At 49.5% G+C, this 115343-nt stretch carries 66 protein-coding genes and 32 pseudogenes (2 of these 98 cut by a window edge); 40 read left to right on the top strand and 58 right to left on the bottom strand.

The window, feature by feature from the left end:
- The 5 genes and pseudogenes from acnD to ABDK09_15810 all read right to left on the bottom strand — a co-directional run.
- Window positions 1–198, bottom strand: a pseudogene (acnD, locus tag ABDK09_15790) (Fe/S-dependent 2-methylisocitrate dehydratase AcnD) (it extends 2410 nt beyond the left edge of the window).
- Window positions 199–381: 183 nt separating this feature from the next.
- Entirely contained in the window at window positions 382–1527 is a 1146-nt protein-coding gene (prpC, locus tag ABDK09_15795) for a 2-methylcitrate synthase (protein XAW88555.1), read from the bottom strand.
- Window positions 1528–1714: 187 nt separating this feature from the next.
- Window positions 1715–2620 (bottom strand): methylisocitrate lyase, encoded by a 906-nt coding sequence (prpB, locus tag ABDK09_15800; GenBank protein ID XAW88556.1) that lies wholly within the window; start codon window positions 2618–2620, stop codon window positions 1715–1717.
- Window positions 2621–2630: 10 nt separating this feature from the next.
- On the bottom strand, window positions 2631–3326 hold the full coding sequence (locus tag ABDK09_15805; protein ID XAW88557.1) for a GntR family transcriptional regulator: 696 nt from the start codon (window positions 3324–3326) through the stop codon (window positions 2631–2633).
- A 150-nt stretch (window positions 3327–3476) separates the two neighbouring features.
- Window positions 3477–3590: pseudogene (locus tag ABDK09_15810) on the bottom strand (AraC family transcriptional regulator).
- A 273-nt stretch (window positions 3591–3863) separates the two neighbouring features.
- Between ABDK09_15810 and ABDK09_15815 the strand changes: the two are divergent.
- From ABDK09_15815 to ABDK09_15845, 7 genes and pseudogenes are all read left to right on the top strand, one after another.
- Window positions 3864–4835, top strand: a complete 972-nt coding sequence (locus tag ABDK09_15815) for a tripartite tricarboxylate transporter substrate binding protein (protein XAW88558.1) — start codon at window positions 3864–3866, stop codon at window positions 4833–4835.
- Window positions 4836–5059: 224 nt separating this feature from the next.
- Entirely contained in the window at window positions 5060–5569 is a 510-nt protein-coding gene (locus tag ABDK09_15820) for a tripartite tricarboxylate transporter TctB family protein (GenBank protein XAW90764.1), read from the top strand.
- 9 nt (window positions 5570–5578) lie between these two features.
- Window positions 5579–7124, top strand: a pseudogene (locus tag ABDK09_15825) (tripartite tricarboxylate transporter permease).
- A gap of 289 nt (window positions 7125–7413) precedes the next feature.
- On the top strand, window positions 7414–8067 hold the full coding sequence (nfsB, locus tag ABDK09_15830; protein ID XAW88559.1) for an oxygen-insensitive NAD(P)H nitroreductase: 654 nt from the start codon (window positions 7414–7416) through the stop codon (window positions 8065–8067).
- Window position 8068: 1 nt separating this feature from the next.
- Window positions 8069–8365, top strand: a complete 297-nt coding sequence (locus ABDK09_15835) for a putative quinol monooxygenase (protein XAW88560.1) — start codon at window positions 8069–8071, stop codon at window positions 8363–8365.
- 162 nt (window positions 8366–8527) lie between these two features.
- Window positions 8528–9469 (top strand): LysR family transcriptional regulator, encoded by a 942-nt coding sequence (locus ABDK09_15840; GenBank protein ID XAW88561.1) that lies wholly within the window; start codon window positions 8528–8530, stop codon window positions 9467–9469.
- 281 nt (window positions 9470–9750) lie between these two features.
- Window positions 9751–10629 (top strand): DMT family transporter, encoded by an 879-nt coding sequence (locus ABDK09_15845; GenBank protein XAW88562.1) that lies wholly within the window; start codon window positions 9751–9753, stop codon window positions 10627–10629.
- Window positions 10630–10735: 106 nt separating this feature from the next.
- Here ABDK09_15845 and ABDK09_15850 read toward each other — a convergent pair whose 3' ends face one another.
- The 8 genes and pseudogenes from ABDK09_15850 to ABDK09_15885 form a co-directional block, all read right to left on the bottom strand.
- Window positions 10736–11209 (bottom strand): DUF2947 domain-containing protein, encoded by a 474-nt coding sequence (locus tag ABDK09_15850; GenBank protein XAW88563.1) that lies wholly within the window; start codon window positions 11207–11209, stop codon window positions 10736–10738.
- A 10-nt stretch (window positions 11210–11219) separates the two neighbouring features.
- A pseudogene (locus ABDK09_15855) lies at window positions 11220–11799 on the bottom strand (HD domain-containing protein).
- A 142-nt stretch (window positions 11800–11941) separates the two neighbouring features.
- Entirely contained in the window at window positions 11942–12517 is a 576-nt protein-coding gene (gene rimJ, locus ABDK09_15860) for a ribosomal protein S5-alanine N-acetyltransferase (GenBank protein XAW88564.1), read from the bottom strand.
- A pseudogene (gene tyrR, locus ABDK09_15865) lies at window positions 12517–14062 on the bottom strand (transcriptional regulator TyrR). The gene rimJ and the pseudogene tyrR overlap by 1 nt, the downstream one beginning before the upstream one ends.
- A gap of 102 nt (window positions 14063–14164) precedes the next feature.
- Window positions 14165–15188, bottom strand: a pseudogene (locus tag ABDK09_15870) (TIGR01620 family protein).
- Window positions 15185–16565: pseudogene (locus tag ABDK09_15875) on the bottom strand (YcjX family protein). The pseudogenes ABDK09_15870 and ABDK09_15875 overlap by 4 nt, the downstream one beginning before the upstream one ends.
- A 191-nt stretch (window positions 16566–16756) precedes the next feature.
- Entirely contained in the window at window positions 16757–16942 is a 186-nt protein-coding gene (locus tag ABDK09_15880; protein XAW88565.1) for a hypothetical protein, read from the bottom strand.
- Between the two features lie 121 nt (window positions 16943–17063).
- Window positions 17064–18582, bottom strand: a pseudogene (locus ABDK09_15885) (fumarate hydratase).
- A 199-nt stretch (window positions 18583–18781) separates the two neighbouring features.
- Between ABDK09_15885 and pabB the strand changes: the two are divergent.
- On the top strand, window positions 18782–20167 hold the full coding sequence (gene pabB, locus ABDK09_15890; GenBank protein ID XAW88566.1) for an aminodeoxychorismate synthase component 1: 1386 nt from the start codon (window positions 18782–18784) through the stop codon (window positions 20165–20167).
- A 115-nt stretch (window positions 20168–20282) separates the two neighbouring features.
- On the opposite strand, the gene ABDK09_15895 is transcribed toward pabB, so the two are convergent.
- Window positions 20283–21518 (bottom strand): HAMP domain-containing sensor histidine kinase, encoded by a 1236-nt coding sequence (locus ABDK09_15895; GenBank protein ID XAW88567.1) that lies wholly within the window; start codon window positions 21516–21518, stop codon window positions 20283–20285.
- 116 nt (window positions 21519–21634) lie between these two features.
- Window positions 21635–22181, bottom strand: a pseudogene (locus ABDK09_15900) (heme NO-binding domain-containing protein).
- An 83-nt stretch (window positions 22182–22264) separates the two neighbouring features.
- Between ABDK09_15900 and ABDK09_15905 the strand changes: the two are divergent.
- From ABDK09_15905 to ABDK09_15945, 9 genes and pseudogenes are all read left to right on the top strand, one after another.
- A complete protein-coding gene (locus tag ABDK09_15905; GenBank protein ID XAW88568.1) occupies window positions 22265–22870 on the top strand; it encodes a CoA pyrophosphatase in 606 nt (201 codons plus the stop codon).
- A 293-nt stretch (window positions 22871–23163) separates the two neighbouring features.
- Window positions 23164–24417: an aromatic amino acid transport family protein gene (locus ABDK09_15910; GenBank protein XAW88569.1), complete on the top strand. Its 1254-nt coding sequence runs from the start codon at window positions 23164–23166 to the stop codon at window positions 24415–24417.
- Between the two features lie 86 nt (window positions 24418–24503).
- Window positions 24504–25866: pseudogene (locus ABDK09_15915) on the top strand (L-serine ammonia-lyase).
- A gap of 194 nt (window positions 25867–26060) precedes the next feature.
- A complete protein-coding gene (locus ABDK09_15920; protein XAW88570.1) occupies window positions 26061–27248 on the top strand; it encodes an efflux RND transporter periplasmic adaptor subunit in 1188 nt (395 codons plus the stop codon).
- Window positions 27248–29207: pseudogene (locus tag ABDK09_15925) on the top strand (MacB family efflux pump subunit). Before ABDK09_15920 ends, ABDK09_15925 begins: the two are co-directional and overlap by 1 nt.
- 2 nt (window positions 29208–29209) lie before the next feature.
- Window positions 29210–30577 (top strand): efflux transporter outer membrane subunit, encoded by a 1368-nt coding sequence (locus ABDK09_15930; GenBank protein ID XAW88571.1) that lies wholly within the window; start codon window positions 29210–29212, stop codon window positions 30575–30577.
- A 404-nt stretch (window positions 30578–30981) separates the two neighbouring features.
- On the top strand, window positions 30982–31377 hold the full coding sequence (locus ABDK09_15935; protein ID XAW88572.1) for a hypothetical protein: 396 nt from the start codon (window positions 30982–30984) through the stop codon (window positions 31375–31377).
- Complete coding sequence (locus ABDK09_15940) at window positions 31295–33472, top strand: hypothetical protein (protein XAW88573.1); 2178 nt, start codon at window positions 31295–31297, stop codon at window positions 33470–33472. The genes ABDK09_15935 and ABDK09_15940 overlap by 83 nt, the downstream gene beginning before the upstream one ends.
- Before the next feature lie 10 nt (window positions 33473–33482).
- Window positions 33483–34388 carry a hypothetical protein gene (locus ABDK09_15945; GenBank protein XAW88574.1) on the top strand — a complete coding sequence of 302 codons (906 nt, stop codon included), beginning with the start codon at window positions 33483–33485 and terminating at the stop codon, window positions 34386–34388.
- A gap of 160 nt (window positions 34389–34548) precedes the next feature.
- Here the strand turns inward: ABDK09_15945 and queD are convergent, their stop codons facing one another.
- Window positions 34549–34908 carry a 6-carboxytetrahydropterin synthase QueD gene (gene queD / locus ABDK09_15950; protein XAW88575.1) on the bottom strand — a complete coding sequence of 120 codons (360 nt, stop codon included), beginning with the start codon at window positions 34906–34908 and terminating at the stop codon, window positions 34549–34551.
- 284 nt (window positions 34909–35192) lie between these two features.
- Between queD and ABDK09_15955 the strand changes: the two genes are divergently transcribed.
- The 6 genes and pseudogenes from ABDK09_15955 (at window position 35193) to ABDK09_15980 (ending at window position 43732) form a co-directional block, all read left to right on the top strand.
- Window positions 35193–36806 carry a methyl-accepting chemotaxis protein gene (locus ABDK09_15955; GenBank protein ID XAW88576.1) on the top strand — a complete coding sequence of 538 codons (1614 nt, stop codon included), beginning with the start codon at window positions 35193–35195 and terminating at the stop codon, window positions 36804–36806.
- Between the two features lie 193 nt (window positions 36807–36999).
- Window positions 37000–38401 (top strand): annotated as a pseudogene (gene asnS, locus ABDK09_15960) (asparagine--tRNA ligase).
- A 248-nt stretch (window positions 38402–38649) separates the two neighbouring features.
- On the top strand, window positions 38650–38886 hold the full coding sequence (locus ABDK09_15965) for a hypothetical protein (protein ID XAW88577.1): 237 nt from the start codon (window positions 38650–38652) through the stop codon (window positions 38884–38886).
- 566 nt (window positions 38887–39452) lie between these two features.
- Window positions 39453–40652 carry an amino acid aminotransferase gene (locus ABDK09_15970; GenBank protein ID XAW88578.1) on the top strand — a complete coding sequence of 400 codons (1200 nt, stop codon included), beginning with the start codon at window positions 39453–39455 and terminating at the stop codon, window positions 40650–40652.
- A 462-nt stretch (window positions 40653–41114) separates the two neighbouring features.
- Window positions 41115–43005 (top strand): annotated as a pseudogene (locus ABDK09_15975) (DUF294 nucleotidyltransferase-like domain-containing protein).
- 9 nt (window positions 43006–43014) lie between these two features.
- A pseudogene (locus ABDK09_15980) lies at window positions 43015–43732 on the top strand (3'-5' exonuclease).
- A 127-nt stretch (window positions 43733–43859) separates the two neighbouring features.
- Here the strand turns inward: ABDK09_15980 and ABDK09_15985 are convergent.
- Window positions 43860–45744 (bottom strand): annotated as a pseudogene (locus ABDK09_15985) (methyl-accepting chemotaxis protein).
- Window positions 45745–45949: 205 nt separating this feature from the next.
- On the bottom strand, window positions 45950–47527 hold the full coding sequence (locus tag ABDK09_15990) for a BCCT family transporter (protein XAW88579.1): 1578 nt from the start codon (window positions 47525–47527) through the stop codon (window positions 45950–45952).
- Between the two features lie 379 nt (window positions 47528–47906).
- Here ABDK09_15990 and ABDK09_15995 point away from each other — a divergent pair, with 379 nt between their 5' ends.
- Window positions 47907–48383 (top strand): MarR family transcriptional regulator, encoded by a 477-nt coding sequence (locus ABDK09_15995; GenBank protein ID XAW88580.1) that lies wholly within the window; start codon window positions 47907–47909, stop codon window positions 48381–48383.
- 124 nt (window positions 48384–48507) lie between these two features.
- Here the strand turns inward: ABDK09_15995 and ABDK09_16000 are convergent, their stop codons facing one another.
- From ABDK09_16000 to ABDK09_16025, 6 genes and pseudogenes are all read right to left on the bottom strand, one after another.
- Window positions 48508–49146: a response regulator transcription factor gene (locus tag ABDK09_16000; GenBank protein XAW88581.1), complete on the bottom strand. Its 639-nt coding sequence runs from the start codon at window positions 49144–49146 to the stop codon at window positions 48508–48510.
- Window positions 49130–50497, bottom strand: coding sequence for a cache domain-containing protein (locus ABDK09_16005; GenBank protein XAW88582.1), 1368 nt, complete (start codon window positions 50495–50497; stop codon window positions 49130–49132). The genes ABDK09_16000 and ABDK09_16005 overlap by 17 nt, the downstream gene beginning before the upstream one ends.
- 106 nt (window positions 50498–50603) lie before the next feature.
- Window positions 50604–51887, bottom strand: coding sequence for a TRAP transporter large permease subunit (locus tag ABDK09_16010; GenBank protein ID XAW88583.1), 1284 nt, complete (start codon window positions 51885–51887; stop codon window positions 50604–50606).
- Window positions 51888–51898: 11 nt separating this feature from the next.
- The gene (locus tag ABDK09_16015) at window positions 51899–52438 is read right to left on the bottom strand and encodes a TRAP transporter small permease subunit (GenBank protein ID XAW88584.1); all 540 of its coding nucleotides are present in this window, start codon (window positions 52436–52438) and stop codon (window positions 51899–51901) included.
- Between the two features lie 94 nt (window positions 52439–52532).
- Window positions 52533–53622 (bottom strand): annotated as a pseudogene (locus ABDK09_16020) (TRAP transporter substrate-binding protein).
- A gap of 366 nt (window positions 53623–53988) precedes the next feature.
- Window positions 53989–54378 (bottom strand): MarR family transcriptional regulator, encoded by a 390-nt coding sequence (locus ABDK09_16025; protein ID XAW88585.1) that lies wholly within the window; start codon window positions 54376–54378, stop codon window positions 53989–53991.
- A 221-nt stretch (window positions 54379–54599) separates the two neighbouring features.
- On the opposite strand from ABDK09_16025, the gene ABDK09_16030 reads away from it, so the two are divergent.
- Window positions 54600–55274 (top strand): DUF2982 domain-containing protein, encoded by a 675-nt coding sequence (locus ABDK09_16030; protein ID XAW88586.1) that lies wholly within the window; start codon window positions 54600–54602, stop codon window positions 55272–55274.
- Between the two features lie 119 nt (window positions 55275–55393).
- On the opposite strand, the gene ABDK09_16035 is transcribed toward ABDK09_16030, so the two are convergent.
- From ABDK09_16035 to gyrA, 10 genes and pseudogenes are all read right to left on the bottom strand, one after another.
- Window positions 55394–56050: an MBL fold metallo-hydrolase gene (locus tag ABDK09_16035; protein ID XAW88587.1), complete on the bottom strand. Its 657-nt coding sequence runs from the start codon at window positions 56048–56050 to the stop codon at window positions 55394–55396.
- Between the two features lie 104 nt (window positions 56051–56154).
- Window positions 56155–56704: pseudogene (locus tag ABDK09_16040) on the bottom strand (DUF882 domain-containing protein).
- 179 nt (window positions 56705–56883) lie between these two features.
- Window positions 56884–58437, bottom strand: a complete 1554-nt coding sequence (locus ABDK09_16045; GenBank protein XAW88588.1) for a L,D-transpeptidase family protein — start codon at window positions 58435–58437, stop codon at window positions 56884–56886.
- Between the two features lie 201 nt (window positions 58438–58638).
- Window positions 58639–59716, bottom strand: a pseudogene (locus ABDK09_16050) (DUF1513 domain-containing protein).
- Window positions 59706–60815 (bottom strand): imelysin family protein, encoded by a 1110-nt coding sequence (locus tag ABDK09_16055; GenBank protein XAW88589.1) that lies wholly within the window; start codon window positions 60813–60815, stop codon window positions 59706–59708. The pseudogene ABDK09_16050 and the gene ABDK09_16055 overlap by 11 nt, the downstream one beginning before the upstream one ends.
- Before the next feature lie 8 nt (window positions 60816–60823).
- A pseudogene (locus tag ABDK09_16060) lies at window positions 60824–62207 on the bottom strand (di-heme oxidoredictase family protein).
- A gap of 109 nt (window positions 62208–62316) precedes the next feature.
- The gene (locus tag ABDK09_16065) at window positions 62317–63585 is read right to left on the bottom strand and encodes an imelysin family protein (protein XAW88590.1); all 1269 of its coding nucleotides are present in this window, start codon (window positions 63583–63585) and stop codon (window positions 62317–62319) included.
- A 174-nt stretch (window positions 63586–63759) separates the two neighbouring features.
- Window positions 63760–64407, bottom strand: a complete 648-nt coding sequence (ribA, locus tag ABDK09_16070; GenBank protein XAW88591.1) for a GTP cyclohydrolase II — start codon at window positions 64405–64407, stop codon at window positions 63760–63762.
- Window positions 64408–64578: 171 nt separating this feature from the next.
- Window positions 64579–64759 (bottom strand): annotated as a pseudogene (locus ABDK09_16075) (hypothetical protein).
- Window positions 64760–65414: 655 nt separating this feature from the next.
- Window positions 65415–68055: pseudogene (gene gyrA / locus ABDK09_16080) on the bottom strand (DNA topoisomerase (ATP-hydrolyzing) subunit A).
- A gap of 350 nt (window positions 68056–68405) precedes the next feature.
- Between gyrA and ubiG the strand changes: the two are divergent.
- From ubiG to yfaE, 4 genes and pseudogenes are all read left to right on the top strand, one after another.
- Window positions 68406–69114, top strand: a pseudogene (gene ubiG / locus ABDK09_16085) (bifunctional 2-polyprenyl-6-hydroxyphenol methylase/3-demethylubiquinol 3-O-methyltransferase UbiG).
- A gap of 553 nt (window positions 69115–69667) precedes the next feature.
- Window positions 69668–71952, top strand: a pseudogene (gene nrdA, locus ABDK09_16090) (class 1a ribonucleoside-diphosphate reductase subunit alpha).
- A 71-nt stretch (window positions 71953–72023) separates the two neighbouring features.
- Window positions 72024–73157: a class Ia ribonucleoside-diphosphate reductase subunit beta gene (nrdB, locus tag ABDK09_16095; GenBank protein ID XAW88592.1), complete on the top strand. Its 1134-nt coding sequence runs from the start codon at window positions 72024–72026 to the stop codon at window positions 73155–73157.
- The gene (yfaE, locus tag ABDK09_16100) at window positions 73157–73435 is read left to right on the top strand and encodes a class I ribonucleotide reductase maintenance protein YfaE (protein ID XAW88593.1); all 279 of its coding nucleotides are present in this window, start codon (window positions 73157–73159) and stop codon (window positions 73433–73435) included. Before nrdB ends, yfaE begins: the two co-directional genes overlap by 1 nt.
- 289 nt (window positions 73436–73724) lie before the next feature.
- Here yfaE and ABDK09_16105 read toward each other — a convergent pair whose 3' ends face one another.
- From ABDK09_16105 to ABDK09_16130, 6 genes and pseudogenes are all read right to left on the bottom strand, one after another.
- Window positions 73725–73970 (bottom strand): hypothetical protein, encoded by a 246-nt coding sequence (locus ABDK09_16105; GenBank protein XAW88594.1) that lies wholly within the window; start codon window positions 73968–73970, stop codon window positions 73725–73727.
- A 301-nt stretch (window positions 73971–74271) separates the two neighbouring features.
- The gene (locus ABDK09_16110; GenBank protein ID XAW88595.1) at window positions 74272–75513 is read right to left on the bottom strand and encodes a CinA family nicotinamide mononucleotide deamidase-related protein; all 1242 of its coding nucleotides are present in this window, start codon (window positions 75511–75513) and stop codon (window positions 74272–74274) included.
- A gap of 499 nt (window positions 75514–76012) precedes the next feature.
- On the bottom strand, window positions 76013–76510 hold the full coding sequence (locus ABDK09_16115; GenBank protein ID XAW88596.1) for a gluconokinase: 498 nt from the start codon (window positions 76508–76510) through the stop codon (window positions 76013–76015).
- 69 nt (window positions 76511–76579) lie between these two features.
- Window positions 76580–77899 carry a TRAP transporter large permease subunit gene (locus ABDK09_16120; GenBank protein XAW88597.1) on the bottom strand — a complete coding sequence of 440 codons (1320 nt, stop codon included), beginning with the start codon at window positions 77897–77899 and terminating at the stop codon, window positions 76580–76582.
- Window positions 77892–78449: a TRAP transporter small permease subunit gene (locus ABDK09_16125; protein ID XAW88598.1), complete on the bottom strand. Its 558-nt coding sequence runs from the start codon at window positions 78447–78449 to the stop codon at window positions 77892–77894. The genes ABDK09_16120 and ABDK09_16125 overlap by 8 nt, the downstream gene beginning before the upstream one ends.
- Window positions 78450–78518: 69 nt before the next feature.
- Window positions 78519–79536 (bottom strand): annotated as a pseudogene (locus ABDK09_16130) (TRAP transporter substrate-binding protein).
- A gap of 335 nt (window positions 79537–79871) precedes the next feature.
- Here ABDK09_16130 and ABDK09_16135 point away from each other — a divergent pair.
- Both ABDK09_16135 and ABDK09_16140 read left to right on the top strand, forming a co-directional pair.
- On the top strand, window positions 79872–80384 hold the full coding sequence (locus ABDK09_16135) for an ACT domain-containing protein (protein ID XAW88599.1): 513 nt from the start codon (window positions 79872–79874) through the stop codon (window positions 80382–80384).
- Between the two features lie 393 nt (window positions 80385–80777).
- Window positions 80778–82377: pseudogene (locus ABDK09_16140) on the top strand (methyl-accepting chemotaxis protein).
- A gap of 108 nt (window positions 82378–82485) precedes the next feature.
- Here the strand turns inward: ABDK09_16140 and nspC are convergent.
- The 6 genes and pseudogenes from nspC to ABDK09_16170 all read right to left on the bottom strand — a co-directional run bounded on the left by nspC (window position 82486) and on the right by ABDK09_16170 (window position 92271).
- Window positions 82486–83619 carry a carboxynorspermidine decarboxylase gene (gene nspC / locus ABDK09_16145; GenBank protein XAW88600.1) on the bottom strand — a complete coding sequence of 378 codons (1134 nt, stop codon included), beginning with the start codon at window positions 83617–83619 and terminating at the stop codon, window positions 82486–82488.
- A gap of 137 nt (window positions 83620–83756) precedes the next feature.
- Window positions 83757–85002, bottom strand: a pseudogene (locus ABDK09_16150) (carboxynorspermidine synthase).
- 15 nt (window positions 85003–85017) lie between these two features.
- Window positions 85018–87904 (bottom strand): annotated as a pseudogene (locus ABDK09_16155) (pyridoxal phosphate-dependent class III aminotransferase).
- Between the two features lie 555 nt (window positions 87905–88459).
- Window positions 88460–89368, bottom strand: a complete 909-nt coding sequence (locus ABDK09_16160; GenBank protein ID XAW88601.1) for a hypothetical protein — start codon at window positions 89366–89368, stop codon at window positions 88460–88462.
- 67 nt (window positions 89369–89435) lie between these two features.
- Entirely contained in the window at window positions 89436–91313 is a 1878-nt protein-coding gene (locus tag ABDK09_16165) for a cadherin repeat domain-containing protein (GenBank protein XAW88602.1), read from the bottom strand.
- Window positions 91285–92271, bottom strand: a complete 987-nt coding sequence (locus ABDK09_16170; GenBank protein XAW88603.1) for a VCBS domain-containing protein — start codon at window positions 92269–92271, stop codon at window positions 91285–91287. Before ABDK09_16170 ends, ABDK09_16165 begins: the two co-directional genes overlap by 29 nt.
- 376 nt (window positions 92272–92647) lie before the next feature.
- On the opposite strand from ABDK09_16170, the pseudogene ABDK09_16175 reads away from it, so the two are divergent.
- Window positions 92648–93927 (top strand): annotated as a pseudogene (locus ABDK09_16175) (TolC family outer membrane protein).
- 1 nt (window position 93928) lies between these two features.
- Window positions 93929–94540, top strand: coding sequence for an OmpA family protein (locus ABDK09_16180; GenBank protein ID XAW88604.1), 612 nt, complete (start codon window positions 93929–93931; stop codon window positions 94538–94540).
- Between the two features lie 118 nt (window positions 94541–94658).
- Here the strand turns inward: ABDK09_16180 and nhaA are convergent, their stop codons facing one another.
- The 6 genes from nhaA to ABDK09_16210 all read right to left on the bottom strand — a co-directional run bounded on the left by nhaA (window position 94659) and on the right by ABDK09_16210 (window position 101878).
- The gene (gene nhaA / locus ABDK09_16185; protein XAW88605.1) at window positions 94659–95843 is read right to left on the bottom strand and encodes a Na+/H+ antiporter NhaA; all 1185 of its coding nucleotides are present in this window, start codon (window positions 95841–95843) and stop codon (window positions 94659–94661) included.
- Between the two features lie 298 nt (window positions 95844–96141).
- The gene (locus tag ABDK09_16190; protein ID XAW88606.1) at window positions 96142–96690 is read right to left on the bottom strand and encodes a lipocalin family protein; all 549 of its coding nucleotides are present in this window, start codon (window positions 96688–96690) and stop codon (window positions 96142–96144) included.
- Window positions 96677–97273 carry a lipocalin-like domain-containing protein gene (locus ABDK09_16195; protein XAW88607.1) on the bottom strand — a complete coding sequence of 199 codons (597 nt, stop codon included), beginning with the start codon at window positions 97271–97273 and terminating at the stop codon, window positions 96677–96679. Before ABDK09_16195 ends, ABDK09_16190 begins: the two co-directional genes overlap by 14 nt.
- Complete coding sequence (locus tag ABDK09_16200; protein XAW88608.1) at window positions 97273–99726, bottom strand: ABC transporter permease; 2454 nt, start codon at window positions 99724–99726, stop codon at window positions 97273–97275. Before ABDK09_16200 ends, ABDK09_16195 begins: the two co-directional genes overlap by 1 nt.
- Complete coding sequence (locus tag ABDK09_16205; GenBank protein ID XAW88609.1) at window positions 99707–100378, bottom strand: ABC transporter ATP-binding protein; 672 nt, start codon at window positions 100376–100378, stop codon at window positions 99707–99709. The genes ABDK09_16200 and ABDK09_16205 overlap by 20 nt, the downstream gene beginning before the upstream one ends.
- Window positions 100379–100501: 123 nt before the next feature.
- Complete coding sequence (locus ABDK09_16210; protein ID XAW88610.1) at window positions 100502–101878, bottom strand: MATE family efflux transporter; 1377 nt, start codon at window positions 101876–101878, stop codon at window positions 100502–100504.
- A gap of 99 nt (window positions 101879–101977) precedes the next feature.
- Between ABDK09_16210 and ABDK09_16215 the strand changes: the two are divergent.
- A pseudogene (locus ABDK09_16215) lies at window positions 101978–103412 on the top strand (DUF2867 domain-containing protein).
- 128 nt (window positions 103413–103540) lie between these two features.
- Here the strand turns inward: ABDK09_16215 and ABDK09_16220 are convergent.
- Genes ABDK09_16220 through ABDK09_16230 form a run of 3 tightly spaced genes read right to left on the bottom strand, consistent with a single transcriptional unit; the run spans window position 103541 to window position 104782 of the window.
- Window positions 103541–104134 carry a NapC/NirT family cytochrome c gene (locus tag ABDK09_16220; GenBank protein XAW88611.1) on the bottom strand — a complete coding sequence of 198 codons (594 nt, stop codon included), beginning with the start codon at window positions 104132–104134 and terminating at the stop codon, window positions 103541–103543.
- Window positions 104135–104157: 23 nt separating this feature from the next.
- The gene (locus tag ABDK09_16225) at window positions 104158–104328 is read right to left on the bottom strand and encodes a hypothetical protein (protein XAW88612.1); all 171 of its coding nucleotides are present in this window, start codon (window positions 104326–104328) and stop codon (window positions 104158–104160) included.
- 55 nt (window positions 104329–104383) lie between these two features.
- Window positions 104384–104782 carry a c-type cytochrome gene (locus ABDK09_16230; GenBank protein ID XAW88613.1) on the bottom strand — a complete coding sequence of 133 codons (399 nt, stop codon included), beginning with the start codon at window positions 104780–104782 and terminating at the stop codon, window positions 104384–104386.
- A 536-nt stretch (window positions 104783–105318) separates the two neighbouring features.
- Here ABDK09_16230 and ABDK09_16235 point away from each other — a divergent pair.
- From ABDK09_16235 to ABDK09_16255, 5 genes and pseudogenes are all read left to right on the top strand, one after another.
- A pseudogene (locus tag ABDK09_16235) lies at window positions 105319–107590 on the top strand (OmcA/MtrC family decaheme c-type cytochrome).
- A 64-nt stretch (window positions 107591–107654) separates the two neighbouring features.
- Window positions 107655–107978 carry a hypothetical protein gene (locus ABDK09_16240; protein ID XAW88614.1) on the top strand — a complete coding sequence of 108 codons (324 nt, stop codon included), beginning with the start codon at window positions 107655–107657 and terminating at the stop codon, window positions 107976–107978.
- Window positions 107959–108618, top strand: a complete 660-nt coding sequence (locus ABDK09_16245) for a DmsE family decaheme c-type cytochrome (protein ID XAW88615.1) — start codon at window positions 107959–107961, stop codon at window positions 108616–108618. Before ABDK09_16240 ends, ABDK09_16245 begins: the two co-directional genes overlap by 20 nt.
- Before the next feature lie 10 nt (window positions 108619–108628).
- On the top strand, window positions 108629–109378 hold the full coding sequence (locus tag ABDK09_16250; GenBank protein XAW88616.1) for an MtrB/PioB family outer membrane beta-barrel protein: 750 nt from the start codon (window positions 108629–108631) through the stop codon (window positions 109376–109378).
- Entirely contained in the window at window positions 109341–110612 is a 1272-nt protein-coding gene (locus tag ABDK09_16255; protein ID XAW88617.1) for an MtrB/PioB family decaheme-associated outer membrane protein, read from the top strand. The genes ABDK09_16250 and ABDK09_16255 overlap by 38 nt, the downstream gene beginning before the upstream one ends.
- A gap of 74 nt (window positions 110613–110686) precedes the next feature.
- Here the strand turns inward: ABDK09_16255 and ABDK09_16260 are convergent, their stop codons facing one another.
- The 3 genes and pseudogenes from ABDK09_16260 to rsuA form a co-directional block, all read right to left on the bottom strand.
- On the bottom strand, window positions 110687–111355 hold the full coding sequence (locus ABDK09_16260) for a DUF2913 family protein (protein XAW88618.1): 669 nt from the start codon (window positions 111353–111355) through the stop codon (window positions 110687–110689).
- Window positions 111355–112564, bottom strand: a pseudogene (locus ABDK09_16265) (Bcr/CflA family multidrug efflux MFS transporter). The gene ABDK09_16260 and the pseudogene ABDK09_16265 overlap by 1 nt, the downstream one beginning before the upstream one ends.
- Before the next feature lie 586 nt (window positions 112565–113150).
- Entirely contained in the window at window positions 113151–113852 is a 702-nt protein-coding gene (gene rsuA, locus ABDK09_16270) for a 16S rRNA pseudouridine(516) synthase RsuA (protein XAW88619.1), read from the bottom strand.
- Between the two features lie 86 nt (window positions 113853–113938).
- On the opposite strand from rsuA, the pseudogene ABDK09_16275 reads away from it, so the two are divergent.
- Window positions 113939–115343: pseudogene (locus ABDK09_16275) on the top strand (DEAD/DEAH box helicase) (it continues 333 nt past the right edge of the window).

The following is a 115343-nucleotide window of genomic DNA, read 5'->3' on the forward strand; positions in this document are numbered from 1 at the left end:
CGCATCGGGCAGTAAACCGGGGTCGCAACGGCGTACCAGGTTTTCGGCCAGCACGCGCGAGGTGTAAGGTAAGGTGTCGTAAGCTCCGGGAGAGAGTTCGTTGACTGCTTGCCGGGCATCATAGTAGCTGATTTGACTCGCGTAGCTGTTACTAATACCGGGCAGCGTTTTTCTGTACTCGCTGTTCATAGAATCCATCCAAATGTCGACAGGCTCCGGCCTGACTTCTTGGGCCTGCACAGCGGTGCGACCAACTGACACTCTTTTACAGGCAGTCAGTCACAATCAACGCCATGCAGAAAATTAGGCGTTGTCACCCCGCCGGCAGTGCTGTCTGTTTACACAGCAAGCCGTTAGCAGAACAAGGTGACAACGTCACTGTTAGCCGCGTTTTTCGATCGGCAACCAATCCTGATGCTCCGGGCCGGTGTAATCGGCGCTCGGGCGAATGATGCGGTTGTTGGCGCGCTGTTCATACACGTGCGCAGCCCAGCCGGTTAAGCGGCTCATCACGAAAATCGGCGTAAACAACTTGGTCGGAATGCCCATAAAATGGTAGGCCGAAGCGTGGAAGAAATCGGCGTTACAAAACAGGCCTTTTTCACGTTTCATTACCGCTTCAACCCGCTCGGACACCGCATAAAGATGCGTATCACCAACCTGCTCGGACAAAGCTTTTGACCAGCGTTTGATCAGCGCATTACGCGGGTCGCTCTCGCGGTAAATCGCATGACCAAAGCCCATGATCTTATCTTTGTTGTCCAGCATACGCAGAATATTCTGCTCGGCTTCATCGGGCGTTTTCCAATCCTGAATCATCTCCATTGCCGCTTCATTCGCTCCGCCATGCAGCGGCCCGCGTAAGGTACCAATCGCACCGGTCACACAGGAATGAAGATCGGACAGCGTCGATGCACAAACGCGCGCAGTGAAGGTTGAAGCGTTAAATTCATGTTCGGCATAAAGGATCAGCGAGCAATGCATCACCTGCTTGAACAGTTCGCTTGGCGCTTCGCCGGTCAGCATTTTCAGGAAGTAGCCACCAATACAGGATTCGCTGGTGTCTTCGGTATCGATGCGCACGCCATCATGGCTGAAACGATACCAGTAGCAGATAATGGCCGGGAACAGTGCCAGCATGCGCTCGGTCGCTGCCTGCTGCTGAGAGAAGTCCGCTTCGGTTTCCAGGTTACCCAGCATAGAGCAACCGGTGCGCATTACATCCATCGGATGCGCGTCAGCCGGAATCCGTTCCAGCACCTCTTTCAGCGCTTGTGGCAGTCCGCGCAGACCAATCAGGCGGGTTTTGTACTGATCGAGCTCCGCCTGGGTCGGCAGATGCCCGACCAGCAGCAGATGAGCCACCTCTTCGAACTGAGCGTTGTTGGCCAGATCCGTAATATCATAACCACGATAAGTCAGACCGGTTCCGGTTTTTCCGACCGTACATAAAGCGGTGCTTCCGGCGCTTTGCCCACGCAGGCCAGCTCCACCCAGCTCTCCTTTTTTATGTAAGGAATTAGACATGTTGAACTCCTTTTCTGGCTGCGCTCCGGCTCCTGTACGGAGCGACCTCTTTCGGGTCTGCTTATGCTCGTAAGCGCAGCGGTTTCACGTTATTGGTTAGGCCCTTATTCAGGCGCTGTCTTTTATGCTTAACTTTATTTCCTTGGGCTTCCCGCTGTTTAAGTGATGAACTCAGTCAGTTCCGCACTTAACCCTGCGAGGATTGATCAGAAAACAGCTGATCCAGCTTGTCTTCGTAATCATGGTAATTCAGGTAACCATACAGCTCTTTACGGGTCTGCATCTTATCGAGCAATGACTCCTGATTGCCGTGTTCAAGCAGATGGCTGTACACCATTTCGGCCGCCTTGTTCATGGCACGGAACGCACTGAGCGGATAGAGCACCATGTCGACATTAGACGCAGCCAGCTGCTCACAACTGTACAGCGGGGTTTGGCCGAACTCGGTAATGTTGGCCAGAATCGGCACTTTCTTACCGGTCGCTGCGTGCAGCGCGGTGGAAAACTGTTCGTACTGCTTCAGCTCGGTCATCGCTTCCGGGAAAATCATGTCAGCGCCCGCTTCCACGCAAGCAATCGCGCGCTCAATTGCACTGTCCATGCCTTCCACGGCCAGCGCGTCAGTGCGGGCCATAATGACAAACTCCGGGTTATCACGCGCATCAACCGCGGCTTTGACCCGATCCATCATCTCCTGCTGGCTGACAATCGCTTTATTGGGACGATGACCACAACGCTTCTGCGCCACCTGATCTTCCATATGCACCGCAGCAGCCCCGGCTTTTTCCATCGCTTTGATGGTGCGGGCGATATTGAACGCGCCGCCAAAACCAGTATCGATATCGACTAACAGTGGTAAATCACAGGCATTGGTGATGCGCTCAACATCCACCAGCACATCGTTAAGCGTCGTGATCCCGAGATCAGGCAGGCCATATGACGCATTGGCAATACCGCCACCGGACAGATAAATCGCCTGATGACCCAGTTTTTTCGCCATCATGGCGCAGTATGGGTTAATCGTGCCGACAATCTGCAGCGGATGGTTGGTTTGAATGGCGAGCCTGAACTTCGCACCCGGACTTAAGCTCATGGGATTCTCCTTAATCTTGGGCTTCGTTTTGAATCTGTTTTTCAATCAGGCGCCGGCTACCGGAAATGTGGCGGCGCATCAGCATTTCTGCCAGCTCTTCATCGCGGTTGCGAATCGCCTGCAGAATAAATTTGTGTTCTTCCAGTGCTTCCACCGGACGGGAATGGGAACGGGGTGACTGGTAACGGTACATGCGCAGCAGGTGATACAACTCATCACACAGCAGCGCGATCAACTGGGAGTTACGACTGGCTTTGATAATGCGGTAATGGAAGTCGAAATCACCCTGCTGGTGAAAGTAAGAGGCGCCGTCGACCTGATCGATGTGTTCGGAATGTGTCGACAATACCGTTTCCAGCCCGGCCAGTTCGATTTCGGTGATATTACGGGCCGCCAGACGTGCTGCCATGCCTTCCAGCGCTTCACGCACCGCGTACAGCTCGAGCAGTTTGTCGGTCGAAAACTGAATCACGCGCGCACCGACGTGCGGAATGCGTTCAATCAGCCCGAGCCCTTCCACGCGCATCAGCGCTTCACGCAGCGGGCCGCGGCTGACCTGAAAGCGCTTGGCCAGTTCCGGCTCAGAAATCTTACTGCCCGGTGCCATCTTGCCTTCTACGATCGCCTCAATCAGAAACTCGGTCAAACTCTCTGATTTGGTGTGTTCTTTTTCGCCGTTTACGCGTTTGCTTAATTCGCTGTTCATCTTGTCATCTTCTTCACTGGGTGTAGTAAAACAAGTCCACACCAAAGGTATGAGATTAAGATAGACGATCAGATTGTCGACAATCAAGTAAATTGTCGACAATTTAGACTAAGGTATTACGCAGTGGGAAGCTGGACGTGATATGAGACACTAAAGTGTAAAGAATGACTGATATTTCTTGGGTGTTAATGCGATTCTGCTTTTAAAACTACGCTGAAAATGGGCTTGATCAGCAAAGCCCAACGCCAGCGAGGTGTCGACAATTGACATATCCGCTCCATAAGTCACTCCATAGGTAAGTAACGCACTCTCTCACCGTGAACTTTATGAACAAAACCGTTTTTATGACCAATAATATTTTTATCGCCGTTTTAAAGACAAGTTGTTAACACTCTCTTAACCTCTGTTCACACCTTAGCAAACCTCTGTCCTGCTAAATCAATCGCCAGCCCTGCAGTTTCGACTGGCACAGATAAAGAAACATAACGATAAGCGTCATTTGATCCGAATGATGCGACCACATAAGGAAACGTGAACATGTTGAAGCATTTCAAACCGACCCTGGCAGCTTCGCTGCTGGCTGCCGCTTTCTCTTTCTCCTCTTTTGCCGCTGATCTGGAAAAAATCCACTTCCTGATCCCAGGTGGTGCTGGTGGTGGTTGGGATATGACCGCCCGCGGTACCGGTGACGTACTGATGAAAACGCATCTGATCGAAAATGTCTCTTATCAAAACCTTTCCGGCGGTGGCGGCGGTAAAGCCATTGCACACCTTATTGAGACTGCCGATCGCCAGGAAGATACCCTGATGGTCAACTCGACCCCTATTGTTGTGCGCTCACTGTCCGGCATTTTCCCGCAATCGTTCCGCGACCTGACGCCTGTCGCTGCCACAGTATCTGACTACGGCGCTCTGGTGGTAGCCGGTGATTCCAAATTCGACAACTGGCAACAAGTGGTTGATGAATTCAAACAGAACCCGCGTAAAGTGAAAATAGCCGGTGGCTCTGCCCGCGGCAGTATGGACCACCTGGTCGCAGCGGCGGCATTCAAAGGCCAAGGTCTGAATCCGAATGAAGTGCGCTACATCGCTTACGATGCAGGCGGTAAAGCGATGGCAGCCCTATTGTCCGGCGAGACTCAGGTGCTCTCAACCGGTCTGGGTGAAGTGCTGGAGATGTCTAAAACCGGTCAGGTGAAGATCCTTGCCATTACGGCGCCTAAACGCCTCGATGTCGCACCGAATATTCCGACCCTGACTGAATATGACAACCCGACTGTGTTTGCCAACTGGCGTGGTTTCTTTGCAGCACCGGGCGTGAGTCAGGAAAAAATTGATGAGTGGAACGTTGCGCTGAAGAAAATGTTCGAAACTGACGAGTGGAAAGTCGTCCGTGACCGTAACGGCTGGATCGACAGCTATAAAGCAGACAAAGACTTCTACGCTTTCCTGGAAGAGCAGGAAAAGCAGATGGGCGACCTGATGCGTGAACTGGGCTTTCTTAAGTAACGATTTAAGTAAGGTGCTTAATTAACTGAAGCTTCGTCACTTTCCAGAAGCAGGGATGGGCTGACACCAGTCACACGTCCCACACTTTCGCCGCAGACAAGCCCGCTATGACTCCTTTGTTTATGGGCTTGATTTGACTAGCAGCAGATCATTCCCGATTTGAGTTTATCTTGTTGTTAACTCTTGCTTGTCTGCGGCCTTTTCTTTACCGCAATCCTGTTGCCATGGAGTTGGATATGTCGGACCTGCCAACCAAAATTTTCAGCAAGGAAAACTTACTGTGCCGCGACCGCGTCGGCGCCATGATTTTTCTTGTACTCAGCCTGTGCTACGGCTACCAAACCACTAACATTCCTATGTTTCCCGGTGATGAATACGAACCGTTCACCGCCCGGACTTTACCTATTCTGCTGACTTATGCCGGTGTCGGGCTCTCTTTGTTACTGCTTGTGATGGGTCAACCGGATAACAAGAGCGGCGCCGTGATGAGCTTCAACTGGAAACTGCTGATTGGCTTTCTGGTGCTGATGGCTCTGTACGGTGTTGGCCTGACCTATCTTGGCTTCGTACTGGCGACCGGCTTTTTCCTGCTGGCGGGCTTTTACATTCTGGGTGAACGGCGCAAGGCGGTGCTGTTTGGCGCTTCATTCCCGTTTGTGATCGCCTTCTATTTACTGCTGACCGAAGGTCTGGATGTGTATCTGGAACCGGGTCTGATTTTCACTCTTTGGTAGGAACGGATTATGCTAGACGGAATTTTTCAGGGCCTGACCACAGCGGTCATGCCATTTAACCTGCTGATGGTGATTGTCGGCTGTTTTGTCGGTACCTTCATCGGTATGCTGCCTGGTCTGGGCCCAATTTCAGCCATTGCGCTGATGATCCCGATCACTTACGGCCTGGAACCTTCTTCCGGCCTGATTTTGATGGCCGGGGTTTACTACGGCGCGATTTTCGGTGGGTCAACTTCATCCATTTTAATCAATGCCCCTGGCTGTTCGTCCACGGTTGTCACCGCTTTTGATGGCTATCCGATGGCGCAGAAAGGTCAGGCGGGTAAAGCCCTGGCACTGGCGGCCTACGCATCATTTACCGGCGGGACGATTTCCGCTGTCATGCTGCTGGTTGCCGCTCCGGCGCTGGCTCAGGTATCACTCAGCTTCCAGTCAGCGGACTATTTCGCCCTGATGCTGCTTGGCCTGTCTGCCGTTGCCGCTTTTGCAGGCAAAGGTCAGGTAATTAAAGCCTGGATGATGACGATTCTTGGCCTGATGCTGTCAACAGTCGGCATTGATAAAGGCGTGGGCGTCGAGCGTTTCACCTTTGGCCTGACTGACCTGATGGACGGTTTCAGCTTCCTGTTGCTGGCGATGGCGACGTTCGCGCTGGGTGAAACCCTGATGGGCATTCTTAAGCCTGACGCCGATACCCGTGATGAGGAAAACAGCAAGCTGAGCAATATAGGCAGTATGAAAGTAACCAGAGAAGAAGTGCGTGAGGCCGCTCCGGTCACCATTCGCTCCTCTATCCTTGGTTTCTTTACCGGCGTTTCTGCCGGGTGCCGGGGCGACGATCGCCGCCTTCCTGAGCTACGGTATGGAGCGCAACCTGGCGCCCAAAGCCAAACGTGAAGAGTTTGGTCACGGCTCACTGCGCGGTCTGGTGGCTCCTGAGTCTGCTAACAACGCAGCATCAAGCGGCTCGTTTGTACCACTGCTGACGCTGGGTATTCCTGGCTCAGGGACGACAGCTATCATGCTCGGTGCGCTGCTGGCTTATGGTATTCAGCCGGGCCCGCGCCTGTTTGTTGACCATCCGGATGTGTTCTGGTCTGTGATCATCTCAATGTACGTGGGCAATATCGTGCTGCTGATCCTGAACCTGCCGCTGATCCCGTATATTTCGAAACTGCTCGCGGTGCCAAGAACCGTACTGTTGCCGATGATTCTGTTCTTCTCTATCACCGGCGTGTATCTGGTCTCGTTCAACACCATGGATGTGTTTATCATGTTGCTGGTGGCGATGGGTGCAATAGCTCTGCGCCTGGCGAATTTCCCGCTGGCCCCTCTGCTGCTGGGCTTTATTCTCGGTGGCCTGATGGAAGAGAATCTGCGCCGTGCGCTGATGATTTCTGATGGTGAACTGACCTTCCTGTGGGAGCGTCCGATTACTCTGGTCTTTACCGTTCTGTCGGTACTGATTCTGACCAGCCCGGTTATCGTCGCTGTGCTCAATAAACTGCGTCGTCCTAAAGCGGCCGACAGCCGCTCCGATAAAGTCGAGCAGTAACAGAACAAAATCATGCTCTCTTTTCCAGCCCGGGTTTCCTCCCGGGCTTTTTATTTTACCTGCCTTTTGTTTGAAAATTGCCCAGTCCTCTCCTGTCTAGTACAACCATCTCGTACAAGCCGAGTTAACATAGATAGTGTTAAACACAACACTTTGAGGCACGAAGGGGATGATTCAAGGGCGTTATTTTCAAATTATTTTTGAAAGTGCTTTAAGTTGAGCCCTCTTTCACTTGTCACCGCAAACCGTTATCGTAGCGCTAAATTCGTTGTTCACCAGGAAAAGAAACATGAACATTGCAACTCACGCTAAGCAGCGCTATTCAACCAAAGCCTTTGATGCGACCCGTCGTATCAGTGATGAACACGTGGAAGCGATCAAAGAGCTGATCCGCTTCAGCCCGTCCAGTGTTAACTCTCAGCCTTGGCACTTCATCCTTGCCAGCACTGACGAAGGCAAGCAACGCGTCGCGAAATCCACTCAGGGCGGCTATGCGTTTAACGAAGGTAAAGTTCTAAACGCCTCACATGTTCTGGTGATGTGTGCCAAAACCAGCATTGATGAGCAATACCTCGAGCAATTGATGGAACTGGAAGATCAAGCGGGCCGTTTCCCGACAGAAGAAGCTAAACAAGGCGGACACAAAGGCCGTACTTTCTTCGTTAACATGCACCGCTTTGATCTCAAAGATGCGCAGCACTGGATGGAAAAACAGGTTTACCTGAATACCGGTACTGTACTGCTGGGCGTTTCTTCTATGGGTATCGATGCCGTGCCTATCGAAGGCTTCGATCCTAAAGTTCTGGACGCAGAATTTGGTCTGCGTGAAAAAGGTTACACCAGCGTGGTTATCATTCCGCTCGGTTACCGCAGTGAAGATGACTTCAACGCCAAGCTGCCAAAAGCACGCTGGCCAGAAGCTGACATCATCAGCGAGTACTAAGATGAGTCAGGTCAAACTGCTGGCGGAAATTACCGCCAAACCCGGCAAAGAAGCTGAACTGGCTCTGGCGTTGCAGGCTCTGGTTGAGCCTTCTCGCCAGGATGAAGGCTGCGTGCAGTACAACCTTTATCAGGATGACGCGCAAAGCGGCTTATTCGTGATGGATGAAATCTGGGCGAGTCGTGAGGCGCTGCAACTGCATGAGCAGACTGAACACTTTCAGGCGTTTGTGCAGCTGACGCAGCAAGAGCAGTTACTGGAATCGCTTAATCCGCGCTTTCTGACCGCTCTGGCCTGACAACGCCGGCATTGAGCACACGGCTTGATGCCCGTTGACTCGCTGAAAAGACCAGGCGCCGTTTCTCTGTCAGGGAAACGGCGCTTTTCAATATCCGCTAAATGTGATGAGATAAACTTTCCGTATCCGTAACAGGACCTCCGTATTCGTTACAGAAACCTCATGAAAACATTAAACGATCTTAATATCTTTGTTGAAACCGCACGGCAAAACAGCTTCTCGCAGGCTGCTCACAGCCTCGACTTAACGCCGGCCGCGGTCAGCGCTGCCATCAAACGCCTTGAATCCCAGCTCGGGTTTGCCCTGTTTGTCCGCTCCACCCGTAGCCTGCGCCTGACCAATGAGGGCGATATTCTGTTGCAAAAGACCCAGTCGGCACTGAGTACCATTCAGGAAGGCCTGGATCAGATAGCACAAAGCCAGGGCGAGATTTCCGGCACGCTCAATCTGTCCGCACCGTCTGACTTTGGCCGTAACCAGTTGCTGAGCTGGCTGGACGAATTTATGGAGTTGCACCCTAACCTGTCGATTAACCTCGACTTGTCCGATGGCATCACCAACCTGTATCACCGGCCGATCGATTTGGCAATCCGCTACGGCACGCCGCCGGATTCCAACTTCGTCGCCCTGCCTATCTGCCGATATAATGCACGGGTGATCTGCGCCAGTCCCGAGTATGTTCAAAATAAACCGGCCATCGTCAAGCCAAGCGATCTGCTCGCGCACCAGTGCCTGTGTTTTATGCTGTCAGACACCTACCACAACCGCTGGACCTTCTGGAAAGATGGCAATCCGGAGACCGTGGTAGTGAAAAGCCGGCTCAGTGCTAACGACGGCGATGTGGTGCACCGCTGGGCAGTCAACGGCCGTGGTGTGGCTTACAAGTCGCTGCTCGACATCAGTCAGGACATTATTGACGGCCGCCTCGTTCCGCTGTTAGCGGAATGGCAGTCCGAGCCTTGCCCTGTCTATCTGGTCTGCGCGGATAAACGTCTGCTCAACCAGTCAACAAGGGCGCTGCATCAGTTTCTACAGAGCAAATGTGAACAGCGCATGCATCAGGTAAAAGACATCATGTCACAGCGCTCCAGCATGGCGATGTGAATCAGCGACAGGACAGCCTCACATTCCCTCATTCTGAATGCGACGCTGTGCACAGTGTTGCACTGTGAAAATAGCGCACCATTACAGTGCAAGTTACCATTAAATTCCTCACGCAAATCAACGATTAATAATGTTAAACAGACCGATACTTGCCAGTTTATTGGTTTTTATTCAATACATTGGCGTTGTCGCCAGCGGATAAATCGCTCTGACACGGGTATTCGCTGCACATGAATTGCGGCATAATCGTCGCGTTGGCTTTTACAATAATAACGGTGCCTATGTTACTGAATAAATCTCCGGTTGTGCTTGCCGTCGGCTGCCTGCTTTGTGCCATGATCACAATTCAGTCCGGTGCATCCATTGCCAAACAATTTTTCCCTGTGGTCGGTGTCGGCGGCACGGTCGCGCTGCGCATCGGCTTGTCCGCGCTGCTGCTGGTATTGATATTCCGCCCCTGGCGGCTGCGCCTGAGCCGCAGCCAATGGCGTGCTATGGCAGTGTATGGCTTTGCGCTGGGCGGCATGCAAATGACCTTCTATTTCGCGCTGGAACGCATTCCGCTCGGCATCGGCGTCGCCCTCGAATTTACCGGTCCTCTGATGCTGGCTTTGCTCTCTTCACGGCGCAAACGGGACTTTGTCTGGGTCGCACTGGCTGTCGCAGGGCTTGCCTTATTGCTGCCGGACATGTCCGGTGTTGATGCACTGGATCCAATCGGAGTTGCGCTGGCACTGGCGGCGGGCGGTTGCTGGGCAGCCTATATCTGGTTCGGACAACGGGCCGGCTCGGTCGGCAGCGGCGGCGCAACTGTAGCTCTGGGTCTGTGTATCGCCACTGTGATCTATTTCCCGCTCGGGGCTAATTTAGCAGAAGGCCCGCTGTTTACCTGGTCGATTGTGCCTATGGCACTGACTATTGCCATCTTGTCCAGCGCGCTGCCTTACAGCCTGGAAATGATGGCGTTGAGCCGGCTTTCTACCCAGCATTTTAGTGTCATGATGAGCCTGGAACCGGCGATTGCCGCCATGGCGGGACTGGCGATTCTGGGTGAAACGCTCGATCTGTCGCAATGGGCAGCCATACTGCTTATCATCAGTGCGTCGATAGGCAGTACGCTGGCCGCCAGTCGCAGCCGGGTGGTGGTGATACAGGATTAACCCGACGCCTGCCAGCGACGCTCTGGATACAAAAAAACCGGCTATAATGCCGGTTTTTTAATGAAATCAAAGCATTAACTTTTCATCAAAGAAAAGCATCACGCCATTATTCGTGCTGACCCAGTTTCACTGTGCCATTGGTATTGAACCACAACGCTTGCTGACGGCGACGTCCAAGCAGGATCGGACCGTCATCGTAGAACAGAAAGTTTTTCCAGTGGCGTTTGAATACCGACCACTTGGTCTCGATGACGTTGTATTTCTCATAGCAGAAGTAGACGGTCACATCATCCTGCCAGTCTATATGCTCCAGGATCGCCTCAGGCAGAGCTGCATCATCGCTCTCCCACTCTGCCATCCAGTCCACTTCATGCAACCAGCTGTTGGTTTTGCTCGGCCAGTCCTGCGAGCTGAAACGCTCGGCATCAGGACTTTGCGCACTGAGGTTCTCTTTCCAGAACTGAGCGGCGCGCATTTGAGACATAGGTTTGATCTGTTCCAGATCCTCTGCCGGAACCGGCATAGACTGGTGAGTGAAAATCCATTTTCTTTGGTACTGTTCCAAAGGCAAATACGACATGAAATGTCCTTCAGGCTTTGAGCCAACCTTGTTGGGTGGCGTGTTCAATCATTTGCTGTGCGTAATCCCACAGCGCATGTGAACCGTCATCAATGCGGCGGTTCACGGTCAGGGCTTGTTGGCGGGTAACGCCATTTTCTAACCAGCTTTGACCCTGGTTATGATAATTAAGCAGCATTGGGATCAGGCGGTCCAATGCTTTGGCAAACTTCGCATCGGCGCTTTGTGCCGCTTCAAACTCGCGCCACAGGGCAAACAGTTTCTTCACCCTGCTCTTGCGGCAGCATACCGAACAGACGCTCAGCCGCGGCCAGCTCTTTTGCTTCTTGCTGCGCGCTGGCGACACTGTCATAAACAAAGGTGTCACCGGCATCAATTTCTACCATGTCATGCATCAGCAGCATTTTGACTACCCGGCCGATATCCACCGGCTGGTTGGCATGCTCTTCCATCAGCAAAGCCATCATAGCCACATGCCAACTGTGCTCTGCACTGTTCTCGGCCCGCCCCTGCGCACTTTTAATCCGCGTACGGCGTAACACGCTTTTCAGGCGATCCAGCTCCAGCACCAACGCCAGTTGCTGCTGCATTCTTGTTAGCTTATCGGTTGCAGAGTGGTCCGTTTCAGGCTGATTCGGAGTGCTATCGGGATCGAAGGGCATCGTCAATTCTCGTCTCAATTACGGTTTACAAGGCCGTTAAACCGGCGCCTCAGCGCCAGTTCACTGCCCGCTACATCTTCCAGTTCGGGTGGCGCAGCGAAGTCAGGTTGTGATCTTCCCACTTACCGTCAATCAGCAGGTAATCTTTGGCATGCCCTTCCGGTTCGAAACCCAGACCGAGCAGTACCGCTTCACTGCGCTTATTACGCGGCATATATGCCGCCATAATGCGGTGCATATTTTGTACGCGAAACATGTAATCACAGGCCATTTTGAGTGCGCGTGACATGATATAGCGTCCCTGAGCCTGCTCGGCCAGCGAATAACCGACATTACAGGCATAAAACGGAAAGCGCGAAATATTGCTGAACGAGATAGTCCCCAGCATGGCGTGAGTTTTTACATCAATGATCAGCAGATAGTAGCCGAGCGCCATTTTGTGCAGTTCATGCAGTTTGATCAAGCGCTGCTGCCAGCCAAATTCAGTAAAAAACTCACTCTCGCGCAGCGGCTCCCAGGGTTTCAGGAACGTGCGGTTAGCGATAAAGTAATCCGAGATCAATCCGGCATCACCCGGTTCGGCAGTGCGAAGCAGGATCTCACCGTCCGTTTCATACACATGACTGGCGGTACTGTAACTTTCCATTAGCGCTTCCTGATGCCGTAATCACGCAGTTTATTTGCGATCGACGTATGTGAAACGTTCAGTCGTTTGGCCAGTTTGCGGCTCGACGGGAACGACTGATACAGACGGTCCAGCACCTGAGCTTCGTACTCTTTCATGATGTCGTCCAGCGCTCCGTCCAGGTTCACATTCGCCATTCCGGAGGAAACCGTTTCCAGCTGTGGCAGATGGAAATATTCGACACCCAGTTTATCATCCGGCATTTCGGTCAGCGCGCGCAGCACCATGTTGTCCAGCTGACGCATGTTGCCCGGCCACTGATACTGAGCCAGTTGATCAAGCAAGCCCTCTTCCAGTTTCGGTTTGAGCATGCCCATTTTGTGACAGTGCTTGGCAACGAAAAGCTCCAGCAGCGGTTGTACATCGCTCGGGCGCTCACGCAGCGGCGGAATACGCAGGGTCAGCACGTTGAGGCGGTAAAACAGGTCTTCGCGAAACTTACCCGATTCGGCCAGCTCAGCCAGGTTATGCCGGGTTGAAGCCAGCACCCGAACATCAACATGCACTTCGTGTTTCTTCGCCGACACGACGGAAAGTGCCATCCTGCAGGAAGCGCAGCAGTTTGATCTGCAGATGCGGACTCATTTCACCAATTTCGTCCAGGAATACCGTGCCGCCGTTCGCCTGTTCGAAAATACCTTTATGGCCCTGCTGATGGTTAAACGACCCCGGGGCATGACCAAACAGCTCGGTTTCAGCGACATCATCCGGCATTGAGGCACAGCTCAGGACCAGAAACGGCGCTTCGGAACGATTAGAACGATTGTGACAGGCACGGGCCAGCATCTCTTTACCGGTGCCGGTTTCGCCTTCAATCAGCAGCGGCTGATCGAGCATAGCGAGCTTTTTCGCCTGATTAATCAGCGTTTTATGACGGTTCGATACACCAACAAAGTGTTCAAAACCGAGATTATTGTGCAGCGGCAGGTTATCGTCAGCGACCACGTTGGCGTTTGCTGAACGAATGATCATCATGGAGCTCGCCAGAGTGGACTCTTTTGACTCACCGGTAATGTAGACCGGCATCAGCTCCATTACATAATCGAGACCATCCAGCACCACTTCTTCACGTACCCGTGACTTGCTGCCTTCCACCCAACGGGCGAAATTGAACGCCGGCAGCAGCGTCGAGACATGCGCGCCGATCATCTCTTGTTCATCTTTATGAAACAGCGACTGGGCAGAATGGTTCGCCATATCGACCGAGCCTTTCAGATCAATCGCCAGTACTGCATCAGGCAGGTTGTTGAGCAGCGAAATCAGTTCCGTGTTGTGACGCTCAATCGGCATAAACTGAATTTTGCGCACGTCCCTGACGCCGGGAATACGACGAATTTCAGCCATCAGTTCACTGAAGGTTTCAAAATCGATGTCCGGGCAGTTGAGGTAAATAATACCAATCACATCGATTTCAATGCCGCGCAAATCAATATTTTTGGATGCAAGAATATCGAGCAGTTCCCGGGTCAAACCGAGTCTGTCTTCACAAGAGACTTCAAGACGCACTGAATCTATTCCTAATCAGAAAGTGTCACGAAAAGTTGACAGTAGTTTCTATCAAGGCCCGTAATGCGTCAAGCAATCTCTTGTTTCAACGGCCACTTTCGCCTATTTGACGGTAAGCGCCGTGACTTTCGCCACGATTTGTTTACGGATTGCACCTAATTTGACCGCGCGATCTTTGTGCCACGGCAATGGGCGCAGTAAAGACATCGCTTTCAGCCCCAGACGTGCGGTGAGAATACCGATGCCGAGCCCCTGTCCGGCGCGGGCCGACACTTTACCGGCCAGATCCATCGTCAGCAGATCCATACTGGCATCCACCGCCAGCTCACTGGCCCCGGCTGCCGCCATATTGACCAGCACAGCTTTAAACAGCTTGAGGCGTGACCAGTAGCCCAGTTCAACACCGTACAGTTCGGCCAGTTGATCGATCATTTTAAAGTTGCGCCAGGCGACCAGCAGCATGTCCGCAACGGCTAACGGGCTGATAGCCACCAGCGCTGCGGACTCTGTAGCATATTGCGACACCAGCTTAGTCGCCTTTTTATCTTGTTCACTGACCACCATGGCATCATACATATCCAGCACTTCGGCGTCGCTGTGGCTGTTATCAAGTGAATTCTGCCAACGCTGGAATGCCGCGCTCTGCGGCTGGATACCGCCCTGTTTCGCCACATCACGGCAGAATGCTTCACCCTGTCCCACCGCATTAGTGGCAATCAGATTCTCGGCCCGCTCCTGAACCGAAAAGTGGTGACGCAGCTGACGCAACTTCCACAGCTCTTTACCTATAGCGCCGATACCCAAACCGGCCAGAAACCGAAATAAATCCGCTCCAGCCCAAGCTGAGCCAGTCGGCTGTTTGCACAGAGGTGACCACGCTATCGATGGCCTGCCAGCCCACCAGGCCAGAAAACGCACCCAGCATAGTCACGGTAAACCATTTACGCCCTCGTTTAGGGCGAATAACCTGCTCAAGTTCAGCTTCCGCTTGTGTCTCTTGCGGCTCCGCAACACTAGGAACGAATTTCTCCTGCTCAGTAAACTGCTGCTGAGTATTGAGTTCAATGTGCGTTTCTTCACTGCTTAGTGGCTGCTCAAAAACCTGACGGGTTTTGTATTCGCTCATTTCAGTTTGTCTCCAATCAGTGTATCCAACGCTTTATCCAGACGAATATGCTTCAGCGGTTCATCCTGATGACCTGACATCGGGCGGAACGCGGTAAAATCGAACGACTGTTTGTGCCAGAAGTCGGCATTGGGCAGCCGTTTAGGCACCTCTCCGGGATAGACCGTTATGTTGTCCCCTTGCAGCGTCGTGCCCTGGATGGCCGACACTCTGCCCTGCCCGGTTTCAATATGGCCGGACTGCGTCGCTCTGACCGATGCCATACTCAAACAGCTCATCTCTATATTTTCATACGCGGTATGCTGCCAGGCCGGATGGATCATCTGTTGCAGTAAAGCCACCATATTTGGATGCTGATCCGGCGTGACGTGATCGGCTTTGGTCGCCGCAAACAACACCTTATCAATTTTGGGTGCAAACAGACGACTGAGCATACCGCTGCGGCCATAACGGAAACTCTGCATGATCTGCTCAAGCGCATCACGCATATCCATAAAGGATTCATGACCTTCATTGAGCGGTGATAAACAGTCGACCAGTACAATCTGGCGGTCAAACGTTGCGAAGTGATGTTTGTAAAACGCCTTGACCACCTTGTTCTGATACTCTTCATAGCGCTGTTTCAGCAGCGCCAGCATCGAATGTTTGCCGTTTTTGTGCTGTAACGTATCCGGGCGACACGGAAAAAACTGCAACACCGGCGCACCGGCCAGTTCACCGGGCAGAACAAAACGCCCCGGTTGCACCCAGTGCAGTCCCGCTTCTTTACAACGGTGCAGATAATCGGTGTACAGCGCCGCAATTTCAGCCAAGGTTTTTTCATTGGCCTCTTGCTGCAAATCCAGCTGTTCTAATTGCACTAACCACTCTTGCGCCAACTCAGCTCGCTTGCCATGCAAGGCATTAAACTGCTGCGCAGACCAGGTTTCAAAATCGAGTTCCAGCAAGGGTAAATCCAGCAACCACTCGCCCGGATAATCAATCACGTCCAGGTACAGGGTCGACGTTTTACTGATCAGCTTGCGGGTGCGGCTCTGGGTTTTGTATTTAATCGCCAGACGAATTTCACTAACATCCCGGGTCGGAAACCGGCCAATGTGGCGGGTTGGCATGTAGCTGACTCATGGCTTCATCGTAACCAAAACTTGGTACCATCAAATTGGTTTGCGGAACCCGTTTCGCGCCGATGATACGTTTATCACGCGCGGCGGCGAGCAGTGGCAAATTGTCATGCGTTGAGGTATGCACCAGTTGATTAACCAGAGAACTGATGAACGCGGTTTTACCGGCCCGCGACAACCCGGTCACCGCCAGACGCACATGGGAGTCCAGGCCGCGATGGATTAAATCAGTCATTTCTTGGCTAATACGCTTCATTCATCGTCTCCGTAATTATTTAAATGCTCCGTCATCATCGGGATGCAATGTCAGGCAATGCTCTGTATTGCTTAACAATCCAAGCCTACCTTACCTAATCTTAATACGAGATGAATAAAAAAGCCCCTGAATAAAATCAGAGGCTTAGGATTTAAACATTGCCGCTTGTCAGCGCAGAGCACAGGCGGCGTCTAATCGTCTTCGATCAGCTTATAAACCACAAACAGGACAATTTCTAACAGTACAAACAGCACACATGTTGTGGTGACATATTTATTATCGAAAATACTGATACCGTGCAAAATCAGGTCATAGCCAATAAGGGCACCGACAACAACCGCGATAACGATTTGCAGGATTTGAATAAAGCGAGGCATTCTGCACTCCTGACGTTTCAACTATTTAGAGGGTTATTATAAACACAAAAAGGCGCAGCTTACGCTGCACCTTCGTCATTTTTACGCGAACAATGTCGCGCCTGGAACATTTATGAAAAAATTACTTCGCCGCTTCGGCAATTTTCACTTTCCAGGTATCCGGACCGACTTGGTGCGCGTTGACACCCTGCGAGTCAACCGCAACCGTCACCGGCATATCTTCGACTTCAAATTCGTAGATAGCTTCCATACCCAGATCTTCAAATGCGACTACGCGAGCTTTCTTGATCGCTTTTGAAACCAGGTAAGCAGCGCCGCCGACAGCCATCAGGTACACGGCTTTGTGATTCTTAATCGACTCAACGGTTGCCGGACCACGTTCTGCTTTACCGATCATGCCCATAATCCCAGTTTTCTCCAGCATCATGTCGGTAAACTTGTCCATACGGGTTGAGGTTGTTGGGCCTGCAGGACCAACCACTTCGTCACCGACCGCATCAACCGGGCCGACGTAGTAGATAAACTTACCATTCAGATCCACGCCTTCCGGCAGACCTTCACCGTTATCAAGCATGGTTTGAATACGTTTGTGCGCCGCATCACGACCGGTTAGGATTTTGCCTGACAGCAGAACCGTTTCACCGGTTTTCCACTCTTGCACTTCTTCTTTGGTCACGGTGTCCAGGTTAACACGGCGTGTGTTGGCACCCGCTTCCCAGGTGATTTGCGGCCAGTCTTCCAGTTTTGGTGGCTGTAGATCCGCCGGGCCGGAGCCATCAAGTGTGAAATGCACGTGACGCGTCGCCGCACAGTTTCGGGATCAGGCACACTGGCTTCGAGGCAGCATGGGTTGGCGCCGTTTTGATTTTGACATCCACGACAGTGGTCAGACCGCCCAGACCCTGAGCACCGATACCCAGTTTGTTGACACGGTTAAAGATATCCAGACGCAGCTCTTCTTCCGCATTTTGCGGACCGCGCTCGATCAGCTCCTGAATATCAATGTGTTCCATCAAAGATTCTTTAGCCAGCACCGCAGCTTTCTCTGCCGTACCGCCGATACCGATACCCAGCATGCCCGGCGGACACCAGCCGGCACCCATGGCTGGCAGAGTTTTCTCTACCCATTCAGCAATATCATCAGATGGGTTAAGCATTACCATCTTGGTTTTGTTTTCGCTGCCGCCGCCTTTTGCCGCGATCTGGATTTCAACCGTATTGCCCGGCACCATGTTGATGTGCACCACAGCCGGTGTGTTGTCTTTGGTGTTGATACGTTTGCCGGCAGGGTCCATCAGCACAGAGGCGCGCAGCGGGTTATCCGGGTTGGTGTATGCCTGACGCACCCCCTCATCAACCATCTGCTGAACCGTCATATCGTGGGAATCCCACTGCACTGCCATACCGATATTGACGAAACAGGTCACAATACCCGTGTCCTGACAGATTGGACGGTGGCCTTCTGCTGACATTCTTGAGTTAATCAGAATCTGAGCAATCGCGTCTTTGGCCGCTTGGCTCTCTTCACGATGGTAAGCTTGTTCCAGGGCTTGAACAAAGTCTAAAGGGTGGTAGTAAGAAATGTACTGGAGTGCATCAGCCACACTGCTGATGACGTCCTGCTTGCGTATAACCGTCATTGCATGCCTCGTTATCGTTATGTTACTTCCAAAACAGAGACTTGATCGGCACACAGAGGAACGCAGTAAAGCCAGATAGCGAAATTCGACTGAACGTCCGCCGTCTGCAACAGTCAAGTCGCTGCTTATTATTGAAGTTTTATCGTGGCGAATATGATACTCTTGCTTTCCTCAACACGCTACGCAGTGATCAGTCCCTTTGTCACAATTTACACAAATGAATAACAACGAACTTACTCACATCCAGTCCAAGCCGCTTACTTATTACCCGGAACTCGCCAATCAGCTGTTTGCCAAGATTGAGCATGAGCCCTGGGCGATGATTCTTCGCTCTGCTTCCGAGCAGCATATCGACAGCCGTTTCGATATCGTGGTGATGAATCCTGTCGTGACGCTGACCACAGCCGATGAGCAGACACGCATTAGTGAGCCAAGTGGCGAGACAGTGTCACAGGAAGATCCGTTCCATTTGCTGGCACAATTGCAAAGTCGCTACCTGCCGCAGCTGCAATACCCGCACGATTTACCGTTTGTCGGTGGCGCGGTCGGCTATTTTGCTTACGACCTTGGCCGTCGGGTCGAGCGTTTACCGAGCATTGCCGAAAAAGATCTGACCGCACCCGACATGGCGGTCGGCCTTTACCAATGGGCAGTGGTGGTTGACCATCAAACCCAAACTGCTTGCGTGGTCGGACAGAATATTGCACAGGCCGAACCACTGCTCGCGCAGCACGCCGCAGACAGCCAGGTGCCGTTTGCTCTGACGACCCCATGGCAGTCGAATATGACGCCGGAAAGTTACAGCACTAAATTTAATCAGGTGCAGGAATACCTGCGCTCAGGTGACTGTTACCAGATTAACCTGACCCAGCGTTTTCAGGCCGGTTATCAAGGCAGCGAATGGCTTGCTTATCTGAAGCTGGAACGCTTTAACCTGGCCCCTTTCTCTGCGTTTATCCGCACCGAAGAGTGTGCCATCCTGAGTGTTTCTCCGGAGCGTTTCCTGCAGGTCAAAGAGCGGAAAATCGAAACCAAACCGATTAAAGGTACCCGCCCTCGTAGTGAAGACCCGCAACAAGATGCTGCCTTTGCAGATGAGCTGGCCAATGCAGAAAAGGATCAGGCAGAAAACCTGATGATTGTTGATCTGCTGCGTAACGATATTGGCCGGGTGGCTAAGCCGGGCACAGTGCACGTCCCGAAATTATTCGAGATTGAAAGTTTCCCCGCAGTTCACCACCTGGTGAGTACGATTCGCGCTCAACTCGATGATCAATATGAGTGTGCGGACCTGCTGCGCGCCAGTTTCCCGGGCGGTTCGATTACCGGTGCGCCTAAAGTGCGTGCAATGGAAATCATTGAAGAGCTGGAACCGCATCGCCGCAGCGCTTACTGTGGTTCCATCGGTTACATCAGCCGTCATGGTCGTATGGATACCAGTATCACCATCCGTACATTGATCGCGCAAAACCAGCAGCTGTATGCCTGGGCCGGTGGTGGCCTGGTTGCCGACAGCGAATGGAGCGCCGAATATCAGGAAACACTCGATAAGCTGAGCCGTATTTTGCCGGTCCTTGCCGACTGAGTCGCTGCACGAAGACGCGCCACAAGCGCGTCTTTTTACTTTAGCGCCGCTGTTTACTCAGGCATCGGCGATCTTGAGTGGTAACGTGAGAAAGAATTCACTCCCTTCCCCTTCCTCACTGGACATGTCCAGCTCTCCGCCCAGTAGTTTCCGCCAGTTGCTTGCACACCGGCAGAGCGAGTCCGGCTCCTTGTCTGTTTTGCGCTGTGCTGTGATTTACCGCGCTGTAGGGATCAAATAATGCCGCGTAGGCTGAAATCGGGATACCAATACCGCTGTCTCTGACCCGCAGCAATAATTGATCATGGCGCCAGCGGGCTGACACCATCACCTCCCCCTGATCAGTAAACTTAATCGCGTTATCCACCAGATGATGGAGAATCTGCTCAATCTGCTCTTTCGCTCCTACCCAACGTTTGGGTAATTGGTCACAACTGTCGATAGTGAAAGTCAGTCCTTTATCCATGGCTCGTTGCCCGAATTCTGCCACAAGAAAAGATTCAATCTCCTGCCAGCTAAATGGAGTCAGTGACAACTGGATACTTCCCGACTGAAGCTGATTGAACTCGTACAAATCTTTCATGATGGCCTGCATCCGGTCACCGCAACGTTGCAATGCCGTCAAATGACCCAACTGCTCTTTATTGAGTTTACTGGCCATCAGTTTATCGGAATGTTGCATTAATTCATTGAGCGAGTCGTGCAGCGTTTGTTCGATCATGGCCACAAATTGCGTGGTGACCTTTTCCGACACTTCCGCACGTTTGCGTGAAGAGTGCTGGCGCTGCATGATCGACTGACGATGTAACGCACTACAAAGCAGTTCTGCCACCAGCGACAACTGCTTGACGACAAACTCGCGCTCAACCCGCTCATCTTCCATCTCAAACACCAAATAACCTGCCTTAATACGGTCAACCACCAGCGGCAGACACAGGTAATCCTGCTGCCAGTGCGGCACATCGACAAAGGGTTTGACCTCAGCAAGCGCGGGATTGCCCAGCTGTGTGCTTTCGATACCATACAGCTGTCCTGCATCTATGTGGACTAAGGCGGAACGTATAGCTGAACTTTGCGCCAGACGTTCAATAAAGGTTGCCAGCAGGCCGCTATCCAAAGGACGTGACAGGAAAGCACGGCCAAAATAGATCAAGGTGGCATCTATCTGCTCTTCAAACTCAAACTTTTGCAAATCCTGCAAAGACTGTTTCTGCAATTGCTTCAGTGCCAGACTGAGCTGCTGATTGACCTGGTACAGCTCATAGCTTTTTTCTTCCAGCAGCTTTTCAGCTTCTTTGCGGGCTGCCTTCTCCCGGACCAGTTTGCGTTCCAGTGGCGAGTTAAATTCCATTTTCCACCTACCCAATGACTTTCTATACCGATCAACGGCTAATACTGCTTTTAATAACGCAGCTTATTATTGTGAGTCTTGATCACCAGCCAGACACCTAATGAACGAGTTTTGTCTCAGTCATCCAGCATTGTGATCGTAAAGCGTACCCTGCTGTGTTCTTCGTTTTGTGGCTCCATACAAATATCGACCTGCTCATTGAAATAAGCAGCGCATCCCTCAATCAAACCGAGACAAACCTGCCCCAAACAACGGGCGCTCAGGTAATCAAACGTCATGACCCCGCTCGATTGGCTGACAAACTCAAACTGAGGCGGATTGGCGTCCGGGTAGAGTTTCTTCACTTCAACATGAATGTAATCTTCCACGTGACGCAAAAACGCAAAACAGCCCTGTACCGCACTCAAGTTTCTCTGACTGAGGCACGGTTTGGTACAAGGAACGAAATACGCTGACACCGTATACACGCTGCAACTCGTTAACATCAATGCCGGTAATCTTACTCAGTTCAACAATCATCCGCACCAGCGCCTTATGATCGTAACTTCCGACTGAGGTATAGACGCCGGAATCAGCAGATTGCTGCAACATTTTGTCAAGTACATCGAGGCCGAATTTGTCTTCCACCAACTCGAGAAACTCGGCAAAAATAATGCCTTTCATCTTATTGAACTATCCTTAAACTAGGCTCATAAAAGCATGATTATTAAAGTATAGACATATATATGAATATAGGAGACGTCGTTGTGCGCCGCATCAGCAAAACTGAACTTATTCAGGGCTTCCAGTTGAGAACGCCCGTCGGGTATCACGCTGAATCCATGCATCGAGTCGCTCATTTGCGCGAGTATTCACTGCGCAAGGCATCGGTTCTGATTGGCTTTGTCGAACGCCCGCAAGGGCTTAGCGTCGTGCTCACCAAACGTGCCGAGCACCTGAAACATCATCCCGGGCAAATTAGTTTTCCCGGTGGTAAATATGAAGATGGCGACGGTACCCTTTATCAGACAGCCATGCGCGAGGCACAGGAAGAAATTGGTATTGAGCAGCACCAGATCGATATTTTGGGTCAGTTACCTGAGCTTGTCACCGTCAGTCAGTTCGCAGTGACGCCGGTGGTGGCGTTTATCGCCTCAGACTACCAAACCAGAATTGACTACAACGAAGTTGAGGAAGTGTTTGAAGTACCAGCGGATTTTTTACTCGATCAGCGCCGCCTGTTCAGTGACACCTTTCAAATTAAAAATGCCGCGCACCGTGTATTCGCCATTCCTTATAAACATCATTTTATATGGGGTGTCACAGCTCAAATTATACAATCGCTACAAAAACACATCTCTTATATTCGCTAGCCCTTATATAGAGAGGATTGACCGGTTTAAAAATCATAATTTTTTATCGAGCATTAACTCTAAGTTATTTGGATAACTTTTTCTCATCACTGCATTAATTTGGATTAGTTATCCTAATCTATCATGTTAATAACTTTCACAAGTGGCACGTGATTTTTGTGACTCTCCATAGGTTTTTGTTATCTCATTCCTCTGTTGGCAACATTTAATGATTTAAGTCTATTTTTTCAGAGAAAAATTCTGCAAAATTGCCCCCGACTTATTTCCTGTTCCCAAAAAATGAGTAATCCACTATGAATACAACCACAAAGGCTTCTGCTGCCACACTTTCTGCTGGCAAGTGGACCTATAAAGATTTTGTCTGGTCACTGTCATTATTCGGCACCGCGGTCGGTGCCGGCGTACTGTTTTTGCCAATCAAGGCAGGTGCAGGCGGCTTTTGGCCATTAGTAATTCTAGCCCTTATTGCTGCCCCGATGACCTGGTTTGCCCATAAGAGTCTGGCGCGTTTTGTGCTTTCAGCAAAACAAGCAGATTCAGACATTACAGACACTGTTGAAGAACACTTTGGTAAAACTGGCGCTAATCTTATTACTTTCGCTTACTTTTTTGCCATTTACCCGATTGTTCTGATTTACGGCGTTGGTATTACCAATACGGTCGATTCTTTCCTGGTTAACCAGGTAGGTATGGAATCTATTCCTCGCTGGTTATTATCTGGTGCGCTGATTGCCGCGATGACTGCTGGTGTAGTATTTGGTAAAGAGCTGATGCTCAAAGCGACCTCGGCCATGGTTTACCCGCTGGTATTTATCCTGCTGGCTCTGTCTGTCTTCCTGATCCCGGAGTGGAATACTTCAATGATCGAAGTGGCACCGGACTGGTCTGCAATGCCGGCCGTGATCTGGCTGGCGATCCCTATCATTGTGTTCTCGTTTAACCACAGCCCGATTATCAGTCAGTTCGCCAAAGAGCAGCGCCAGCAGTATGGCGACAATGCCGTCAACAAAACCGACATGATTACTGGCGGTGCGGCGATGATGCTGATGGGTTTTGTGATGTTCTTCGTGTTCTCGGTTGTGCTGTCTCTGTCTCCGGAGCAACTGTCGATGGCAAAAGAACAGAACATCAGCGTACTGTCTTACCTGGCTAACGTGCACGAATCACCAATGATCTCTTACCTGGGTCCGATTGTGGCATTTGCGGCCATTACCTCAAGCTACTTCGGTCACTTCCTGGGCGCGCATGAAGGTCTGGTTGGTCTGGTGAAATCACGCAGTAAAATGCCGGTCAAATCTATCGAGAAAATTTCACTATTCTTTATCATTGTGACAACATGGGTCGTTGCAATCATTAACCCAAGTATCCTTGGCATGATCGAAACCATGGGCGCTCCGATGATTGCAGCGATCCTGTTTTTGCTGCCAGTTTTTGCCATGCATAAGGTGCCAGCAATGGCGAAGTACAAGACTTCAGCAGCTGTTCAGCTGTTCACAGTTTTTTGTGGTCTTGCTGCTATTAGTTCTGTAATCTACGGCGCTTTGTAATCTCAGTTACCAGCTTAGAACACAGAATATAACGATAATAAAGGCCTCCCTTCTCATAAGGGGGGCTTAATTTTGAGGTAATCAATATGATTAGTGTATTTGATATCTATAAAATCGGCGTCGGTCCTTCGAGCTCACATACCGTTGGACCAATGAAAGCAGGTAAACAATTTATTGATGATCTGGTTGCAGACGGAAAACTGCTCAGCATCACTAAAATTACCGTCGATGTTTATGGTTCACTATCACTGACAGGGAAAGGTCACCATACAGATATCGCCATCATCATGGGCTTGGCAGGTAATTCGCCACAGTCCGTGGATATTGATGCGATCCCGGGGTTCATCGCCAATGTTGAACAGACCGAACGCCTGACTGTCGGTACGCACGATCATTCGGTTGCTTTCCCGCGCGACGGCGGCATGAATTTCCACAAAACCAACTTGTCGCTGCATGAAAATGGTATGCAGATCCATGCTTGGGTTAACGATGAAGTAGTGTATTCGAAAACTTACTACTCTATCGGTGGCGGATTTATCGTCGATGAAGAGAATTTTGGTAAAGCGGTTGAATCTCCGGTTCAGGTGCCTTACCCGTTCAACACCGCAGAACAACTGGTTGAGCAGTGCCGTGAAAGCGGACTGTCGATCAGTACGCTGGTGATGAAAAACGAAAAAGCCCTGCACTCTGATGAAGAAGTGCGCGACTACTTTGCTAACATCTGGCGTACCATGACAGAATGTATGGAACGCGGCATGAGCACTGAAGGCATCTTGCCTGGCCCGCTGCGCGTACCGCGCCGTGCTGCTGCCCTGCGCCAGCAACTGCTGACTTCAGAAAAGATCACCAACGATCCGATGGCTGTGGTCGACTGGGTCAACATGTACGCATTCGCGGTGAATGAAGAGAACGCAGCCGGTGGCCGCGTGGTTACCGCACCGACCAATGGTGCTTGCGGTATCATTCCGGCGGTGTTGGCATACTACGACAAATTTATCCAGACCGTGACTGAGAAAGACTACATCCGCTACTTCGCCGCTTCAGGCGCAATCGGTGGTCTTTACAAGCAGAAACGCTTCTATTTCAGGTGCGGAAGTGGGTTGTCAGGGTGAAGTGGGTGTTGCCTGTTCTATGGCAGCGGCCGGTCTTGCTGAACTGCTGGGCGGCAGCCCGGAGCAGGTTTGTATGGCTGCTGAAATTGCGATGGAGCACAACCTGGGCCTGACGTGTGACCCGGTTGCCGGTCAGGTACAGGTTCCTTGTATCGAACGTAACGGTATTGCAGCCGTCAAATCGATTAACTCGACCCGTATGGCACTGCGCCGCTCTTCTGCGCCGCGGGTATCACTGGACAAAGTGATCGAGACCATGCTGGAAACCGGTAAAGACATGAACGCGAAATACCGCGAAACGTCTCAGGGCGGCTTGGCAGTTAAAGTCATTTGCTGATTTATTGAGCATCGAATTATCTTAAGCCCGTGGTCCCCGACCGCGGGCTTTTTTATTTTTTTCCTTTCCAACAAAGAGTTATCTCCCGATTTACGCTTCTTTACCTAGTTTTACGCACTAAACGCTTGTTTCAAATCAGCATCAGTTTATAAATATGATAATAATTTCTATTTCAAGTAACGATGTTCATTCTCATGCCAAAAACTACTCTAAAGAAAAAACTCCTCGTCATCGGGGGCCTTTTGCTCGTCATTGGCGGCGCCAGTTATTATTTTTACCCCAAAGAAGCCCCACTCACTTTTGCTACCCAGCCGGTACAGAAAGGTAATATTGAAAATACCGTACTCGCGACCGGTATGTTGCAGGCCTCTAAACTGGTCGCTGTCGGTGCCCAGGTTTCAGGTCAGATTGAAAAGCTGGCGGTACAGTTAGGTGATGAGGTTAAACAAGGCGATCTGGTGGCGCAGATTGACAGCCTGACCCAGCAAAACAATCTTAAGGAAGCGAACGCTTCACTCAACAGCCTTAAAGCTCAGATTCGCGCCAAACGTGCGCAAATAGCTCAGGCACAGGCCGAGTTCACCCGCCAGAAAGGGATGCTGGCCGATAATGCCAGTTCACGTGCTGACTATGAAAGCGCGCAAGCGACACTCACCGTGTATAAAGCAGAACTTGAGCAACTGAACGCCGAACTCGAACAGGCTAATATCAATGTCGACAGCGCAGAGGTCGACCTCGGCTACACCACCATCAGTGCGCCCTTTGACGGCACTGTGGTCTACAGCGCCGTGGAAGAAGGTCAGACGGTGAACGCCAATCAGACCACGCCCACCATTATTGAACTGGCTCAGCTGAATAAAATGACCATCAAGGCGCAGATTTCAGAAGCGGATGTGGTTAACGTTCAACCCGGTCTGCCGGTCTACTTCACCATCCTGGGCAAACCGAACAAGCGTTACCACGGTACGCTGCGCGCAATTGAACCCGGCCCGACGCTGATGGACGGTGATGACAAAGATCTCGCAGTCAGCAACGATGAAGCCATCTACTACCATGGTCTGTTCGAAGTGGATAACCCGGACCGCACGCTGCGCATCGGTATGACAGCGCAAGTGTCAGTTGTACTGGACAAAGCGGAGCAAGCGCTGCTGGTTCCGGCTCAGGTGCTGATCCGCAAGCCGGGCCGAGAAGCTCAATACCAGGTGCCAGTGCTGGTGAATGGTCAGGAAGAGATGCGTGACGTGACCGTCGGCATCAATAACAAAATCAACGCACAAATCACATCTGGCCTGCAAGAAGGCGACCAGATTATCTTAGGCACACAAGGACAAGGTGGTAGTACTACGAGCCGTCGTATGGGACCACCGGGGATGCGTTTTTAATGACCCAGCCACTACTTAATATCAGCAACGTCACCCGCTGCTTTGCCGCCGGTGATGAAACCCTGACGGTGCTGAACAATGTAAACCTGAGCATCGAGCGCGGTGAGATGGTGGCGATTGTTGGCACGTCTGGGTCCGGTAAATCGACCTTGATGAATATTCTCGGTTGTCTCGACCAGCCAACCTCCGGTGAATACTGGATTAATGGTCAGAATACGTCACAACTCGAGTCTGATGAGCTGGCACGTCTGCGCCGCGAATATTTCGGTTTTATCTTCCAGCGTTATCATCTGCTGGGCGATCTGACCGCACTGGGCAACGTGGAAATCCCGGCAATTTATGCAGGCTACGACAAGAAAGAGCGTCAGGAACGTGCAGAGAGCCTGCTGGGCCGCCTCGGCCTATCTGATCGCCTTGATCACAAACCCAACCAGCTCAGCGGTGGTCAGCAACAACGTGTGTCCGTCGCCCGAGCCCTGGTCAATGGTGGGGATGTCATTCTGGCAGACGAACCGACCGGTGCACTGGACAGTAAAAGCGGCTCGGAAATGATGACCCTGTTGCAGGAACTGCATCAGCTGGGTCACACCATTATTATCGTCACCCACGACATGAAGGTGGCTGAGTACGCCAACCGCATCATCGAGATCAAAGATGGTGAGATACTCAGTGATACCGTTAATAAAACGGGTCAGAAAGTCAGTAATCAGGATTCTGTCGCAGCAGCCAGCAATAATGATGCCCTTGCCAGCAGCCGCAGACTGTGGGATTCGTTTTGGGAAGCGCTCAAGATGGCCTTACTGGCGATGTCCAATCACCGCCTGCGTACCTTCCTGACTATGCTGGGGATTATTATTGGTATTGCTTCCGTGGTCTCTGTGGTGGCGTTGGGTAACGGCTCGCAAAAATCGATCCTCGACAGTATTTCATCGATGGGAACCAACACCATAGATATCATGCCGGGAAGCGGATTTGGTGACCGGCGTTCAGGACGGGTACGCACTCTAACCGCTGCCGATGCCGAGGCTATAACCAACCTGGGCTTTGTCGACAGTGTCACTCCGACTCTAAGTACATCCGTGACAATTAAGTTTGGTAATCAGGCAGTATCAGCCTCCGTGCAAGGTGTCGGGCCAGACTATTTCCGGGTCAAGGGCTACACCTTGCATTACGGCCAGTTCTGGGATCAGAGCAGTGTCGAGCGTATTGCTCAGGATGTGGTAATTGACAGTAATACCCTTAAATCGCTGTTTCCAAATCAGAATCCGATTGGTGAAGTCATTTTTGCCGGCAACCTGCCACTGCGTATTATTGGTGTGACTGAACCGAAAGAGAGCGCTTTTGGTAACAGTGATTCACTGAACATCTGGGCACCCTATACCACCGTCAGCGCACGGATGATGGGGCAAAATTATCTTGATCGTATTTCTGTGCGCGTCGACGATAACACGTCCAGCGACGCAGCCGAGCAAGCGATTATTTCGCTGCTGAAAATGCGCCACGGTACTCAGGATTTCTTCACCATCAATACCGATACGATTCAGCAGAATATTCAAAAAACCACCGCCACCATGACTTTACTGATCTCGGCGATTGCGGTGATTTCACTGATTGTCGGCGGTATCGGCGTCATGAACATCATGCTGGTTTCCGTGACAGAAACGGACCCGTGAGATCGGCGTACGCATGGCCGTGGGCGCCAGGCAAAATGATATTTTGCGTCAGTTCTTGATTGAAGCGGTGCTGGTTTGTTTATGCGGCGGTACGATAGGTATTGGTCTTGCTTATTTAATTGGTGCGCTGTTTGCCACCTTCGGTAGTAGTTTTAATATGATTTATTCCACCACGTCGATCGTATCGGCTTTCCTTTGTTCCACCCTAATCGGTGTGCTATTTGGCTATCTGCCGGCGCGTAATGCAGCGCGGCTGAACCCGATTGATGCCTTGGCGAGGGAATAAGAATGCGTAGTTATCAGATTTCGACCCTTGCTCTGTGCGTCATGCTGGCTACAGGTTGTGTGACCCGCTCTGAGCTGGAGCCACAGGATGTTCGGGTTCCGGACAGCTGGCAAAGCAGCCAGAGTGAATCGTCCTCGGCAGCCATCGAACAATGGTGGAAGAGCTTTAATGATCCGCAGCTAAACGCTGTGATCGATCAGGTTCTGGCAACCAACAACGATTTGGCTTTAGCCACACTGACCCTGCGTGAAGCCCGCTTACAGGCCGGACTTGCGGTGCGTGATACCTATCCTGACTTGTCTGCCAGCGCTTCAGCGCAGCGCAGCAAGCCACTGGACGGCGGTGACAGCTCAACCAGCTATCAGGCATCATTGGGTGTAAGCTATGAACTGGATCTATGGGGTAAACTGGCAGCTGCGAAAGACGCTGCAATGTGGACGGCAATGGCAAGCCAGGAAGAGCGTGAAGCAACGGCGCAATCTCTGGTAGCAACTACAGCTCAGCTCTACTGGCAAATCGGTTATCTGAGCCAGCGCATTGCGCTGAGTAACGCCGATATTGATGAAGCACGCCAAACCCTGGCTTTAACCGAAAGTCAGTATCGTTATGGTTCAGTTTCGCGCATCAATGTATTAGAAGCGCAGCGTTCACTGGCGGGGATTGAAGCCACCCACCGTGATTACCTGCAGCAATACACCGAAGCCAAAAATGCTTTTGCGCTGTTATTCAACCAGCCGCCGCAAGAAAGCAAACCGGGGATCAGTACCCTGCCTGACACTGCCCTGCCGGAGATCGAAGCAGGTATTCCTGCTGATGTTCTCAGCCGCCGCCCGGACGTAAAACAGGCGTTGTTTGAGCTTAAGTCGGCGCTGGCTGACAAAGACAATACTGATAACAGTTACTTCCCGTCCCTGACGCTGACCGGCGCTTTGGGTGGTTCTTCGACTCAATTGCGTCATCTGCTCAGCGACCCGATTGGCAGCCTCGGCGCTGATCTGGCTTTACCATTTCTTAACTGGAATGAGATGCAGCTCAACCGCGACATTGCCGATGTGCGCTATCAGTCAGCTGTCATTAACTATCGCCAGACTTTGTACAGTGCCTTTCAGGATGTCGACAACGCGCTGTCCGCGCGTGACAACTACCGTTATCAGGCAGAAAAATTACAGCAACAATATGACAGTGCCAGCGAAGCTGCGCGTATCTACAGCAGCCAGTACCAATACGGTGCCGTCGATATCACCACCCTGCTCGACGCCCAGGAAAACGAACGCAGCGCCAAAGCGTCCTTACTGGAAAACCGCTATAACCGCTTAGTCAATCTGGCGACCATATATCAGAGCCTGGGCGGAGAGGATATTATTCAATAAGGCATTGAGAAGTTTCAGTATGGCGTTTTCATTAATTTCGCCACGCTGCGGATGGATATTTAAACGCCATGCTGAGACTTCGTTGCTTTGATACCTGTTTATTTTGATATCAATCACACCTTTCATCTCTCGTTAACGACACTTCTATAAAAAACCATTTTCACCAAGCATCATTTTGTTTCTTAAACATATTTCCTGACTCATGCGCGTTTAGCAACGCCATTACTGATATTTGCATAAAATATAGACCCTTAATAATGCAGTAAATCAGCAGAATAAGTCATCATTTCGTCAAAATTCCTTAACTTGAATAAATCACCAGCCTCAATTAGCTTCTTTTGTGATATTCATACAATCAATGCAAATAATAACTAACAATACACATCAGAGATAAGGATTTGTCTATGCGAATGAAAACGTCAGTGATGGCGCTGGGATTATTCAGCAGCCTGGCGCTGTACGGCTGCGGCAGTGATAAAGACTCACCATCAGCAGCCAGTTCCACTTACAGTGTCAAAGCGATTGATGGCTACTTACGTGGTGCTTTGGTCTGGCTGGATCTGGATCAGGATTTCCAGTTGGATGACAACGAACCTTCGGCAACATCACAAAGCGGCGGTGTTGCCGAACTTGATGTCAGTGGCATCGCCAATCCGGAAAACTACCCGGTTGTTGTACAGGCTATCCGCGGAGAAACCGTTGATGAAGATACCGGTAATGCGGTATCGAAACGACTTCACCCTCTCCGCTCCGCCGGGCACTGCTCAGGTCACGCCCCTCTCTACATTAGTTCATATTGAAGTGACGTCCGGCAGTTCAGCCGATGTGGCCAGCGCGCAAACAAAAATAGCCAATCAACTCGGCATTAGTGAACAAGATACACTTTCTGACTATAAAGCCAGTGGCAGTAGCGGTGCCGCTTTTGCTGCACGCAGTCTGGTATCATCAGGATCAATGCCTCAGACTCCGCAAGATCTCAATGCAGCAGCGACGGATAACGATGGTAGCAATGAGTTACTCGACAACGCGGTTATCGTTTCCGTCGTGATCAAAGCTGAGGTGGAAAGCAAATCGCCTGAACAACTCGATTCAACCTATATCAATAGTGCCGGTGCAGTGGATACTGATTCCGATGGCGATGGCATCCCTGATAATGATGACGCCTTTCCGGACGATGCCGGCGAATGGGCTGACAGCGACAATGATGGTACTGGTGACAACGCAGACAGCGATGATGACGGTGATAATGTTGCTGATGATGAAGACGCCTTCCCGTTCGATCCGGAGGAAAGTGTCGATACCGATGGTGATGGCATCGGTGATAATGCTGACACCGACGACGACAACGATGGTGTTGCGGACGGCGATGATGACTTCCCGCTTGATGAAGACGAGAGCCTCGATACAGACGGCGATGGCACCGGTAACAACGCTGACGCAGATGATGATAACGATGGTGTCGCAGACAGCGATGACGCCTTCCCGCTCGATGAAAATGAGAGCGTCGATACAGACGGTGACGGCACCGGTAACAACGCAGATACCGACGACGATGATGACGGGGTTCCCGATGCGATTGACGATGATCCGCTCGATGATTCAGTCGGTGCAGGCGATACTGGTCAGATAATCCAGTATTTGCAGCAACAAACGGCCGTCTATGCTCTGTACGCCGATGATGACGACAACGACCAGATTCGGGTATACAGCGAAATGCTGACCATCAACGGTACAATGGCAATGATGGACAGCACTAAACTGGTCAAAGCCGATAAAACCGAGGTGAGTGTCAGCAGCGAAAATTCAGACCTGGTGCTGACTGAAACGGGCTGGAGTACCCAAAACGGGCTTTATACTATTGATTTCTCTGATAACGCTTTGGTGGCTTATCCAAGCGATCATACCGCTCTGCGTTATACCCTGAGTGGCAGTTTACGTTCTCTGGCCGGCAGCCTGGTGGCTGACACCGACATCGACTGGGATGACTTCAGCAATCAAGCCGCAACCTATCCGCAAGATGCTTATCTGATTTCGCTCGGATTGACTCCGGCTCAGAATAACTACTACCTGTGGGACTGGACGCCGTATATTCACGACAGTCCGGACAATAACCATGAAGGTGCGACCAGCCTGTCAGAACTGATTTTTGCTGAAGCCGGCTCTGCAAGTGTCTCAACTTCAGAACTGCAGGGGATGAGTATTGGCGACAGTATTCTGGTTAAACTTGTCGAAGGCGGCGTAGCGCAGTACTACCAGGCCGACTGGCAATCTGGCATCGCAACTCTGGTTGCCACTTCAACCTGGGCTCAGCAGACCATCAATAATGAATCCCTGCTGTTGTTCACTCTTCCGCAGGACGCACTGACTGCGTTTGGTGACGCATTTGATGAGCCGACACCACATATGCTGGCCAGTGTTTATCAGGGAGCGGTGTACATAGGTAATATGGAAATGGCCGGCATTATGCTGGATGACGAAGATATCACGTTGTTTAGTGAAAGTGCCAAAACTGCGCTGCTCGCTGCTGCCGATATCCCGCTTAACCAATGCAATGAAGGTGACAATGACGGGTTAACCAGCGTGACCATGAGCGACTTCGAATCTGCTATCGAGAGCTGTTATGGCTCTGCCGCTATCAGCGAGGAAATGGTATCAGGCAATAATTTCCACCGGGTACGCGGTGACGGTTCAACCCGCGATTACAGCTTTAATGCCGATTACACCATGACGACATACCGTGACGGTCAGGAAGGCTACACCACAACCTGGGCCATTGAAAACGGCTATATCAAGATCACCGACAGCAGTCTGCCAGACGAAAGCTGGTATTGGGCATTAGTCGATTCATCAGACTCGCAATGGTCGCTCAAGTTTCTTCGAAACCTACAGCGATGAAAACGGTGACGTGGTCACAGAAATCTGGTCAGACACCGTTGCACAGATAGAATTGGGCGCCTGTTCAGTCGAACAAGGTCTTGGCAAAAGTTACACTGACTTCACCGCCACCCTGGACAGCTATCAGAGCTGTAACGGCGTCCTGCCAACAATCAGCGCGAGCGATTTGTACGGCGCTGAGCTGCTGCGGATACGCTCCAATGGCGAGACTCGGTTGTATACTTTCGCCGCAGACGGTACTGCACAATTTTACCGGGACGGTATGGTTCGTGCCCGCAACTGGCTGATTAATGCTGATGGCTATATTGAGCTGCGTTACAGCGATGACAGCACGGATCAATACCTGGCATTGCTGGCGGAGCCCGATGGCGACGATATCCTGCAGTTTGCTGTCTTTACCCCGGAAGATGAGGAAATCTGGCTGACCCGATACACCAGTATTGATGGCAATCCGGAGATCAGCGAGTGCACCTTGGGCAACACAGATTGGGATGATGTTAACGAGGTTCCACTGAGTTTTGTCGACTACACCACTTATCTCCAGTCGGTGAATGACTGCCTGTCGCAAACCGGCTCTGCAGCGTTATTCAGTAACGCATTCATGGCTCAGTTACCGCGAACCATGTCTAGTACAGCCCCGGGTGATAATTCGGCCTACCTGTTTAACGCCGAAGGTGTCGGCAGCTACAGCGATGATGACGGCAGCTATGCGTTTACCTGGGCAGTTGATGATACAAGTGGTGAACTGACGGTGACTCTGACCGCGGGAACGACGACTTATGTCGACAACATGCATATTGTCGACACGGACGGGGTTAACTTCTCACTGAAAGTGATGTCACGCTCAACGGAATGGCAAGGCATTGCTGAAACTGACGAGGGCGAAGTGTGGACTGACGTCTACTCTTTCGAGTAAACGTGTCGTGTTATTTTCAAGCGCTGTTTTTTTAAAGGACATCGTGATTTAAAGAACATTGTGATTTAAAGAACACTGCCAGTTAAACTGAACATACGCCTGAAAAACAAACGAAAAAAAGCCCGGTTTGATGCCGGGCTTCTTTTCATCTGTGACCTAATCAGCCGGTATAAATACAACCTGCGGTACAGGTTTCTTTAATTTCGACTTTGCTCAGCATCGGCAGATCAGGCTTCAGCTGTTGCCAAATCCATTTGGCCAGCACTTCGCTGGTTGGGTTTTCCAAACCTTCAATGTTATTCAGGTAGTAGTGGTCCAGACGATCGTAAATCGGTTTAAACGCGGCTTTGATTTCCGCAAAGTCCACCAGCCAACCTGTATGAGGATCCACGTCACCTGCTACGTACAGGCGAACTAAAAAAGAGTGTCCATGCAGACGACCGCACTTGTGACCTTCAGGCACATGTGGCAGATGGTGAGCTGCTTCAAACATGAACTCTTTGTAAATCTCAGTTTTCATCTCGGTTCTCAGGCTTTCAAAAGAGACGCAATACTACGGAATCTCACAGTGTGAGACAAGTCACTCTAACACTAATTAAGCTTTTAGCAGCGAAAAGCGACGCAGCAGATAAAGAATGCCGTACCAAATGAAAAAAGATCACGCAAGATTCTTCCTGAGTCACAAATCCAAAATCCACATTTTGTTTAAGGTCACAATAACTTAAGTTTCATTTTTGTAGAGATGCCTCTTTACCGTTACAGTCATTAAGTCCGCTCCCTACAATGATAATAAGATAAATAATCATGCGCTCAACCATCACTGCTAAACTGCTGTTAACTCTTGTTACTGTGTTTTTCATGGTATTAGCCGGCTCGACTGCTTATCAATATTGGCAGCAACGTGACCTTATCCATTCCGTGCTGAGTGAACAACTGCACGATAAAGCCAGCAACTATTTCGACAGCCTCAACATGATGATGCTGACCGGTACCATGGCGCAAAAAGAAACATTGCGCCAGAAAGCGCTGTCCCAACAAGGCATAGAGCAGGTTCGGGTATTAAGAAGTGACGCCGTCACCAAACTTTACGGCCCCGGTGCGGATTACCAGCAGCCGCAAGATGAGATTGACCGCCGCGCGCTGGGTGGCGAACTGGTACTGGAGCCTTATCAGGCCGACTGGGGCAAAGGACTGGTCGTTGCGCTGCCGATGAGGTCAAGTGAAAACTATCGCGGCACAAACTGTGTTGCGTGCCATATGGCCGCCGAAGGTGAAGTGCTTGGCGTGATTCGCCTTGAATATAACCTCAGCCAGCTGACACAACGGATCGATCATCGCACGCTGATTGGGATCGGTATCATGGCTGCCATTGCCCTGCTCGGTTTCCTGCTCACCATGTGGCTGATTCGTAAACTGATCGTGCGCCCTATCCAACACACCTCACTGTTTATGCAGCGTGTCAGTGACAGTAAGGATCTGTCGCAACGGCTCAGACCAGGCAACCCGGATGAATTAGGTCAATTAGCCTCCTCAATCAATTCGTTGATTGATACTGTGTCACACAGCCTCAGCCAGGTACAAAACACCTCGCGCAGTCTGAGTCACTCTGCCAATCAACTGACCGATGTGGCACAGGTTACCGATCAGGCCGCGAACCACCAACAGAGTGAAACGGCTGTGGTGCAGATGAACATTGAAGAGATGCAGACCAAACAACGTCAGGTTGAACAGGCAACAATCGACGCTGCAGCTTTGATCAATCACACCACCCATGCCGCACAGCAGAGTGCGCAGCAGGCTCACATCGCCAGTCAGGACATCAAGCGCCTGGTCGGCGATATTGACGGGGTAAAAAACAAGATTGCCCAGCTCAACGACCAGACCAATGAAGTCTCCTCTATTCTGGAAGTGATTAAAGGCATCGCCGAACAGACCAATTTACTTGCCCTCAATGCGGCGATTGAAGCGGCCCGCGCCGGTGAACAAGGACGAGGATTTGCAGTGGTTGCCGATGAAGTACGTAAACTCGCCTCACGGACCGCTGAAGCAACCGGTAATATTGAAAACATCATTGCCCAGTTCCAACGTGACAGTGAAACTTCGCTCACATCGGTCGACAGTGTCTCTGCCCAGGCGCACCAGCGCTCTGACGAAATTGAGCAGTTGTCATCTGTCATGACCAAAGTGGTGGCAGAAATACAACAGGTGCTTGAGCATGCCAGTGGTATTCAGGAGCAAACCCGCCTGACCGCAACCGTCAGTCAGGAAGTGGAAGTTAAGATTGATATCATCACCAAACATGCCGATGAGACCTCCCAATCAGCCACCCAAACCCGGCAAATCAGCCTGAATCTCGAACAATTGTCCCAGCAGTTGGAAGCTCTGCTCAATCAATTTACGATTTCGCATAAGAAATGAGCAGTTAGGTAACATTAATGGTTGATGCTGACGAATTGACAGGTAATATGTTCCGTTGAATCTGTAAAATTCAATCCATCCGAAAGTTCGCTTATTTGTTAACCACAACAAGCGCATCAACAACTGCGCTGAAGCAGTGGCGACCGTTTGAAGTTCGGGTGGAATTTTTACCTCAATGGAGATTATATCAAACATGACTTACGCGCCTGTAAAAGACGTACTAAGCGGTAAGCTGGCAGTTGACAGTGAAGTAACTGTTCGCGGCTGGATCCGTACACGTCGCGATTCCAAAGCTGGAATTTCTTTCCTTGCCATCTATGACGGCTCTTGTTTCGACCCGATTCAGGCCGTGGTCCCTAATAATCTGAATAATTACAACGACGAAGTACTGAAGCTGACAACCGGCTGTTCTGTCGAAGTAACAGGTAAAGTGGTTGAGTCTCCGGCGAGCGGTCAGGATTTTGAACTGGCAGCGACTGGCGTAAAAGTGGTTGGCTGGGTTGAAGATGCCGATACCTACCCGATGGCAAAAACCCGTCACTCAATTGAGTACTTACGTGAAGTAGCGCACCTGCGTCCGCGCACTAACGTGATCGGTGCGGTTGCCCGTGTACGTAACTGTCTGTCACAGGCAATTCACCGTTTTTACCATGAGCAAGGCTACTATTGGGTGTCTGCACCACTGATCACTGCATCTGATGCCGAAGGTGCCGGTGAGATGTTCCGTGTCTCAACTCTGGACATGGAAAACCTGCCACGCACCGACAAAGGTGCGGTGGATTACAACGAAGATTTCTTCGGTAAAGAAACCTTCCTGACCGTATCTGGTCAGCTGAACGCCGAAGCCTACGCTTGTGCGCTGAGCAAGGTGTACACCTTTGGCCCGACTTTCCGTGCTGAAAACTCAAACACCAGCCGTCACCTGGCGGAATTCTGGATGGTTGAGCCTGAAGTCGCGTTTGCTGATCTGAACGATGTCGCGAAACTGGCCGAAGACATGCTGAAATACGTGTTTAAAGCGGTACTGGCAGAGCGTCGTGATGACCTGGAATTCTTCGCGCAACGTATCGACAAAGATGCAGTGACTCGTCTGGAGAAATTTGTTTCTTCTGACTTCGCTCAGGTTGACTACACTGACGCGATCGAGATCCTGCTCAAATCAGGTAAAGAGTTCGAATTCCCGGTTGAATGGGGTATCGACCTGGCATCAGAAACACGAGCGTTTCCTGGCTGAAGAGCACTTCGAAGCTCCGGTTATCGTGAAGAACTATCCTAAAGACATCAAAGCGTTCTACATGCGTATGAACGACGATGGCAAAACGGTTGCAGCAATGGACGTTCTGGCACCGGGTATCGGTGAAATCATCGGTGGTTCACAGCGTGAAGAGCGCCTGGACGTACTGGATGCGCGTATGGTGGAAATGGGTATCGACCCTGAACACATGAACTGGTACCGTGATCTGCGCCGTTACGGCACAGTACCACACGCAGGTTTCGGCCTGGGCTTCGAGCGCCTGGTTTCTTACGTAACCGGTATGGGTAACGTTCGTGACGTGATCCCGTTCCCTCGTACGCCACGCAGTGCAAACTTCTAAGCTATAAGCATTAACGCCAAAAACCGCGTAATCGCAGCAAGAAATGATCAAGGCCTCCGTAATTACGGGGGCCTTTTTATTATCTGTCCCCTTCTCACTTGTGCTGCTTACATCCGGTGCAGCGTGCAAACTCAAATTGCAGCGAATTTAATTCGCTTAAGCCTCAGCGATTCTTGATTCTTACAAGCTTGTTCATACTTATAACCTTGCTCATACTTATAAAGAGCATTGAACACCGGGAGCAGATCATGAAAGTGTTTAAAATCGAGGACCTCTACTACAACGGAGTCAAAGACGGGGTCCATAGCTGGGACCATCCTAACGCGTCTAACCCCTATTACTGGCACCCTGACTGGCTGCATATAGCGGAGGACGCAACCGGCCTGTATCCGAAACAGCCGCTTGACGTCCAAGATGGCGAAGAGGCAACGGAAGAGGATGCCAAGAAAGCCATCATCAAGCATCTTAACGATAAACAAGAGTGACAGCCGGAACGCACATCAACCACGCCTGGATCCAGCATCCGATAAATCAATAAGATGCCTATATTGTGCAGAAATTGTTATCGCCTGATTCCGCAAGCCTCGTCTGTTCACAGGCTCGCGGAATCTCGTCTCGTCCAGTCGTCGTACCCGTTCAACATTTCGGCGACAGGCTGGTTACTTTATCACCATCACAAACAGTTACCCCGTCAATCCAGAGACAGATCCGCGCCGACAAGCTATAAAAATCCCTTGAATTTACTTTGTTACGTAAAAGTTAACGATTACATGACACTTGTCAGCAAGTCGATAAACGGCCAAGCCTTATCGCACAGCAGGTAAAGGCTTTTTTACCACTGATTCCCATTCATCAATTTCTCATTAAACCGTGATTAAATTGCTAAAGCCGAGCCAAATTAATCGGCGAAAATCGCGCGTTTTTTCTGACTTCATAAACTAATTAAAATTTTTTAAATTTTTCTGTTAAGTGCTGTTGTCACAACTATTGCAGAAAGGTATAACTACGATAAATTTCATTGAAAATTTTCTTCCCACCTTAACTAACATGGATGAGCATTATGTTTGAAAAAGTTGTCGCAGCTCCGGCTGACCCGATTCTTGGTCTTACTGAAGAGTTTAAAAAAGATCCTCGTACAGACAAAATCAACCTGGGTGTTGGTATTTACAAGAATGAAGCTGGTGAAACTCCCGTTCTTGCGACAGTGAAGAAAGCAGAAGCCGCGCTGCTGGAATCAGAAAAAACCAAATCTTACCTGACCATCGAAGGTACAGCAGAGTACGGACTGGCAGTTCAAAAACTGCTGTTCGGTGCAGACTCTGATATCGTCGCTCAGAAGCTGGCAAAAACTGCTCAAGCTCCTGGCGGTACCGGTGCACTGCGTGTTGCAGGTGAGTTCATCAAACGTCAAATCGGCGATGTTAAGGTGTGGATCAGCAACCCGACATGGGCAAACCATCACGGTGTATTCAACGCTGCGGGCCTGGAAACAGCGGCTTACTCATACTACAACGCAGAAGCGAAAGACAAAGATTTCGCGGCGATGGTCGCTGATCTTGAGCAAGCATCAGCAGGTGATGTCGTGCTGCTACACGGATGCTGCCACAACCCAACCGGTATCGATCCAACGGCTGACGAGTGGGAAACTCTGGCTAAACTGGTTGCAGACAAAGGCCTGCTGCCAATGTTTGACTTTGCATACCAAGGCTTCGCAAAAGGTGTGGAAGACGATGCTGCCGGTCTGCGTACATTTGCTAAGTACAACAAAGAGATCCTGGTTGCGAGCTCATTCTCTAAAAACTTCGGCCTGTACAACGAGCGTGTTGGTGCCTTCACTCTGGTTGCAGAATCAGAAGAAGTAGCAACCACTGCATTTTCTCAGGTCAAAGCAATCATCCGTTCTATCTACTCAAACCCGCCAGCTCACGGTGCTGCGGTAGTGACTCACATCCTGAACAATGCAGAACTGCGTCAGGAATGGGAAGCAGAAGTAGCAGAAATGCGTGAACGTATTCAGGAAATGCGCGAGCTGTTCGTAGCAACGCTGAAAGAAAAAGGCGTGACTGCAGATTTCAGCTTCATCGAACGTCAAAACGGCATGTTCTCTTTCTCTGGCCTGAGCAAAGAGCAAGTTAGCCGCCTGAAAGACGAGTTCGGTATCTACATCGTAGGTTCTGGCCGTATCAGCGTTGCCGGTATGACCAAATCTAACATGCAGCCTCTGTGTGACGGTATCAAAGCGGTTCTGTAACTCGCGCTTTTACTGTTTCGCTGTTTTACAAAGCCGGCCTCATGCCGGCTTTGTTGTTTTCCCCTGCCCCGTATTTTTGCAAGTCACTTGTTTAAACCGAGTCGATGGTTAGGGATCGCTGCACAAATGGTGGCGATTCTTACCCGTCGTTCGAAACTTGAAAACCATTCGAGAATTGAAAATAGTTCTGAATACCCAGCCACTTAAGCTAGACTGAAATCACATCAACGCTTTTTGCTTATTGCATTGATAGGCCACACAGCCGGAAGATAACCGTCAGCTTGGGATACGATTTATTAAGCAAATAACCAGCAACGCACAGATAGCCATCACCCGGCCGGTATTTTGGCGTGCATTTCTGTGTTATCGGAAAAATTCGTGTAGTATGAATACTTTCCAACAGCACTGAGCTGTGCTGTATATCCTTAACCAGCGTACACGTCACCACGCAAGGAGCCATAGATGGAAGCGGAACTATTAGAAATAAAAAACTTCCTCAGCCAACATCCGCCTTTCAGCGATTTACCTGAAGAAACGCTGGAAGACATTGCACACAACGTCGAGATCACTTATTACCGACAGGATACTCCGATCATTCGCTTTGGCGACCATACCGAAGAAACTGTATATGATCCGCAGTGGCGTGGTGGAGGTGTACCGTCGTAAAGGGGAACTGTATAACCGCCTGACAGAGGGCGGCCTGTTTGGTCAGATGGGCTTACTTACCAACAATAAAGTGCGTTTCCCGGTTACCGCGATTGAAGATACTCTGGTGTACTGTATCCCTGAAGCCATATTCCAGTCTCTGTATGAATCTTACGATACGTTCGCCGATTTTGTAGAAGTACAGGATAATGCCCGTTTGCGCCAGGCCGTTTCCAGTACTGCGGAACAAAACGATTTGACCACAGTAAAAGTCAAACGTCTTATCACCCGCGAAGCATCATATGTAAATAAGGGGACCAGTATTCAGGACGTCGCCATGAAAATGGCGGAAGAGAACGTTTCGTCGATGCTGATCATTGACCCGAACATTCTTGAAGATGATGAGGAAGACAGCCGGCCCCTGATTGGTATTCTGACTGACCGCGACCTGTGTCGCCGGGTTGTTGCTGAAGGTGTCAAATACGTTGAGCCGGTGGAAAACGTCATGACATCAGATGTTATTTCGCTTGACCACAACGCCTACGTCTATGAAGCCATGCTGATGATGCTACGTTACAACGTGCACCATCTGCCAATCCTGAAAGGCCGTAAACCGATCGGGATTCTGGACATCACTGACATCGTTCGTCATGAATCCCAAAACTCACTGTTACTGGTCAGCAGCATCTTCCAGCAAAACAGCATTGAAGACCTGGCGCAGATTTCCAAACAGGTGAAGAACAGCTTTGTGCGTCTGGTTAATGAAGATGCCAACTCGCACATGGTCGGTACCGCAATGTCGGTGATCGGCCGCAGCTTCAAACAGCGCATTATTGAACTGGCTGAAGAAAATCTCGGCCCTGCCCCTATTCCGTATTGCTTCCTGGCCCTTGGGTCAATGGGCCGTGATGAACAGTTAGTCGTTACCGATCAGGATAACGCCATCATTCTCGATGACAGTTATAACGAAGCTGAACACGGCGAATATTTTGCCCAGTTTTCCAAATTCGTCTGTGACGGTCTGGCCGAATGTGGTTACAGCTACTGCACCGGCGACATTATGGCAACCAACCCGATGTGGCGTATGACCCGCCGTGAGTGGGAAGACTGCTTTGCTGACTGGATCGACAATCCGAACCCTAAAGCGCTGCTGAATGCCTCAATCTTCTTCGATCTGGACGGCGTATATGGCCGTCTGAAATGGGCTGAACAGTTGACCGGGTTTATCGTGCGCCGTGCACGTCGTAACAACCGTTTCCTGGCCTGCCTGGCACGCAACGCGCTTAACCGGACCCCGCCACTCGGCTTCTTTAAGAGCTTCGTGATGGAAAAAGATGGCCGTCATAATAACTCCATTAACCTCAAACGCCGTGGTACTGCTCCGCTGGCCGATTTAATCCGCGTGCATGCGCTGGCCGTCGGCTCACGAGCGAAGAACTCGTTTGAACGTCTGGATGATATTATTAATGCCGGTATCCTGCCTAAAGGCCGCGGTATGGACCTGCGCGATGCCCTGGAATTCATCTCCATGGTACGTATCCGCCACCAGGCCATTGATGTTGAGAATGACATTGCCGCCGATAACAATATCGAACCGGAACATCTGTCTGACTTTGAACGCCGTAACCTCAAAGATGCTTTCCAGATCCTGAGTAACGCCCAGAACTTCCTTAAGTACCGTTACCAAGCCAGCAGCAGCATTAAGTAAGGTCGCAGCATGATAAAACTTTTTCAGCCGCCCAGTATAGACTGGCCGTATAAGTACAAAGCCAAACAGAATGTGGTGAAAGATCCGCTGTTACAGCAGTTTCTACCAGACCGAGTTGCCTAATCCGGACACACCGATGAGTGAAATGACCTTTGTGGCGATGGATTTTGAGACAACCGGTCTTAACGCCGACAAAGATGAAATCATTACTATCGGACTGGTGCCGTTTACCCTCAACCGGGTCTATCTCAACCGGGCGAAACACTGGACGGTCAGACCACGGCAAAAACTCGATGAGAACTCGATTGTCATTCATGGTATCACCCATAACGACATCATGGATGCACCGGATCTGAGTGAAATCGTTGAGGAAGTGCTTAATGAGCTGGCCGGGCACGTCCTAGTGGTCCATTACCACAAGATTGAGCGCGAATTTCTTGACCGTGCACTGAAACGCCGGATTGGTGAAGGCATCGAGTTTCCGGTGATTGATACTATGGAGCTTGAGAGCCAGATTCAGAAGCGTCAGACCGCTGGCATTGTCAATAAGATCATGGGCAAACGACCAGACTCGGTGCGATTAGGTCAATCGCGTATGCGCTACAACCTGCCCGCCTATACGCCGCACCATGCGCTGACCGATGCCATCGCTACGGCGGAGCTGCTGCAGGCACAAATTGCCCACCACTATTCAGGTGATCAACCACTGCGTCAGTTCTGGCTCTGAACGTCAAACTATCATGATTTAGCGGTTTCAGCTGCCCGTTCAGTTACAAGCCGCTGTTTAAGTGGTATCGGAGCGATAAAAAAAGGAGCCATCAGGCTCCTTTTTTGGTCACATCTCTGCAATGTGATTACAGCTTAAAGCGACGAATTTCCTGCTCCAGCTCACCTGACAAGTCAGACAGCGCAGCTGCCTGAGCAGCAGCATCATGTGCTTCTTCTGCCAGTTCGTTTGACACATCACGGATACCTTCTGTATTACGGGTAATCTCCGAGGTGACTGACGCCTGCTCTTCCGCAGCTGACGCAATCTGAGTGGCCATATCACTGATGCTTTCAACCGCATGCTGGATCTGGGTCAGGCTGGCTGCCGCGGCATGCGAGTCATCCACACTGGTGTCAGCCAGCATACGGCTGTCATTCATGATACCTACCGCTTTCTTCGTCGTAGACTGCAGGGTTTCTATCATAGTTTGGATTTCTTCTGTCGATGCGTGGGTACGCTGACTCAGAATACGCACTTCATCGGCAACCACCGCAAAACCACGACCTTGTTCACCGGCACGTGCTGCTTCAATCGCCGCGTTCAGAGCCAGCAGGTTAGTCTGCTCAGCAATGTTCTGAATGGTCGATAAAATGGTGCTGATCTGATTACCGTGCTCTTCCAGTTTCGGTCACAACATTGGTCGCCAGACGCACTTCATCCGCCAGCGAGTTCAGTGAATTCTGTGCCTGAGAGACCTGGCTTGAACCATCACGGCATGCCGTTACAGACTCTTCTGAGTGACGCGCGGTATTTTCCGAGTTGTGGGCAATCTCATGAGTGGCCGCCGCCATCTCATTAATCGCAGTCGCTACCATGTTGATTTCATCCTGCTGCATGCGGATACGAGCACTGCGCTCTTCTGCATGCTGTGCGGTCATTTTCGACTGCTCAGACAGAGATTGTGACACATGGCTTAACTTGACAATCATGGCGTGCATGTTACCAACAAACACGTTGAAGTTAGTGGCCAACAGGCCTACTTCATCGTCACTGCGCGGCTCCAGACGCTGGGTCAGATCGCCTTCACCAGAAGCAATTTCAGCCAGAGCACGCGATACACGACCCAGATCCTGGAACAGGAAGCTCACCAACCATGACACAATCAGGACCACAATGATGGTTACGATCAGCGCAGAAATTAACAGCCCGGTTAGCAACTCATCTTCAGCAGCGAACTCAGTATCACGATCCATCTGAATAGCGAAGATCCACGGCGTATTCGGCACTTTGCTGAAGTAGTAGATTAAATCACGGCCACCCTGATCCAGTTCTACCAGACGGCTTTCACCGGCCGCCTTTTCGATCATATTCATGTTGAATGTGTTCGACACACTGTTGACCGGTTTAAGCAGCAGCTTTTTATCCGGGTGCGCCAGGAACGTACCGTCCTGGGTATCAATCAACATCGCAAATGCATTTTCACCGGCATCAATAGCCAGTACATCGTTCACCAGTTGGTCGATCAGCACATCAGAACCCACCACGCCAGCAAACTGGCCGTTGTGACGCACAGGTTCAGCGATAGTCACCAGCAGCGCGTTCGTGATTGCATCCTGGTACGCAGTCGTTATCAGCTGCTTACCCGCGGCTGATGCATCTTTATACCAAGGACGAGTGCGAGGATCATAGTCGGCACGGTTGCGCTCAGGATGAGAGCGGAACATTTCACCTTTCGGTGTACCAAAGAATATATCGTCAAATCCGCCTGCATTACGCGCCTGCTGCAGAAACGGAACCAGATTTTGTTCGTCAGTGTATTCATTTACCGCCGAGGTAATATCTTTTCGAATCGATACCCAATCGGAAATACCTTTTGATGCGGCGACAGAAATTGCTTCAGCCCGGTCAAGAACACCACGGTGAGTTTGTTGACTTAATTTGTCAGCAGACAACCAGGTCAGTACGGCGGCCATAACCACCACAGCTGACAAGCTTGCTCCAATGAGTTTTTGCTTAAGAGTCAGTTTCATCTGATTACTTTTTTAAAGGTTGGAGTTAAATAGTACGGCGCAGATAGTAACGGGAATATGACAAGGTTGCACGTGTTATGTAAAGAGAATTGCATATTATTTGGCCGGTTAAGGAGATACCCCTTAAACCGACAATAAAGTGACTAATGTCAAATTTTTAAATACAAAAAAGCCGGCAAAATGCCGGCTTTATCACAAAACGAGTTTAACGTTTAAACGGTTCTGTCCGCATGCCCATCACGAGGCTGACACACATCAGCAGCAGCACAAAGGTAAACGGCAACGCGGTAGATATCGCACCCGCTTGCAGTGCCTGCACCGCTTGCGTGCCGCCAATCCACAGCAAAGCAATCGCAATCGCGCCTTCCATCAATGCCCAGAAGATACGTTGCAGTACCGGTGCATCCATCTTACCGCCAGCAGTAATGCTGTCGATAACCAGAGAGCCCGAGTCTGATGAGGTAATGAAGAATACCAGAACCAGCACCACAGCGATAATTGACAGCAGAGTGCCAAAAGGCAGTACGTCAAACATCTGGAACATCGCCAATGATACGTCAGTCAGACCATTTGCACCCAGTTCACCAATTTTGTCAGCAACTTGTTCAATGGCCAGGCCACCAAATACAGACATCCAGATCAGGGTTACAGCAGTCGGAACCAGCAGTACTGCGACAATAAATTCACGGATAGTACGGCCACGGGAAACACGTGCGATAAACATACCAACGAATGGCGACCATGAAATCCACCATGCCCAGTAGAACACAGTCCAGCCCTGGAACCAGGCAACGTCTTCACGACCTACAGGATTACTCAGCGGAATGATATTCTCAACGTAAGCCATAAACGTGGTGGGAATCGAGCCGAACGTGACCGCATAACCAATCAGAGCGACCAGAATAAGCAGCAGGAATGCGACCACCATGTTGATGTTTGAAATAACTTTAACGCCACCATCGATACCACGAACCACCGATAATGTTGCCAAAAGTGTCACACCAACAATTACCACGATCTGCAGACCGATACCCGCTTCAACCCCAAACACGTGGTGGATACCACTCGCCGCCTGTTGAGCACCCAGTCCCAGCGAGGTTGCCAGACCAAACAACGTAGCTAATACCGCCAGGATATCAACAATATGGCCTGCCCAGCCCCAGGCGCGATCGCCCAGAATCGGATAGAAAATAGAACGGATAGAAAGCGGAAGACCTTTGTTGTAACAGAAGAAAGCCAGTGACAACGCAACAACGCCGTAAATAGCCCAAGGATGCAGACCCCAGTGGAACATGGTCGCGCCCAGCGCCAGCGTCGCCGCTTCCGGAGAATTAGCAGGAACGCCCAGCGGAGTCTCGTACCAACCGGTGAAATACGCAACCGGCTCAGCCACACTCCAGAACATCAGGCCAATACCCATACCCGCAGCGAACAGCATAGACAGCCACGAAATCATTGAGTGATCGGCAACCGCGTCTTCTCCGCCTAAACGAATCTTACCGTATGGAGAAACAACCAATACCAGACAGAAAATCACAAAAATGTTACCAGACCATATAAATAGCCAGTCAAAGGAACCGATAATCTGCCACTTAATTCCGTCTAACGCTGTTTTTGCCGTGTCTGCGTCCACTAACAGTGTCGCCAACAAAAACAGACCTATCAGACCCGCACTAATACCAAATACCGGATTGTGAACATCAAAACCCCATTTCTGGACGTTATCCTGCCCCACGGTATAGTCGGTACTGTCGATACTATATTTATCAATACCCTTCGTCATTTGTCCTCTCTTCTACAGATCCTTGTTGAACTCTATAACCATAACAACGAGATAATTTGCGATTAAACACATCAAATATATTTCGTGGTCATAACTATTGTCCGATACAACACTTGACTTACAGTTTACACACCATTGATCTCAAATCTACCCAAAGATTGTTTTGCAACCAATTTTTACTTAAATTCGTTAACGAGCGTAGACTTTTTGTTCAAAAAGAACAACCATGTACTTCGTGCACAAAACATTTTATGTCGTTTTAGATACATAAAAACCGTCTAAAACCGCTGTAAAAAAAGTATGATGTCAACACTTTTCATCGCGCTTCAACTAATGTATCGTCGCGCCTAAATTCTCCTATAAGTCGTGGATGAACATTTTGGAAAGACATGAAGAAGTACTGGTTGCCATTCGCCAGATCATCCGAGCCATTGACCTGCACTCTAAAAAGCTTAGCAAAAACGCTGGATTGACTGGCCCTCAGTTGATTTTAATGCGATCAATTCAGGAGTTAGGTGAAGTCACCATTCGTGAACTGTCCAAGCATACCAACATGAGTCAGGCAACAGCGACGACCATCCTTGACCGCCTCGAACGTAATGGTTATGTACAGCGCATTCGCAGTGTCTCTGACAAGCGTAAAGTTCATGCGCATCTGACCGACGAAGGTCTTAAGTTGCTTGCTGATGCACCTCAGCCACTGCAGCAAGACTTTGTTGAACGATTTCAAAAACTGGAAGACTGGGAACAGAGCCTCCTGCTTTCTTCCGTTCAGCGTTTATCCACTATGATGAATGCCGAAAACTACGATGTGGCACCCATGCTGGAAATCGGCAGTATTACTAAAGCTGAATAAATCGTTTAAATCCACACTACTTTCGCCTAATCAACTGATTGCAAGACGTTATCAGTTGATCTTAAATCAAGAAAATGCAAAAGGCTTGCCACATCCAGCCTTTGTCTCATCAGTGTAGTACAGTTTATTCCAGCAACCCATGTTGAACAGCGTATTGAGCCAGTTCAGCGGTACTGTGAATATCCAATTTGTGCTTGATGTTCTGACGATGCGTCTCGACTGTGCGGTAGCTGATATTAAGCAGGGACGCGATCTTCTTGCTGCTGTGTCCCTGAGCGACAAGCTTCAGTACCGCCTCTTCTCTGCGACTGAGCGGATTTGGCTTAAGCGCCACAGGTTCCACATCCTGTGTAAACAAGGTCTGGGTTGCGGATTCGCAAAAGTAAGTCGAACCAAGATTCACGGTTTTAATCGCCTGAACCATTTTTTCCGCTGAAATTTCCTTGAGCATGTAGCCCACTGCACCAGCCTGCATCACTTTCATGATGTATTCACGGTTATCGTGCATCGTCAGCATCAAAACCTTAGCATCAGGCACTGCTTCCTTAATCAGACGGGTCGCATCAATACCATTCATAATCGGCATGCTGACGTCCATCAGAATCACATCCGGTCGATGCTGTTTAACCACTTCCAGCGCCTCAACGCCATTTCCGGCCGTGGCAACGACCTCTATTTCCGGTTCCATTTCCAGGCGGGCCATAAACCCTTCCAGCACGACCTGATGGTCATCCACAATCACTACTCTAATTGGCTTTTCCATACATTGATCCATCCAGTTGCAGCAGAACGGTAATTTCGGTTCCGAACCCGGGCTCACTCATCAATTCCAGATCACCACCGAGAAATTCGACCCTCTCTTGCATGTTGCGTAACCCGATACCATTTTTCGCCAACGCTCCTTTGAGATTAAAACCGACACCATCGTCACGAATAATCAGTTGCAGCATGCTACCCATCTGCTGCACGATCACGCTGACATGCTTCGCCCGCGCGTGTTTTTCAATATTATTCAGCGATTCCTGCACTACCCGATATAAGGTGGTGGACACCTCAGATTTGAGTTTATAACCGGGCGGTGTATCAAACAGGCTTTCGGTCTGAATGCCGGAATGAGACTGAAAATCATCAAGCAAGGTGACGATCGCAGCCTGCAGACCGATATCATCCAGCGCACTGGGACGCAGATTGTGTGAGATCCTGCGTACTTCATTAATCGCGGTCATCAGGGATTGCTGCGCTTTCTCGGCATGCCGTGCCAGTGCGTCATCTTTCAGCTTGTAACTAAGCAGCTCCAGATGGCATTTGCTCGAGACCAGCAGTTGATTGATACCGTCATGCAGTTCCCGCGCGAGATGTTTTTTCTCATCTTCCTGAAACATCACTGTTTTATGCGCCAGTTCTTTGAGGTTTTTATCGGCCAGACGATGCTCGTGCAAATTAATCGCCAATGTCAGCACGATAATGACCGCTACCGTGACCACCAGAATGACGACCACCGAAAAGAAGGTGGTATCGATATTGTTATTGATCGTGGCCTGCATGGCCGCGACTTCCTGACTGACATCTTCGATATACAGTCCTGTGCCAACCATCCAGCCCCATTTGTCCAGCCACTCAACATAACTCAGCTTGGGAACAATCTCGCCACTGGAAGGTTTCTGCCACAGATACTGATGAAAACCACCGCCTGACTGCGCCTGAAACAACAACGCCTCAATCAGGTAGTCGCCTTCACTATCCTGAAGTTTCAGCAAATCACGGCCAATCAGCTCCGATTGAATGGGATGCACCAGATTGACACCATGCTGGTCGTAAACAAAAAAGTAACCGTCTGCGCCGTAACGCAAGCGGGTGAGGATCTGTTTTACCCTCTCCTGTGCATCTTGCTGTGACAACCGGGGGTCGTTGTACACCAGGCTAATGGAGTCCAGCGCCAAATCGACACTGTCTTTAAGCGCCGTTTCACGTGCTTTAATCAGATTAGCGCGGAAACTCTCCACTTCCCGTTCACCAAGGCGTTTGGCCTGATGAATCGAAATCCAGCTGATACTGGCCGTCACCAACAGCAGAGGTAACAGTGTCAGTAATATCAATTTGGCTTTGAGAGGCATCCGTTTCCCCAGAAATGAAAGCGGCTTACTGAACATCAGCAAGCCGCTTTACTTTATCAATTTGTTATCAACTTAAGAAATAAGGAAGTAACAACCTCGAATCCGATCACATTCCATAAAACCCGGGGAAAACCAGCAAAGAGGCCAAAACCACAATTTGAATCGCGATAAAGGGGACGACACCACGATAAATATCGACGGTTGTGACGGTTTTCGGTGCCACACCTTTGAGGTAAAACAGGCTGAAACCAAATGGCGGAGTCAGAAATGAAGTTTGCAGGTTCATCGCAATCAAAATGGCAAACCAGGTCATATCAATATCGAGCAGACTGGCAACCGGAGCAATGATAGGCACAATAATAAAGCAGATCTCGACGAAATCAATGAAGAATCCCAGCACCAGAATCACCAGCATGGTCACTACAAGGAAACCCCATTTTTCGCCCGGAATAGCCAGCATCCACTCTTCTACCAATAAGTCACCGCCAGTGTAGGTAAACGCCATCGAGAAGGCCGTTGCGCCTATCAGAATGGCAAACACCATAGCGGTAACTTTCACCGTTTCCTTCGATGCAGCGTACACCATCTTCCAGCTGAACTGACGGTAGGCTAATGCCAGCAGCAGTGCACCCGCTCCCCCTAAAGCAGCCGATTCAGTCGGGGTCGCGACGCCGGCAAATATCGACCCGAGCACAACAATGATCAGAGCAAGAGGCGGAACGACGGCTTTCAATGCCTCTATGACTTCCTGGGAACGGGTTTTACTGCTGTCGCGTTCGATCGGCTGAGCAGCGAGCGGATTGAGCTTCGCGTAAATCAGTATATACACAACATAAGCGCCCACCAGCACTAAACCAGGCCACAGGGCCGCCTGAAACAGGTCACCGACCGGCACACCAAGCACATCACCAAGCAGTATCAGTACAATGGATGGCGGGATAATTTGCCCCAAGGTCCCGGAAGCACAGATAGTGCCGCACGCGAGACCTTTATCGTAATTGTATTTCAGCATCACCGGCAGTGAGATCAGCCCCATCGCCACCACCGACGCACCTACCACACCAGTGGATGCGGCCAGCAGAGCCCCAACCAACACGGTCGAAATAGCGATACCACCACGAACACCACCAAACAGGCGCCCCATCGACTCCAGCAGTTGCTCTGCGAGCTTGGTTTTTTGCAAAACCAGTCCCATGAAGACAAACAGCGGGACCGCCATCAGAACCGTGTTTTCCATAATAGACTGGATACGATATGGCATGAACGCGAACATATCGATCCCTTCCGCCCACACACCAAAAATTAACGCAATGCCGCCAAAGGTAAACGCGACAGGGAATCCGATCAGCAGCGCAAACAGCGCTACAAAAAACATCACAATACCAATCATAAGGTCATCCTTTACTTCGAGTCGGTGTTGCCAGCGGATAACAGACGAGGGTTGGCAAATTTATTTACGGAGTGAAGTATCAGCCCGAGGCCACTTATCGCCATAAACAGAAAGGACAGCGGGATGATGGCTTTGATGATCCACCGAGACGGTAACCCGCCCGGGTCACCTGAGGTTTCCCCCAGTTCAAAGCTTTCTTTGGCAAAATCAATACCGAAGTAAGCCACCAGCAGACAAAACGGAAGTAAAAACAGTAAGGTGCCTGCAATATCAACCACAGCCTGAGCTTTGTGCGATAGCCGCTCATAAATAATATCGACCCGAACATGACCGCCCGCTTTCACGGTATAAGGAATACCAAGCAGGAAAACGGCAGAAAACAGGTGCCATTCCAGCTCCTGAAAAGCGATGGATACATCATTAAACACATAACGCATCACGACGTCGTACACGACGTTGAGCACCAGCAGAATAAACAGAATACTGGAGACCCATCCCCAGAAGTCGCTGATACGATTAAACAAGCGCTCAATATAGACCAGACTTCTCATTTCAAACTCCCTGAAACTCGAATATAAGCTCCGTGACATCAGTAAAACACGGAGCTTGGTTTATTATTATCAGGTTAATGCTTCAGCCCAGACTCTACTGTTCACTATTGAGGTAAGCACGCATTGAAATGTCGGTCCAGGCACGAACGTCTTTCATATACTTGGCCTGGGATTCCTGAATTTCTTTTGCTTCAGGATCAGCTGCCGCATGTTGAGCTAACAGACGATCATTGGCCTCGCGCAGCGCTTTAATAACTTGTGGCGGGAAAGTTTTGACCTTCACATCCGGGTATTCAGTGGTGATGGACGCCCAGTTCTTACCACTTTCATGCACAGACTGGATATACATGTCATAGGCCGCGTCACGCATGGCAACACGCAGGATTTCCTGCAGGTCCGCAGGCAGACGTTCCCAGCTGCGTTTATTAATCAGGAACTGCAGTTTCTGTCGCCGGCTCATGCCAGCCGGTGTAGTAATAAGGGGCGATTTTGTGGAAGCCCATACGCAGGTCAAGTGAAGGACCTACCCATTCCAGCGCATCGATAGTACGTCGCTCCAGAGAGGTGTACAGCTCTCCTGGGGCAATGTTCGTCGGTTTCGCACCCAACTCAGCCAACACTTCACCGGCAAAACCCGGAATACGCATTTTAAGACCTTGCAGATCTTCTACTGAGTTGATCTCTTTCTGGAACCAGCCACCCATCTGTACATCAGTGTTACCGCCGGGGAAAGACAACATGTTGTGCGGTGCGTACACTTTCTCCATCAGTTCCATACCGCCGCCATGGTAGAACCAGGCGTACTGTTCAGGTGCGGTCATGCCAAACGGCATGGAAGTGAAGTAGAGGGTATTCGGCACTTTGCCTTTCCAGTAATAAGAAGCCGAGTGCCCCATGTCGTACTGACCAGATTTGACCATATCAAACACGCCCAGCGGCGCTTTGTGTTTGTTGGCGGAATCAATCCGGATCTGCAGACGACCATTTGACATTTTCTCTGCCATGGCAGCCATATTTTTCGTGGTATCGCCAAAAACCGGAAAATTCGGACCCCAGGTTTCGGCAAGTTTCAGGCGATACACTTTTTCAGCAGCGCTTACATTGGCAGTAAACAGAGTAAAACAGGCAGTGACAGCAACCACTCCGGCGGTGACACGTTTTACAGATTTTGAAATCAGACTCATTTTCACGTCCCTTTGTTTTTATTAAGGCTCTGGTGAGCCTTATCTTCTCCCCTACTTTGGGAGAACTTAGGTGATGATGAAATGAGCGTGATTACGCAGTAATTAACAGATTTGTAGAGGACTCAAACGAAAGGGTTAGGTAGAACTACGTAAGTTATCAACGATAAGTTTTACCTATCTGCTTAATTTTACAGGTCAACCAGAAATGTAAATGCGACTAAAGAGTGTCGGAACTACGTAGTTGTTTGTCTGCAGGTGACTCCGGCAAAAAGTTGCCAATTTGTGACAAACGGCAGGAATGAAAACGAAAAAAGCTCCGACACGCGGAGCTTTTTTGCAAACAATAGTTATCCGAAACAGATGACGTTAAATCGCTTTGTAGATAACTTTGTTACCTGAAAGTTGCTCTTTAACGACCAGGTTTTCGTCCAGTAGTTTTTTCAGAGCGCCGGTTGCCCAAGAAGCCGCTTTGGTATCTTCCTGACCTGCAGCCAGACCAATCGACTTAGGATTGATGCCTTCAGCATTGGCGGCAACGATGTCCAGCACCTGTTGCTGTTTTGGAGTTAATGCTACGTCTACTTTTTTCGCTGCTGCTACTTGTTCGGCCACTGGCTTAACCGCGGCTTTCTTTTCAACAACAGGTTTTGCAGTTGCAGGCTTTGCTGTTTTCGGCGCTGAAGCAAGGTTTGCTGCAATCGCTTTAATGCGTTTTTGCAGTTTAGCCTGCACGTTACGCTTATGAGCAAGTCTCATCGAGTATGTCTCCATTTCACTGCACAAAGCGCAGTGGTGAAAATTTGAAGCGCGTTTTATATCAAAATTCGTCAGCCTTTTGTAGGGTGTTGGTCAAGTTAGGCTACAAAAACACGATATTCGGCCATGATTGACTACAATTTAGACATGCATCCAACTGATCCCTTGTTGCACTACTGAGTATAAATACAGAGAAATAACAGCCAATTGCCGTGAACCTTATGCAAACAGTTCATTTATCCAACCATCATTTTGATCTGCGCTCACCCTACCTGCGCATGATTGGTTTTATTGTCATCATCTCGACCTTGTTTCTGGTCATTCTTGCTCCGGGGTGGCAACAGGCACTTTTGTCTCTCATTGCTATGTGCATATTGTGTGGCAGCGGCTACTGGCTGATCAGAAAAAGCTGGATCGGTTATACGCTGACACCGACCCATTTTCAGCAGCACCTGTTTCATGGTGGCTGGGTCGTAAAGTGGAATAACATCAGCGCGATAGGCATTTGCAGTTATGAACAGGAAGGGTGGCATCAACCTCTGCCCTGGATTGGCATACGACTCAAAAGCTATGAGCCCTACCTGGACGCCATTTGCCCGCGTATTGCCACCGAGATCCTGCTCAGGCAGCGGGCACTGCTTTATCTTGGTGCCAGACAACACAACCAGCATCATCAGTTTGAAGACATGGTGCTGAACAGCCGTCCGTTTTGCGAACATGGCGGAAAAATGTACCGCGGTCTGATGGCGATGCTTGCCAATCGCATGTGCTATCAGCGCCGCTTTTACGGCTATGATGTGTTTATTGCCAGCAGTGATTTAGATCGCAGCGCGGAGGAGTTTGTCGGTCTGACCCGGCGCTATCTTGCCGCAGCCGAGCCAGAAACCTTTACCTGATCACAGTGCAGGAAATTAACGGATTCCGAATCCTGAGTTAACGTGTCTAAGGACTAAGTTAACGGAGTATGAGGACTAGGTTAACGGAGTCTGAGGGCTCTGCAGACCGTCCAACGTAATCAGTACAACGGCATTTCATCGGCAACAAATGGATTGCTGGCGCGCTCGTGACCAAAGGTGGAAATCGGGCCATGACCGGGGACAAAAGTCACATCATTACCCATCGGCCACAGTTTAGTTTTGATGGAATTGATCAGGGTATTGAAGTCACCCTGTGGAAAGTCTGTGCGTCCGATACTGCCGTTAAACAGCACATCACCAACGAAAGCCAGGCGAGCTTCATTGCTGAACAACACAACATGGCCCGGGGTATGACCCGGAGTATGGACAACGTCAAGCACCTGCTGACCAAAGGTGATGGTATCCCCTTCCTGCAGCCACTGAGACGGCGTAAACGCTTTGGTCAGAGGAAAACCAAACATCTTGCTCTGACCTTCCAGCCCTTGCAGCCAGAAATCATCGTCCTGATGCGGTCCAACAACGGCGACTCCACCCAGCATATCAGCCAGTGGTTCAGTACCGCCGACATGATCAAGGTGACCATGAGTCAACACCAGTTGCTCGACCTTAACACCAAGTTCATCAATCAAGGCTTTGAGTTGCTGAACATCACCACCCGGATCGACAACAATCCCCTGCATGGTTTCATCACACCATACAATGGAGCAGTTTTGCGCAAAAGGCGTAACAGGAACGATCTGGTATTTTAAAGACATGGGCAACCTTGTTCGAAACAATAAATTAAGTTGCCCGAACTATGACATTCCCGCCTCATTTTGACAAGTTGCGACCCGGATTGTGGATAACTTCCGAGCCTTGTTTACGATCCTTGCCAGCGACGCACCGGGCCAGTATCTATATGGACAAACTGGCTCTTGGGATAGTACCCGACACCGCCCGCGTTGAGACTTAATGCTGCATCATGCACTTGTTTTAGTGACACACCATCAAGGCGAAAATCGATTGCCTGGCCCAACATATGGAAACTTTTTTTCGCCACACCGGAAGAGCGATTGCGCAACATGGCATTGGTTACCGGCGAACGATAACCGGAAATAATCTGAACTTCGCTTTCTACCCCCAATAATTGCTGAATGCGAGAAATCTGATCGAACAGATTTTTATCCATCGGATGGGTTTCGTCCTGGCGGAAATCACGGCAAATGTGATTCAGACGTTGTAACTCAGAACGCACATAGCGCTGACCATTAAAATAACAAGATTCTAATGATTCACCGGTATGCAGGTTATTCAGAGCCAACACACGAGGTTTATGGGGATAAGAAGCATGGGCTATGCCCGGAGCGCAGGTTGCAAGCACCAAACCAGAAACCGGCGAACTTTAAAAAATCGCGACGTGACAGACTCAAAACAACACCTTTAAACTACGGAATTCGATCTTAATAATCCGGCAAACTACCGGACTCCTCAGACAAGATCAAATGCATAATTTGTGCTAGTTTGGTCACAAAATGTCACAAGATAAGTTTACTATTTGACCAATAAAGGGATTTTCCCTGTGTCATTTTTTCGCAAATTTAGATTTGGATCATCCCCTGTCATTTTTCAGGCGGTCAAAGCGGTAAATATCGTCCCGATAGTGGATGCTTCCGGCCTCGTACCACACCGTTTGATAGATAATATGCACAGGTATGCGCTTTTTCAGCGGGATCGAATGATTACTTCCCCGCTGATCCTGCATCAAATCTTTATCATTGATTCCCTGCATCTCCAGTAAAGTCAGAGCGAGGCGATCAGCATGCTCAACCCTGATACAACCGGAGCTGAACGCGCGCGACGGATTATTGAACAGATGTTTGCTCGGTGTGTCATGTAAGTAAATTGCACGCTTGTTTGGCGTATTAAATTTATACAAACCCAGCGCGTTCTGATTGCCTGACTGCTGACGTAAACGATATGGAAAGGCTTTAGGTTTGACGCTATTCCAGTCGATCTGAGTCGGGTCCATTTTCTGGCTTGAGTTCCAGCTCTCAATAATATCAATATGATGCCGGCTCAGATAGGTGTGGTCACGTTTAGCCAGCGGCAAAATATCCTCGACCATAATTTTATAAGGTACATTCCAGGTCGGATTGAGAATCAGAGAATCAAGCCGGGTATTCATCACGGGAGTCGGCCGGCTGACCTTACCTACCACCACTTTGGACTGAAACACCTCTTTACCCGAGTGCCAGTACTTAAGTTCGAAGCCGGGAACATTGACCACAATACTGGTGTCAGTATCAGTGGGCCATAACCGCATCCGCTCCGCATTGATAGCCAGCAAAGCCAAACGATCTTCCAGCTTGAGGTTCAGCCATTTCAGGGTGTTGACGCCGATGAAACCATCCACTTTCAATCCGTGCATACGCTGAAACTGTTTGACCGGCTCGACCAGAGTATTGTCATACCACGTGACAGCGTCACTCACATCGCTGACATCAATATTGACCAGAGCCAGTCGCGTGATCAACGTGCTACGATCCTCGAGACTATCACCGGGCTTCTTAAGTCCGGCCTGCACATAGACCGGCATAATTAATGGCGTTTGCTGATTCAGGTAACGGTAAGCACTGAGTAGCTGTCGATAGGCGGGATCGGACGGCGCATATTGATCAATCAGCATACTGATGTTTTGCGTACCGATGGCAATATGCAGATCCAGCAAAGCCTGCTCGCTTGGCTGAGGCAGACTCAACAATTTTTTCTGTTCAAAAAACCAACTCACCCCCTGCTGTGGTGCCTGCTCGGCATAACTTAAGTAAAGCATCAGCGTGTCGGTCGCCAGCAGATCATATTCGAACCAGTCACCTTGGTTGCGATAATGGATGAGGGCTTGTAACTGACGTTCAAACAACGGGCTGATATTGGCAAGACGTACCAAATCAAGCTGGCGTTCAAAATGTTGCGTATCCCGCATATCCACCCAGATCAATTGATCATTATTCTGATGGTAAATACGTTCTAATTGCCCGGGGAACTGTAACAGTGATTCGACCGAAGAACGCTCTTCAAGCCAACCAAGTTTACTGAAATAGGGAGAAGCAGACAGCGGAGTGCTGACACAAATCAGTAAGAAGAAAAGGATACCTAAACGTTGCATGATATTATGCCCATGTCGCCCGCCAATACTTCAGTATGGCAAAAGATATGGGCATATGATAACTCTGACGTGTGTTAAAAATGCGTCGTTTTCATTACGCTCAGGGCATTTACCCTGTTTCTGCATTAACGAACTGTTTCTGCATTAACGCACTGTTTCAGCATTGACACACGATTCCCGTATTGGGAATCTTGCTGCGACTTACACTATCGGCGACCAGTGATTATCCCACTGCACATTGGAGACATGCTGAACAGCACGCTCAGGGTAACGATGGTTAATCACTAAGGCCGAGCCGGAGCTCACCTGGAATTCATCACCGTAAACCACCACGCCGGATGCATCAGGTAATGCAGCCAGCTCAACCAGGTCACCGGTTTGTTTAGACCAGATACCGTAACAGCTTCCCCGTGGCGATGTCGCCAGAATCCATTGTTCGTTCGCCGCAATACTGGCAATGTAATGGTTGAAACGAGCCCACTGTTCAGGTTTCTGCCCGCAGCGGTTTTAATGCTCCGCCTGAGGTATGCATGGCCAACAATGACGGGTAATCCTCTGGTTTACCGCGATATTGCTGGCCGCACAGTACCGTGTCACAGCCATCATGCGCAAGATGACGGATACTGAGATGATGGTCAGGCAGCGCCACCTGTTCAAGGATTGTCCCGTTCGGAGTCAGGTAAGTCAGGCTGGGCCGCATACTGTCCAGATTAAGGGGTGCACGCCCGTTGGTATGTACGCCGCCGACACCAATCACCAGACGATCGTCCGGCATCACGATCACTTCGTGCGGACCAATTCCAAAACCGGAAAACTCAGCGACTTTCTGGTACTGATGGGCGACATCGTACACACCAATAATGCCACGACTGGTTCCGCGCTCTCCCTCAGTGACATATAACCATTCACCGTCATTGGAATACACCCCATGACCATAATAGTGACGCTGGTCATCTGCCGGGCGCAGTTGAATCATTTCACCGCTCTGATAATCAAACACCATCAGAAATGTCCCCGGCCGACGTGCGAACGCAGTGGCCTGGGTGAGTTTAGGATGAACGGCGACTCCGTGTCCGCGCCCCGGCAGAGGCAGTTGCTTGATCGCTTGTCCATTCCGGTCGGCAATCACAGCACTGAACTTATCACGCCCTTTGATTGCGCAGCCAATCAAGGCTGGCTTCGATGCAGGCTGGCTCGCACAGCCAAACGGCATTACCGGAGCACACGCACCTAATAATGCCGCTTTTAATAGCGAACGACGGTTTTGATCAGTCACCATCACTTGAGTTAAATCCTATTACAACGCCCAGTTCAACCGCGACTTCGTCATGCAGCAGATATTTTAATTGTTCCAGCTTGTTATATTGCGACAACACATCACGATAGCCATCTTTGCTTTGCAGCATGTCAAACAAACTCGGATTTTGTGGCCAGGTCGAGACCAGGTTGGCATACTGGGTTTTGACCCGATCCGCCAGATCATCGAGTTTGCGTGCACGCAGTTCACCATCCAGGCTGCTCAGATAAAGCGTCTGCATCGCTTCAATGTTCGCCTTCAAATTCAGCATCGAGGTTTTTGAACGCCAGGACTCGGAAAAATACGGTCGTGGCTGACCGATATTAGCCAGCGGGCGGCTCATTTTCGACATGCTGTACTCAAGCTGATTTGAGAGCAGCGCAATATACGCTGACTGCCAGGTCGGCTCATCCATTTTTGTCCATGGGTTTTGTTGCCAGGCCTGTTCAATGATAGCGGCTTTGGTCGCCAGGTTTTCACTGATCGCTGTTACAGCCGGGCAAGCCTTTTCAGGCGCTGACATCAGCGGCGACTGGCTGTCATACAGTGCCCATTCCAAAGCACCCAATCCCTGCACAGTCACACTTTGCTGAGCAATATCGGCGCTGCTCCAGCTCTGGTTCTGCTTTAGCAGTGCCTGCATCTTACGACCTGTGGTGTTCTTTTTATCCGGCCAGAACTGAACGTTCCAGCTCTGTTCAAGAGCAGCAGCCGGGCCACGCTCCTGACCTTGCAGCGCCATCCAGGCAAGCATGGTACTGTGCCATTGCTGCTTTAATTGTTCGTTGGAACTATAAACCTGTTCGTTGGAACGATTAACCTGTTCACCGGATATATTCGCCTGGTCATCAGAGACACTTAGCTTGCCGTCAGACAAATCAACAGAACCACAAAAATTGTTCATCGCCCGTTGTAACTGCTCAGCTTCGTTTTTAAAACGATAAGCCGCCTGATACTCGGCCAGGTAAACCGGCTGGCTGATATGATTGGTCTGCTGCGGTTGTCCCTGGCCAGAGCCATTGCTCTGACAAGCAGAGACAAGCAGTGCTAAAGCAACCGGTGTTATAGATTTCAATGTCATTGTCACACCTATAAAGAGTTTAAAAATGCGATCAGCGCGGCGCGCTGCTTGTGATCAAACTTAAGTACCTGGTCACGTGCAGCAAGGGCTTCCCCGCCATGCCAAAGTACGGCTTCCATTAAATTACGTGCCCGTCCGTCGTGCAGATAATAGGTATGACCGTTCACTTCCTGAGTGTAACCAATCCCCCACAGCGGCGGTGTTCGCCACTCGCTGGCACTGGCTTGTGCCTCCGGCCGGCCATCACTCAGGCCTTCTCCCATATCATGCAACAACAAATCGGTATACGGATGAATAGTTTGTTCAGATAGTGCAGGTAGTTCCGGACGCTTACCCGTCTTAACCTCTGTTTTATGGCAACCTGCGCAGCCCGCACTCAGAAACAGTTGTTCCCCGGCGATGACGTCAGGGTCATCAACGTTACGTCGTACCGGCACCGCCAGATGTTGTGAATAAAACTCGACAAAGTTCAAGATATTGTCGCTCACTTCCGGCTCACCACCATTCGGCAGACTGGCACATAATGCTTGATGTGGCGAACAGTTTCTCGGCGGGAAACAGGCGACTGGTCAGGCCTAAATCACCGTTAAAGGCCGAGGCATTTTGCTGCATCAGTGAAGGTTGCCCGGCTTTCCAGCCAAAACGACCGATGACGGTTTTATTCTGCTCGATATCCCAGACCTTGTTGACCCGTCCGGATAGACTATCTTTATCATGGTCATTAACATCCTGCCAGCTCAATAACGTACTGTCAGGAATACTCTCCAGCAGCCCCAGACCAATCATTGGCGGTGCAATTCTGGCGGAAAACTGAGTGTCCGGATGCATCGGACCGTATGCAAGGCGGGTAATTTCAAGGTTCGGTTTTCTCAGCAGCACCGGAGTCCCGTCAGCAAACTGAATCGAGACGTCATCATAGGTAATACGAATTTGTCCTTCCGCCTTGTGGCCGGGCAATGCAAAATCCTGTAGTTGCGCACCGTAAGTTGGTTCAGGCACCACGCCTTGTTGGCGATAAACGGCTTTTTGCCGTTCAGTCAACGCCGGAATACTCAGACGAACCAGCATAGATACCGCTTGTTGCTCCCCCTCCTCAGGAGGATGCCCTCGCCCGTCTTTAATGTGACAGTTCTGACACCCGTTGGTATTAAACAGAGGTCCGAGGCCGTCACGGGCTTCGGTAGAAGATGGCGCGGCCACCCAGGGATTACGAAAAAAGCTATTCCCTACGCTGAAATCGAGTCGTTTCGATAACGGAAGATTTGAGGCTGGCATCGAATAGGCATTCTGTCCATCTTTACGGGTACTGGTTGCCCCGCCTGATGCCACATCAGTGGCCCATACCTGGGCTGAAATTATCCCCACAAGGAGCGTAGAGTAAACCAATTTCATTCCGTCATTCTCTTATTATTCAAAGCGAGAAACCCAACCGGCCGAAAAATCACTAACGTGAATTCCCGGGCGATTGGGTCGTGTTAATTCAGAGGATCAATAACTAAAGCTACTGGCTCAGAAACTCGTGATCAGCGGTGTCCGGATTCAGGTTATCAATGCCAATGACATTCGCGGCTCGCTCAATAGATGCGGTCTGTGCAACCAAAGAGGCAATGGCTTTATTAACCAGAGCATTACCTTGTGGATTATCGGCAGCAATCAGTTGATCAAAGTGTTGATTGTTTTTCTCTGCTGATGTCACCAGTTCGCCAACCTGATCGCGTGCAGCGTCAAACTGCTGCATGATCTCTTTGGCGGCTTGGCCGTCTTGCTGGGCAACAAGATCAAGGATCGACGCCCCTTTTAACGTTGAACCGTCAACGCGAGCGTAAGTACCGGTATAAACGTTGTAAATGCCCTGCTCATTGTAGAAGTGAGAGTTGTGAGTGTTATCAGAGAAACAGTCATGCTCATCTTCTGTAGAGTTCGCTTCCAGAGCGACCTTCATGCGTTCGCCAGCCAGTTCACCCAATGACAGTGAACCCATGCCAAACAACATCTTACGCAGGCCGTTTTGTGCAGAATCAGCAAGAAGTTCCTGACGGTAGTTACCTTTCTCATCCGCAGACCACTGCTTTTCCATCCACTCCAGATCCTGGACCAGCAGTTGAGCAGATGCTTTCAGATATTGCGCGCGGCGGTCACAGTTGCCATGAGTACATTCGCTGCCCTGTACATAATCCGTATACGGACGTTCGCCCGCACCTGGCTGCGTGCCATGAAGATCTTGTCCCCACAGCAGGAATTCAATCGCGTGATAGCCGGAAGCCACGTTCGCTTCTGAACCACCCAGTTCATTCAGGCTGGCAATCAGCTCAGGAGTAATTTCAGCCACATCAATTGTCGTCGCGCCAATCGTCAGACTCTTGTTGGCCACGATATTGGCACTTGCGCCCGCGTTGCCCAGTTCGTACTGGTAATCATCCGCGACGTAATCGATCAGACCTTCGTCCAACGGCCAGGCATTCAGTTGACCTTCCCAGTCGTCGACAACCGCGTTACCAAAACGAAAAACTTCAGATTGTTGGTATGGCACACGCGCTTGTAACCAGGCTTGTTTGACTTGTTGTAGTTGAGCTTCAGAAGGCTCGGCCAGAAAAGCATCGATTGACTGATTGAGGTTTTTCGCAGTAACCAGAGCATCCGCGAACACGGCGTGGGCGACGTCTGCGTAATGTTCAACGACCTGGTCCTGAGTCACAGCCGCGAAACTGGCCGCAGAAGAGAGGGCCAAAGAGGCTGCAATAGATTGGACTAAAAGTGACTTAACTTTCATTAAAGCATCCTTGTTTTGCTTTGATTAATACGTAGTGCTAATTATTATCATTTGCACTCTTAGCCGCGATAATACAAATTTACAATTCTTTTTCAAGTGGTAACAAAAAAAACCTCACCGAAGTGAGGTTTTTATCAATGATAATGTGAAGTCTGCTTATCAGCGCTCAAAAAACTACCACTTGAGCTGATGCTTGCCATGAGAGACTTTGGCACGCAGGTAATTCTCATTGCCTGACTTAATATGGGCTGCAGTGTGCACCACTTCCACAATGTCGATACCATACTCTTTCAGTTCACGTACTTTTTTCGGATTGTTGGTCACCAGACGGATCTTTTCTACGTTTAAAGCCTGCAGCATTTGTGCAGCTTCACTGAAATCACGCAGATCATCGCCGAAACCGAGATGGTTGTTAGCTTCATAAGTGTTCATACCTTCACTCTGCAGACGGTACGCATCGATTTTATTATATAAACCGATACCACGACCTTCCTGCCGCAGGTATAAAATAATCCCGCCATGCTCGCCCATCTTATTAATGGTTTCTTCCAGCTGCTCGCCACAATCACAACGCGACGAATGGAAAACATCGCCGGTCAGACACTCTGAGTGCATGCGCACTAAAGGAACTTCTTGATTTTTATCTGCTGATTTGAAAATAACAGCGACATGCTCTTTATCGGTCTTCAACCCTCTGAAAGAGAGGATTTCTGCATCAATATTGCTCTTCGCACCTACTTTAAAATCAACTCTGGCTCTTACTTCCGCCATATCTGCACTCACCTGAATCATCACTGGATGCATGCTTGTTATTGTATGCATTCTAAAACTCTCTCTGTGAACATACTATGGGGACTGATACCCCAATTTTCAACGAAAAGATCACAAAAACATCTAAATGTTATAATATAACAATTTAGAAAAACTGCAATAAAAAACCCAGCGCTTTTTTACAAAGGCTGGGTTTGAGAAAAGTACTTATAATTCAGTTAATTAATGGCTCTGTGTCTTTTTCCATACCGCCAGCTCAACCCAAAGCTGTTCCAGCTCTTTCAGTTTCTTCCGGGGTGAGGAAAGACAAAGTAGGTTTTGATTGTGGCAGAGCATAAGACTGCAATGCACTAATCTGTGCATAAAAGTCCTGCTTTAATTGCTTAATCACTGAATAGTCCACTGCCTTTTCCCGTTGATTATCTTTCTCTATGTCAAAATAATATCATTTTATCGAAATCAATGTGATTGAAATTTAATTTTTGGAATAATTATCACATTTTATATGTTGTTATTTTTATTTGGATTATTCCAATCAATTTGATCACACTATAAACAATAATGATCATAGCTATAGATAGATTAAATAAATACAACTATCGGTTTTATATTATTAATAAATATATAATTAAAATTGAACTCGTTCAACTTACTGTATTTCATAGAATTTCATAGCCAATTAGTGAATCTTTAGGCGCTGACTGAGATTTAACGGTTCCCCTCCTTCCCGGATCGAAATAAATGATCCTTGGATCAAAACAAGTCCAACTACCGATCTTTCCCTTCCGTCAAAATATTGTCTAACCGCAATCAGCCTGCCAAAGCTGCTGTTTTACATCGTCGTAATTGGAATGAATATGGGATCAGCTGATCCAGCTATATATGTCTTAATAGGCTGTCTGTTCGTGAGGATTATCTGTTCGTGAAGACTGTCCGTTTGTGAAAACTATTCGTTCGTGAAGACTGTCCGCTCGTCATAAACCGTCAGTACCGTTATAAAAAAGCCGGACTCAATGGCCCGGCTTTTTAGTCAACAATACTTTAATCAACCACAGTCATTACTCGTCAGAGTCACTGTCTGTTGAATCAGTTGTGTTGGTGTCTGACTGCTGTGATTCATCCGATGGAACCGACTGCTGTTCAGCATCGATATCTTCCGGTAAATCCGCATCTTCAATTTCTTCAATGCGCTGCAGGCCAACGACTTTTTCGTCTTCAGCGGTACGAATCAGTGTCACACCCTGGGTGTTACGACCAACCTGGCTCACTTCAGCAACACGAGTACGAACCAGAGTACCGGCGTTGGTGATCATCATAAATTCATCACCTTCGTCGACCTGTACCGCACCCACGACTTCGCCGTTACGATCAGAGACTTTGATAGAAACCACACCCTGGGTAGCACGGCTCTTCGCTGGGTACTCAGCCAGAACTGTACGCTTACCGTAACCATTTTCGGTTACCGTCAGTACGTCACCATCAGTCTTAGGAACGATCAGTGAAACTACCTGATCACCTTCTGCCAGTTTCATACCACGCACACCTGAAGCGGTACGGCCCATCGCTCGTACTTGATCTTCGTTAAAGCGAACCACTTTACCGAATTTCGAGAACAGCATAATGTTGCTGTCACCATCCGTGATATCTACACCGATCAGTGAATCGTCGTCACGCAGATTGACGGCAATCAGACCGTTCGCACGTACGTTAGCGAACTGATCAAGCGAAGTCTTCTTAACTGTACCGTCACCGGTTGCCATGAAGATAAACTTATCTTCCGTGAACTCGGTTACCGGCAGAATCGCTGTGATACGTTCGTTCTCTTCCAGAGGCAGCAGATTGACGATCGGCTTACCACGTGCCGTACGACTTGCCAGCGGCAATTGGTACACTTTCAGACGGTAAGTCTTACCACGGGTTGAGAAGCACAGAATATTATCGTGAGTATTCGCCACCAGCAGACGTTCGATGTAATCTTCGTCCTTCATGCGGGTCGCACTCTTACCTTTACCACCACGACGTTGAGACTCATAGTCGCTCAGTAACTGGTACTTAACGTAACCTTCATGTGACAGCGTCACAACCACGTCTTCACGGGCAATCAGCTCTTCCAGATCGATATCGTGGCTGGCTGCCGTGATTTCAGTGCGGCGAGCATCGCCGAATCCGTCACGAATCGCTTCCAGTTTCTTCACGAATCACTTCCATCAGACGCTCAGTGCTCGCCAGGATGTGCATCAGTTCTGCAATTTGTTCCAGCAGCTGTTTGTATTCGTCCAGGATCTTCTCATGCTCAAGACCAGTCAGCTTGTGCAGACGAAGGTCAAGAATCGCTTGAGCCTGTTGTTCAGTCAGGAAGTACTGACCATCACGAATACCGTACTGAGGCTCCAGCCATTCAGGACGAGCAGCATCAGTACCGGCGCGTTCCAGCATAGCCGCAACGTTACCCAGATCCCAACCACGTGCAATCAGACCCGCTTTGGCTTCTGCCGGCGTTGGCGCTTTACGAATCAGATCAATGATTTCATCGATGTTCGCCAGAGCCAGTGCCAGACCTTCCAGGATATGGGCACGTTCGCGTGCTTTACGCAGCTCAAAAATAGTACGGCGCGTCACCACTTCACGACGGTGATCCACGAAGCACTTCAGCATCTCTTTCAGGTTAAACAGTTTAGGCTGACCATTGTCCAGCGCTACCATGTTAATACCGAAAGTGGTCTGCAGTTGGGTATTCGTGTACAGGTTGTTCAGAACAACTTCGCCGACAGCATCACGCTTACATTCGATAACAATGCGCATACCATCTTTGTCGGACTCGTCACGCAGTGCACTGATGCCTTCAACTTTCTTGTCTTTCACCAGTTCAGCGATCTTTTCAATCAGACGCGCTTTGTTTACCTGGTATGGGATCTCGCTGACAATAATAGTCTCACGACCGTTTTTGTCTGTTTCGATATCCGCTTTGGAACGCATGTAAATCTTACCGCGGCCCGTTTTGTAAGCATCGATAATGCCTTTACGACCACTGATAAGAGCCGCTGTCGGGAAATCAGGACCAGGAATGTAGTCCATCAGTTCATCGATAGTGATCTCTTCGTTGTCGATATAAGCAAGACAGCCGTCAACAACTTCTGTCAGGTTATGCGGAGGAATGTTGGTCGCCATACCTACGGCGATACCGGAAGCACCGTTCACCAGCAGGTTTGGAATTTTAGTCGGAAGAACCGCAGGGATCTGTTCGGTACCGTCATAGTTCGGTACGTAATCAACCGTTTCTTTGTCCAGGTCAGCCAGCAGCTCATGGGCAATTTTAGACATGCGCACTTCGGTGTAACGCATTGCCGCGGCGGAGTCACCGTCGATAGAACCAAAGTTACCCTGACCATCGACCAGCATGTAACGCAGCGAGAAAGGCTGCGCCATACGTACGATGGTATCGTATACAGCACTGTCGCCGTGCGGGTGATATTTACCGATTACATCACCAACCACACGCGCAGATTTTTTATATGGTTTATTCCAGTCATTACCCAGCACATTCATCGCGAACAGTACGCGACGGTGAACTGGTTTTAGGCCATCACGCACATCAGGAAGAGCACGACCCACGATAACTGACATCGCGTAGTCAAGGTATGAACCTCGTAGCTCATCTTCAATGTTTACGGGCGTGATCTCTTTAGCTAGATCGCTCATAGAGCCATTATCCCTCTATAGTTTGATCGGTATATCCAGACAAAACGAACCCTATGCCGGAATCAACATAAATGGTTTCGTCCACACACCTGGATATTATTGATACTTATAAGGTGAAAAAATATAACACAAGTTTCTAAGGTTCGGCATCACTTTCCCTCCCCTTTTATCAGGTTGTGACCTTTGTTGTGAATCAACTGCCGAGAATTTACACACTACTCCCATATCCAACTGAAAACAGATTATTTTTTGTTCGTTCTTTTTTTATTCAGGCAGAACAACTGGTGTAAGAAGCGATCAGCGCTATAATGCGGATTCATCCATGGACGCGTAATACAGGCATAACAAGTATGAGTAAACCTCAAAACGTCGACCCGAACGAAATCAAGAAGTTCGAAGAAATGGCATCACGTTGGTGGGATCTTGAAGGCGAGTTTAAACCGCTGCATCAGATCAACCCACTGCGTCTCAATTATGTACAAGAAACGTGTCAACGGCTTGTTTGGCAAAAAAGTTCTCGATGTCGGTTGCGGCGGTGGCATCCTGGCAGAAAGCATGGCGCGTGAAGGCGCCCAGGTGACCGGACTGGATATGGGGAAAGAGCCGCTGGAAGTGGCCAGACTGCATGCTCTGGAAACGGGAACCAAACTGGATTACATCCAAAGTACCATTGAAGATCACGCCGAGCAAAACCCGCAGGCTTATGATGTCGTAACCTGTATGGAAATGCTGGAACATGTTCCGGATCCGCTGTCCGTCATTCAGTCTTGTGCGGCGCTGGTCAAGCCTGGCGGTCATGTCTTCTTCTCGACCCTGAACCGTAACTTTAAATCTTATCTGTTCGCCATTGTCGGCGCAGAGAAGCTACTCAAGATTGTTCCGCAAGGCACTCACGATCATGAGAAGTTCATTCGTCCTTCAGAAATGATGAAAATGATTGACACGACTTCCCTGCAAGAACAAGGGATTACTGGTCTGCAGTACAATCCATTGACGGATACCTACCGCCTCGGTCGCAATGTGGATGTCAATTACATTGTGCACACAACGCTAATCTGATGGCTCTGGCATAAGTAGCGTCAGTTTCAGACCTCACTCAGCGGAGCGGAAGACGTCACTGACGACAGTATCAACGGTTATGCTGTGGCCACTGATTGTGTAAGTTCATAAAGTGTACGCTAAAATCTGCCGTGTGGTTTACCACCACATGGTCAAGTTTTAGCGTATTTTTGTATTGATCCTCGCCGTTGATCCGACGAAAACGACGATAGAGTTTTTACCTAAAGATCAAGAGATTTTTTTTCTCTCTTGGTTACGAAAAAAGCGATCTGAGAATCACGATTTCTTACAAGCAATTCTGCCCTTTCGTCATCGGTGAGTGTCTACTAACTGAATTTTTTTATTTCGCAAGTTATCCACAAACTGTTCAAGATCTCCAACTTGCATTACCCCCTCAATAGCACTATCTTGTAACCCGAACACTGATGCACCCCTACATATAGTGTTTAGGACACTATATGTAGGGCGAGCTTGATCACAAAGCCGGGATTCACTTTACAAGAATTACTCAAAAATACGGCTTTTATCAGTTTTGTTAGGGAAATAAAGTAGAATGAACCAACAACTCACTGTCACCAAGCGTGATGGCCGCAAAGAAAAGATCGATCTGGAAAAGATCCACCGTGTGATCGCATGGGCCGCTGAAGGTCTGGATAATGTCTCTGTATCACAAGTAGAACTTCGTGCTCACATCCAGTTCTACGATGGCATTACCACCTCTGACATTCATGAAACCATCATCAAATCCGCTGCGGATCTGATTTCAGAAGAGACGCCGGATTACCAATACCTGGCTGCACGCCTGGCGGTTTTCCACCTGCGTAAGAAAGCGTATGGCCAGTATGAGCCGCCACTGCTGTTAGATCACGTATCTGCGATGGTGGAAAAAGGTAAGTACGACAAGCACCTGCTGGAAGACTATACACGCGAAGAATTTGAGTTGATGAATGACTTCATCGACCATCGCCGTGATTTGAATTTCTCTTACGCAGCAGTCAAACAGCTGGAAGGTAAGTACTTTGTACAAAACCGCGTAACCGGTCAGATCTACGAGAGTGCACAGTTTCCTGTACATTCTGGTCGCAGCATGCCTGTTCGCTAAATACCCGAAAGATACGCGTCTGGATTACGTAAAACGTTTTTACGATGCGACATCGACGTTCAAGATTTCATTGCCTACGCCAATTATGTCTGGCGTGCGCACACCTACCCGTCAGTTCAGTTCATGTGTACTGATCGAGTGTGGTGACAGCCTTGATTCAATCAACGCAACAGCAAGCTCTATCGTACGTTATGTTTCCCAACGTGCCGGTATCGGTATTAACGCGGGTCGTATTCGTGCTCTGGGCTCTGAAATCCGCGGTGGTGAAGCATTCCACACAGGTTGTATCCCGTTCTACAAATACTTCCAGACCGCGGTTAAATGCTGTTCTCAAGGTGGTGTTCGTGGTGGCGCAGCGACTGTGTTCTACCCTGTTTGGCACGGTGAAGTTGAATCTCTGCTGGTACTGAAAAACAACCGCGGCGTTGAAGAAAACCGTGTTCGTCATATGGACTACGGTGTGCAACTGAACAAGCTGATGTACAAACGTCTGGTGGAAGGTGGCAACATCACTCTGTTTTCACCGTCTGATGTACCGGGCCTGTACGATGCATTTTTCCAGGACCAGGACGAGTTCGAACGCCTATATGTAAAATACGAAAACGATCCTTCGATCAAACAGCGTAGCGTTAAAGCGGTTGAGCTGTTCTCTCTGCTGATGCAGGAGCGCGCATCAACTGGTCGTATTTACATTCAGAAACGTCGACCACTGTAATACTCACAGCCCGTTTGATGCGAGCGTTGCTCCGGTACGTCAGTCCAACCTGTGTCTGGAAATTGCTCTGCCGACCAAACCTCTGGTTAACGTTGAAGATGACAGCGGCGAAATCGCTCTGTGTACACTGTCTGCATTTAACCTGGGTTCAATCCAGAATCTGGATGATTTTGAAGAACTGGCTGAGCTTGTGGTACGTGCGCTTGATGCACTGCTCGATTACCAGGACTACCCGCTGCCAGCGGCTTACAAGTCAACCATGAACCGTCGTACTCTGGGTGTGGGTGTTATCAACTACGCATACTACCTGGCGAAAAACGGTGTGAAATACTCGGATGGCAGTGCGAATGCCCTGACTCACCGCACCTTTGAGGCGATGCAGTACTACCTGCTGAAAGCGTCGGTGAACCTGGCTAAAGAGCAAGGCGCATGTCCGGCGTTTAACGAGACCAACTATGCGAAAGGTCTGCTGCCGATTGATACTTATAAGAACGATATCAATCTGATCTGTGACGAAGCCCTGCATTACGACTGGGATGCACTGCGCAGCGAGATCATGGAGCATGGTCTGCGTAACTCAACACTGACGGCTCTGATGCCTTCAGAAACGTCATCGCAGATTTCAAACGCAACCAACGGTATCGAGCCGCCACGTGGTTACGTTTCCGTAAAAGCGTCTAAAGATGGTATTCTGAAACAGGTTGTTCCTGAGTTCACTCGCCTGAAAGACAACTATGAACTGCTGTGGAACATTGGTTCAAATGATGGTTATCTGCACTTAGTCGGTATCATGCAGAAATTTGTTGACCAGGCAATTTCAGCTAATACTAACTATGACCCAAGTCGTTACGAAAGCGGCAAGGTTCCAATGAAGAAACTGCTTCAGGACCTGCTGACTGCGTATAAATTTGGTGTGAAAACACTGTACTACCATAACACTCGTGATGGTGCAAAAGACGATCAGAAAGATGCGGTTCAACCAGCCGACGACGATTGCGCAAGCGGTGCTTGTAAGATCTAATCAGATTTGAACTGACACTAATTGACTTGAATGCCCTCTGCTCTGCAGGGGGCGAAACGGATGAAGGCACAATGGCTTACAGTACTTTTACTCAAACAAAAAATAACCAACTTAAAGAACCTATGTTTCTGGGTCAGCCGGTTAACGTCGCACGCTACGACCAGCAGAAATACGATATTTTTGAAAAGCTGATTGAAAAACAGCTTTCTTTTTTCTGGCGTCCGGAAGAAGTTGATGTCTCCAGCGACCGTATCGACTACGCGAAATTGCCAGATCACGAGAAACACATTTTTATCTCCAACCTGAAATACCAGACCCTGCTTGACTCAATCCAGGGCCGCAGCCCGAACGTGGCTCTGCTGCCACTGGTCTCTATTCCTGAGCTGGAAACCTGGATTGAAACATGGTCATTCTCTGAAACCATCCACTCTCGTTCGTACACGCACATCATCCGTAACATCGTGAACGATCCTGCATTGGTATTTGACGACATCGTTGAGAATGAGCACATCATCAAGCGCGCGAAAGACATCGCTCACTTCTACGATGATCTGATCAAAATGAGTAACGACTACCACCGTTACGGTGAAGGTACCCATGAAATCAACGGCGAAACCGTTCACATCACGCTAAACGGCCTAAAGAAAAAGCTGTATCTGTGCCTGATGTCGGTTAACGCGCTGGAAGCGATTCGCTTCTACGTCAGCTTTGCCTGTTCATTCGCTTTTGCCGAACGTGAACTGATGGAAGGTAATGCGAAAATCATCAAGCTGATCGCCCGTGATGAAGCACTGCACCTGACCGGTACTCAGCACATGATCAACCTGCTGCGCAACGGTATGGATGATTTTGCTTTCCTGCAGATCGCTGAAGAGTGTAAGCAAGAGAGTTTTGATCTGTTCAAGGAAGCGGCTGAGCAAGAGAAAGAATGGGCAGAATATCTGTTCAAAGACGGCTCTATGATTGGTCTGAACAAAGACATCCTGTGTCAGTATGTTGAATACATCACCAACATTCGTATGCATGCGGTTGGTCTCGAGCCTGCGTACCCTGGTGCGACCAGCAACCCGATTCCTTGGATCAATGCCTGGTTGTCTTCTGACAACGTTCAGGTTGCGCCACAGGAAGCAGAAATCAGTTCTTACCTTGTCGGTCAAATCGACAACGAAGTCAAAGCCGATGACTTCGAGGGCTTTGAACTGTAATGGCTTCGATTAAAATCAACAAAATCGTCAACATTGAGTCTAATCCGTCCAATACGCTGCTCGAAACCATGGAGCAGGCCGGATTGAACCCTGAATACAACTGCCGGGACGGCCATTGTGGCGCCTGCCGCTGTACTCTGCTATCAGGTGAAGTCGAATACGTTGGTTTTGCTATGGCCTACACGGAAAGTGATGAAATCTTGCCGTGCATCTGTAAGGCCAAAACGGCTGTAGAGTTGGTCAACGTCAACTATCACGTCAAAGCCAAACGCGCCTAGTCGCCACTCAGTGATTTGGCGGTGTCAACGTCCGAACACTGAGCAACGTAATGAAAAAAGCCAGAGTAGTCACTCTGGCTTTTTAGTTGCGCTTTTTCTTCAACTCGCTGCCTGCCTCGACTCAAATCCATCCTCATACATCTGTTGTCGTCACTCATTAAAGTGAAGCAATACAGGTTCTTAAGTACAATACTCGCTTTAATTGCCACAATATTAGCTTTAGAGGAACAATATCAGCTTTAGAGAAACAATATAAAATGCAGGCATTAACAGCGGTTGTGTTCCTTCCCTACTTAAACTCACCACCTAAAATCTGATCGGCGGTACCCATAGAGACCGACTTATTGGCGATCTCTCTTCCACCATCATCATAGAGAGACAAACGATAGCCCTGATATTCGATCTGATTACTGTCTGCCGGGGCATGCAACCATAAAGAAACCACATCCCGATTCACACTCCCTACAGCCTCTCCCAGAATCACTTTCTGACTTGCCACTTCATACCAAACCAAAATCCTTGATTGATGGAACATACCAGCCTCCCGCTGAAATGGAACACAACAGAGCTTAGTTTAAGTGCAATCACACCAGCGGGATGCCTCAGATCTAAGACAGTTTTAGCATCACTCAATAAATCATGTGCTTAACATTTAGATAATTTTGGTATAACTGGAGGGGATAAAATCAGATGGGTAATAAGCAAATAATTCAATGCCTTATTACCCATCCCATAGATATACAATCAGTTGTTTATTACTCAGTTTATTAGCACTCAATTTATTGACGTTCGATTCATCACAAATCAGACCTACTGATTGACCGTTAACAGCCTGCTCAACCTTTAAGTACGTTGGCCGGCAAGTAGAGCTCTTTCAAGGTCGACAGCGAACCATACTGTGCCAGAACATTTTTACCGGACAAATAACGACGCAGCATATCAGCGGCAACGGTACCCATCAGCTCCTTTTGTTCCTGAGCGCTGAACGCTCGGCTGAATTTAAACAGTTGCCCCCACTCTCCCTGCGGAGACGAGAGCGCGACACTGAATGTGTCGTCATTCAGAGGGCCGGTCACCAGGGCCAGGTCGGTCGTGCATTTATCTTTGGTCGCCCCGGCCAGAGCAAACACCGCAGCGAGCGGGTCTTTTTCACCCAGTCCGGCGTCCGTACCATGACTCAGAACCCAACTATGGCCACTCAGCACTTCGACCTGCCCATTACTGAGCAACCAGTGCGATAACCAGCCTTTGGTTGCTTGTTCCGCTATCGACAATGAAAGACCTTTATCGGCCATCAAATGACCAATATGATCCAGCATAGTTTCATCAACACTCACCACATGCTGCTCCAGGTGGGAATAGATAAGCTGCAGTAATTTCACCCGCGTATCGAGATCACTCTTTGGTCCAAACAGCTTCACCTCAATAAACGGCATGTAGGAACGGTAACCCAGCACATAGCCCTGCGGCAGATGCAGTTTATCCAGTTTGTCTGCAATCCCCGATTCAGAGGAGCCAAAGGTATACAAACGACTACACTCCAGCCCGGCCTGGTCCGGATAGTTACGCTTCAGATCGGGCAGGATCTGCTCAACCACCATACGCTTAAACTCTTTTGGGACACCGGGCGTAAAATAGAACCAGCAATCGTTAATCTGCATTTTGAAACCACACGCGGTACCGATCGGGTTATCGATAATGGTCGCGTTTTCCGGCAACATCGCCTGCTTAATATTGCTTTCGGGCATGGTGCGGTTACGGGCTGCATAAAAAGCCTCCAGACGCTCCAGCCACTGCGGGAACAGAACCAGTGGCTGTTCAGCGGCCTGAGATGCCGCAGCCGCACTTAAATCGTCTGTGGTCGGTCCCAGGCCACCATTCACAATCACAATGTCGTTATTAAAGCTCAGCATCAGCATTTCTTCTGCTAATACAGGCTGTGCATCGCCGACAGTCGAACGCTTGGATAAAGAAAAGCCGTGTTCAAAAAATTCGCGGGACATCCAGGCTGCATTGGTATCGACGATGTCACCATGCAGTACTTCCTCACCGGTACTTAACATTGCTATTTTAAGCATAGATATAACCTTGTTGTTCTAATTGCGTCTGATAGTACAGACTGCTTGTTGTTTCACTATATCGCCGATCGACCGTATCTCTCTATTAGTTTCATGTCAATTTGCCAATTTCAAATCAATTTACCAATGTCATATCAGGCGAGGATGCGTCCCGGAGGTCTGATGCCTGGCGAGTAAGTTACAGAGCCTATCGTTCTAACCGGCAAAAGAACAGGCAGACGATTGCATCATTGCGGCGGACCAACTGAAAAACAATAACGCAACCAAGAAAAGCGCTCCCAAGCGCAACTGAAGTCAGCGTATGACGGGGAGCTAAACGAGAAGGATTAGAAGACGAGGATGGCAAGAGCAAAGTTAAATAAGCAATAAAGCGCCCGGAGGCGCTTTATTATCGATAAGTCATCGCAGGAGCAGTCTTCACAATAGATATAGAAGTCCGGTCATAAACTGTCTGCTCATATAACCAAGTATGCTTATGATCTTACAATGCTTACCGGGATCAGGTTTTGTCCGCAATCACCTGTAGCGCTTTCGCAACCACCTCATCCATCGGCTGGGCAATATCAATAAATATCGCTTCATCAGCGCCAGGCTCAATCAGAGTTTCAAACTGGCTACGCAGCATTTTCTCCCCCTGAAAATAGTGGTCTGCACGCTGACTTAAACGCGACCAGATAGTGTCGTAATCGCCTTGCAGATAGACGATCACTAACTCGTCATTATTCTCGCGTAAGATATCGCGATACTGCGGCTTAAGCGCCGAGCAGGCTATGACCGCTGAGTCATTATCAATAAACAGACGATTCAGCGTTTGCAGCCAACCGTAACGGTCGTCGTCGGTCAGAGGAATGCCCTGACTCATTTTGTCGACGTTGTGCTGGGGATGAAAGTCATCACCGTCAAAGAAGGTCAGACCCAGTTGCTGCGCAATCTGGCTGCCAACTGAGCTTTTGCCGCAACCGGATACACCCATTACTAAGATTTTTTTCGCTTTCATAGGACAATACTTCCCTGGGCCCCACTCAAATGGGGCCTTTGTGCTCAAATTGAAATTGGTCGCTTTAGGTTACTGCCACCACATCGCGAGTTGTGGGAACACAATAACCAGTCCCAGTACCAGAATTTGCATACAAATAAACGGAATCAGTGATGAGAAAATCAATCCCAGACTGATGTCCTTCGGCGCTACCGATTTGAGGTAGAAAGCTGCCGGACCGAATGGCGGTGACAGGAAAGAAACCTGCATGTTCAGACAGAACACAACACCAAACCAGATTGGGTCATAGCCCAGATTGATGATGATCGGTACGAAAATAGGCATGGTAAGCAGCGCTACCCCTACCCAATCGAGGAACATACCCAGTACCAGAAGAATCACCATCATAATCAGCAAAGTAGCAATGGCACTGCCACCCGACAGGGCCAGAATCGTCTCTTCAACAAAGTCGATACCGCCCATCAGGTTATACACCCCTACCAGCGCTGTCGCACCGATACCGATCCAGATGATCATCCCACAGGTACGCATAGTGGCGATGGCGCTCTCTTTTAGCATCGTCCAACCCATCTCACCGCGAATCACCGCACTGAGCATAATACCGACGACACCAAGCGCCGATGCTTCTGTGACCGATGCCACACCGGTGTAAATACTGCCTAATACCACCGCCACTGACAGTAACGGGAAAAACAGTGCTTTAAAGTAATTCGGGCGTTCGGTATCTTCTTCCAGCTCCTGCTGATCAAATTCTGGTGCCAGCGAAGGGTTCAGATAACAACGAATCAGTACATACGCCACATAACACATCGCCAGAATAAACGCCGGAACAAAGGCGGCTTTAAACAGGTCACCGATTGATACACTGGCGGTCATACCATAGATAATCAGGACGATACTTGGCGGCAACATGGTACCCAACGCACCACCGGCACAAGTTGTACCGATAGCCAGTTTGCGGTCATAACCAAGACGCAGCATCTGTGGCAGTGCCAGAATACCCAACAGAACGGTTTCACCACCGATAACGCCGGACATTGATGCCAAAAGTACCGCAACCAGTAGTGTTTGTACGGCGACACCGCCACGCACACGGCGCCCGACGGATTTCATCGCATCAAATAAATCGCGCGCAATCCCGGAGTGATCCAGCATCGCCGCCATCAGTACAAACATCGGAATAGCCAGGAAAATATAATCCGAAGCGAAGCTGTACATACGGCTGGTGATCAGAGGAATCGCATCGACACCAAACCATCCTAGGGTAAAGAAGATGGCAACGAAACCGGTGACGAATGCCAGCTGCATACCTGTCAGCAGCAAGCCGATCATCATCACCAGCATGAGCAGGCTGCCCCATTCAATTCCAATTGAAGAAAGATCAAACATCGCGCTTTTTCCTTAGGGCTTGAATTTCCTGAATCAGGTGCAACACAAATTGCACGACCAAAATCACCAGTGTGACAAAAATAACCGCTTTCAGCAGCGCCGGATAAGGAGGGTTAAAAGCAGAACCTGAGGTCTCCAGACGCATATCGCCCCATGGTGCAAACCAGGAAGCTTCAACAGTAATATAAGAGGCATACGCCATCATGCCGGCAAAGGCTAACCCGACAATGTGATGGACTAAATTAAGATAATGACGTGCACTTGGTGACACATGATCATAAATCAGTACCACACGAACGTGTTTATTGGATGCCATGGCATAGACACCACCAAACACAAATAACGAACCACCGATAAACGCCGCCGTTTCGTGTACCCAGGTGGTCGGTGAATCAAATACATAACGCATGACGACTTCATAAAAAGAAATCGCAACCGTTACCAGAAACAGCAGACTGAACGCATTACCAGCACGCACAATCCAAACGTCCAGCGCGTTTTTAGGCTGCTCATCATGAATAGGCGCAGCCGGTAGCTTATTCTCGCTCATAACGAACTCTTGCTTTAACAGAGAGGGCAAAGGCGCCCTCTCTCAATGGAAAGAAAATATATAGGATAGTTATAGAAGATCGTTGTTTTGCAGGAAGGTCGTCACAGAGTCATAGACCTTCTTCGCGTTCGGAGAACGCTCTGCAAATACTGCCCACTGATCGCGTGCGATAGCACGGAATTTCTTACGTTCTTCATCAGACCAGTTATGAATGGTAATTTTCGGATTGGCATTGGCTTCTTTCACCGCTGCCTGGTCGGCAATTTTCAGCTGAGTAGTAATGTCATAAGAGAAATCACGTACTGACGTCACAAGAATTTGTTGCAAGTCTGCCGGCATTTTTTCCCATTTCTTCTCGCTGATAGAAACATCGATCAGAGGCAGAGAGTGGAAACCCGGTTGAACCGGATGAGCCGCGACATCATTCATCCCTGCTTTTTGGTTAGTCGAGAATACGGTGTAGTCTGCTGCATCAATAACGCCTTTACTCAGGCCGGTGAATACTTCAGAAACCCGGCAGGTTAACCGGGGTAGCACCCGCAGCCGCAAAGACTTGCTGTACCAGACCTTCTGGCGCACGCAGTTTCAGACCTTTCAGATCCGCAACGCCATCAAGCGGCTTCTTAGAGACCAGAGATTCAACCCCCGTTGTTGAGGCACCAACAAAATGAACGCCGTATGGTTTGTAAAGTTCAGTTAAAAGTTCGTTACCACCACCGTAGTTCATGTATTGCAGCAGCTGGGTTGTATCTGACCAGGCACCAACCATGTTACCTAGCAGGCCGAAAGCCGGATCCTGACCAGAGAAGAATTCAGTCGCGGTCAGGTGACCATCCAGAATGCCCATTTTGATCGCACTAAGGGTTTCGGTGTGTTTAACCACTGCCCCAACAGGTAACAGGTCAATATCGATACGACCACCGGACATTTTTTCGACCCGCTCGGCCCAGTCTTGCTGAATCTGGAAGTTGCGATCTCCGGATGGATCCGAAGATTGGATTTTCAGTTTGAAATCTGCTGCCATTGCAGACATTGATACCAAACCTGTTACCGCTGCGGCGATAATTGTTCTCGTCATAGCTTTCATTGAATTATCCTTTCGAGTTTCACGTCTAACACCGGTTTATGAATTTTATGTTACCGGTAACTTGCGGTGTGAATGTTACTGGTAACTACCATTGACTGTCCATGAAGTTGATCACAGCTTTTAAACATTCATTAACATCCGGCTTACTGATGTTATTTTTTATAATCACCACAACATAAGCCTTTGTGCAGTTTAGTTAAAATTGCGCACAGCGGTGGATTAATCCAAAATTTTCCACGCTGGTTATCGAAAAGGTTGATAGCGGTCAATATTTAAACACGCACAACATCTAAACTCTTTAATAACGATGAATTGAATGATGTTCGGAGGTCGGAATGAACAGCACTTTTATAGTGAACTTTGTTGGTACAGCAACCCCGTCAACGATTAAACAACTTGCAGCAATAACCCATGAGAATGATGGTAAATGGTTAATTAGTAAGGTTAATTTTATCGAAGAGCAAGTGGCAGCCGTGATTAAGGTTGAAGTCCCCACTGCGAAAGTTCAAACGGTGAAAGAGGCCTTTCACTCCTACCCTGATTTACTGGTGCAAATTGTCGACTGTGATACGGCACCTCATCAATCAGACACGATTTATCAGATTCGGCTTGATGCCAATGACCGTTATGGAATTGTTAACGAGATCACACATGTGCTGGATAACCAAGGTATCCATATTCTCGATATGGATTGTCAACGGGTATTTATCGCCGGAGGTGGCGGTGTCAGTTCGAGCTTATTTACGGCTAATTTAGCGATTCGGCTGCCCGCTGAAATAGCAATACAAGACGTCGCTAAGGAACTCGAAGCTCTGAGCGAAGATACCCGCGTAATTATCGAGACATAAAACCGACCTCATAATAATTGCGCCCGATAAGGACGTTATAAAATAACAAAAATATAGAATGTATCATTATTCAGGAGGCCGCTGGCCTCCCTTTTTATGAAAGAAATTCATACACAAAAAATAACATGATGTACGGTTAGAATAATTCACTTATCGAATGCAAATAGTTATTTTTAGCAAATCAATAATGATGAAAATAACTGCCAGTATTTTCTTGAAGCAGCTAACAAACCACATTTTTTATATTGATTTTTTTGGAAATTAACTTGATGCTTAGAAACAGAGTTCCAGCAGTAACAAAGTACTCTGATAGAGCACTTATAATTCTAACAATATTCCTTCTGTACAAAGCCAAAACAAGCATGCTGTCAATCAACGTTGGGTAGGATAAAGATGTTTAAGCTTAAGAATATTAAAGTCAGCCACAAGCTGGCGATCATCATTGCTGTCGGGATCATTGGCTTCATCAGTTTACTGTTGATCGCATCAAGCGCATTGCAAAGTAATCTGCGTACGGAACGTGAAGCACGACTCAATGCAGTTTTAAACAGCACTCTCTCACAAGTTTCATTTCTGGAAAAAACACTTCCCAAAGCTGAGGCTCAGGCTGAAGCGAAAAAACTGATTAACGCGTTACGATTTGACGGCGACAATTATGTGTTCGTTATTAATGAGTCACGCGAGGCGGTTGTTCATCCTCTACGTCCGGACCTGATAGGCCAACAAATGGGCAGCGACAGCGAGCGTTTTTGGTTTGATATGGTGAACCTGGCCAAGAATGGTCAGCAAGGTATTCTGACTTACGACTGGCAGAAACGATAAAGGCCAGCCTGCAGAGAAACTCTCTTCCGTACATGGTTTTGCACCCTGGGGCTGGATCCTGGGCTCTGGCATGCTGGTCGATGATATTCAAACGGCAGTACAACAACAGTTTATGAAAATGGCGCTCGCCACACTGGCAGTCATCGTGGTGATGTCGCTGTTTGGCTTTGTCATCAGCCGGGCTATTGTGACGCCACTCGAACGCATCAAAGATACCATGAAGCTTGTCGCACAGGGCGACCTGACGGCTGAAGTTCAGGTAGAAGGTAAAGATGAGATCGGCGTGGTCGCCCAGCGCATTAATGAGAGCGTTAGTTCGATGCGCTCTGCGCTGCGCGAATCCTCCCATTCAGCCGGTGAGGTGGCTGAGGCGGCGATACGCATCGCTTCTTCGGCCGAGGAGACCAGCCAGGCCGTCGTCGGTCAACGTGACCAACTCAATCAGTTGGCTACGGCAATGAACGAAATGAGTGCGACCGTGGCAGAAGTTGCCGGACATGCCGAAGAGACCGCGCGAGATACTCTTGATGCCAGCAGCGAAGCCGGTACCGGCAATAAGGACGTCCACTCGAGTGTCGACAGCATCAAGGCGTTATCGAACGAACTGGAAGTCGCCGCCGAACAAGTCAACAAACTGAAAGAAGGCGTGATGCAGATTAGTGAAGTGACCGCTGTTATCAGCGGTATTTCAGAACAAACCAATTTGCTGGCACTCAATGCCGCAATTGAAGCTGCCCGTGCTGGCGAGCAAGGTCGCGGCTTTGCCGTGGTAGCCGATGAAGTGCGTAACCTGGCCAGCCGCACCCACCACTCCACCGAAGAGATTCAAACCACCATTAATCGGTTGCAGCAACTTGCCGTGACTACCGCGAGCGCGATGCAAAAGAGCCAGGACCTGGCCTACAACAGTGTCGAGCGCGCAGAGAATGCAGGCAGCGATTTGTCACAGATCGTTAGCCACATTCAGCACGTCAGTGACAAGGCAACGCAAATTGCAACAGCAGCGGAAGAACAAAGTGCAGTGGCAGAAGATATGAACCGTAATGTCAGCGGCATTAATGATGCAGCGCTGGAGATGTCACAAGCCGCCAATTATCTGGCTGAAGAGAGTGAAAAGCTGGCCGACTTGTCACGCCAGTTAGATGGAAAGCTGACCCGCTTTAAACTTTGATAAGGGTTACCGGTCACCCGTTACCCACATCAGGTTAACCACATCAGCACGAATAAAAAATCCACCGCTAGCGGTGGATTTTTTTATGCTGTCAAAGCGCAACCGGTATTATTTTACTGACCACTGCGACAGAGAACGCTTAAAGTCTTCATAACCAAACTCGTTCAGCTTCTGAATGTCGCCATTAGTACGTTCGCAGTACACAGAAGGCATCTTCAGGCCGTTAAACCAGTTCAGCTTCACCATGGTATAACCCGCGCTATCGAGAATATGCAGTTTTTGACCGACTTTAAGTGGCTGATCAAACTTCGCCACACAGAACTGGTCACCCGCCAGACAAGAACAAGAGCCGATCACGTATTCGTATTCACCGTCGTCGCTCGCTTCAAGGACAGAGGCAGGCTCGTTGTAAATAAGCGTATCTAAACGGTGTGCTTCGGTTGCAGAATCTACAATCGCGGTTTTCATGCCGTTCTCAACCAGATCAACCACAGTGACCACCAGATCAGTGGTTTTGGTAATAATCGCTTCACCCGGTTCCAGGTACAGCTGCACCGCATGTTTTTCAGCAAAAGCTTTCAGCGCCAGACCCAGTTTATCGACATCGTAACCCGGCCAGGTAAAGAATACACCACCGCCCAGACTTACCCAGTCCAGCTTATCCAGATACGCGCCAAAGCGCTCAGAGATAGAATCCAGCAGACTAATGAACGCATCGACATCTTTGTTCTCACAGTTCATGTGGAACATGACACCATTGATGCTCTCAAATACGGCCGGGTCAATATGGTCTGCCTGAACACCCAAGCGAGAAAAGCGACGTGCCGGGTTAGCGAGATCCTGACCAGCGTAGCTCACACCAGGGTTAAGGCGCAGACCCACAGAGGCCTTGCCTTCCACCAGGTGACGATATGCTGCCAGCTGTGACTGAGAGTTAAAAATCATCTTGTCGCAGATATCTGCGACTTCTTTCACGTCATCTTCACTGTAGCCCACGCTGTAAGCATGAGTTTCACCACCGAATTTTTCATAGCCCAGTTTAACTTCAAACGGGCCTGAACTTGTGGTGCCGTCCAAGTAAGGTTTGATGATGTCAAACACACCCCAGGTAGAAAAACATTTCAGAGCAAGAACCAGTTTAACACCTGACACTTCTTTCAGACGTTTGGCTATTTCCAGATTTTCGATCAATTTCCCTTCATCAATCATGAAGTATGGAGTTTTCAATTCGCTTTTTTGCATTGTATCGCTTCCTGATTACTGCCTGCCGCAGGCAGCATCATTTGAGTCTTTAAATGGAAAAAACAGCCATCACAAGTGACGGCTGTTTATTGCATCTCAATCTAAGTTCATTTCAACTGACAAACCGTAAGTCAAAATTACTTCAGAATGTTGATAACTGGTTCGCTAGGTTGCAGCTCCTGAATTTCCCAGTCCAGGCCGATTGACGGCATGGTTTCCAGGAACGGATCCGGATTCAACTGCTCCATGTTGAACACGCCAGCTTGAGCCCATTCGCCACGGAAGAATTGCAGAGCAGCGGTGATTGCCGGTACACCTGTCGTGTAAGCAATGGCCTGATGCTCAACGTCCTGGTAAGCCACTTCATGGTCCGCATTGTTGTAAATGAAGACACTGCGCTGCTCGCCATTCTTTTTGCCCTGAACCCAGGTACCGATGCAAGTGAGACCAGTATAGCCCGGCGCCAGAGACGTCGGATCCGGCAGCAGTGCTTTCAGCACGTGCAGAGGATGAACACTGGTACCATCGTGCAGAGTCACAGGTTCCGGGTTAAGCAAACCGATGTCACGCATGCAGTTGAAGTAGTTCAGGTAGCTGTCACCGAATCCCATCCAGAATTCAATGCGCTTAGCCGGGATATACTCTTTCAGCGAACGAACTTCATCATGCGCCATAGAGTACACCTTGAAAGGACCACAGTTAGGGAAATCGAACTCCATCATACGAGTGTGACACGGTACTTGTTTCCACTCACCCTCTTCCCAGAAGAAAGAGTCGCCCTGAATTTCCAGCATGTTGGTTTCAGGATCAAAGTTAGTGGCGAACTTTTTACCGTGGTCACCCGCGTTGATGTCCATCACATCGATAGTATCGATTTCATCAAACAGATGTTTTGCCGCGTAAGCGGCAAACACACTCACTACGCCCGGGTCGAAACCCGCGCCCAGTATGCCGGTGATACCCGCTTGTTTAAACTTATCACGATATGCCCACTGCTGATCGTACGCTTCAGGTACTTGCTGACCTTCAGAGCACAGATCAACCGCAACAGAAGTGTCCATATAGGACACTTTTGCACGATAACAGGCTTCCATGATTGGCACGTTAACCCATGGAGGACCGGCGTTGATCACCAGGTCCGGTTTTACTTGTTCGATTAACGCGACCAAAGCGTCTACATCGTCAGCATTCACTGAACGAGCTTCTAGCTTCTTAGTAGAATCTTTCAGGTTTTGTTTACCCTTGATTGATTCAATGATCTTCTCACACTTCGCGATAGAACGCGAAGCTATGGTAATATCACCCAGCACGTCGTTGTTTCTGTGCCGCTTTATGTGCGACCACCCAGCCAACGCCGCCCGCCCCAATCTGTAGAATAGACATAGTATCCGTATACCTTTATTTCGCTAGCTCAATAGCCAGAGTTTCAATTTTAGCCAGTAAAGCTTCGAAATCCGAAGTCTTTAAGCATGGGTTCAAGATTGTGAATTTCAAGGCAGTTTTGCCATCCACAATGGTTTCGCCAAGAACAGCTACGCCACGTACCAGGGCTTCCAGACGAACAACTTTGTTCAGTTCATCCAGGTCAGACGCCTGATTGTTTACCGCGCGGAACAACACGGTAGACAGAGATGGTTCAGCCAAAAGCTCAAAAGCTTCATGCTGACGAACCAATTCGGCCACTTGTTGAGTTTGGTCCAGCAAGTGATCGTACATTGCGCCCATTTGTTTAGGACCTACGTTTTGCATGGTCATAAACACTTTCAGGGCATCAAAGCGTTTTGTTGTTGAGATAGACTTATCAACCAAGTTTGGCAGCGTGTCATGCTCACGGTTCAGGTAATCTGCATGGTGCAGCAGGTACTTGAATTTGCTCTTATCTTTCAGCAACAGTGCGCCACAGCTGATGGTTTGGAAGAACAGCTTGTGGAAGTCAACACTAACAGATTGCGCGCGTTCAATACCACTCAGGCGATCTTTATGGCTGCTCAGAATCAGAGCACCACCGTATGCGCTGTCCACATGCATCCACATTTCGTGCTTATCAGCAACGTCAGCGATAGTCACCAGATCATCGATAGCACCGTGGTCAGTCGTACCTGCAGTACCTACGATAGCAAATGGGATCAGGCCTTCTGCTTTCGCTTGTTCAACCACAGCTTCAAGCTTGGTCACGTCCATGGTGCCGTTTGGCAGAGCATCAACAGCCAGAATCGCTTTCTCACCCAGACCCATCCAAGAAGCAGACTTCTGAACAGTAAAGTGTGATTTCTTCGAACACACGATACGCAGTTTGTCAGCATAGTCAGGCAGACCCAGTTTCTGAATCGAGTGACCGCTCAGCTTGTCAGCAATCCAGTCACGTGCCAGCATCAGACCCATTTGGTTGCTCTGAGTACCGCCACTGGTGAAGATACCATCTGCTTGTGCGCCCAGTTCGTATTTTTCACACATCCAGTCAATCACTTTCTGCTCAACGAAGGTTGCTGCAGAAGACTGATCCCATGAATCCATTGATTGGTTCAGAGACGCGATGATCGCTTCAGCCACAACAGAAGGCATCAGCGGCGGCGTATGCAGGTGTGCAATACAATCCGGGTGCTGAACGATGATAGAGTTTCTTAGCAACCAGTTCAGCGGTATCGGTAATCACATCTTTCAGTGACGCATTCTTGTTATCCAGATCAACCGCGTAAATTGCTTCTTCCAGCGCTTTAGGATCAATACCAGAGTATGGTGCATTCACTTCTTCAAACACGGCTTTCATTGCTGCAGTCGTGTGGTTCATTACCTGAGCGAACTCCTGGCTGCCCATGTGACCGGTATGAATGAAGTGTTTTTTCCACTCTTGGTTTGCCTGCTCTGGGTCTTTTTGACCGCCGCCGGCAACCAGCATTGCTTCTTCCAGCACGCGCAGAGCAAAATCAATCTGTTCGAATGAGATGATCAGCGGTGGAAGGAAACGGATAACCGAACCGTCACGGCCACCTTTTTCAACCATCAGGCCACGCTCCAGCGCTGCACGCTGAATGTCCAGAGTCAGTTGTGGTGCCGATTTTGGCTCACCAAATTTGTTCAGCTCGCCGCTTGGATCTTTGATTTCCAGACCCAGCATCAAACCTTTACCACGCACTTCTGCAACGCAGTTTACGCGGCTTTGAATTTTTTCCAGACCCATACGCAGGTATTGGCCTTTGATATTCGCCTGTTCAACCAGGTTATCACGCTGAATGATTTCCAGTGCTTTTGCACCCGATACCATTGCCAGCTGGTTACCACGGAATGTACCGGTGTGCTCACCCGGTTTCCAGGTGTCATGCTGCTTGTTAATTACCAGCAGAGACATTGGCATACCACCACCGATCGCTTTAGACAGACACAGTACGTCAGGTACGATGCCCGCTTCTTCGAATGCGAAGTTGTAGCCAGATTTACCTACACCACACTGGATTTCATCAAAAATCAGCAGGATACCGTGCTCATCACAGATGCGACGCAGTTCACGCAGGAAGAATGCTGGTGCCGGAATTACACCACCTTCGCCCTGAACCGGTTCTACGAAGATCGCAGCCGGCTTCATGATGCCCGCTTCGTCGTCGTTCAGCAGACGCTCAATGTAACGGATGCTCGCTTTCGCACCTTCATCGCCACCCAGACCAAACGGACAACGCAGGTTGTATGGGAAAGGCATGAAGTGTACGTCTGACATCAGGCCAGTACGACGTGCTTTGGTATTCAGGTTACCCATCATGCCCATAGTGCCGTTCGTCATACCATGGTATGCGCCACGGAACGCGAACAGGGTGTTACGACCTGTGGTTTGCTTAGCCAGTTTGATGGCAGCTTCTACCGCATCAGCACCAGATGGTCCACAGAACTGAATCACACAGTTGTTACCCAGTTCTTCTGGCAGGAATCCCTTCACCGCTTTGATGAAGTTGGTTTTTGCTTTAGTTGCAATATCCAGAGTCTGGTAAGGAAGACCTGAGTCCAGTTGATCTTTCAGAGCCTGATTGATTTCTGGGTGGTTGTAACCAAGCGCCAGCGTACCTGCACCTGCAAGACAGTCCAAAAAGATCTGACCACGGGTGTCTTCTACCAGACAGCCAAAAGCCTGCTTGATAGCAATCGGTAAACGGCGTGGGTATGAGCGCACTGCGGACTCATGTTCTGCCTGTTCAAGGAGGACGTCATCCGGAGTTAGATCATAAGTACCTTCTAATACTGGTACTTGGTTGGAAAACATAGTTGCGATAGTGTTATCGACTTCAAAGGCTGTACTCATCTTCGTCCCCTTGAATGGTTAAAGTTCTGTCTATTTCTCGGAAAATAGTTGGTAAGAGAAATGACAAATAGCAAAACGTCCCGTCTATGTCCGCAGACAAATTCGGAATTAACTTAAAGGTCATCAGCTTGATGACTAATCACTAAAAAACAGGAATCAAGGTTCGGTTATGCTACTGTCCTGGCGAACAGGGCACAGAGGAAGTACAAAGCTGATTAATGTGTGTAAGTTAAGTGAGTTCAATGTTGGGTTTCCCATTCACATGCTGTTCCCACAGCAAGAGTATCCCGTCTATCAGCAAAAGGGCTTGCTGATACCTACCCTACGTAATGTCCCAATCAGCCTGAATGGTCACTACGCGTATCCCCCAGAAGCACTGTCCGAGATTGTTGCGGAAATTACCATAAAATGAGTTTGCGCTGCAATCCCTTTTCAACGATAAATTACAACTAAGTCAACAGAAAATATAACAATTATCGAATATTCAGAAAGTTATAAAAGTAAGAAATTACACAGCCTCCGTCAGTTAAACGGAGGCTGTGTCGGGTCACTTAATTAAACTGTATCATTTTTGACTATTTGGTTAAGTATCGCGTTGGCGGTATCAGTATCAAGAGCACCTGTGATGTCGAAAATATCAACACCATTTTCAATAATGATGGTCTGTTCGCCGCCATCATGATCCACTCTCAGGGTCAGATCTTCATCGCCACTTTCCACTTCGTCAATACTGATTTTTGCCAGCAAATCGTTGAAGGTTTCATCATCACTCAGCACCGATGTGAGGTCTAATGTATCGCTGCCTCGTTCGAAGTTTTTGACCACGTCGGTACTGTTGTCCAGGGCCGCATCCAGCCAGGTAAATACATCCGCCTGACCACCATAGCCAATAAGCAGATCATTGCCCATCTGCGCGTGGATGGTTGGCTCTCCGTCTTCCCCTATGACGACATCAAAAGATGGTGTGGTACTGTCAGCGTCCAAGGTAACCGTTGCCTGGTTACTGAGCTGGTCATCGGAGTCGACCGCCATGTAATTAAAACTGGTATCCTCAGTGACAACTTCAGAGCCGGACAGATAGGTCACAACATAGTTCGAACCAGAAGTCCCGTCGTTACTCGATGCAGAAAAGTCCATCTGCACGATCGGTTGACTCGACACATAACTATAATCAGCCTGATTCACATCATAATATTCGACATGTGTCGTCCCATCCAGGAAGGTAAAGGTGACCGTTGCTACGTGATTATTATTCAATCCATCAACAGCGAAGCTAACCTTGTAGAATGGGTTGTCACTAAAATCCACTGTCAGGGTTTCGGTACTGTTGATACCACTACCGGCCTCAACGGATAAACCGGTCCCCTGTGTATTGTGATCGATAAGAGTGACGTCTGCATCAACCGTATTTTGACCATTCCTTTTGGTCGCGGAGATTTCAACCTGATTACCGTTCTCTAACACAAAAGTGTAGGTACCATCGTTATTATTAACCAGAGAACCATCATCTGAAGAACCAATAACGACTTCATCACCCGAAGGAAACGAAGCTGATGTAATGCGGATCGAGCAGGACTTTATCTCCTCCCTCCACATAGAGATCGGCGCTTGTCAGCTCACGGGTGACACCGAATTCATCGGTATAGAGCAAGGTTCCGGTCTCGGGCAGTGATGTCAGCACAATCATGACCTGAATATTGGCAGCATCATCGTCTACATCTGAAATATGGTCTTGCAGCGGGTCATCCGAGTCGAACACAATCGTACTCTCGACATTGTCGCTGAGCAGCACGGTAAAGTTTTCCGCAATCGGAGCATCATCGACATTTAACTCGTTAAGTATCACATCAATATCCGTAGACTTAACGATGCCCAAACCTTCATCCTCTGTAGCCGTCACTACCAGATTATGAGTATTGGTAGCCAGCTCATAATTGTTAGTAAAAGCTGCAACGCCTTCTGAGGTTAAGCTGATCACACCGGTGACGGCATTAATGGTAAATAACGCCATGCCGTTATCATAGACATTTTGGGTAATGCTATAAGTCACTCTTTCCCCATCAGCGTCTGAAGCCGATACTCGGCCCAGTTCACTGGTGATCACCCGACCTTCATAGTAGTCAAACACGTAGCGGTTTTCATCTGGATCGTTGGGGTCAAATACCGGTGCGTTGTCATCCAGGTTCAGTTCGGTCAGCTCAACCGGAATATCGGTCGATTGCTGCGCGCCCAGCCCCGCCACTTCGGTCGCGGTGACAATCAGGGTGTGCTCGTTCGGGTTCAGTTCAAAGTCGTTGGCAAACGCCGCCACACCCTCTGCAGTCAAACGGATCTCCCCGCTTTCTTCATCGATGGTGAACAGCGGGTTGTTGTCACCGTCAAACACGTTCTGTTTGATGCTGTAGGTGACGGCTTCGCCGTCCGCATCCGTGGCCTGCACGGTGCCCAGCACATCATTAACCGTGCTGTTTTCGTTGTATTCAAACGCGTATTGCGCCCCGTCCGGATTATCCGGATCGTTAGGGTCAAATACCGGCGCGTTATCATCCAGGTTCAGCTCGGTCAGCTCAACCGGAATATCGGTCGATTGCTGCGCACCCAGCCCCGCCACTTCAGTCGCGGTGACAATCAGGGTGTGCTCGTTCGGGTTCAGTTCAAAGTCATTGGCAAACGCCGCTACGCCCTCTGCAGTCAGACGGATGTCACCGGTGGTCGCATCAATAGTGAACAGTGGGTTGTTGTCGCCGTCAAACACGTTTTGTTTGATGCTGTAGGTGACGTCTTCGCCGTCCGCGTCCGTGGCCTGAACCGTGCCCAGCACATCATTAACCGTGCTGTTTTCGTTGTATTCAAACGCGTATTGCGCCCCGTCCGGATTATCCGGATCGTTAGGGTCAAATACCGGCGCGTTGTCATCCAGGTTAAGCTCAGTCAGCTCAACCGGAATATCGGTCGATTGCTGCGCGCCCAGCCCCGCCACTTCGGTCGCGGTGACAATCAGGGTGTGCTCGTTCGGGTTCAGTTCAAAGTCATTGGCAAACGCCGCCACGCCCTCTGCCGTCAGGCGGATGTCACCGGTGGTTGCATCGATGGTGAACAGCGGGTTGTTGTCGCCGTCAAACACGTTTTGTTTGATGCTGTAGGTGACGGCTTCGCCGTCCGCGTCCGTGGCCTGCACAGTGCCCAGCACATCATTAACCGTACTGTTTTCGTTGTATTCAAACGCGTATTGCGCCCCGTCCGGATTATCCGGATCGTTGGGCGTAAAGACCGGAGCATTATCGTCAATATCAAGTTCACTCAATATGACATCAACATCCGCAGACTGAGGCGTACCGTTAGCGTCAACTTCCGTTACCGTCACCACTATGCTGTGTGTGTTATCCGGGAGTTTCGTAATCGTTGGCAAGTGAAGCAGCGCCCGCAGCGGTCAAGCTGATTTCACCAGTCTCACTATTAATCTGGAACAGATCATTACCCTGCTCGTCCTGAACGTTATTCTTGATAGAAAAAGCCAGAACCTCATTATCCGGGTCAATCGCACTAACCTGACCAATTGTTTGTCCTTCTGTCTGACCCTCATCATAACTAAATGAGTAATCGCCCTCGTCATTGACATCGACAAAGACCGGCACATCATTGGTGCCATTAATCGTCACAGTAACCGTGTGAGTGCTGCCATCCGTACCTACCACCTGAAACTGGTCAATAATCGAATCACCGGTGTTAAGCTCATCGAAGGCACTATTGGCAACGAACACCCAGTTACCATCGGCATCAATCGAAAACTGACCATAATCTCCCGCCTCATCCTGCTGCGGGACAAATGTCAGCCCATCGGCGCCTTCTACCTGTAAAACCCCTTCCAGAGTCACCGGCTCATCCGTTTCATCCGCCTCAGCACTGTCGCTACCACTTAACAGCAATGTCGTGACGGTATCTGCGACCAAATCGGCCAGCGCCAGACTTTGTGTTGCCGACAGCCCCAACCCTTCCAGGCCAGACGTATCAAAACTGGTGGACGCCAACACTTCATCGCCGGTACGACTGATACTGGCAGAAGCCGTCAGACTGGAACCATTAGTTCCGCCTGCTGCGGTTGCCAAATCAGGATTCTGCGTCGGGTCAGCGCCAAGTTCCAACTGTTGAATAATCTGGGCAATTTCTCCGTCCAGATTAGTGTTTGCAGTATTGGCAGGGCTCACCAATTCAGCGGTGACTTGTGGATTAGGACCTTCGCTGACCTGAACGACAACGTCGCCCGGTCTGAGGGGCATATTTGCGGCTTGTTCGCGGAACTGACCGTTTCTGTCAATGATCAGGGTAACGTTAGCCAACATCGTAGAAGCGAGAGTACGTGTGTTCATGAGAGTCATTCCTTGAAGTTTGAATAGGCTCGATATGCATGCAGATGCCTGACCTGGAAAGGCCCGACACCTAATCAACTATTCTCATAACCTAAACGTAGTGACCCCATTAATGACAATCAACTCAATATTTAGAGTTTTAATCCTAATACTGACTAAGATATCAATATATATAGAAATTATTCATTAGCACTTTTTTGAACTAATCTCTCAACTTTCTAAATTATCAACTAAGCTTCCAGTAACCTCCGATTTGAGATAGCAATCGCTGTGAATTCGTGCCTGCAGTGCGAATTCGAATGCCTCAACAAATCATTCAAATACTAATAGGAGCGACCCTGTGAAACGGACCATTCCCCTTTTGGCAGGATGTTTGTTGTCTATACCCTTCCAAGCTTCAGCTCAGACACTTGAGCAGGCTGTAGCGCTTGCGTTGGCAAATAATCCTGAAATAAAAGCCAGTTACAACCAATACGTCAGTAGTGTAAAAGAGAGTGATGCCGCCGCCGGTGCTTATCTTCCTACGCTGGACCTTGATGCAGGCATCGGCTACGAAGGTATCCGCCCTGCTTCATCTACCGGCAATGAGGACACAGACCTGACCCGCAAAGAAGCGAGCATTATTCTTAACCAATTGATTTGGGATGGTAATGCCACTCTGAACGACATGGATCGTACCGCCGCTGATGCAGAATCTGAACGGTTACAACTGCTTGATGACGCATCGAACCTGGCATTGCAAGTAACTGATGTGTATCTCAACGCGGTCAAAGCAAGCGAAGTTTTGGCGCTGTCAGAAAGTAACCTGGCTGTGCATAAACGTATCTACCGGGATATCAAACGACGCGTCGACTCCGGTATCGGCTCGACAGCGGACCTGACGCAGGTTGAAGCCCGTATCGCCCGGGCACAGGGTAACTTATTAGCTGCCCAGAATAATCTGTTTGACACCCACACACAGTTTGAACGTCTGGTCGGTCAGGCTCCGCTCGGCCTGATTTATCCCCGCGCAGACGCCGCTAAAATTCCGTTGTCGTTAACCGATGCGATGGCGCTGGCTCTGGACAACCATCCGGTCATCAAGGTTTCGGCCGCTGATGTCGACTCAGCCCGCTTCCAGTATAAGCAGTCGAAAAGCCCCTACTATCCGACCATCTATTTTGAAGCACGTCAGACCTGGCGTGATGATGCAGGTGGTGATCGCGGCGGAGCGAGCGAAACCATCGCGATGCTGCGCTTAAACTACAACCTGTACAACGGGGGCAGCGACAGTGACCGCAGTGAAAGTGCTGCATATCAGCTCAATCGCTCAAAAGATTTACGCGATAACGCCTACCGTCAGGTGGAAGAAGGACTGCGACTCTCCTGGAGTGCGCTCGACTTAACTCTGCAACAAAAAGACTTTCTGGCAGACCATGTCGATTCTGCATCGCAAACCGTGATTGCTTACGAGAAGCAGTATCAGATTGGCCAGAGAAAACCCTGCTTGACCTGCTCAACACAGAAAATGAACTGTTTGAAGCACGCCGGGATTATCTGGATGCGCACTATGCCGAGCAATACGCAAAATATCGTGTTATGAATGCGGTTGGCGTATTGATTGACGCCCTGCTGGTCGATATTCCGCAGGAATGGACGAAGAAAGTGGAGTACTGATATGAAAATAACCATTCTCTCACTCTCTGTCATGATCAGCCTGGCAGCTTGTCCCAGCCTGGCAAGTGACGAATATGATTACATCAAAACGCCGCAGGCGAATCAGATTGCCGATCTGCAAGATGACGATATGGATGGCGTGATCAACGCTCGTGACCTGTGTCCGGACACACCAAAAGGAGCACTGATCGATAATGATGGTTGCGGTGAAGTGATCCAGGATTCAGATAAGCGCCAGCTGCACATTTTGTTTGCCCATGACTCATATGAAATCAACCCGGTGTTTTCCGATCAAATTCAGGAAATGGCGATGTTTCTGAAAAAATATCCCAGCGCATCGATTGAGATTCAGGGCTATACCAGTAAAGTCGGCACAGATGATTACAACCTGGACTTATCCAAACAACGTGCAGAAGCGGTCGAAAGCAAATTACTCTCTTACGGCATCGCCGCTAAGCGCGTGAGGATTGTCGGCTATGGTGAAAGCCGCTTAGTCGACGATGGCGATTCCAATTCAGCGCATGCGGTAAATCGGCGAGTTACAGCAACCGTTGTGGGCTTGAAAGAGAAAGTCGTTGAAGAATGGACTATTTTTACCACCAAGAAGAAATAGCCACCATTTTCACCTTGGCCCTGCGCCATAACGAACGGAAAGTGCTAAAGAACAACCAGACACAACAAAAAAGGCCCCGCGGGGCCTTTCGTTTGTATTTGATGGACACTTTAACTTATCAGGTTCTGTTATCGACTTGCGCAGAAGCCGAATTCTCAACCTTTTTCTTTGGCAGTGACAGGCTCAGCAAACCGTAACCCAGAATCGCTGCTGTGGTGGATCCCATCAAAATACCCAGTCGTGCGTAGGTGTCGTAGTCTACATTGGCGCTGCCAAACGCCAGCGAGGAGATAAAGATCGACATGGTGAAACCAATACCACACAGCACAGATACCGCAAAAATGTGCTTAAGGTTAATACCTTCCGGCAATTTAGCCACACCCATTTTTACCGCCGCAACACTGAAGGTAAAAATCCCGAGAGGTTTACCCAGCAACAGACCAAGAGCCACACCTAAAGGCAGGGTTGAAGCCAGACCAGACAAAGAAACACCCGCCAGTGAAATACCTGCGTTGGCAAATGCAAACAGAGGCAGAATACCAAACGACACATAAGGATGCAGGGCATGTTCCATATGCTTCAACGGAGAGTGCTCACCCTTTTTGCCCTTCAGCGGAATGGCAAAACCGATCACTACACCGGCCAATGTGGCGTGAACACCTGACTTCAGTACCGCAACCCACAAAATCAGGCCAACCACCATGTAAACACTGATTTTGGTGACGTGTTTAGCATTAAGCAGGAACAGCACACCGGTCATAATAAAGCCAATTGTCAGTGCGATGGTTGATAAGTCACTGGTATAGAACAGCGCGATGATGACAACCACACCCAGGTCATCAATGATGGCCAGAGCCAGCAGGAATACTTTCAGGCTCACCGGTACCCGGTTTCCCAACAACGCCATGATACCCAGAGCGAACGCGATATCGGTTGCCGCCGGGATCGCCCACCCCTGGATAGCCTGAGGATCACCAGAGTTAAACAGCACATAAATCAGTGCCGGCGCAAGCATACCACCTACAGCGGCGATAGCCGGGAAAATGGCCGTTTCACGTGACTTCAGTGCCCCTTCCAGCAGCTCACGTTTCACTTCCAGGCCAATTAACATGAAAAACACAGCCATCAGACCATCGTTGATCCAGTGAGAAACAGACATACCAAACAGGTAGCTGTGCAGTGCACCCTGATAGAATTCATTAAGAGGTGAGTTTGCAATGGTCATGGCAACCACCGAAGCAATCACTAAGATGATCCCTCCGGCTGATTCCATTTTGAAAAAGTCACGAATTGTGTCAGTCATTAAATCGTCCTTGTAGTTATGTTAGTCAACGATAAACAGAAGAATAAATTGAGTGTATCCACTCACTTATCACTTGAGAAATCGCTTGTAATGAACATACACCTCGAAAATTCCGAACAGTTAAGCTCCATGCTACGTTTATTCCGTTTAAACAGTGCCAAACTTTAAGTATAGGAAATCGAGTAAAGAAAACCGCTTTTGTGGGAAAATAACAAAACGGGAACATCTAAGATGTTCCCGTTCCGACTCATAAGTATGAAGTGTTTGTCGTTTTTAACGTATTACAGAAAATGATGGTTTAGTAACCCGTCAGTTGCATAAAACCGTGAGCACGGTGTGTTCCGAACGAGTAAACCGGCCCCTGCCAGTATGGCAGAGCAAATGGAAGCCACAAATGTTGATTGAGTACACTGGTGGTGATATTGATATTCTGGCTCGGGATCGAAATATTCCACTGTAACGGGACTAATTTACCATTCGCCAACGACATCATGTGCAGAGGGGTGATCATCACATCAGATTCATTCAGTGTGATAACTTTGCCATTGCGGGTCGACAAGGTTCCGAATACATAAGGTAACTGCAGATTGTGTCGGAATCGACTGACTGTCAGTGTGGTATCCTGATCGAGGTCAAGCACGAACCAGTCCCAGCCACGCTGACCTTCTGCCAGCAAACCACTGCCCCACTCTTTGCTCATCCACGCCGTCCCTTCGACAGCAACCGGAGGCAAATTATTGCTGAGTTTCAGCGAACCACGTACTTTGATAAACGGCGCCTGGATATTATATGACGCAACCGGCATCAAATTATGCTTGGCCTGATACCCCTGTTCACCGGGTATCACATACTGTCCGTTTCTGCTCCATTTTCAGTGACAAAGCAAAGGAATCGGTATTAACACTTAAACGCCCGGGGAACGGATTCTCATCCTTTGCACTCCAGGACCAGTTATCAATCCACATCCGAAAAGGTTTTGCATTGAGCCCGGCGAGTCCGATACCACCGCGGGCCATACGCTGTTCGCGCCAGACGTGATCCCGGGTCGAGATCACCACATGAGAAAAATAGAGTTGGGAGTTATCCCAGCCCGGATGCTCCAGATCATCACGCGCGATACGGAAATAATTCCATTGCACGCCATATTCGTTGCCGTGGGTATCTTTGACATTGGCAAAGAAGTGCCACCACTCATGTTGATAGTCTGGATGCATAGCGAAATCTGCGGGTAAAACTACAGGTTTGCCCGGCAGTGCCGATTCAAATACTTTTTGCGATTGGGAAGCAAACAGAGAGTCCAAATCGTTATCATCAGACTGGTATTGAGGCGGAGCGAAAATGGCATAAAGCAATGAACCGATCAATGCGATAACCGCCAATACGGTTGCCACCACCAACAGCTTCACCAGGCTTTTATTCAGTATTGCCATTACAGCGCATCCCTTAATGATTTCATTGGCGAGCGACGAACCAATCGCATCACAGGCAGAGCTCCGGCAATAATCAGAGCCAGCATCGACAAAATGGCGGTTTGCATATAAAGCGACGGAATCATTTGCAGTGCCATTGTCCACCCGAACGATTGACGAATCACAACATCAATCATTAACTTAGCCAGCACAATACCCAGCGGCAAAGCAATGATTAAAGACACAGCCCAAAAAACGAACAACTGCAATGCACCTACGACTACCAGCTCTTTCCCGGACATGCCCAGACAACGCAGCAAAGCAATATGCCGTTGACGGGAAACTTCACCGGCAACGGTAGCGAAGAAAATCCCGCACACCGCAATCAATAAAGTGATGTTGCCCAGGGTATCGGCAATAGCAAAGGTCCGATCAAAGACCCGCATGGCTTTTTTGTGCAGGCTGTGGTTGTCAAATACCCGCTCTGAGTCGAGCCTGAATACCGAATCAAGACGTTTTTTCAGCACGTTGACCTGAGTATCATCTTTCATCTTCACGGCCAGAGCGACGTTACCCGTACCAGCAAAAGCGTACAGCCAGTTGCGATGCGACATCAGCACCTGGTTATAAGGGTTACCGTAGTCATAATAGACACCGACCACCAGCCAGCCCTGGCCCAATGGCATCGAGAGATCGATATAATCACCCGGTCGTATACCCAGTTTAATTGCCATGGATTCGCTGACCATCACGCCACGAGAGTGATGTAAATGATACCAGTAATCCGGGACACCGAGCTTAACGGTCAGTGAGTCAAGCTCACCTTGCGATGCGCCGGTACTGACCACCTGCAGAGCACCATTATTGGTCGAGCAATCTTTTTCCCAGCGCCACCACACATTGTCAACGTCCGGCTGTTTCGCCAGCCATTCACTCATCCGTGCAGCAGAGCTGACGGTGGGATAGAGATATAAATCGGCGGCCAGACGCTGCGAAAGCCACTTCTCCGTCGTCTCACGGAAACTGCCGACCGTGGTTTCCACCCCGATGTTGGCCGCCATAGCCAGCATAAATGCCATTGTTGCTACGCCACGATAACTCATACTCGCAGCCGCATCGGCAAAGAACCAGCGTACTTTTACCCACCGCATAGTGTAAGAGAAACTTTTGAACACTTTCCAGATCAGGAATGGCGTAATCAGAGCAACACTGATCAGCAGCAACGCGATAATGGCAAAGCCGGACGACTGAGTTTTCGGCGCCTGATACACCGCGATTGCAGCCACAAACAGGCAGCTCGCAATCAAGGCCTGCAACGTGAATTCAGAACGGGCAAAACGCATCAGAGACAGGCGGGTTGTCAGCCGTATCGGCTGCGATTTTAGCAAACGAATCAACGGCCATGCACAAGAAGCAAACGCCCCAAAGATTGCCATAAATAAACTGTAAGAGCTCCAGCTCCAATCCCAGTCAATAGCCAGTCCGACATTGGCATCATAAAGATTTGCCAGGCTGGCCGATACTGCGGGCATTAATTTATTGGCCAGCATCAGGCCAAATACATTGCCGCACAACCAGCTCAGAACAACCAGAACAAGCAACTCAAGTGATAACGCTTTCGCCAGTTGCCAGCCGGAGACACCGGTTTGACGTAATATGCCAACCAGAGGCTGACGCTGGATGAGCGACAGCGACATCGCTTGGTAGAAAATAAATAAACCAACCAGAAACGACAGCATTCCCATCGCGGTCAGATTCATATGGAACGCCTGAGTGAGAGATTCCAGTTCTGCACGCGAACTCCGCACTAAAGTCATGCCATTGGGAAGAATTCGTTTCAGCTGTTGTAGCTTCTCCGGCGGCATATCCGTACAAGCGATAACCGACAAGCCCGAGCTTGGTCTCAGCTCACGAACTAATGACAGGTCCGCAACAATGCGCGTGCCGTTAATCATGTTGTGCGTATCAATCACCACAGGGCCGAGTTCAGTGCCATCATCCAGAATAATCGGATCGCCGGCGGACCAGCCTCGCAGCGCAGCGAAATCCTGACTTACCATCAGAGGGGACGGTTTTTGCATCAGCGCCAGCATACTCATCTGATCCAATGTCAGACCATTCCCCAGCGGGAGCATAGCGACCGGATCAATACCGAGCAGAGTAAAATCAGCACCGGACTTGGTTGTCATACGGTAGCTGTCAAAAGGAGCACACTGGTTGAAACCATCACGACGCAACTGAACGTAGAATCCCTGCGGAATCTTATTGGCGACGTGTTTAGTGCGGATTCGATAAGGAAGAGGATTAGAAAACAGCTTTTCGCCATGTTCGTAACTTTGACGAGCATGGTTGTTGATGGCGGTAACGCCAACTAACAGGGAAACACTGAGTGTCAGGCCGAGCCAGACGAGAAAAATTTGTAGCGGGTAACGACGGTAGTGCCCGAGTAGTGCTTTAACTACGGGCCATAACATGTAACTGCCCTCCTTGCAGGCGGATACACCCTTCCATATGGCTCGCAACTTTTTCACTGTGAGTCACTAGCAGCAGAGAACACTCGAGTTGATGCGCCAGTGAAGTCAGTAAGCGCATTACCGCTTCAGCATTACGTTCATCCAGGCTTCCGGTCGGCTCATCGGCCAGCAATAACGTCGGTTCCATATACAGGGCGCGCGCAATCGCGGCACGCTGTTGCTGTCCGCCAGACACCTCTTCCGGGTAACGGCCAAGCAAAGGCATTAAATCCAGCGCGGATAAAATCTGGCGCAATAATCCCTGATCCTCTGGCAACCCTTTGAGCTGACGACAAAAACGAATGTTGTCGGCGACATTCAGAGTCGGTAACAGATTAAATTGCTGGAAAATATGACCAATATTATTACGGCGGAAGGCGGTACGTTTATGCTCTGCATTCTTGTGCATGGCAAAATCAGGAAACCAGATTTCACCCGAATCGACGGTGTCGAGACCGGCAATCATATTGAGCAGCGTACTCTTGCCCGAGCCGCTTTCGCCCATTAATGCCAACTGTTCGCCCCGATTTAACGTCAACTCTGCCCCTTGTAATACAGGGTGAAACTCATCGCCATCCATAAATCCTTTGGACAGGTCTATCAGTTGTAACATTAAATCACTCACCGTCGATAAATTAAGGACTGAGAATCTACACTAATTCCCGCACTCTAGAAAGTATTTTGGACATTGGGTCACAAAATATACATCAGGATGCATTAGTAAGATGTCATATATCTAGTTTTCGATCAAATTGCGCATCCAGCGCTTGCTTTTTGTACGCCAAATAGAACCAAACCATTTCACCACTTCTTCGGTAAGAAACAGCAGATAAATCCATTCCGGCGCCACCTGCAAGTAGATGGCTGCAAATGCCGCCAGAGGAATACCAATCAGCCATTGGGCAACGGTATCTTGGGCAAGACAGAACTTTACATCACCTCCGGCTCGTAACACCCCAACAATCAGCATCATAGGCACAGAACGAAGAACTATGCCAAGGCTCAGAATCACGATGAATTTGTTCGCCAGTTCGCGTGTCTGTTCAGTCAGTGCGCTGAACGAATTCAGAATGGGGATCTGCACCAGATAGAGTAAAAATGCCACCACCACAGCGGCGATCACGTTCAATACCGCAATACCAATCGCCTGATAATACACCGCGTCAAAGTTTCTGGCGCCAAGCTGGTTACCGACTAACACCGCTGCCGCATTCGACATGCCAATCAAAAGACTGAGCGAGATTGATTCTACCGGCGTCATCACAGACAACGCAGCTAACCCCTGAACACCGGTTTGCCCCATAATGGCATGATAAACAAACAGCCCGCCCGCCCATCCGAGAAAATTGACTGTGGTCGGCAAAGAGAGCTTGAGAAACCGGACAATGGTCTTCCAAACCAGTACCGCGCGAAGATCGCCTAGATGGAACGCCAACAAATGCTGCTTGGCATACAAATAACCAAACAGGCAGCCGACTTCGAGCAAACCACTGATCACCGTCGCAATCGCCGCCCCCTGAATACCAAGGGCAGGCAATCCCCATTTACCAAATATCAGTAACCAGTTGAGGAAAACGTTCGCCAGGATGCCAATCCCGCTGAAAAAAGTGCTGATACCCGGTTTATGCATGGCACGTAATCCGACTGCCATGCTGCTGACGCATGCAACCGCCAGCATGCTGAAAGAAGTAATGATTAAGTACTCGGTTCCTAACTCATTAACACGCTGCGACTCCGTGGTCAGCGCCATAATCTGACTGGGAAAAATCAGAAACAGGGCCACAGTGAACAGGGCAAAGAACATGGAAACCAGCCAGGTTAATGCGGTACTTTCCCTTACCCCGCGCTGATTACCTGCCCCCCAGTACTGAGCCGTCAGCAGAGCGCCACCGGTTGTCACGCCCACCAGCATAATCGTGGTCACAAAGGTGGCACGCGCTGCGACGCCGACAGCGGCAATTTCAGCTTCGCCCAGTTGTCCCAGCATCAATACATCGACTAAACCGCGACTGGAAAACATGATGCTTTGCAAACTGATCGGCAGCGCAATCGCAATCAGACGACGAAAGAAATCACCTTTGGTGTAATGTAAAACTTGAGACACAACTGACAACCGACCACCTCAGGACAAGAGTTTGATAGCAAGGCTAAAAATGAACCGGTATTATACGCTTATGCACCTAATCACACCACTCCATTGCAAGAGGCGATCATGAAGAAAGTTCTGGTTCTGGGCGCGTCCGGATATGTGGGCTCGCAACTCCTCCCTCTATTAATGGAACAAGGTTACGATGTCACCGCAGCCGCTCGCCAGACCGACTATTTGACGCTAAGAACCTCACCCCATCCGCACTTGACGATTACCCATTTGGATCTGGCTGATGAGCAGGCAACACTTCAGCTTGTACCTCAGTTCGATCTGGTGTTTTTTCTGGTGCACGGTATGGCACAAGGCCATGATTTTATTGAATACGAGCTGTCCCTTGCTCATCACTTTAAATCGGCACTGGACCAAAGCCAGGTGCGCCACGTGATCTATCTCAGTGCGCTGCAACCAGGCTCTGGGCAGTCGAACCATCTTAAGGCCAGAAAAGAGACCGGCGATATTCTGCGCCAGAGTCACGTCCCGATAACAGAATTACGCGCAGGGGTCATTGTCGGACCGGGCTCAGCAGCCTTCGAAATCATGCGTGACTTCGTCTATAACCTGCCAGTGCTGATCGCACCCAAATGGGTCGACTCCAAAGCCAACCCGATTGCTTTAGAAAATCTGAATCACTATCTGCTCAAACTGGCACAGGAAACGCCTTCTGAACATCAGATACTGGAAGCCGGCGGACCGGATACACTCTCTTATCGCGACCAGTTCAGAATCATCTGTCAGCTGACGGGCAAACCTTTTCGGCTCTGGTCAACCCGTATGCTGACACCAGCCATGGCATCCTACTGGCTTGGCCTGGTCACCTCAGTGCCATCAAGTATTGGCCGGGCCTTATTAGCCGGACTGGAACATGATTACGTCACCGATTCCGACACGATTCGCACTCGTTATCCGCAGCCGTTAATCAGCTACTATGACGCAGCAAAATCCACCATCGAACAGGAAGGCACGTTTCGTGCGCAGCAACGTCTGGGGATTCGACCCCGCCGCTTTACAGCGCTGGCAAGCCGGCTACGGCTATTATCCTAAATGTGCCGGAGCCACTATAAGGACACACGCCTCTGCTGAAGCCTTGTGGCAGGTGGCACAGCAGATCGGTAGCCGGGAAAAGGGCTATTTCTTTGCCAATATTCTGTGGCGCACCCGCGAGTGGCTGGATTTTCTGGTCGGTGGCGGCAAACCCATCCGGGTATCTCCTCCCGGCCCGGATCTTAAGGTGGGTGATTTTATCGACTCCTGGAAAGTGATTCGGATCGAAAACCAGCACTTCCTCTCTCTGTTATTTGGCATGAAAGGCCCGGGGCTTGGCCGACTGGAAGTAACGATTAAAGATCACGGTGACGTACGGGAGCTGAATATTGCCGCCTGGTGGCATCCAAAAGGGTTCGCAGGATTACTTTACTGGTTTGCCATGATGCCGGCCCACCTGTTTATTTTTAACGGCATGGTGAAAGCAATCCGCCAATTGGCGGAACAAGACGAATAACCCCGAAGGGTCACAACGAAGTCCGGGGAAATCGTCACCCGAACTGCGAAGATTAGATAACCGACAGCACCAATCCACAGGTGTAATGGCTTTCGCCCGGACTAAAGAGTCACTGCGCGGGTGCCAGGTTATTGTTGGGTACTGTCAGACTGCGCGGGTTGGGCAGATTGCTCAGGTTGAGGTAGCTTGTGAGCAATACCTGCGTGGCAATCTATGCATGACTGTCCCCGCTCTTCCATCATCTGATGACGGCGGGCTGTTGTACGCCCCTGATTGTCGAGATCCATCCGCTCTACCTGATGACAATAACGGCACTGTTTGGATTTATTGTCGATAAACTGCTGCGTCACGTGTTTCGCCAGACGCGGCCGATGCTCCGTTTCGAAATTATCTAATCTGATATCCCCCGCCAGTTTATGAAACACATCGGCAGTAGCGGTTATTTTTACCATTAATTTTGGTATCAGTTCACGTGGCACATGGCAATCGGCACAAGTGGCAGCAATCACCCCTTTGGTATTTTTATAATGGACCGACTGTTGATATTCCTCAACTATGGTATCCATGCCAATATGACACGAGAAACAGAAAGCATTATTATTGGTATAGTCCATTGCCCCATGATATGCACCAAGAGACACAACACCTAAAATAAATGCTAATATTCCGCCTAAAGGGATTCCAAGCAGCCATTTCGAATTAGGTTTTTTCCACCAGTTCATAGACACCGCCCGCTAAAAGCAATTTATTGCATACTCGCATAATACTCAGCCAAAGATAATAAATCCGCCTGAGAAAGGCTTTTAATTGCCTGATCCATTTTTTTATCTACGTAACGCTGGCCGTTATAAAACTGTTGCAAGGTTTTAATTAAATAACCTTTTTTCTGACCGGCTAAAACCGACGCTTCTTCCATAGGATCACTACCGCCCTGGATATGACAACTTTCGCAATTTTCGGCATGAACCACTTTACCCCGGGCAGCGAGCTCTGCATCGAATGCCTGCTGAGTTTCGAACAAAAGGCAACCCACTGTAGTGAGCGGCCAGTTGCTCAATTTCCTGCTCAGTGAGCGCATTTGCAATGGTAGCCATATCGCCTTGTTTACTGGTGTCACCGCTGACATGGTGCACTTTATCAGCCGGTCTCCCCTCCTGATAACTCAGCATTTGATCGATAAGATTAAACTCGGCAATACCGGCAATGGTCGGGATGTCTGTACTTTGTGAAACACCATCCTTGCCATGGCAGGCTTCACATTCAAAGCGCTGGATTAGATCACTGCCGGAAGCATATGAAACAACGCTAAAAGATGTACTGATGGCAATTAAAGGTAAGTGCAGCATTATTAACTTTAAATAGTTCAACATTTTTGCTCATCCTAAATTAGAGTAATAGATCCAATATTTATACACCAGGTTACAATCCCATGTTTATTAAGTGGAATAATTTAAAATTAATAAACAGCATCAGCCATCAAATAAATGACAAGATAAGAAACATATTTTATAAACATCGCCACCGCGCATTTCTAACTCGCCACTGCTGTTCTGCTACTTATCTATTGTGCTAAAAAATAGTCAGTAAGGATTCACAATGACAGTTAAAAAATGATTCAAATCGAGTTTTGTGATTATAGATTAAAATCCATAATAAAAATGTGGTGATGTATTTCTCTCTGTCTATACTTTTCTCAGGCATGGCTCAAGCAGCGTTAAAAACCACAGAAAATGATTATCAAGAAATCCAATAAAAATCATAATTTCCAGATAATTAAAATATATAAGTAGTTAACGATCATGTAAGTAATCAACAACCACATAAGCAATAAACATCCAGCACACAAGAAATCCGTTGCGCTGTTATTCCATTGGAGTAGGGATAAAGTTCAGGTGGGAGCACGACAATCACAATAAGAAAATCAGCAGTGCTATTCCTGGGGCTCAGCCTGTTACTGAGCGCCTGTGGGCCCGGCAGCAAAAATGATCAAAATCAGGCGCCACCTGACGTAACCGCCTTCAGTGTTAAAATCGATACACCGACACTGCTGACTGCAGAGAAACGGGACAGACACCAAACTGGTCGTCGACTTTCAAGTCACAGATGGCGCAGGGCGCCGTGTCACATTCGACAATAGCAAAGATTTTCGCATCGCAGTGCTGAAAGCGATGCCCGCCCGGATCGATACCGACGACAGCACCAGTGCCGCTTATGCCTACAACGGCCGTAACGGCAACACTTTCTGGAAGAGCTTTCATCACAGCAGCAATGCCAGCGATAACCGGGCACAAATGGAAAGTGTCTGGGACGGAGAACTTGTCCAGACAGCTCAAGGTTATCGTTACACCTTCGCTATTACGGATATTCTGAACGTTGCCGATCCCTACCCCACTGACTCTGCCGATAACGGCGGATTTATTGCGTGGGATGAGGATAAATTGCATCGCATTGTGATGGCCTATGGCGATCACAACCTCGGCTTCACTCAGGTTTTTGAATGGGTACCCGGCACCCGTTCAGACAATACGGTGTCCAGAAACGTGATTGAAAATGGTACCTGTGCCAACTGTCATATGAATGAGCCCCTTCATCACGGCCCCGGTTATCGCTCAATCGACAACAACATCGCTGTGTGTACCGCGTGCCATAACGACAGTAATCCGGCAGCGGCACCCCGCCGCCGTCCTTTGGCAGTGCTGGTTCATCAGTACCACGGTAATGTGTTTAAAATCGGCACCAGCAGCAGCGATCTGACCACCTACAAACAACCCGTTGATAGTAATGACCAATTGGTAACGGACATCGATGGATTGGTTATTGAAGGCAACCCTTTCCCGCAAGATACCCGCAACTGTACCACTTGCCACTCGGACAATACCACGCTTGCCTCAGATGCCAACAACTGGTTCGAACATCCGAGTCAGGTGGCCTGTGAAAGCTGCCACCTTTACCGGGATCGCGGCGCGCACAGTAATCAGGTCGGCACCAACTGGGTTCGTAACGGCGTCGCGCAAAACAGTTGTACCGGGTGCCATCGCCCGTACGACCTCGACAGTAACAACCAACCCATTATTGGCCAGGATGCCAGTCGCAGCGCTAAAACCGTCCACATGACTCGTTTACAAAACCTGGCTGTCGCAAGAGATTCACTCCGGATCACAATTGAACAGGCCCGTTTCATTAACAGTCAATTTGAAGTCGACGTCCGTATTGAAAAAGACGGCAGCGCGGTGAGTAGTCTGGATGATATTACCTCCTTCATTAATGAACATGGCCATCTCAATTTACTGCTCAACTGGGATAATGGCGACGGCCCGATGTTAGCCAATAACGGGCTGGATATGGCCGCAGACGGTAATCTGGGCGACGGTTGCATTGCCCAGGGAAGCGGCCTGTTTACCTGTCATAAAGATTTCAGCACTGCAACGCTCAAACCCGGGGCGCTCTCCAAACTGACGGTGAATTTGGCTGACATTCCGCTCTGTGGCGACAGAAGAAATGCCGTACTCAGCGACTGCAGCAACTTCACCGGGATAGATCTGCTGAAATACCCGTTTGTCATCGCGGCCAATAATAGCGCTTCTTCCTTTGATACAGGTGGTGTCAGCCTGACCCACAAACTGCCGGTGGCGGCGGATATCAACAGTTGCAATACCTGCCACCAAGAGTTAACGATTCATAAACTGGGTGACCATCCTCATGCGGCCACCGACTTCCAGCAGTGTAAAAACTGCCACAATTCTGAGCGGTCCGCATTCTATCCGGGTATGGCAGCGGATCTGAAATACCATGTGCACTCTTTCCATGCTTATGGCTCGGCAAGAGCGAGAGAGTCACGCTTTCCGGGAGCACTCAACAACTGTGAAGCTTGTCATACCAACAGCCAGTACAACCTGCCGGCGAGCGAAAACACTCGTCCTTCTCTGGCATCAGGACAGTATTTCAGCCCTGCGTTGGTTGCCTGCGGAGCCTGTCATCTGGAATCAGCACTAGCCAATGCTGATCCGGATAATGTCGCCGGAGATGCCATTCTGACGCATATGATCAATAACGGTGCTGTATTCGCTGCCGATAGTGCTGCAGCCGCTATCGGAACAGAGCAGTGTGCTTCTTGCCATGCGATCGGGCAACCACAAGGCGTTGATAAGGTGCACCACGTTTATGATTATCGTGACTGAGGCGACAAAACAACCTGATAACTAATAACAACCAACGAATAACGCATCAAAACAGGAATGGGTTATGAAAAAAGGTGTGCAGCTGTGGTGTTTTATCATGCTCGTGTTACTGGCATTGTTCCCGACGCTAAATGCGCAAGAGAGCGTTGACGATGACCCCAGGCTCGAAGCTGAAACAACGCTGGATGAAAAGTTCAGCGAGGGGAATTATTCACGCCGCGGTGCCGAAGGATGTTTGCGCTGCCATGATGACGAATCGGATCACCCGGCCAGCGGTATTTTTGCCAATGTGCACGGCAAAATGGCCAACATCCACGGTCCTATGCGGGAAAAGCAGTGCGAAGCCTGCCACGGACCGGCCGGCAATCATGCCCGTTTCTCCGCGTAAGGGCCAGTTACGAGAGCCCATGATCACCTTTGGCCCGGACTCGCCGGTTGCGGCTGAAAAGCAAAACAGCGTATGTCTGTCCTGCCATCAGGACACACAACGGGCCAGTTGGCACAGCAGCGAACATGCCTTTGAAGGCCTGTCCTGCTCCAGTTGTCATCAGGTGCATAAAAAACAAGATCCCATGCTCGATGCCGGGCTACAAATTCAGACCTGTACTACCTGTCACAGCCAGACCAAGGCTGACTTACATAAACGCACCAGTCACCCGATGCTCAACGGTACGATGCAATGCAGTGACTGCCATAACCCGCATCAGAGCGTCAATGAGTTCAGCCTCAACCAACCGTCCGTCAACGCCGCCTGTTATGACTGCCATGCAGAAAAACGCGGCCCGTTTTTATGGGAGCACGAACCGGTCAGTGAAGATTGCACTGCCTGTCACACCCCGCATGGTTCGGTCAATCAGGCGATGCTGAAACAGAGACTGCCTCAGCTGTGTCAGTCATGTCATCAGGTTCCCCATGCTAACGTCGAATTCGCCGCCAATGACCTGCGCGTACGCGGCGGAAGTTGTCTCAACTGTCACAGCCAGGTGCACGGTTCCAGTCACCCTCGCGGGCAGGCGCTGAGAAACTAAGGAGGCAGAGATGAAATTATCCTTACTATCGGTTCTGATTGCCTTGGCGTCGCCAGCGGCCAGTCTTGTCCATGCAGATTACTCTTTGCAGCGCAGCGCCAGCGCCGATACTGCAAATTGGCAATGTGAGCCGTGCAGCAGCAATGGAGAGTGGCACGGAGATATTCAGTTCGGCTTAGGGTACCTGGATACCGATCAGGGCGCCCGTTTCAACAACTGGAATGCACCGGTCTACGGCACGGGCGATCTCAATAAATCGCTTAATCCCGCTTTGAATACCAACATGGAACAGTATAAAGACGACGGCTATTACAATCGCATCACAGCCCTCGACCTCGGTCTGCAACGATTCCTGCTGGAGTGGGAAAGCGGTCGTTACGACGGTCTGCGTCTGCAGGGCAGCTACAGTGAAACGCCTTATTTCGCAGGCTATTCCTGGCTCAGCGTTTATCACGACAATGGCAGCTACCTGACCAGTGGCTCACTCGATACGTTCAGCCCAAAAACCACGCGTGAAACGGTTAATCTAAGCGTTAAATATACCCCCCGTTCACCGTGGCAACCTCATGCATCGATGAAACACGAGCGTAAGACCGGCACTCGCGCGTTATATACTTTTGTCAATCCCGGCCTCGGCAATAACCCTGGTTTTATTCCTAAACCGATAGAGAAACGAAACCCTCAATACCGATTTCGGCATCAGCTATATTGCCAAGGACTGGATGACCGACCTCTCCTACCAAGGCTCTTTTTTCCGTAATGATGAGCCCGCGCTATACTACGGATTGGCCGCGAACCCGTATCAAAACCAGATCGCCTATGAACCTGACAATGATTTCCACCAGCTGGCACTCTCCGGCAACTACAGGCTCGACGAACAAACCTTTAACAGTCGATTATTGTGGTCGCGCAGCACATCAGAAAGCGGGATGAATCCATTCCCTCAATCCCCGGTGGTGTCAGACAGCTTTCGCGGTGAAATCAACACTGTCCAGCTCAGTGCCGATTACCACAATCAGCTCAGCCGCAAGACCGCCGTTAAAGTCAGTGCTGATTATCTGGATCGCAACGATGATTCAGACCGTCACACCGTGATTGGTACCACACGTAAAGAATATGACCGCGACCGAACCCGGCTCGAGGTGGCGGCGAATCATAAATTATCGCGCTCTCTACGTCTTAACGCCGGCTATGAATATAAACGGGACAGACGCCCTTATGCCGACCGGGAGCAGACCGAACAGCAAGCCATTTATGTCGGGTCACGCTATCGGCCTCAGGCCGATTGGACACTGGGGGGGAAACTCACTTACGCTTCCCGTGACGGATCTGCCTGGAATAACAGCGATGCCGACGCCCCGCGCCTGAGACAATATTATCTCGCCGATCGAGACAGACTGGAACTGCGCGCTGACGGCAGTTATCAGTTTTCACCCAGGGTGCAACTGGTTGTCGAAACCTGGTATGCCGATGACCAGTACCCGACTCCGGACATCGGCATCAGTGATGGCAAAGATTACGGCTATGATGCTTCGGTCAACTTTTCACTCGACAGTGGTGTAAACGGACACGCCTTTATTAATCAGCAATATATTCGCGCAGAACAACATCATGCGAATAGTGACGTTGTCGGATGGGACCGCTATACCACCCGTTCACGGGATAACATCACCACGGTCGGCCTGGGATTAAGCAAAGATGACTTTTTCCAAGATACCCTGCAGCTCTCTTTCGACTATTCCTATAGTCGCAGTACAGGTGAAACCGACACCAGCTCAAACGGTTACCGCTATCCCGATAACAGGGCAAGCGCACATCGCTTCGAGCTGACCGGTGACTATCAAATCTCCGACGACCAGAACGTCTTACTTAATATCCGCTATGAAAAATACACAGAAAGTGACTACCTGTTCGTGCAAGAAGAGAACATGGGGGATGTGATGCAAAGCTATGATGCGATATTTGGGGCCGTCTATTGGCGTTACCATTTCTGAGGCAGGTTGTTTAAAGATAAAAAACAGGAGAGGTATTCCTCTCCTGTTACAACATTCAAGCGTGATTTAAGGGCTTAATCAGCTTTAAAGCTCAGCGGAATTTCAGCCACTTGCTGACCCTGATTGCCCGGATAGATCAAATACTCGCCGTGGTATTTTACGTTCGACTTATAATCGGTGCGCTTATGCACCATAAAGCCTGCTTCGGCCGCCTTCTCAATAAAACCAGCGTGGTAACCACGGACAAACCAGCTCATCGGTTTGACCAGCAGCTCACCGTCAAAACAAGACTCACACTGCTCGGCACACAGTGCCAGCGAGTTCTGGCCGTCGGTAAAGATCTGTACTTTACCGCAACCGACCAGAGGCTCTGAGGTTGAAACTTCCCAGTCAGCGTGCTCCATCGTATCGAGGAACTGCTCAATCTTTTTATCTGTAATGACGTTACGTTCCGCGGCGGCATCACCGGCAAAAAATTGTGCGTAGTAAGCCGAAATGCGCTTAAACGTAAAAAGCAGCTCAGACTGATTGCCCTTTGAGCGGCCAGCCTTTTGCCAACGCAGCAAATCGTCACTTACACAGCGGTGGAAGCGCTGGCTTTTGATCGCCTTAGTCACCCAGTGCACCAGAAAGTGGTTATTTGCGACCGGGGCATCGGCCACTTTTCCGGCGCTATGCTCTGCGCTCAGCTCGGCTAACGCCGTATTTACGACGTTCTGAATTTCCAGATAATAGTCTGACACTATGCTTTTCTTCCTAATGTCCAATAAAAACTCGCAGATAATAGCGAACATCCGGCCATAACGAAAATCATTGGCCAACTTTCTCCGCCTGGCATCGCGGCCACCAATGCGCCAACCACCGAGCCGGTACCAAAACGCAACGTGCCCGCTAACGAAGAAGCCGTCCCGGCCATACGCGGATACCCGCTGAGCAACAGCCCCATCGCATTACTGCCGATAGTCGAGATGGTGCCGATAAACATCACCACAAACGGCACCGTACCCCACAGGCCAGCGCCGGTGAACCATCCGATAAAAAGACCCAGCCCGGCCAGCAACTGTACGAAGAGCCCAAAACGCAGCATGGCATGCGAACCGACTTTCTTCACCAACCGGCCGTTAAGGGTCGTCATACCGATCATCGCGACGATATTAAGCGCAAACAGGTAGCCAAACTCACTCGGGCTTACGCCGTACAGATCAATATAGACAAATGAACCTGCGGTCAGAAAGGCAAACATGCCTGAGAAACGAGAAAGCTCCGGCCATAATTAAACCCATCGCCTGACCACTGCGACACAGACGCAGATAGTTCTTCATCGTACTGCGAAAATGCAGCGGCTGACGGTTTTCATCAGACAGGGTCTCCGGGATTTTCCACAACACCATGGCAATAACAACCACAGCGAACGCAGCCAGTAACCAGAAGATCGAACGCCAGCCAAACCAAACCGCCAGATAACCGCCAATCATCGGCGCCACCAGCGGTGCAATCGTGATCACCAAGGTGACAAACGACATCGCGCGGGCAAAATCTTCACGATCAAACATATCGCGCACCACGGCCTGAATAACCACAGCCGCAGCAGCACCAGCAAAACCTTGCGCCGCCCGCACATAAGTCAGCGCATCAATACCATGCGTAGTGGCGCTGACGACAGCCGCTACCGCAAACAGGAAGATACCGCCCAACATAACAGGACGACGTCCATAACTATCAGCGAGGGGGCCATGCAAAAGTTGGCCGATAGCAAAACCTGCGGTGTAAGCAGTCAGCGTGATCTGCACCTGGCCGGCGGTGGTACCCAGATCTTGGGCGATAGCCGGCATCGCTGGCAGATACATATCAATAGCAAGCGGAGTCAGTGCACCAATCGCACCAAGCACAATAAATAACAAAAAGCCTATCTTCGACGCATCGTAGTTAAGGGGGGAATTAGTTGAGGTCATACATCTCCACTCTGATAAAAATACGAAGTGCGACACCAGGTGCCGCACTTATTGATTCGATTTCGACACCCCGGACAATCAGGCCTAAGGCGAGAAATGAGTGAGCCCACAACAGAAAATATCATGCTCGGGAAAACGAAGGCAGATAACGCCAGGTCAGACTCAAATCGACAGGGTAATATCGAAAACATTGATTTCACTCTCTAGCTTATGGCAAAGCTGAGAAACTTCTAGTTCTTATTAGGAAATAAACTATTTCCTAATTCGATTTTTAGTTCCTAATTAAACTCAGTGTTCAACCCAGAACAGAGACAAACCCGACTTTTACCAGCATCTATGCAGTATCTGAGTAACACCTTACTAACGAGGAAACACACTCCAGATGGACAACACAAATAAAAAGGACACACACCTTGTCTTGGCATCTGTCCTTGTTTTCTTGACGCTAGTTGGCACTTAAATGCTTATAACCGCACACGTGCAAACTGGTGAACTGCGAGTATCTTGCTTATATTCCTCTTTACCCGGTAAACAGCAGAGGGAACAAGAAGGACAGACACCACTGTGACTCAAGCCGCTAACAGGATTATTTCCAGACCGACGCGACTTCTTCTTCCGTCAGGAAGCGGTATTCACCCGGCTCCAGGGTATCATCCAGCACGATGTCCCCCACGCGTTCGCGATGCAGGCCGATAACTTTATTACCCAGAGCGGCAAACATACGCTTCACCTGATGATATTTGCCTTCATGAATGGTCAGCAGCAGTTCGTTTTCAGCTTCATCCACCACTTCCATCTGAGCTGGCAGAGTCATCTCACGTTCATTACGCAGCTCAATGCCCTGCGCCAGTTTCTCTGCGTAATCGGCTTGAATCGGATCAGCCAGCCACACACGGTACGTCTTATCACATTTGTGTTTTGGCGATGTAATACGATGCGACCACTGACCGTCGTCGGTAATCAATACCAGACCGGTGGTATCCACATCGAGGCGACCGGCAAAATGCAGTCCGCGCATATTCGCTTCATCCAGCAAAACAAACGCCGTCTGGTTAAAACCATCTTCGTGAGAGCAAACAAACCCTTCCGGTTTGAACAACATGATGTATCGTGGACCACTCAACGTGACTTCACGCTCCTGCCATTCAACAACGGATGTGTCGCTGACTTTAAATGCGCCACTTTTTTGTGATTGACCGTCAACGGTGACATCGCCGCTTTTCAGGATCTGAGTGGCTTCTTTACGTGTGGTGCCCAGGGCGTCACACAGGAATTTATCTAAACGCATGCATACCTCATCTGCTCGAAGTCGGGTATTATACAGAGCCCACATTAAATAGTTGAGCTATTTCACAGAATTCATCGTCCGACTGTATGTATACACTTCGCCCCTATCAAGCTGACTCGGTAAAAGCCGTCATTCATTATTTTCGTCATAACAATACACCCGCAGTTATCGTCCTGCCGACAGGCGCCGGTAAGAGCCTGGTGATTGCAGAAACTGGCTCGTCTGGCCAAAGGCCGGGTATTGGTGCTTGCCCATGTCAAAGAGTTGGTGGAGCAAAACCATGCAAAATATGAAGGTTATGGCCAGAAAGGCGCCATATTTTCCGCTGGCCTTGGCCGTAAAGAAACCGATCAGCAGGTGGTGTTTGCGTCCGTGCAGTCTGTAGTGCGCAATCTGGATGCGTTTAAAAATCAGTTTTCGTTGCTGGTGATTGATGAGTGTCACCGTGTCCCGGATGACAAAGACAGCAGCTATCAAAAAGTCATTACCCACTTACTCAGCCTCAATCCGGGGATGAAAGTGTTGGGGCTGACCGCCACGCCCTACCGTTTAGGCATGGGCTGGATATACCAGTATCATACCCGCGGACTGGTGCGCAGTGAAGAAGCGCGCTTCTTTCGCGACTGTATTTTTGAACTGCCGATCACTTATCTGCTTGATGAAGGGTTCCTCACGCCGGCCAAACTGATTGATGCGCCGGTACTGAGTTACGATTTTTCCCAGCTCAAGCCCGCCAATACCGGCCGATATAAAGAGTCGGAGCTGGATATGGTGATTGAACAGTCGAAACGGGCCACACCGCAGATTGTCGAGCAGATCATCCATCTTGCCCGGGACAAACAAGGCGTGATGGTGTTTGCTGCTACCGTGCGCCACGCCCAGGAAATTCTCGGCTTACTGCCACCGGGACAGTCCGACATAGTGATTGGTGATACGCCCTCGCCTGAGCGCGACACCATTATTCAGCGCTTTAAACAACGTGAACTGAAATTTCTGGTTAATGTGTCTGTCCTGACCACCGGTTTTGACGCCCCGCACGTTGATCTGATTGCGATCCTGCGCCCGACCGAGTCAGTCAGTCTTTATCAGCAAATCGTCGGCCGCGGTCTGCGTCTGTCACCGGGTAAAACCGAATGTCTGGTATTAGACTACGCTGGCAACACTTACGATTTGTATCAACCTGAGGTCGGCGATCCGAAACCGGATTCTGACAGTGAAATCATCACGATTCCCTGCCCGGCCTGCGGCTTCAACAACAATTTCTGGGGTAAACTCGACAGTAACGGCTTTTTGCTTGAACACTTTGGCCGCCGCTGCCAGGGCTATTTCACCGACGAAGAGACCGGCGAGCGGGAACATTGTGGCTACCGTTTCCGTGCCAAATATTGTGGCGAATGCGGCGCTGATAACGACATAGCCGCGCGCATCTGTCATGAGTGCGACGCGACCCTGGTCGACCCGGACAAAAAGCTTAAAGAAGCGCTCAATCTG

It is taken from the genome of Vibrio sp. CDRSL-10 TSBA, from assembly GCA_039696685.1.
GTDB lineage: Bacteria > Pseudomonadota > Gammaproteobacteria > Enterobacterales > Vibrionaceae > Vibrio.

Coding starts and splice junctions, on each gene's coding strand:
- ABDK09_16195 (XAW88607.1), bottom strand. CDS start 97,273: ATGGCAATACTGAATAAAAGCCTGGTGAAGCTGTTGGTGGTGGCAACC.
- ABDK09_16015 (XAW88584.1), bottom strand. CDS start 52,438: ATGAGAAGTCTGGTCTATATTGAGCGCTTGTTTAATCGTATCAGCGAC.
- ribA (XAW88591.1), bottom strand. CDS start 64,407: ATGCATACAATAACAAGCATGCATCCAGTGATGATTCAGGTGAGTGCA.
- ABDK09_15880 (XAW88565.1), bottom strand. CDS start 16,942: ATGCCTCGCTTTATTCAAATCCTGCAAATCGTTATCGCGGTTGTTGTC.
- ABDK09_16005 (XAW88582.1), bottom strand. CDS start 50,497: ATGCCTCTCAAAGCCAAATTGATATTACTGACACTGTTACCTCTGCTG.
- ABDK09_15930 (XAW88571.1), top strand. CDS start 29,210: ATGCGTAGTTATCAGATTTCGACCCTTGCTCTGTGCGTCATGCTGGCT.
- ABDK09_16000 (XAW88581.1), bottom strand. CDS start 49,146: ATGGAAAAGCCAATTAGAGTAGTGATTGTGGATGACCATCAGGTCGTG.
- ABDK09_16170 (XAW88603.1), bottom strand. CDS start 92,271: ATGAACACACGTACTCTCGCTTCTACGATGTTGGCTAACGTTACCCTG.
- ABDK09_16035 (XAW88587.1), bottom strand. CDS start 56,050: ATGTCTTTAAAATACCAGATCGTTCCTGTTACGCCTTTTGCGCAAAAC.
- ABDK09_16110 (XAW88595.1), bottom strand. CDS start 75,513: ATGCTTAAAATAGCAATGTTAAGTACCGGTGAGGAAGTACTGCATGGT.
- ABDK09_15850 (XAW88563.1), bottom strand. CDS start 11,209: ATGTCGTATTTGCCTTTGGAACAGTACCAAAGAAAATGGATTTTCACT.
- ABDK09_16010 (XAW88583.1), bottom strand. CDS start 51,887: ATGATTGGTATTGTGATGTTTTTTGTAGCGCTGTTTGCGCTGCTGATC.
- yfaE (XAW88593.1), top strand. CDS start 73,157: ATGGCTTCGATTAAAATCAACAAAATCGTCAACATTGAGTCTAATCCG.
- ABDK09_16120 (XAW88597.1), bottom strand. CDS start 77,899: ATGTTTGATCTTTCTTCAATTGGAATTGAATGGGGCAGCCTGCTCATG.
- prpB (XAW88556.1), bottom strand. CDS start 2,620: ATGAGCTTAAGTCCGGGTGCGAAGTTCAGGCTCGCCATTCAAACCAAC.
- ABDK09_16030 (XAW88586.1), top strand. CDS start 54,600: ATGCAAACAGTTCATTTATCCAACCATCATTTTGATCTGCGCTCACCC.
- ABDK09_15820 (XAW90764.1), top strand. CDS start 5,060: ATGGAGTTGGATATGTCGGACCTGCCAACCAAAATTTTCAGCAAGGAA.
- ABDK09_16240 (XAW88614.1), top strand. CDS start 107,655: ATGAAAAAAGGTGTGCAGCTGTGGTGTTTTATCATGCTCGTGTTACTG.
- ABDK09_16025 (XAW88585.1), bottom strand. CDS start 54,378: ATGAGACTTGCTCATAAGCGTAACGTGCAGGCTAAACTGCAAAAACGC.
- ABDK09_16250 (XAW88616.1), top strand. CDS start 108,629: ATGAAATTATCCTTACTATCGGTTCTGATTGCCTTGGCGTCGCCAGCG.
- ABDK09_16200 (XAW88608.1), bottom strand. CDS start 99,726: ATGTTATGGCCCGTAGTTAAAGCACTACTCGGGCACTACCGTCGTTAC.
- ABDK09_16255 (XAW88617.1), top strand. CDS start 109,341: ATGACCGACCTCTCCTACCAAGGCTCTTTTTTCCGTAATGATGAGCCC.
- ABDK09_15895 (XAW88567.1), bottom strand. CDS start 21,518: ATGGAATTTAACTCGCCACTGGAACGCAAACTGGTCCGGGAGAAGGCA.
- nfsB (XAW88559.1), top strand. CDS start 7,414: ATGAACATTGCAACTCACGCTAAGCAGCGCTATTCAACCAAAGCCTTT.
- ABDK09_15970 (XAW88578.1), top strand. CDS start 39,453: ATGAGCATTATGTTTGAAAAAGTTGTCGCAGCTCCGGCTGACCCGATT.
- ABDK09_16225 (XAW88612.1), bottom strand. CDS start 104,328: ATGGAAGAAGCGTCGGTTTTAGCCGGTCAGAAAAAAGGTTATTTAATT.
- ABDK09_16135 (XAW88599.1), top strand. CDS start 79,872: ATGAACAGCACTTTTATAGTGAACTTTGTTGGTACAGCAACCCCGTCA.
- rsuA (XAW88619.1), bottom strand. CDS start 113,852: ATGCGTTTAGATAAATTCCTGTGTGACGCCCTGGGCACCACACGTAAA.
- ABDK09_16220 (XAW88611.1), bottom strand. CDS start 104,134: ATGAACTGGTGGAAAAAACCTAATTCGAAATGGCTGCTTGGAATCCCT.
- nrdB (XAW88592.1), top strand. CDS start 72,024: ATGGCTTACAGTACTTTTACTCAAACAAAAAATAACCAACTTAAAGAA.
- ABDK09_15940 (XAW88573.1), top strand. CDS start 31,295: ATGCGGTATCGAAACGACTTCACCCTCTCCGCTCCGCCGGGCACTGCT.
- ABDK09_15990 (XAW88579.1), bottom strand. CDS start 47,527: ATGACGAAGGGTATTGATAAATATAGTATCGACAGTACCGACTATACC.
- rimJ (XAW88564.1), bottom strand. CDS start 12,517: ATGGAAAGTTACAGTACCGCCAGTCATGTGTATGAAACGGACGGTGAG.
- ABDK09_16065 (XAW88590.1), bottom strand. CDS start 63,585: ATGAAAGTTAAGTCACTTTTAGTCCAATCTATTGCAGCCTCTTTGGCC.
- nspC (XAW88600.1), bottom strand. CDS start 83,619: ATGCAAAAAAGCGAATTGAAAACTCCATACTTCATGATTGATGAAGGG.
- ABDK09_15835 (XAW88560.1), top strand. CDS start 8,069: ATGAGTCAGGTCAAACTGCTGGCGGAAATTACCGCCAAACCCGGCAAA.
- ABDK09_15920 (XAW88570.1), top strand. CDS start 26,061: ATGCCAAAAACTACTCTAAAGAAAAAACTCCTCGTCATCGGGGGCCTT.
- ABDK09_16245 (XAW88615.1), top strand. CDS start 107,959: ATGCCCGTTTCTCCGCGTAAGGGCCAGTTACGAGAGCCCATGATCACC.
- ABDK09_16105 (XAW88594.1), bottom strand. CDS start 73,970: ATGTTCCATCAATCAAGGATTTTGGTTTGGTATGAAGTGGCAAGTCAG.
- ABDK09_15840 (XAW88561.1), top strand. CDS start 8,528: ATGAAAACATTAAACGATCTTAATATCTTTGTTGAAACCGCACGGCAA.
- ABDK09_15955 (XAW88576.1), top strand. CDS start 35,193: ATGCGCTCAACCATCACTGCTAAACTGCTGTTAACTCTTGTTACTGTG.
- ABDK09_16180 (XAW88604.1), top strand. CDS start 93,929: ATGAAAATAACCATTCTCTCACTCTCTGTCATGATCAGCCTGGCAGCT.
- ABDK09_16230 (XAW88613.1), bottom strand. CDS start 104,782: ATGTTGAACTATTTAAAGTTAATAATGCTGCACTTACCTTTAATTGCC.
- ABDK09_15845 (XAW88562.1), top strand. CDS start 9,751: ATGTTACTGAATAAATCTCCGGTTGTGCTTGCCGTCGGCTGCCTGCTT.
- ABDK09_15965 (XAW88577.1), top strand. CDS start 38,650: ATGAAAGTGTTTAAAATCGAGGACCTCTACTACAACGGAGTCAAAGAC.
- queD (XAW88575.1), bottom strand. CDS start 34,908: ATGAAAACTGAGATTTACAAAGAGTTCATGTTTGAAGCAGCTCACCAT.
- ABDK09_16125 (XAW88598.1), bottom strand. CDS start 78,449: ATGAGCGAGAATAAGCTACCGGCTGCGCCTATTCATGATGAGCAGCCT.
- ABDK09_16045 (XAW88588.1), bottom strand. CDS start 58,437: ATGCAACGTTTAGGTATCCTTTTCTTCTTACTGATTTGTGTCAGCACT.
- ABDK09_15805 (XAW88557.1), bottom strand. CDS start 3,326: ATGAACAGCGAATTAAGCAAACGCGTAAACGGCGAAAAAGAACACACC.
- ABDK09_16055 (XAW88589.1), bottom strand. CDS start 60,815: ATGACATTGAAATCTATAACACCGGTTGCTTTAGCACTGCTTGTCTCT.
- nhaA (XAW88605.1), bottom strand. CDS start 95,843: ATGACTGACACAATTCGTGACTTTTTCAAAATGGAATCAGCCGGAGGG.
- ABDK09_15935 (XAW88572.1), top strand. CDS start 30,982: ATGCGAATGAAAACGTCAGTGATGGCGCTGGGATTATTCAGCAGCCTG.
- ABDK09_16205 (XAW88609.1), bottom strand. CDS start 100,378: ATGTTACAACTGATAGACCTGTCCAAAGGATTTATGGATGGCGATGAG.
- ABDK09_15815 (XAW88558.1), top strand. CDS start 3,864: ATGTTGAAGCATTTCAAACCGACCCTGGCAGCTTCGCTGCTGGCTGCC.
- ABDK09_16115 (XAW88596.1), bottom strand. CDS start 76,510: ATGAAAGCGAAAAAAATCTTAGTAATGGGTGTATCCGGTTGCGGCAAA.
- prpC (XAW88555.1), bottom strand. CDS start 1,527: ATGTCTAATTCCTTACATAAAAAAGGAGAGCTGGGTGGAGCTGGCCTG.
- ABDK09_15910 (XAW88569.1), top strand. CDS start 23,164: ATGAATACAACCACAAAGGCTTCTGCTGCCACACTTTCTGCTGGCAAG.